This is a genomic window from Paraliobacillus salinarum (genome assembly GCF_014083865.1).
Lineage (GTDB): Bacteria > Bacillota > Bacilli > Bacillales > Amphibacillaceae > Paraliobacillus > Paraliobacillus salinarum.
In genome coordinates this window covers 57,672-160,968 of the sequence record NZ_JACEFA010000006.1, presented here as the reverse complement: position 1 = coordinate 160,968, position 103,297 = coordinate 57,672, and the positions used below count along the sequence as shown (strand labels likewise).

Below are 103,297 nucleotides of genomic sequence, written 5' to 3'. Positions count from 1 at the left end.
ATATATAGAATACTATAATATGAAACGGATAAAGGCGAAATTTAAAATGAGTCCGGTACAATACCGAACTCATTTTGAACAAGCTGCCTAATGAAATAACCGTGTCTAACTTTAAGGGGTCACTTCACATAAATGCATTGGCTTTTTTCAAGATTAACTAATTGCAGACAAATAAGTTATTATTAAAACTATTTTTCAGTGAGTAATATTACATTCAATCAAAATATGAGCTAACACAATAACAGTAATCCGTAGATACGCAGACTCCTCGAAAATAAAGTGCAATTTTCTTCGTGCGAGGTACCGCTGCCGCAGCATTCCTTGTCCTGCAGGAACAGCACGAGCTGAAGATCCACTCTTAAAGCTTTGTTTGCTTTAAGAGTTAGCTGAAGCCGTGCCTGCGGAAAGCGAAGTATCTACGGATTACGTTAGCATAAATTTAATTTTAAAACTAAATTATTGTTTTTTGTTGGATGCTCGTTTATTTTGGAACTTACGGTTTCTACCGCCACCGCCTTGTTTCCCTTTTCCACGATATGAATTACGTTTATTATCTCCACGATAATTTTTACGTTTAGAATTATCATTTCTTGATTTCTTCACACTAACCGGCTGAACAGATGAAAGCGTAACAGGTGTCTGTCTACGTTCCTTCGTCATCATTTTCAAAGCAGCTGCTACAACTGTGACAGAATCATGCTCATTCAATAATTCTGCAGCTGTTTCACGATAGTCTTGTAAATTTGCCTTTTCAATTGTACTCTCAAGCTTTTCAACAGTAATTTGTTGTTGTCCGCGACGCGCCTCATCAAATGATGGTGCTTGCATACGTTGCATTTTACTTTTAGTCGTTTTTTCAATCAAATGAAGATGCGGCATTTCTCTTGGTGTAATAAAGGAAATCGCTTCTCCACCTTTTCCAGCACGGCCTGTACGACCAATTCGGTGTACATAGCTTTCTGGATCTTGTGGAACATCAAAGTTATAAACATGTGTCACACCTGAGATATCTAATCCACGTGCAGCAACATCAGTAGCAACAAGGATTTCAATACGACCGTTTTTAAATTTATTTAAAACCGACATACGTTTCCCTTGTGTTAAGTCACCATGAATACCTTCTGCACGGAAACCTCTTGCATGTAGACCTTCTGTTACCTCGTCTACTCTTTTCTTGGTACGACCAAAGATAATCGCAAGCTCTGGTGCATGGATATCTAACAAATTAGTTAGTGTATCAAATTTTTGTTTTTCATTAACTTCTACAAAGAACTGATTAATGTTAGAAACAGTCATTTCTTTCGCTTTTACTTTGACTTCCTCTGGTTTTTTCATCAAAGTTGTCGCAATTTCTCTTATCTCTTTCGGCATTGTAGCTGAGAAAAGTAATGTTTGGCGCTCTTCAGGGATCGCTTTTAAGATATCACGAATGTCATCAATGAATCCCATGTTCAACATTTCATCCGCTTCGTCTAATACTGCAGTGTGTACATTGCTAATATTAATTGTTCTACGACGGATATGGTCAAGTAAACGACCTGGTGTTGCCACAACGATATGCGGACCGTCTTTTAATGCACGAATTTGACGCTCCATGTGTTGTCCACCATATACTGGTAGTGTGCGCACACCTTTAAATTTCCCTAAACGGTGAATTTCTTCTGACACTTGGATTGCAAGCTCTCTTGTCGGCGCTACAACTAATCCTTGAATTTTCCTTTGATTTTTATCAATTTTTTCGATCATCGGAATACCAAAAGCAGCTGTCTTTCCTGTACCTGTTTGCGCTTGTCCAATAACGTCTTTTCCTTCTAATCCTAGTGGAATGGTTTGCCCTTGTATTGGTGTTGCTTCTTCAAAGCCCATTTTCTCAAGAGCTTTCATAATCGGTTCTGAAATACCTAAAGATTCAAATTTTGTTGTCAATTTCTTTTCCTACTCCTTCTTGTTTATATCTCATAGTTCGCACGTATCACACGTTAACAAATTCTTTTGTATGTTAAGATGTATTAATTTCGATCATTTTCTTTAAAATAATGGCTTCGCTGCCTCAATGATTGTCAGCACTACTGCTGCATCCAAACGTTTTTAATTACTTCTTTATTTTATTCCAAAAAAGGTTTGGACAAATACGTTTCGTTAGCTTTCTGATGAAAGAAGGGTCTTAGTAACCCTTGAATCATTAACGTGAAAAAAGCCTTCCTCCACACACGGAAGAGGCTTATTATCGAGCATTCAATGGATTATTACATCTTACCATACTCTCTTCATTAATTCTACATAGAATAAAAATGTATTTCAAACTTTTATATTGTTTCGAATACAAGCAGCGAGAGATAAGACATCATTTAATCATTATAATTGGCTACTTCTAGGAATTTATACATCAACAGGATATAGAAATCGTAGTAAATATTAGCACAATAAAAACTTTTAGAATCTCAGTATGATTTTAAAGAAAATATTAGCAATCAATGATATACTACTATTATATTTTTTAAAAAAGGTGATGACATGCAAGTACAATTAATGACAGATAGTAGTGCAGATTTACCAATAGAATTAAAAGAGAAATTCAACATTATTACAACACCATTGTTTGTTCATTTTTGTAATGAACAATATATTGGTCACGAACTAGACACGCCTACTTTTCTTAAGAAATTAAACGAGTCAGAAGTATTCCCAAGCTCTTCAGCTCCGGGTCCACATGAATATTATGAAGCATTTAAAGCAATACCGGAGGATGTACCAATTATTTACTTAGGTATTTCTCAAGGAATAAGTAGTGCATATAATCATGCAGTCATGGGCAAGGATATGCTGTTAGAAGAGCAGCCACATCGTAAAATAGAAGTCTTTAGCACGAATACTTCTTCTCCAGGTTTAATCTTATTATTAAACGAAGCAGGAGAGAAACTTTCAGAAGGATACAGTTTTGAGCAACTAGTAACTCATCTATACGATAGGGTTGATCGTACCGTTACATTGTTTGTATTAAAAACTATTGACAATTTAGTGCGAGGAGGACGTCTTGATAAAGTAAAAGGCGCTATAGCGAAAACATTAAATATTAAATTGCTACTACATGCAGATCATGAGGGAAAAGTCGAAGTTTTAGAGAAGGTAAGAGGTGACAAGAAGGCACTAAGACGTTTTGTTGAGCAGATTGGTGACTACATTAATCAAGCTGAGCATAAAGCATTGGCGATGACTCATTGCAATGCTAAGGATCGCGGTGAACAAGTGTTGCAGAGCATCCAAGAAACATACGGATTTAAACAAACCATTTTGTCTGAAATTGGCTCTGTTATTTCCACTCATACTGGTGAAGGTTCGTTAGTTATTTCTTTTTTCAAAGACAAAAAATAATAGTGAGGCAATATAGGATAACTAATAAAAGAACAATTTCTATTCGATACTAAATAGAAATTGTTCTTTTCAAAAACTGCAAAACTGCTTCGTTCACAATGTCTTTATCTTTTCCTAAACAAATATGATGCTTTGAATCGGAATAATAAATCACTTCAATATTTACCGGAATTTCCTCCGCTAAATAGTGCGTAGACGTGTATGGGACCATGCCATCTTGTATCCCTTGCGCAACGAATACAGGACAATATATTTGTTTCAATGCCGGTTTAGTAAATTTCATGCACTTCAAAAATTCAACATATGCTCGGATAGGTACATGCCCTCTTTTATGTTGATGTATTTGATATATTACATTCTTTTGTAAATGACCTGCTAGTCGATCTCTAATGATTTCTCCAACATCTAATCCCATTTGAGCCAAATTAATATACCTTCTAGACGGAGATAGCAACACGAGTTTAGCTACATCATATTTTGAAGCTAAGTAGGACGCGATCATCCCACCCATAGAGAAGCCAATAATATAAATCGTTTCAGCCTGATCTTGTAGTTCTAGAAAAGCTTGTTCAGCAGTTTCGATCCAGTCCGTATACGATACGTCCTCTAATGCTAAATGTACGCCATGACCAGGTAGAAGCGGTGATTTTACAATCCAATTTGTCTGTTCTTTCAGAAAGCTGACTAAGGGGTCTATTTCATATAGTCCACCTGTAAAACCATGAATACATAAGCACCCAATCATGTATACATTCCTTTCTTTTTTATTTTACTATTTCCTTGTTCCGTTCTAATATACTAACAATTTCTTTTAAAAGTACATTTTTAAACAGCATCCAATAACTTATAGAAAATAAGCAATGACCCTTGCCAGTTTATTGACAAGGATCTTTATTTGAACCCCTTTATGAATGAGCCAATCCCTTTAATCATTGGTGTAACTTGTTGATAGGTATTAGCAACTTGCCCTACCGTATTTAACATCTTATCCAAGTCCATTTGCCCATCCTTATCTTGAAAATATTGCATAAACCCTTTTGCTTGTTGTCCATACATATCGAATGAATGTTGTGTTTGCTCAGGATACCATTCAGTAGGATGTGGCGGTTTTGAAAAGAATTGATAAGGCGTCGACATATTAGGTTGTTGCTGTATCGGATAATTATTTTTTTGAAAATAGGTATTTGGATGAGCATAGGGATAAGAATTGTTATTTTGATAAGGCCGAAAATGAAACGGATCCCTTCCTTGTTGCGACATAGAAGTGAACACCTCTTTTCAAGCTTTTTCTTTATCATATGCAATAAACTGTACAGGTGTTCTCTTCTAAATTAGGAAATGAATAGTTCTGTTTCTAATTTACGTTTTTGAAAACCTAATATTGTTTGATCATTTATCATTGTCACTGGAGTAGCATATATATTTTGTGTTTGTAAGTCCTTTAAATATTTTTTATCCTCTGTAATATTCTTTTTTTCGTAATCAACATTCTTTTCTTCCAAAAAATTTACTAACTTATTGGATTCAGAACAATTATTGCTTACATAAATGGTAATGGTAGTATTCATATTTATCAGGGTCCTCCCTCATATAGCTGTGTTTCAAATTGGTGTCTAAACGGTACCTATTCACTACTTTTTGAAATCAGCCCGTAACATATAGGTCTCTTTAACTAATTCACTTTATCAAGTACCCACTACACTATAATTTAAACGTAAATGTTATGTTGTTCTTATTTTCGTCATATTTTTTAATTCATTGTTTAAAAAATTCTAAAACATTTACTTTTCTTAACAACATCTAATGAGGAAGTTTTTTAGGTTATTTTTTTAAGCTTTCTGCATAGGTACCAAGCTTTTTTAAAAGTCGAATAGCATCTAGCTTCTCCGCTTCTGTTAATCCATCTGTAATGGTTTCAATCTGCTTCCAATGCGATGGAAAAATATCATTTAAGAGTGTTTCTCCTTTTTCCGTAATAGAAGCGTATGTAATTCGCCGATCGCTTGTATCAAGAATTCGATTAATATACCCTTTTTTCTCTAACTTATTGACGACATAAGTAATACTTCCACTAGCTAACAAAATCTTATCGCCAATCTTCTGCAATGCCTGATCCCCTTCGTGATATAACAGTTCTAACACGGCAAAATCAGTCGTGTTTAAACCTTTCTTTCTAATATCATCTGCAACTTGGTCAGATACAGATCGATGTGCTTTCGATAGCACTACAAATAATTTTAAAGAAGGATCTTGCTTTTTGCTTTGATATAACTTTTTTTGCTCGTCCATAATGATTCCTCTTTCTTTTAGCAACTATGCTTCGTTTTTAAATATTATTTTTCATTCTCACTTTAATAAATTCACAGCACTTCTTTTTCAAAATATGCTAAATTGGGTGCTTGGTCATGTTCTTTTCTTGTTTGTACAAATCGAAAGCCGTTCCGCTTAAATAATTGTTGTGCATAACGATTTTCTGTAAAGGTATCTGTATTTATAAGTGATACTCCTGACTGCAACGCTAGTTCTACTGCATAGTCGAAAAATTGATCGGCAATCCCTTTCCCTCTTGCATTAGGGTCTATCGCTAAGCGTTTCAGTGTAAAAGCCTTTTCGTGTGAAGTCCAATTAATTAAGCCATACTCTTCATGTCCTCTATTACTAATGGTACAGACTCCTACTATTACTGCGTCAATTTCATATAAATATAATTCTTCTCTATTAATATCGTTTTGGTAATCATTTGCTTGCGGATAGGAGTCATTCCACTGGTAACTCCCCTGTTCATTCATTACCTTTACAACCCGCTTCACAATTCTCATTACTTCTGTTAAATCTTTATTTGTTGCCTTGCGAATCATCCGCTTATCCCCCGTTATTCACTTTTACACGTATTGTACTACAAATAGCTGTTCAATTGTTCATATTCCGTGATTGATTTATGATATCAAAAAAGACACCGATTATTTAAACCGATGTCTTTTGTTTAATTACGCTAGTTCTTTTTCTAAAAATGCCGTCACTTCTTCTGGTGTTTTCGTATAAGCGCTATGTTGGTGAGCTATTTTTTCTCCATTTTTGAAAATGAGTAAACTAGGAATTCCCATTACTTCGTTTGCTTGTGCAATTCCTTCAATTTCATCACTATTTACTTCATACCATTGATAACCTTTATATGCTTCTAATATATCACCAATAAACATGTCCATTCGTTTACAATCTGGGCACCAATCGGCATAAAATTTAACAATAACAGGATCCCCAGATTGAATGACCTGATTAAATTCTTCTTTTGTTTCAATATGATTCATGATTCAATCCTCCCTTTTTTACCATTCACTCTAACATGTCATTACTTCATCAGCAATTCGTTCGTTACACATTCTTGTACTCTACACGACCAAGAACAAAAGCAACAAACAAACCTAAGCCAAATGTAATTATACTAACAATTACTTCTGTTATGCTTGTTGGCCACCCAGGAAAAATTACAAAGACAGAGCCAATGACAAGCCCTATGATTACAGCAAACGTAGCTGTTGTATAATTGGATAAAAAGTAATGAACGACTTTACTCATCACTACGATACCAGTAACAATCCCTATACCTACAACTGCAATAATATCCAGTTTAAAATTACTAATTGCACTAATAATCGTATTATATGCGCCTAACACTAACAATAAAAATGAACCACTAATCCCCGGCAGAATCATTGCAGCACTTGCAATAAAACCTGATAAAAATAGAAATCCATAAGTTTGTATGCTCATTGTTGTAATCTCTTCCGTACCACTCTCTTTGAAAAACAGCATAGACGAAACAAGTAATATACCTACAAGAAGCAGAAAGTAATGGTTTACTTTAAATTTATATTTTGCTTCTGATTTATGAAACAAGTAAGGTAATACCCCTATAATTAAACCTAAAAAAGAAAACTGTGTTGGTCTTGGGTAATGCTCAAATAAAAACTCAATCCCACTTGCTAACGCGAAAATTGCGGTAAGTACCCCGATACCTAACGGAATCAAAAACGCCAAATGTTTCTTCCAATCTTTACTTAACAAACCATTTATCGCATTAATTAAGCGATCATATATACCAAGCACTACCGCGATCGTACCACCACTTACTCCTGGCACGACATCACTTGCGCCCATTAACATACCACGATAGATATTTTTCCATTCCATAACATATTAGCTCCTCATTTATGTAAATATGTACCTATTGCATTATAGCAAAAACATATAAAAAATACATTCTATTTTCTTTAATACTATTAGAATTTGGTAGCTTTTATTCTAATTCTGAGATTAATGTAAGGTAGATATTAACCATTGATAAACATCTTCCGTTACTTCTGCACGATTCGTTTCAAACAACATCTCGTGACGTCCCTCAGGATATAGAATGACATCGACAGTTGTCACACCAATCTGCTTATACTCATCGACGACGCGTTTAACACCTTTTGAAAAGCCACCAACCGGATCCTCTTCCCCACTAATAACTAGGATTGGCGCATGCTTATTTACTTTTCTTAGCTCTTGTTTCTTATGAAGTGTCTCTATTCCAGTCAGTAGGTCATAATAAAATTGACTTGTTGCAACATAGCCGCTTAGTGGGTCCTCCCGATAAGCAGCCACGATCTCCTCATCACGGGATAACCAGCTACCTCGATTTTTAAAATGGCGCTGATATTGCCCAAAACTGAAACGATCTAACAATTTACTTCTATGGGTTGCACCAAACACCCTTGTTTCGATTGAACTAAGAAAACGTCCGACTTTACCTAACATCCCTTGATGATAACCTGTTCCTGATAAAATAACTGCTTCTTTTGCATCTGGATAATGTTCGATAAATCGCCTGACTAAAAATGATCCCATGGAGTGACCCATGATAACGTGCGGAATGTCAGCGTAACGCATATGAATGTCGTCATGGATCATTTTCAAATCCTGTACAGCTTTCTCAAATCCATTGTTATCATCATAGTGACCAAGCACACCATTTTTTCGTGCTGTTTTCCCATGTCCACGGTGATCGTTCGCAAAGACAAAAATGTCGCGATCCAGTAAATATTGAAAAAACTCGTGATAACGCCCTGCGTGTTCACCCATACCATGCGCGAACTGCAATATTAGTTTAGGCGTTCTCTCACTCGTATAGCTATAAAAAAATAGTTCGCTGTCATCTTCTGTTTTTATATAAGTTGTTTTCATTAACTATCCCTCCTACCAGTGACTAGCGTCAACATCTGCCTGCAATGCAATCTCAAACAATGGATCCGTAAGCTTTAAGCAGGTCAACGAAATTCCTTGCATGTTATATGATGATAATTGTGTACCTGTTTTAATAAAGTCGATGTTTATTTTATCAAGTACAGCTAATCGCTGAATATCATGAGTGAAAACATATTGCTCAAGTAGCGGCGTTGCACCTAATCCATTTATAAGAAAAGCGTAATGTTCACCTTGTTTAAATTGATGTAACTTTTTCAGTTTATTATATAGCTCTATCGCAAGTTGTTCGGATGATTCGAATGATTCCTTACGATAGCCTTTTTCACCATGAATACCTATACCATAGTATACTTCATTTTCTCCTAACGAAAAGAATCGATCTGTATTTGGTAATTCTGCAGATGATAATGCAACACCCAATGTATAAAGGTGAGGGATAAATTCATCAGCAATAACTTTTAGTTCAGTTAAACTTTTACCAATTTGGCTGAAGTACCCTAATATTTTGTGTGCAAGGACTGTCCCTGCAACTCCTCGCTTCCTTTTTGAATAGGTGTCTTTATTCTCAACTGAGACATCATCGCAAACAATCACCATTTCTACCTTGTGGCCACTTGCTTCAGCCCGTTTCTTTGCTTCTGTAAACATTTCAACATCACTTGCAAAGTTTTTAACGATAAAAAGAACACCATCACCATTGTCAGTCAATTCAACTGCGCGCATAATCCGATCTGGATATGGCGGGGTGAACAATGCACCATTAACACTTGCTGTTAGCATACCTTTTCCTACATAACCAAAATGGGCAGGCTCATGACCACTGCCACCACCGGAAATTAAACTGACACCACTATCCTTTTTGTAATAAATAATGTGATCCTTTAGATCAATTGATAAGCGACCTTGATGTTCGAACTGATAACTATGTAGCATTGCTTCTATCGCTATTTTTTTATCATTAATTATATGTTTCATCTGTCATACTCACTCTCTTTCTTCGACAAACCAAGTTGGTGATCAAACATTTGATAAACAACATCACGCATCATTTCTGGTGAATGCTTACAACCTGATTCAATCCAGTCTTTAATAATCCCTACAAAACCATAGGAATAAAACCTTGCCATATAATCACTTTGCTCGCTTGATTTCATAGGGGTTAAATCACGAACCATTTGTTTAAACAACACATGAAGTTCACGAAAAAGGTAATTATTAAAGTCATTCTGTTCTGTGACTGATAGTGCGTTTTTATAGAAAAGTTGGTGATCATTAAAATAAATAAATAACTGATATAGAATTGTATCCCAACGTTCATAATCCAAAAAGTCAGCAATCTGTTCCTTTGTATCTGACTGATATATCCAAACTAAAAGCTCATATTTGTCTTGGAAGTGATAATAAAACGTTTGGCGGCGCATATCACATTGTCTCATTATGTCTGACACGGATATTTTTTGAAATGATTTCTTTTCCATTAAATCTTTTAAAGCTTGTCCAATCATTTTTTGTGTAATAATTGAAGTTGTCATCTTCATCACCCTACTTCTAGTTTATCGGAAAGTATATAATTCATAAAGTTATTACTCCACTCCTTTTGACAAAATCAAGGTTTTGTCCGTTTATTTTAAAGCGTTTACATTTTATAATAAGGGGTATAGAGTAAAACTTCTGATTACACGGTAACAATCAATAACACTACTAGGAGGTAGGAAGATGAAGAAAATTATCAATGATGCAAGTCAAGTTGTAGGAGATATGCTTAAGGGAATGCTATTGGCGCACGATGATTTAATTGAAGCAATAGACAACACAAACGTCGTAGTTGCAAAGGATAAACCACAAACAGTCGGACTTGTTTCTGGTGGTGGAAGTGGTCATGAGCCTGCCCATGCTGGATTTGTAGGAGATGGCATGCTACGTTCAGCAGTTCTTGGGGAAATGTTTACTTCACCTACACCTGATCAGGTTCTTGAAGCAATTAAAGCAAGTGACACTGGACAAGGTGTGTTACTGATTGTTAAAAATTATACCGGAGACGTCATGAACTTCGATATGGCAAAAGAACTTGCAGAAATGGAAGGTATCGAAGTTGACTCTGTTCTTGTGGATGATGATATCGCAGTGGAAAATAGTACGCATACAGCTGGTAAGCGAGGAGTAGCTGGCACCGTACTCGTTCATAAGATATTAGGTAAGTTGGCACGTGATGGACATACACTGCAGGAATTGAAACAAATAGGCGATGCACTTGTTCAAGACATTCACACATTAGGAGTTGCTTTATCTGGTGCAACAGTACCCGAAGTTGGTAAACCAGGCTTTACATTAGATGAAGACGAAATGGAATATGGTGTTGGAATTCATGGTGAACCGGGTTATCGACGAGAGCAGTTAAAGTCCAGCCGTGAAATTTCCAAAGAACTAGTTGAAAAATTAGTAAAAGAATATAACTTAAACGAAACAAAGAAGATCGGCTTGCTTGTTAATGGCTTAGGTGCAACTCCGTTAATGGAACTATATGTATTTTATCAAGATGTAGTGAATGAATTGAAGAACCACAATGTTGAAGTCGTTTTTAAAAAAGTAGGAAACTTCATGACATCCATTGATATGGCAGGACTATCATTAACATTGATCGATTTAGAAGACAGCTCTAGACTTGATGCACTTAACGCACCTGTTCATGTTGTCAGCTGGTAAAGGAGGAAGTTAGATGGAATTAACAGGAGAGCAAGCGCAACGATGGATCTTATGTTTTCAAGAAAAAATTGAAAAAAACAAAGCATATCTTAGTGATCTAGATCAAGCGATTGGAGATGGAGATCATGGATCAAATATGTACCGTGGTGTTCAAGCCGTTAAAGAAAAGCTCAATGAATTAGAAGATCCCACAACAGAAGAAGTGTTAAAGACAACAGCAATGGCGTTAATCAGTAAAGTTGGCGGCGCTTCTGGCCCACTCTATGGATCGGCTTTTATGCAGATGGCTAAAACAGCTAAAGAAACAACAGAATTGCCTGAACTCATTCAAGCTGGACTAGAAGGAATTAAACAGCGAGGGAAAGCAGAGCTTAAAGATAAAACAATGGTTGATGCATGGGCACCAGTCGCAGAAGCATTAACGAACGGTACCTTCTCAAACGATACCATTGATCAAGCGGTCGAGGATACGAAACCTTTACAAGCTAAAAAAGGGCGCGCCTCCTATGTAGGTGAACGTTCTATCGGTGCATTAGACCCTGGAGCTGTTTCAAGTGGTTACTTGTTTACAGCACTTGTTGAGGAGGTACTTAAATGAGCTTAGGCGTTGTCATTGCTTCACATGTAGATAAAATTGCTGAAGGAGCCTATCAATTATTAAAGGAAAGCGCTCCTGATGTTTCCATTACTTATGCTGGTGGAACAGATGACGGTGAAGTTGGTTCGAGTTATGAAAAGATTGAAGCAGCTGTTAATCAACAAACAGCAGAAACAATCTATTGTTTCTATGATTTAGGTAGTGCGAAAATGACTTTGGATATGGTTAGTGAGATGTCAGATAAAAACATTAAAATTGTTGATGCAGCATTTATCGAAGGTGCTTACACCGCTTGTGCTTTAATACAGGGTGACTATAAAGAAGAAGAAATCGATGTCCAACTAAAACCGTTGCAAGTAAAATAAACAACGAGTAGGATTCTTCATAAAAAAGATGCATGTGAAAAACTTATTACTATATAAGTTTGCACATGCATCTTTTCTCTATTAATCCTCTATAAATGATAGCTCGGGCATCCATTGTGATAGATGTTGTTTTATTTCTTGATAGTGTTGTTGATGATCTCTAAGTAGTTCATCAGTTAATTTATACATTGGAACAACGGAATAATCGGAAGTAGAATCTATATCAAGATCAACAAATGTAGGCAAAAATTTTGGTTCCGTAAGCTCAATTATTGCTTCTTCATTTTCATTTTGCTTTTTCTCAATAGTTAATTGAACCATGCCACCAATTCGACGATAAAAAGCATCTTGACCAGATAGAAAGTTCCCTAATGAATAAGCAACAAACGTGCGATTTCCATTAGCGCCCTCCACCCATTCTACCGGTTGTAACACATGTGGATGATGTCCGAAAATAACATCAACTCCTAAATCAGCAATATACTGAACAAGCTCCTTTTGAGACTGGCTTGGCATTCGTTCATACTCGTTTCCAAAGTGTAGTTGCAAGACAATAACATCTGATATTTTATCCGCTTCTTGCACATCTTCTGCAAGCTTTTTACGATTAATGCGATTAACAAGATATTCTTTGCCATTCGGTGTTGGTATTCCATTTGTTCCATACGTATAACTTAAAAAAGATAAAGAAATATCTTCTTCCGTCTTTATTACTCTAATCTTTTCACTATCCGCTTGGCTTTGATAAGCTCCAACATATGGCATATTAATTTTATTCCAATGCGAAATAGCTCGTTTAATGGCTTGTTCACCACGATCTAACGTATGATTATTTGCAAGCGATACAATATCAACACCAATTTCCTTTAATGCATCGCCAACTTCTACTGGGCTATTGAAGCTTGGATAAGAAGATAAACCAATTTCAGTCCCGCCAATCATTGTTTCTTGATTCGCTGTTGTGATGGTTGGTCGGGTTAAATAAGGCTCAACATTTTCAAGCATCGGTATAAAATCATAACCACCTGAGGTTTTTGCATCATTATAAACTCGATCATGAATTAATAGATCTCCAACTGCGGCAAGTTGAATTTTTTGTTTTTTCAATAGCTCATCTTTTAGCTCAAGATTAGACTTCCCGCGTTTGGTATGATCATCGACTTGATATTCCGCTTCATTGTTTTGGCAGGAAAGTAGTATGACAGCCAATAAACTGATTAATGTACAAATCAAAAATTGCTTTTTCATTTCACTTACCACCTTGATCAAGTATATTTTCTACATCGCTGGAATAAGTAGCAAGTAATTCGTTGTTTGCAGATACTATCCTTTTAAGATATCTTTTACTTTATTAAAAACGTCATAATCAAACCCTTTTGCAAAAGAATTGTCGATGCGTACCGCTTTACCAAAATGATATTGTGATGCACCAATATTAGCGTGTAGATCAGCAATATTTGTAACATCTAATCCACTTCCAGCTAAGATCTCAGGGCCATTTAGTTCACTCGCTAGTTTCACTAATCCGTTTAATTCGGCCTTACCTTGTTTACACGTCGCTGCTCCGCCTGACGTTAGGATTCTTTTTACTTGGTCAGCATATCGTACCAATATATGATAAGCATCCTTTTGAGATGCTACTTCATCAAATGCTCGATGGAAAGTAATATTCAATTCTGGTGAAGACTCGACTAATTTATCTAATGCTTGTTGATTGATTGTATTGTCTCGATTTAACGCACCGAAAACAATTCGATTTCCACCTAGGTTCATTACATTTTTTACGTCTTCTATAATAATAGATAAATCGGCCTCATCATAATAAAAATGATGACTATGTGGACGTATCATTACTTGCACTGGAATATTTACTTGTTGCAACACTTGCTTAATTGTACCGTAGCTTGGAGTTAATCCACCTTCACTTATTGCTGATACTAATTCCAAGCGATCAGCACCTAATAATTCTGCTTCTTTTGCTTCTTCTGCATTTTGAACAATTACTTCTATTTGCATCATTACGCCCACCTTTGCCCATTCTTTTTTTAAAAAATAGTATCTGTCGCTCATATTTTATCAATTTCACTATGGAAAAGATAGTCGATTATGAAACGATTACTTTATTAATACAAATCATTCAAGTTATAATTATAATAGAAAAGATGAGGTGATTCTAATGTTAGCTGATAAATTGGCCCGAGCGATCACATATGCAACAAAGAAACACGAAGGACAGGTAAGAAAAGTAGATGGCGCACCATACATCGTACATCCTTATCGTGTAGCTATGCTTTTGAAGGAAGAAGGATATGATGATGACATAGTCATAGCAGGGTTATTACATGATGTAGTTGAAGACACAGATGGCACTATTGGAGAAATATCTAATCTATTCGGTCATCAAATTGCACAACTGGTATCCGTTGCTACCGAACCAGATAAAACCAAACCTTGGGTAGAAAGAAAAAAACATACGATTAAACACCTAGTAGAAGCACCACTAGAAGCTAGACTTGTTGTATGCGCAGATAAGATTGACAATCTTCGTTCCATCATAGAAAATGAACAAGCATTAGGTGTTGATATTTGGAAACACTTTAACAGTAGTAAAGAAGATCAACAATGGTATTACCAAGAGATTTATAAAAGTCTAAAGACAAACCTCTCTTCGACTTCTACACCAGCATTATTTATGCAGTTAGAACAATTAATCGATCAATTTAAGTAAGGAGAATACATGATGAATGATTTAATACAATTAAAAAACAAATCCATTTTAATTATGGGCGTAGCAAACGAACGTAGCTTAGCTTGGGGAGTAGCAAAAGTGTTACACCAAGCTGGAGCTAAACTTGCTTTTACTTATCGAAAAGAACGCTCTTATCAAAAACTTTCAAACCTGTTAGAACAAGAAGGAATGACTGATGCAACGGTAGTTCCCTGTGATGTAAATGAAGATGAGAGTATTAAACAAGCTTTTTCAAGCCTTAATCAAAAAATAGGGACATTTGATGGTATTGTTCACGCCATTGCTTTTGCTCATGGAGAAGACCTGCAAAATGACTTTATTGAAACAACGAGAAATGGTTATGCTTTTGCTCAAGACACAAGTGCTTACTCATTAATTGCAGTTGCTAGAGAAGCACGTCCTTATTTAAACACCGGAGCATCGATTGTAACGATGAGTGCATTAGGGGCTGAACGTGTCCTTGATGGTTATAAAGTTATGGGTGTAGCGAAAGCAGCGTTGGAATCCACTTGTAAGCATTTAGCACTTGATTTAGGACCAGATAATATTCGTATTAATGCGATTTCTGCTGGTCCAATTAGAACATTAGCCTCTCAAGGTGTACCAACCATTAAGAAAATGCTTAAAGATACAAAAGAAAAAGCACCATTAAAACGAAATGTAACACAAGAAGAAGTAGGAAAAGCGACTTTAATGTTGTTAAGTCCTCTTTCTAGCGGTATAACGGGAGAAGTATTACACGTTGATGGTGGATATAACATTATGGGGTGAAAAAATAAAATATAGCATGTTTAATACGATAGCTCACCGGGAATAAATAATTTATAGCCATACACAACCAATCAAAATTATGAAAGGATGTATTTAACATATGGCACGCAAGCAACAATATCAACCAACCAAAAAAACCGGTGTAGAATTATCTGATGCACAAGAAGTAAGTTATAATCGTGCATTTAAACAAGCGGATATCGCTGGTGGCTTTCGCAAGGAAAAACTAGACGAAATTCGCCGCGATAACTAATCATAGTTATTTATAAACTAGGTAGCCTTTTCGCTACCTAGTTTTTTTATTATTTTATTTTGCAAAAAGATGAGATTTTTTCTCTCCTTTCTTCGTCTTTATTATTAAGAACAAAAAGCAGGAGGAAAAAATGATACAAATCAAAGATCTATCTCATTATTTTGAATTAGGTAAGAAAGGTGATAAAACAACGATCCCAGTACTTCATGATGTATCACTTTCGATACATCAGAAAGAGATTGTAACAATTGTAGGAAAAAGCGGATCAGGAAAATCGACACTATTAAATTTAATCGGCGGGTTTATGCGTCCAAGTAAAGGACACGTTTGGATTAATCAAAAAGAAGTAACAAAACTAAACGAAGCGGATTTTGCGGATTTTCGCCTAAATCATATTGGATTTATTTTTCAAAACTTTCAATTGATCCCTAGTATGACTGCTTATCAAAATGTTGAACTGCCATTGATTTTAAAAGGGATTGATGAAGTAAAAAGAGCAGAAATTACGCGAGAAACTTTAGAAAGAGTAGGTCTGCTAAATTATCACACACATTATCCAAGTGAATTATCAGGGGGGCAGCAACAACGCGTTAGTATCGCTAGAGCCCTAGTATTAAACCCTCCGATTATTCTAGCAGATGAGCCAACCGGAAGCTTAGATAGCGAAACAGAAGCTGACCTATTAGGGTTCATTCAACAACTAAATCAAGAATTGGGAATAACTTTTTTAATTATCACACATGACGAAGAAGTAGCTAGCATTGGCAACCGAGTCATAGAAATTCGAGATGGCAGGATAATGGAAGGAAGTGTATCCCAATGAGAATGAAGGATCAGTTTCGTTTTGTAAAACAAAATATGAAGAAAAACAAAATGCGCGTATTTATGACGGTATTAGCAACTGCAATGGGGTGTGCCTTTCTAATCGTTATTGCTTCTGTTCCATTCGGTCTTCACCAAACATTTGTGAAAGACATCTTGCAACAAGACACAATTAATGAAATTAGTGTACAAGGCATAGAAAAAGGAGACAAGTACCAACCGATTACCGAAAAAGATATAAAGGATCTTAGAAAATTTGACAATGTCAAATCAGTTACATTTCAGTCGTATATAGAGCAGACAACTACTTTTTCTATCGATAATTATCAATTAGACACTGGCGCTATGGCGGTAGACTTTAAAGCAGAGCAAGACGTAGGGATTCCCTTAAAAGACGGAACTTTTCCATCTGAAAAAAATGAAGTTCTCGTTGGATATCATTTTGCTACTCAATTATTTCCTTCAGATGAAAAACAAAATGAGAAGTTATATAACGAAAAAGGCGAGTTAAAAGAAGCTTATCAATACAAAAAAGAAATTATTGGACAAACATTTTCAATGACAATTACACGAATGAATGAAGATGGAGCAGAAGAAACGAAAGATATCCCAGTAACCATTGCTGGTATTATTGAGAAACCAACTCGTGAGTGGATGATGGATACGGAAGTAAGAATATCGGAATCATTATTACATGAGATAGAACAATATACAAAAACCCCAAATGGACAGCTAACTGTGCCTGTAGATAATCAGTTACAAGATAAGGATAATAATTACTCCAATGTAACCGTTCATTCTTATTCCCTTGAACAAGTACAAACATTAACTGAAAAATTAGAGGAAAAGCATTACCTTGTTTACTCAGCAGCCAGTTCGCTAAGTCAATTAAATATGATGTTTACAATCGCGAAGGCCGGTCTCATTTTTATAGGTACAATTGCAATATTAATTGCCTCGATTGGAATATACAATACCATGACGATGGCCGTAACAGAACGCGCACCTGACATTGGCATTATGAAAGCAATCGGCGCTAACCCTAAAGTAATTAAACGGATATTTTCATTAGAGAGCAGCTTTATTGGCCTTCTTGGAGCCGCCATAGGAACAATTATCGCTTATCTGATTAGCTTATTTGTGAATTTTGTTGTTCCATTAGTAATCGAAGCAGCTTTCCAAGAAGAGTTGCCTGAAGGGTTTAAGTTCTCAGCGATACCGGTAACATTAGTTATTATTGCTGTTGTTATTTGCTTAGTTGTCACCGTCATCTCTGGCTCAAGACCAGCTAAAAAGGCAACAAAGATTGATATACTAAAAGCAATGCGTCGAGAAATATAAAAAAAAGTCCTATTCAAGTTGATGTACTGCACCCCAAAAGTTAGAGTGAAAATCTAACTTTTGGGGTCACATCATGAACTTCAATTGAATGGGACTTTTACTTTTTATCCAAGAGCAACATCTAAGATCATCATAACAACAAAGCCTACCATTAAACTCATCGTTGTTAATTGAATATGGCCTCTTTCTTGCGACCCTGGTATTACCTCTTTTGCCACTACAAAAATCATTGCACCAGCAGCAAAGCTTAATGCATAAGGTAATAATGGTTCAATAAATATCACCGCTACCGCTCCGATAACCGCAGAAATCGGCTCAACCATTCCTGAGAACTGACCATAGAAAAAGCTTTTCTTCGCACTCATTCCTTCTCTACGTAAAGGAATAGATACAGCCGTACCTTCCGGAATATTTTGTATCCCTATCCCTAACGCTAATGCTACGGCGCCAGCTAGAGAAGTTGTTGAGAAGTCGGAAGCTAATGCACCAAATGCAACACCGACTGCTAAACCTTCAGGGATATTGTGCATAGTAATAGAAAAAATTAACATAGCTGTGCGGTGCTTGGCTTTTCGATCAGCAATCTCTTTGAAATATAGCTCATCATTAATCATCGGTAAGATTTTATCTACTAACAGCAAAAATAGTCCACCTAACAAGAAACCAACTGCTGCCGGAAGATATGCTGGTACACCTTGTGCTTCAGCCATTTCAATTCCCGGTGCTAATAACGACCAAAAACTAGCTGCGATCATGACACCACCAGCAAATGCAAGCATACTATCAAACACAAGTGGATTTGCTTTTTTTGTTGAAAAAACAAAAGACGCGCCAAGTGCAGTACATCCCCACGTAAACAACGTTGCCAATAACGCTAAAAGAATTGGATTTAAATCTGCAAGCGATTGAATCATTCTCTCTAACTCCTTTTTTATAAAATTATATTATTGTTTTAATATCAAAGTTTTGCTCAAGGGCAAAAAACTAACCCTACTCCAATATTCTATGCGCTAACGTATTTTCTGTCAATCATTTCTGCTAAATTTTCAAATAAGGTGTAGAGCTATTATTTTACTGGTCTTTAAAAAAATGATCACTGATTCTGATTTTAACCACATTTTTAATACTCTCTTAATTTTTTGGTTATTTTACAATTATTTTGACCAAATTATTATCCTTAAATTATCTTTTTGGTATTTATTCGGTCCATATCGCTATTATTTATTTTCGTTAAAAGCAATTAACAGTTTGTTAAGAACAAAAAAAGTCAGTGAATAAATTCACTGACTTCTTCTTTAATATCAAATTATTTTTTCTTTTTTGCTGCTTTTTCACGTTCGTTTTTGTTTAATATCTTTTTACGTAAACGAATCGATTCTGGTGTTACTTCACAATATTCATCGTCATCTAAATATTCAATCGCTTCTTCAAGGGTTAATGTTCTCGTCTTACGAATCGTAGAAGTTTGATCTTTGTTTGCTGAACGCACGTTAGTTAAATGCTTTTCTTTTGTAATGTTTACAGTAAGATCATTTTCTCTGTTGTGTTCGCCAACAATCATTCCTGCATAAACTTCTGTACCAGGCTCAACAAAAATTGTACCACGATCTTCTAAGCCCATAATACCGTAAGTTGATGCTTTACCATTTTCCAATGCCACTAATACGCCTTGACGTCGACCTCCGACAGCTCCCTTCACCATCGGTTTATACGAATCAAACGTATGATTGATAATTCCATATCCTCTAGTCTGAGTCATAAACTCTGTAGAGTAACCAATCAAACCACGTGACGGAATATGGAACTCCATACGTACTTGTCCATTTCCTTGGTTGACCATATCAAGCATTTCACCTTTACGTGAACCTAATGATTCCATTACCGCACCCGTATGTTCTTCAGGAACGTCTACCTGTACACGCTCGACAGGCTCACACTGTACTCCATCTATTTCTTTAATAATAACTTGCGGTTTAGAAAGCTGTAATTCATAGCCTTCACGACGCATATTTTCTACAAGAATAGATAAGTGTAACTCGCCTCGTCCAGAAACAATCCATGCATCAGGAGATTCTGTTTGCTCTACTCTTAAACTTACATCTGTTTCAAGTTGTGTTAATAATCGTTCTTCTATCTTTCTAGAAGTAACAAACTTTCCTTCTTTACCTGCAAATGGACTATTATTTACTACAAACGTCATTTGAAGTGTAGGTTCATCAATTCGCAAGATCGGCAAAGCTTCTTGATGATCGACAGGACATACTGTCTCACCAACGTTAATATCTTCCATACCTGACAACGCGATAATATCACCGGCTTTAGCTTCTTGTATTTCAATTCGCTTTAAGCCAATAAAACCAAATAGTTTTGTTACGCGGAAATTTTTAACCGTACCATCTTTTTTCATCAAAGCTACTTGTTGTCCAACTTTAATTGTTCCTCGGAAAATACGACCAATTCCTACACGACCAAGGTAGTCATTATAATCAAGTAGTGTTACTTGAAATTGTAGCGGATCCTGTGAATTATCTGCTGGAGCAGGAATATGACTAAGAATAGTTTTGAATACAGCTTCCATAGACTCTTCTTGCTCTTCTGGTTCTTCTCCAGATGTACCATTTAATGCAGAAGCATAAACAACCGGAAATTCTAACTGTGTATCATCCGCACCTAGTTCGATAAATAAGTCTAGTACTTCATCGATCACTTCATTCGGGCGAGCATTTGGACGATCGATTTTATTCAATACAACTACAGGTGTTAATTTTTGTTCTAATGCTTTCTTCAATACAAAGCGTGTTTGTGGCATACAGCCTTCATACGCATCAACTACTAGCAACACACCATCAACCATACGCATAATTCGTTCAACTTCCCCACCAAAATCTGCGTGTCCTGGTGTATCAAGGATATTAATATGTGTATCGTTGTAATTAATTGCTGTGTTCTTTGCTAAAATTGTAATACCACGTTCTTTTTCTATATCACCGGAATCCATTGCACGCTCATCTACTTGTTCATGCTCGTGAAATGTTCCAGAATCACGTAACAATTGGTCAACTAATGTTGTTTTACCATGGTCAACGTGCGCAATAATCGCAATGTTACGAACATCTTCTCTTAATTGCATCCCTCTTTCAACTCCTCTTTCTAGTACGTTCCATTTACTCAATAACTAAAAAATTATATCACAAAGTTTTTGAGTTAGCAATTATTTTTCAAAAAATTATCCTATAAAATCACATACTTAGTGAAAAGGAAATGTAATAGTAAACTGTGCACCACCTAGTTTTGATTGACCCACAGAGATCGAACCATTTGATCTTTCAATTATGGCGCGTGAAATAGCTAACCCTAATCCAGTTTCTCCATTTTTCCCTTTTATAAAACGTTGAAAAAGTTGCGGCATCATTTCTTGATCAATGCCTTCCCCGTCATCTTCTACTGTAATTTTCACTTGCTTATTTTCTACAAATGCTCTTATTTCTACGTGCGATTTCGCATGCCTTACACCATTGGAAACGATATTCATCATTGCTCGCAGCAATTTCTCTGTATCCACAAATAGAGCTGCATCATTCTCTACAACATGTGTAACTTCTACTTGTTTTTCACTAGCGATTGGTAACGCACGATCAACAGTAGAGATAATTACATCAGAAACTTTAACTGTTTCTTCTTTATATATGTTTTCTTCACTATCTAGTTTAGCTAGTAAAATCATTTCATTAATTATTTTTTTCAAACGGCTGATCTCTGCAACGATTAACTCTAAGCCACGTTCAGATGCTTCACCTTCGAATACACCATCGCGAATTCCCTCTGCATAACCTTGGATCGTCATTAATGGTGTTTTTAACTCATGACTCGCATTTTGGAAGAAGTGATGCTGTGATTGGATATAACGATTAAGTTCATTCGCCATATCATATACACTTTGCTCAACCTCTTTGATTTCCCCACTTGCTTTTACCCGCTGTACGTCATCAAATTTTCTTTTTTCGATTTTTTTCAACTGATATTTCAATTTCGTTAAAGGGGTGACCAATCTTTTTGTTAAGTAGTGGCTTAGTATACTAATTATTCCAATACCGATTAAAAATACAAGGATTAACCTACCAAATAATTCTCTTTGCACTTCTTGTAAATCATCTAATGGTGTAACTAGAACTAGCTCTTGATCCAACAAATCTGGATAAATAGGCAAAATGGAAACAACAAAACGTTCATTCCCTGCCTTCCATAGCGGCTGATCGTACTCGGAAATATCATAATTTTCCATCCAATATTGTATTAGATTTTCTGGAAGTGTACTTAATACAACTTGATCTGTATTCCCATCATAAATAAACAATTGTAGTGACTCATCACCGAACAATTGCCCAAAATTATTAATATTTACTTCGCTCATTAAAAATTGAATAAGAATATCGCCTTTTTCCTGTAATTGCTCCCGTTCATTCTTAATCAATACGTCCAATATCAAAGAATAGATCATAATGGATACAATCGACATAATGATAATTAGTAAAGTTGTAAAAGCAATCGTTATTTGCGTTTGTAATTTCATTCGGTAGCCTCATTTACATTGCTCAACCGATACCCATAGCCCCAAACGGTTTCAATCGGTAATCCGTCTAGCTTTTTGCGCAATCGTTTAATTAAATCATCAACGGCGCGATCACTACCAAAATAATCTTCTCCCCAAATTAATGAAAGCAATTCATCACGTGCAAAAGCTCGATTTTGGTTACGAATTAAAATGTGTAGCATTTCAAATTCCTTTGCAGTCACTTCTACTTCTTGTTCTTTCCAAAAAACTCTTCTACCTTCTACGTGAAGTTTCAACTCTCCTAATTCATACGTATCATTGGTAGGCTGTTCATTAACAACAATAGAATGATCTACTCTCTTGAATAAACGTTTTACACGAGCAACTAATTCTCTTGGGCTAAATGGTTTTGTTAAATAATCATCACTACCTAGCTCCAAACCGAGAATTTTATCTACTTCTTCATCTTTTGCTGAAATAATGATAATCGGCACTTCACTCTTTTGCCTAATTTTTTTGCATAACTCGTAGCCATCCATACCCGGAAGCATAATATCTAAAATCCACATATCTGGTGTTTGTTCTCTCGTTAATTCCCACGCGTCTTCTGCATTATCTGCCATGGAAACTTTATAACCTTCTTTATTTAAATAAGCAGACACAATGTCACGTATATTGGGATCATCTTCAACAATAAAAATACTATAATTCATTGTTATCCCCTCCTTATTACACTTATTTTCGCATATTAATAATGAAATGCCTAATTGCATAGATTACATACTTTTTCCACAATTGTACCGAAAACCTGCCAAACCTACTATCTATAATAAGTTATACAAGAAAGAGTTACAACATAGCAAAAGAAAGGTGGTATGAACAGATGAGTTATCAAGATGATCACAATAATCAAGAACATTCAGATGAACAACCATATAATAACACCGAGGAACACACAACTGTAGATGAACAAGCCGCAGCAAAAGAGGAATTATTACAGTCGAATACTTATTCCAATCAACAGCCACCGAAACAAAATCGTTGGGCATTGTTTTTAAGTAGTTTGGCAGGTGGAATTACTGTCGCTATTTTAGGGTTTATTTTATTATTTACTGGCATTATACCAATTGATACTGACCAAACAATGGACGCAGGTAATTCGGATAATGCGGAAACAAGTAATGTTATTCAAACATCAACCAATGAAGGTGGCATAACCTCTGATAAGTTAACTAATGTAGGGGAAGCTGTTGTCGGTGTTTCTAACATTCAAACAGCGGATTTATGGAGTGAATCCTCCCAAGCTGGAAACGGTTCGGGTGTAATTTATAAAAAGGAAGACGGAAAGGCTTATATAGTAACAAACCATCACGTAGTCGCAGAAGCAAATGCATTAGAGGTCACATTACCAAACGGGGAAAGTGTTGATGCACAATTACTAGGCTCAGATGAATTAACAGACTTAGCTGTATTAACCATTGATGGTGAAAAAGTAGATACGGTTGCTAAATTAGGATCTTCTTCTGATTTAGTTGTTGGAGAAACAGCAATTGCAATCGGAAATCCATTAGGAACAGAATTTGCAGGCTCTGTAACAAAAGGCATCATTAGTGGTTTAGAGCGATCCGTAGAAGTAGATTTAAATGGAGATGGTATTGCAGATTGGACAACCGAAGTAATTCAAACAGATGCTGCAATTAATCCTGGTAATAGCGGTGGTGCGTTAGTTAACAGTAATGGTGAAGTTGTTGGCATTAACTCGATGAAAATCGCATTACAAGCTGTAGAAGGAATTGGCTTTGCTATCCCAATTGATGATGCAAAACCAGTCATTGAACAATTAGAGACAAATGGACAAGTTTCACGACCATTTATCGGAATTAGCGCAGTGGCACTTTCTACTGTGCCAGAACGTCACATGAAAGAAACGCTACAACTAAGTGAAGAAGTAACAAATGGTGTTGTCATCGCAGAAGTACAACAAGGATCTGCTGCTAACCAAGCTGGTCTAAAACGTTACGACGTGATTACTAAAATTAACGATAAAGAAATTGCATCCATGATGGATCTAAAAGAATTCTTATATTCCGAAACCAGTATTGGTGATGAGGTTAATTTAACTTATTATCGTAACGGGGAGAAACAAGAAACAACTCTTACCTTAACGAAGCAACAAGAAGAAACAACACAGCAATAAAGATTCATTTTCATAGTGGAGCGTTTTCTCCACTATGGAATTTTTTAAAAAAAGAAGATAACTATATTTCAGATGACGTGTAGCTTCATACATCTAATCAATAAAACATTCTATTTGGGATAGACCTTCTTTCTATTCCAAATAGAATTTTATATAGATAAACGGCACTGCAGATATCTCTTTGCAGTGCCGTTTCATTATTAAATATATTAACCGAAAAATAAATCAAAAATATTGCTTCCTGCTGAACTTTCTTTATTGTAAAATTCCGAGTAACCACAGTTTTGACAGTATACAACAAGAAATTGATTATGCTGTACATCAAACATTTTCGATAAACCTGTTCCTGACATCGCTACTTCTTTTTGCGCAGCATCCATACTACCACACTTGACACACCCTTGAGCTTCATTCATGTTTTATTCCTCCTTTTGATTCCTTATGTTTATGTACGTACTTCCATGTTAAAACGTTTCAAACGTAAGAAGCAAGAGTATCCAAAAGGAAACTCTTACTTCGTTTTTTCAATCATATAGTATTGAATTCACATCTTGATCGTCTAAATAATCTTCATAGTGTTCGTGTTGTTCATTCACACCGATAAATTTTCCTTCACTGTCACTTAATAAAAATCCTTCTAATTCCTCTACACTTCCAACTTGCTCATCAGAATCAAAAAACATATCTTGATATGTTTTTTCTGTATTATAAAAGTCTGATGGAGTTTCAGATGATCCGTAAATGCTTACACGTTGCCACGCATCTTCTGCATCAAACATGGTGGTATCATCTTCATCATCTCTACTGATATCGCTATCAAGAATATCTTCTTCCACTGGACGCGTGCGCTCAACCGTTTGTTCATTTGTATGATTGACACAGTACAACGTGGTTGGTAATACTTCTAGCCGTTCTATCGGTATGTCGATATGGCAGACGGAACATTGACCATACGTTCCTTGCTCAATTGCTTCTAGGGCCTGATTGATTGCTGCTAATTCTGTTTCACTATGCTTGTTTAAGGCAATGTCTTTTTCTCTTTCAAATAATTCTGTGCCTGTATCACCTGGGTGATTATCATAATTTGATAACTCCCCAACCGATTCATTCACTTGCGCAATTGTTATACCATAATGATCAGCTAAATGAGCCTCGGTTTCTTGCTTTTGCTGTATTAACTGTTTTTTAAATAAATCAATCTGTTGATTTGTTAACATTGATCCTGCCTCCCTCATTCAATTTTTGAGGCATGATTAGTATAACCAATGCGATTAGCTTTCAACAGATTTTTTATTGGAAACAAGTGTACTACGAAGCATTTCTACATGCGGAATACCGTCTTCTAAATAGGATTCCGTTATTTCTGCAAAACCAAATGAACGATAAAATTCACGTAAATATACTTGCGCATGTAAAATGATATCCTTCTCATTCCAATTCTCTTCAACCCAATCAATACATGCTTGAAGTAGCTTACGACCATATCCATGCTTGCGATAATCTTTATGTACTAAAATACGTCCAATTGAAGCACTATCATACAATAAACCTTTTGGTATAATTCGTGCATAAGCAACAATTTTATCTTGTTCTTCTATAAAAAAATGAATTGATTCTTGATCAATATCATCGATTTCTCGATATGGACAATTCTGTTCCACTACAAAGACATCGACACGCGCTTGTAGTATTTTATATAACTGCTTACTTGTTAATTGTCCAAACGTTTTTATGGTCCAGTTCATTTCGTTTCCCCTTTTATACTATACCTTCCATTTGTTTATTTACTTCTTCATTTTTTGACTATACTCAGCTACAACAAATGCTAAGTCATCATTACCAAATACTTGTAGCACTTGCAAAAGTAATTCATGGTCAATGATATCTGATTCATTTGCATCGACAGTATCTTCTAAAACTTCTTCTAATAGTTCGTTTATCGGCTGCATCGGATATGCTTCTTGATAAACTGCTTTTGGATCTAATTTATGATTGATACACCACTGTGCAAATAGTAAAATCATTTCTCTTTCTTGCTCTTGATAATATTTAATTACTTGTTCATCGCGTTCATTCATGCTATCTCTCCTCTAAACAAAAGCTTCTCTAACATCAATTTTATCACAATGAAAAAAAGGTGCATCTCTAATTACAAGAGATGCACCTTTTGAAGTTTGTTTAAGCTTATTGAGCTACAACGTTAGCCGCTTGTGGTCCGCGGTCGCCTTCGACAATTTCGAATTCAACTGTTTGACCTTCGTTTAACGTTTTGAAACCTTCAGCTTGAATTGCTGAAAAGTGTACGAATACATCGTCACCGTCTTCACGTTCGATGAATCCGAAACCTTTATCTGCATTAAACCATTTTACTGTTCCTGTCATGCTCATCGACCTCCTTACAATAAAACTACAAAAGTAATGGAATGCATAGTATTACCTTTACACCCTTATTGTGAAGAGACCGTAAAGAATTATACTACTTCCAATTGCTTTCACAATACAAATGTACTATTTTTTTCTTAGAAAATCAACCGTCTAGGCTGGAAAGAATACTTAAAAATTATAGCTTTATTCCATTTTTATAGTTTATATACCATTAAGTTGCTAAAACGATTGTTTTTTTGTATAATATTTGTTTGCAAGAGACATGCAAAATATTTGCACCCCTACACGCGTATCTTGCAAATACGAATGAATAGGTGGTATACCAAAATGGAAAAGTATCAAGTATTACTGTATTACAATTATGTACACATGGAAGATCCAGAAGGCTATGCGAAAGAGCATCTAGCTTTTTGTAATGAGTTAGGATTAAAAGGTCGTATTCTTGTAGCTGAAGAAGGAATGAATGGTACAGTTTCTGGTACAGTTGAAGCGACGAATAAATATATGGAAGCAATGCACAATGATCCACGTTTTGCTGACATGATGTTTAAAGTAGATGAAGCAGATGGACACGCTTTTAAAAAAATGCACGTTCGCCCTCGTCCAGAATTAGTAACCCTTCGATTAGAAGATGATATTAATCCTAAAGAGACGACTGGTAATTATTTAACACCTACAGAATTTTATGAAGCAATGCGTGATGAAAACACTGTTGTTATTGATGCGAGAAACGACTACGAATATGATTTAGGTCATTTCCGTGGCGCGATTCGTCCAGATATTCATACATTCCGTGAATTACCAGAATGGATTGAACAGAACAAAGAGCAATTTGAAGATAAAAAAATCTTAACGTACTGCACTGGTGGCATACGTTGTGAAAAATTCTCTGGTTGGTTAGTTGAACAAGGATTTGAAGATGTAAACCAACTACACGGAGGTATTGCTACGTACGGTAAAGATCCTGAAGTGCAAGGCGAACTTTGGGATGGACAAATGTATGTGTTTGATGAGCGTATTAGCGTACCAATCAATCGCAAGGAACATGTCATCGTAGGGAAAGATTATTTTGACGGAAAACCATGCGAACGTTACGTGAATTGCGCTAATCCTGAATGTAACAAACAAATTTTATGTTCAGAAGAAAATGAACATAAATACATGCGTGGCTGCACACATGATTGTCGTGTATCTCCAAGAAATATGTATGTGAAAGAACACGGTCTAACAGATGCAGACATCCAAGCAAGATTGCAACAAATCGAAGAAGAAGATAATGTTTCAACAGCTATATAAATTTGATCATTAGATAAGTCGCTGCATTACGTAGCGGCTTTTTTGTACAACTAGCAGACCTAAGTTACCGTTTACGGCCATTAGAGGCTATAACGGTAACTTAAAATGCTTCTAAGTTACCGTCCGAGATGATTATGCACGTTATCGGTAACTTAAAACGGTTTTAAGTTACCGTTTCATGGAGTTATTGCTAATTTCGGTAACCTAAGACGCGTTTAAGTTACCGTTCAAGGAGATTAATTGTTATTCCGAGTACTTAAAACGATTTTAAGTTACCGTATAGTTCAAAAAATACCAAACACGGTAACTTAGAACAAATAACTTTTTGGTTTTTTTAAAAAATAGTGATCATAAATCAAAAAACGCATGTATTTTAACATGATGATACAAGCCTTTTACTTTGACATTAAATACCCGTACTGCTATCTTGTTAGTAACATAGACGGAGGGAGATTTTAAATAGTGACTGTTTATAATTATGAAGTTAAAACGATTTCTGGTGAGGATAAAACTTTAGCAGATTATCAAGGAAATGTACTGTTAATTGTTAATACAGCTAGTAAGTGTGGCTTCACCCCTCAATATGAAGGATTACAACAACTTTATGATAAATACCAACAAGATGGCTTTGAAGTTCTCGGCTTTCCGAGTAATCAATTCATGAACCAAGAACCTGGTTCAGATGACGAAATCAGTTCTTTCTGCCAGCTAAACTATGGTGTTACTTTTCCGATGTTTAGTAAAATTGATGTCAATGGAAAAAACGCACATCCATTATTTCAATTTCTTACAAAAGAAGCTCCTGGCGTTCTCACCGATCAAGTAAAATGGAATTTCACTAAATTTCTTATCGACAAAGAAGGAAATGTATTAAAACGCTATGCCCCAAAGACAAAACCTGAAGAAATAGAAGCAGATATTCAAGCGGCATTAGCATAAAAAAGGATTATACCTAGGCTTCATTAATTCATCAAGCCTATGGTATAATCCCTTTTTTATTGCACACTATTTTTAGTAAGCCTTAGCCCAATACACCATTTCTGTTGCTGGCTTTCCACAACAAACACAACTATCACTCACATTTTTCTGCTCAAACGGAATACAACGAGAGGTAGCAGTTGTTTCTCCCTTTATTTTATCTTCACATGCTTGGTCGCCACACCACATTGCTTGAATAAATCCTGGATTCGTTTCTAATACTGCCTTAAACTCTTCCATGTTTGTTGCAATGGATGTTTTTTGATTACGATGATTGCGCGCTTTTTCTAATAAATTTTTTTGGATCTGTTCAAGTAGTTCTTTCACGGTATTCTCTAATGTATCCAGCGCTACAAAATATTTCTCACTTGTATCACGACGAACGATCACCGCTTGGCCTTTCACGATATCTTTCGGTCCGATTTCCACTCGTAATGGAATACCTTTCATTTCATATTCATTAAACTTCCATCCAGGCATTTTATCACTTGCATCAATATCTACGCGAGCTACGTTTGTTAATCGATCTTTTATCGCATAAGCCTTGTCTAAGACACCCTCTTTATGCTGCGCAACAGGAATTATCATTACTTGTGTTGGTGCAATTTTCGGCGGAATAACTAATCCTCGATTATCCCCATGCACCATGATAAGTGCCCCAATTAATCGTGTAGTGATTCCCCAAGATGTTTGATGTACAGGCTGTGATTCACCTTGTTCATCTGTATAACGAATATTAAATGATTCAGCAAATCCTGTGCCCAAATGATGCGATGTTCCTGCTTGTAATGCTTTTCCGTCATGCATTAAGCTTTCAATCGTTAATGTATATTTCGCACCCGCAAATTTTTCTTTATCTGTTTTCTTTCCACGAACTACTGGCATCGCTAAATATTTTTCACAGACGTCTGCATAGAGATTTAGCATTTGGTCTGTTTCTGCTGCAGCATCTTGATTTGTTGCATGACATGTATGTCCTTCTTGCCATAAAAACTCTAATGAACGAAGAAATGGGCGCGTTGTTTTCTCCCAACGAACGACATTACTCCATTGGTTATATAGCTTCGGTAAATCCCGATAGGAATGAATAATCTTTGAGTAGTGTTCTGCAAACAACACTTCAGAAGTCGGGCGGACGACTAGTCTTTCTTGTAATTCTTCATCTCCACCATGTGTAACCCAAGCTACTTCAGGCGCAAAACCTTCGATATGATCTTTTTCTTTTTGCAACAAGCTTTCTGGAATAAATAATGGGAAATACATATTCTCATGTCCAGTTGCTTTTATTTTCTTATCTAATATATCTCGAATGTTCTCCCAAATCGCATAACCATACGGACGAATAATCATAGTCCCACGAACAGAACCATAATCAACAAGATCTGCTTGCTTCACGACATCTGTATACCATTTTGCAAAATCATCTTCCATTGCTGTTACTTTTTCAACAAATTGTTTTTTCTTAGCCATTTTATTTCCTCCAGTTCCCATCCATTTTTCAATAAAAAAATCCCAGCCTCCTTATCAATAGATAAGGGACCAGGATATGGTGGTACCACCCTTGTTTACAAGCAGAAATCCCACTTGCACACTTTTTTTGATATCGGAGACACGCTCCGTTTGTATCTTATCGACCAAATACTCAAAGACAGGTTCAATAGCGTTTTATAGAATTTTCCACCAACCAATTCCTCTCTAACATAAAACATACTATTTATTATTTCTTTTCATCGTTTAAATATAGGATTTAATTATACATACTATAGAGTAAAGCCGCTTTCATTGTCAAGCTTAATTGAAAAAGACGAATGAAAAACCCGCAAACAATCAAATACTATTTTAAACAGCCTCTTACCTCATGTTAATTTTTAATGAATCGAATTTTATCGCCGTTCTATAAAGCAAAAAATTATAACGTCACTTTTCCTCCATGATAACAATAGTAACTTTCAGCTTTAAGATTTTTAATTTTGTTCAGAGACTTTTCTGCATTCTCAATATCCAAGCAAAAATGTGGATTAGCTACGACTAATTCTTGTTTTTCATTTGCAGCTGCATCGCCTGTAATAACACTTTTCAAATCGGGAAAATACAATGAAATATGACCTGAATTATGTCCCGGTGTTGCTACTATTTTGCATTTGTTATCTAAGATCATCTCACCATCATACACCTTCTGATCAATTGAAACATGCTTTAAATCCTTTAATTGCTGTATAAACTATTTTCCAAATTCTAATTCTTCTTCAGACATATTTCCAAGCATTTCTTGCGCTTGAGCTAATCTTTCTGACTTCATTTCACCACTAATGTATTTTGCTTCTATGTCACTAGCTATTATGTTGATCGAAGGATATTTTTTCTTAAAATCATATAAAGATCCAATGTGATCATCATCATAATGTGTAACAATAATATGCTTTAATTGCGTCATGTCATAACCATTTTTCATAATTTCTCTTTCAATCAATGGTAAAAAATCCATGTACCCTGTGTCGACCAAGGTCAACTCGTTATTAATAATGATTAAGCTGGGATAAATCCAATTCTCTTGTCCATTAAAATCAAATTCTATTGGTAGTTCTAATATCTTCACATTTCTTCCTCCATACGGTTCTATCAAGGTGATTACTAAATTGCAATTCAACTTGATTACTGTTAATTCGCATTAACACACACGACATGATTAGCATCTTTCTATTCGGATTTAATCCAAAATGAATTTTGATAGATGGTCTCAAATCCTAGCTTCAACATATTTTGATGGCTTATAGATCCGAACGCCACATCTGTATATAATTTTTTAAAACCCATTTGTTTTGCAACATTCATTCGATGATAAAGTAACATCTGTTGAACGCCGTTTCCTCTATGAGAAGCGAATGTAAAATCATTTGCTATATAGCCTGTTTCGCCTTTGATAAACAATGATCCCATACCTATTGCTTCTTCACCAATATACACCATATAATTTTTAAAGTTAGGCTCATAAAAATACATTGCTTTTCCTTCAAGTATTTCTGCATTTAGATTCATATCATTTGAACGTGTGACAAGATCAAGAAATTCATAAACATTTTCCTCGTTAACTTGTACAACCCTCATTTCACTTTGATATTTTTTAAAATAAGGTTCGATCCCTAAGAAAACTAGTTGTTCAGCGCAATAAAAACCTTTTCTCATTAATAATGGAGCTACTTCTAATTTTAAATCATAAGCTGTCATGTCAAAGCATGGTACTAGCTGTTTGGAATAGTAGTTATGTAATATTTCATCTACTCTATCCATATCATTTATTCCAAAACCCTTGATGCGATTGTAATACATTGAACCGGGTGATTTAGAATCAATAAGCAAGATACAATTACCAATTCGCTTAGCTACGAGGTTTTTTTCGACAAGAGAAAGTGCTCTTTTCGAGTTAAACTTTGTTAGTGCTAATTCTATTTCATTTACATTTTCTACTTCCGATAAGATATTTACATTAGAATGCATTTTTTGTAGCCTACCTTCACTAATTTAATTAAGATCTATCTTATCATAATATGCGCTATACTATTTTACTTTTTTATTAAGCTCTCTCTTATTTCTTTTCATTCAAAACCTGTAATAAAATCTCAAACTTATAACACACTATAAAAAAGAATATTTACATTGATTTGGAAGGGGGGACTGTTATGTCGTGGAAGATACTAAAATCTAAAAAAAAGAAAAAAAATGCAGCACCTAAACCATTATCTAATCAAAAGCAGGAACAAAGCTCCTTATTTACAAGTGTGAAAGAAAATGAAAAAGAGTTTCGTTCCATTTATAGTGATTGTTCTGATTTCATTTTACGCCCTTTCTTAATAGGCGGTAAGTATGACGCCATTCTACTCTACATCGAAGGACTATCAAATACAGATGAAATAGATGACAGTGTTCTCTCCCCTCTTATGGAAAAAAATGAAAACCAGAACGATATTCAAATAGGAAGTCTTGTAAAAAGCCAAGTAGCTGTTTCGGATGTAAAAGAACTGCAAACATTTGAAGACTGTATCCAAGCCATTTCATCAGGAAATCCCATTGTTTTAGTAGATAAATATAAAACCGGGTTTTCGCTAGGTTTAACCAAATGGGAAAAACGATCGATAGAGCCACCTGAAGCTGAAAAAGTAATCAGAGGGCCACGCGAAGGTTTTGTAGAAACATTAGCTGTAAATACCTCGATGATACGTAGACAAATTAGAAGCCCAAAGCTCAAAATGCAATCGATGGAAATCGGAAAATATACAAAAACGAAAGTAATTATTACATATATTGATGGTATTGTAGACCATACACTCGTTGAAGAAGTGAAAAATCGTTTAAAACGAATTGACATTGATGGCATTCTAGATAGTGGAGTAATCGAAGAGTTTATCGAAGACCACCCATACTCTCCTTTCCCACAGATGTTGGACACAGAACGGCCTGACACCGTATCGGGTAATCTATTGGAAGGCAGAGCGGCTATTCTCGTAGATGGTTCACCATTTGCGCTTATTGTTCCAACTACATTTTATTCTTTTCTTCAATCGAATGAGGATTATTATAGTCGCTTTTTAATTGCGACCGCGATAAGATGGCTTCGATTTATATTTATTATTATTTCATTACTTTTACCATCATTGTATGTTGCTTTACTCACCTTTCACCAGGAAATGATACCAACTGCACTGTTGATTAGTATGGCAGCCTCACGTGAACAAGTACCATTCCCAGCAATTGTGGAAGTATTTATTATGGAAATAACATTCGAAGCTTTACGGGAAGCTGGATTAAGACTCCCCAAGCAAGTCGGATCCGCTGTTAGTATTGTAGGTGCTCTAGTTATTGGAGAAGCTGCAGTCTCTGCGGGAATTGTGTCTGCACCAATGGTTATCGTTGTTGCAATTACAGGTATTGCTTCTTTTACCGTTCCACGTTACTCAGCAGCTATTGCTATTCGAATGATTCGTTTTCCGTTAGTTTTACTGGCTGGAACGCTTGGATTACTTGGTGTAATGCTTGGACTTATCATGATTATTGTTCATATGTCCACTTTACGTTCGTTTGGTGTACCATACCTTAGTCCAATGGCACCAATGAAATTGAGTGAAATGAAGGATACAATGATGCGAGCCCCTTGGTGGAAACTAAATACAAGACCTCATCTGACTGGAGATTACAATAAATATCGTCAGTCGCCAGAACAAAAACCAGGTCCAAACAAAGGAAAACAATAACTGAACAAATAATAAAGTGAGGTAAGCTGCAATGCTTGAAAAAGGAAAAATTAGTGCTATACAATTGATTATATTACTATATCCGACCATAACAGCAACTGCGATTCTTGTCTTGCCAGCTACTACAGGAAGTTTTGCAAAGCAAGATATGTGGCTATCACCAATATGGGCTTCTACTTTTGGTTATCTTTCCATCTTTATCGCTTATGCTCTTCACAAGTATTATCCACAAAAAACATTGATTGAATATAGTGAGAAAATCGTAGGTATGATACCAGGAAAATTGATAGGATTTGGTTTTTTATTCTTTTTACTTCATACCAATGGAATGAACCTAAGAGATTATGGAGAGTTTGTAGTTGGTAACTTTCTCCAAAAAACACCTATTATTGTGGTTGTTTTAAGCATGGCCTTTGTTTGTGCAATCACAGTTTATGGAGGGATTGAAGTACTGGCAAGAAGTTCTCAATTCTTTTTTCCGGTATTTGTAGTCTTGTTTTTATTTATCATTGTATTACTTATACCGGTGTTAAATCCAAAGAATATATTACCAGTGATGGGGGAAGGGTTGACACCATCAATAAAGGGGGCACTCATCCCTTCACAGTGGTTTAATGAATTTATACTTATTTCTTTTTTACTTCCTTATTTAAATAAAAAGAAAAATGCATTTAAGTGGGGAGTTTTATCCGTTTCGCTTGTCATGATTACCTTAGTCATTACTAATTTGTTTTCACTTCTATTATTTGGTGATATTACTTCTTATTTCACCTATCCTTTTATGGACGCTGCGCGTTATATCAGCATAGCTGATTTTCTTCAACATGTTGAATTAATTGTAATGGCACTATGGGTGACAGGTATGTTTATTAAGATTTCCGTCTTTTATTATGCTATTGTTCTTGGTACTGCCCAGTGGTTAGGCTTAACTAGTTATCGTCCAATTGTTTTTCCTATTGGATTCTTATTAGTGGTCTTAAGCATATGGGTCACCCCAAACTTACAGAAACTAACTGAATTTTCAAGTACAACTTGGCCGGTTTATGCTTTTGTATTTCAGATGTTTATTCCAGTTTCCCTTTTATTAATAGCAATGCTTCGAAAAAAGAAAAGTAATTAACCTACCCACATTTAGATATATATGGATTGGAAAGGAGAAAAGTATGCATCCTTTATTAAAAACTAACATACTACTACGATCTATTTTCATTTGTTTGCTTTTATTCGTATTAAGTGGTTGTTGGGATAGAGTAGAAATAAATGATTTAGCTATCGTTACAGGGATGGGTATTGACAAGACTGACGAAGGGGATATTGAGCTTTCCGTGCAAATTGCTAATCCAAAAGCGATGGCATCTTCAGGTTCAAGTAGTGGTGGTCAATCTGACGGTGAGACTACTGTTGTTAACACGGTTAAAGGAAAAACAATTTTTGATGCTAGATCTAAACTTCAAGAAGGGCTCTCCCGTCAATTTTTTGAAGGACATAACCGTGTTATTTTTATTAGTAAGGAGTTGGCTGAAGATGGGATTAAAAAGCATGTTGATTTCTTTGCACGCTTCCCCTCTCCAAGGTTAAGGGCTAACGTGTTTATTGTCGACAGTAAAGCTAGTGACATACTTAAGGTTCCCTCTGATTTTGAATTAAATTCTGCTGAAGTTGCTAGAGAACTAGCCAAGCTAAAAATAGGATTGAATATAACAACAAAAGATTTACTTCAACAATTAGCTAATGAATCTGGTTCTATCGCACTTCCAATCATAACCGCTGAAGAAAATCCAACGGGAAAAAAAGGACTCCGTTTGAGCGGATCGGCTATTTTTAAGAAAGATAAAATGGTTGGACAAATTGATAGCGCCTTAACGAGAGGGGTTCTGTGGATACGAGATAAAATTGAAATGTCATCTGTTACGCTTGAACCGGACAATACTGAAGGTTATATTTCGTTCGAATTATTACGATCAAGTACGGAACTTATTCCAACTATTAAAGATGGAAAATGGAAAATGATCGTTAATATCACTACTGAAGATGATGTTGTAGAAAACGAAACAAATTTAGATATACTAGATCCAAAGATCACGAACAAATTAGAAAAACAATTGGAACGAAAAGTAAAGGAGCGTATTCAAGATACATTAGATTACGTTCAAAAAGAACTAGAAGCAGACATCTTCGGGTTTGGAGAAGCTTTTCATCACAAATTTCCAAAACAGTGGGAAAAGGAAAAAGATAAGTGGGAAGAAAAATTTCCTAAGTTAGAGGTGGAAATTATTGGTGAAGCTTATATAAGAAGACCTGGAAGATCTAACATACCACAAGAAGAGCAAAAGAAGGAGTAAAAAAATGAAATGGTTATCTATTTTAGGTATACTTGTCATTACAATTTTGATCATTCTTTACGAATGGCCAAAATTGAAAAAAAATCAAAAAAAAGAGAAAAAGGCTTTTGCTGTTCTTTTGTTAACAAGCGTAACCCTCTCCATTGTTCTACTTTATTTCCCTGATATACCAGGTCCCACAGAATTAATTGATACTATTTTCAAGCCTTTTGGTAATTTGTTAAGTAATTTATAGTTAGTTGAAAAACGAACTCTGTAATGAACTGTACCCCAATCGCTAGACACATCCAATAATTGGAAATCAATTCATAAATGAGTTCGTTTTTTGACAACTATTAGTTTAGCTCTTTTAGTAAATTGGCCATCTCAATTGCTGATACAGCAGCTTCTGCCCCTTTATTACCTGCTTTGGTACCAGCTCGTTCAATCGCTTGTTCAATTGTTTCTGTTGTAAGCACACCAAATATTACCGGGATATCGGCATCCATAGCAACTTTCGACACACCTTTTGAAACCTCTGCGCAAACATAATCAAAGTGAGGAGTAGATCCTCTAATAACTGTGCCTAAAGTAATAATGGCATCATACTTCCCAGATGTAGCCATTCGTTTTGCGACTAATGGTATTTCAAAAGCACCCGGAACCCATGCAATTGTTATATTCTCTTCATTTATACCATGACGACGCAGTGTATCTTCTGCTCCACCTAATAATTTGCTCGTAATAAATTCATTAAATCTTGCAACAACAATACCAACCTTCAAATCTGTTCCTACTAAATTACCTTCAACTGTTTTTGCCATATTCATCATCTCTCCTTATCCTTTTAATAAATGCCCTAATTTAGATTTTTTTGTATTTAAATAATTTTCATTATCTTTGTTTGACGGAATCTGAATTTCTTGACGTTTTACAACATTGATTCCATATTCGGTCATACTAGCAATTTTTCTTGGATTATTTGTTAGCAATATTAATTTTTCAACTCCAATATCTCTTAACATTTGCGCACTAATTGCGTAATCACGTAAATCATCAGGAAATCCTAATTGGTGATTTGCTTCAACCGTATCGTATCCCACTTCCTGCAACTTATATGCTTTAAGCTTATTTAGCAATCCAATGCCTCTTCCTTCTTGTCGCATATAAATTAATACACCTTTTCCTGCTGATTCAATTTCATGTAATGATTTTTCCAGCTGAGGGCCGCAATCACAACGATGTGATCCAAATACATCACCAGTTAAGCATTCAGAATGAATTCGAACCAATGGTGTATCATTAACCGTTATATCACCTTTTACTAAAGCTAAATGCTCTTTTTTCGTCCACTTCTCAGTGTAAGCAATTAATTTAAACTCGCCGTAACTAGTTGGTAATTTTATTTCAACCTCTTTTTTTATTAAAGTATCAAACTTTTTTCGATAGGCAATCAGATCTTGAATAGAGATCATTGGCATATTCTCTCTTTCTGCAATTGCTTTAAGCTCAGGTAAACGCGCCATTGTCCCATCTTCCTGCATAATTTCGCAAATGACTCCTGCTGGATAAGAGTCGGCTAAATGCGCCAGATCAACTGCAGCCTCTGTATGACCTGGCCGTTCTAATACACCTGCATCTTTTGCAATCAATGGAAATACATGCCCTGGTCGTTTAAAATCTGTCGCTAAGGATTGTGGATCAATTAATTTTTGAATGGTTAATGATCGTTCATAGGCACTTATCCCAGTATGTGCATCTTTATGGTCTACACTAACCGTAAAGGCTGTCCCATGTGGATCAGTATTTCGGGCGACCATGTCCTCCAACCCTAAGTTACTAGCTAAATCTGTTGCCATCGGTGTACAAATTAACCCCCGACCTTCTTTTGCCATGTAATTAATCACTTCAGGAGTTGCGTGTTCTGCTAGTGCAACAAAGTCACCTTCATTCTCTCTATCTTCATCATCAACAACAATAATTACTTTTCCTTGTTTTAATGCAGTTAATGCCTCTGGAATCGTGTTTAACATAACTGTTTCCTCCTAATCAATGAACCCATGATCTCTTAAAATATGTTTAGTGATTGGACTAGTCTGTTTGTTTTCAACATTATTTCTTATCAAATTTTCCATGTATTTCGCTAACATGTCGAACTCTAAATTAACTAGATCACCTTGTCGTTTTTCACCTAGAATCGTTTTCTCTTGTGTTTCAGGGATTAGGGAAATAACAAAATGATCTGTGTCCACGTCAAAAATAGTTAAAGAGGTACCATCTACCGTAACAGAGCCTTTTGACATCAAATACTTGCTATCTTTTTTATCCACTTTAATAGAAAAATATCGCGCATTGGCCTCTGTCCATATATTCGAAATTTCTCCTACCTTATCAACATGACCAGATACAAAATGTCCTCCAAATCGACCATTCGCTTGCATTGCCCGTTCTAAGTTTACCTCCGTACCTACATGGATCTGTGATAAAGATGAAAATCGAAACGTTTCTGGCATCACATCAACGGTAAATTGATCGGCTAGAAATGAAGTAACAGTTAAGCATACACCATTTACAGCAATACTATCTCCAACTTTCACATCTGAAAGAACGGTTTTCGCTTGAATGACTAGTTTTAAGCTATTTGCTTGTTGTTTTACAGATAAAATGGTTCCTTTTTCTTCAACAATTCCGGTAAACATTACTTCACCTCCTGTGTTGGATAGGCAATTACTTTTATATCTGTTCCAATCTGTTCTACCGAGGTGATGACCAATTGTGATGCGTCAATCATCTTTTCTGGTGAGCTTCCACCAACTGTTGTCTGTGCATCCGCTCCACCTAATAGTTTTGGCGCAATATACCAATGACACGACTGGAATAATTTTTCAGATACAAATGAACCGTGTAATGTTCTTCCTCCTTCTACATATAAAGATTGAATTTTCATTTCTCCAAGTTGATCTAACAACTCTGGTAAAAGAATGTTTGGTGTTGCTTGCTGTAATAGTTTTACGTGTGGAAATTTAGTTTGAAATGCACTGGTATCTGCCTTACTCCCACAAACAATCCATGTGGGTGCTTGATGATTATGCAAAAGGTTACTTGTTTGATTAATCGATAAATGGGTATCTAAAATAATTCGAATGGGATTTATTCCACCTTGGGGCAGTCTGGTGGTTAACTGTGGGTTGTCCAATTGAACGGTATTGACACCAACCATAATGGCATCATGAATAGCGCGCTCTCTGTGGACATCTTGCCTAGCCTCTTTAGAGGTGATCCACTTACTATCACCTGTTTTCGTTGCAGTCTTACCATCTAACGTCATAGCGACTTTTAACGTTACATATGGTCTTTTGTGTGCCATATAATGAAAAAAATGCTTATTTATTTCTAACGCTCTTGCTTCCCTTGTTCCAACTTCTACTTCAATTCCTGCCTGCTGTAATTTTGCAATCCCTTTTCCAGCTACTTGAGGATTAGGATCAACACAAGCAATATATACTTTTTTTACATGGCGTTCAATTAACAAATCAGCACACGGGGGTGTTTTACCATAATGTGCACAAGGCTCTAAGGTTACATATACCTCTGCATCTTTCCCGTTATCTCCCGCTTGATTCAATGCAATCACTTCTGCATGAGAATGACCAGCTCGTAAATGACTCCCCATGCCTACAATTCGACCATCTTTAACAACAACTGCACCAACGGATGGATTAGGACTCGTCTGTCCAATTGTACTCTGTGCTAGTGATAATGCAATGTCCATGTAATTTTCCTTATTCATCTGCATCCACTCCTTTATTGTGGAAGCATAGAAAAGCCCCAGATCATTTGATTCTGGGGCTTTGTTAGCGTTAGTAAATAAACATATCCTAATGGCTATGTTTGTTCGTCATTCCTTTTCCCATCCAGACTTTCACTGTCGGCTTTGGATTCGCACCAAATCCACCTTCACACTTATGTGCTCCGGGTCACGGACTTAAGATAGTTACGCTATCTATCACCGTCGGTCGGGATTTACACCCTGCCCCAAAGGAATTACCTATTCGATTGTTCATAGTTTAACATGCTTAAAAAAGATACTCAAGTTTTTTCTTTTTACTTTTATGCATTTCTATTTTTCCTTGCAAATTGAATGGCTTTGTAATAACTAAACCTTACCATCGTAAATCCAATAAAACCCATCATCGCTCCTAATGTATTAAAAAACAGATCGTCTACTGTACCTAAACGAGTTGGTGTGAAGAATGTCTGTGTTAATTCAATCGTTAATGACGAAAAGAATCCAATTAATACAATCAACAGTACATGACGGACATGACGAAATAAGTACGGTACAAAAATACCTAGTGGCAGGAATAACAAGATATTACCTAAAGAATATAGTAATTGATACATTAAATACCCATCAGCCATATGAGTCAAATTATAAAATAGGTTTGTATCAAAGCTAATTGCACCTTTTTTTGCAAACTCATTGGTAAAATAAAATGGTTCCATCGTCAAATAAGTAACAGATAGTATATAAACAAAAAACAGATTGATAATAATCTCTCTAAAAAAACGGAATTTTCCTTTTTGGGATAAATAGCGATTCCCTCTATACCAAATCCATAATAAGGTCAACATTACATAGACGAAAATAGGATCGAGACTAATCATTTTTTGGTTCCTTCCTTATCTTTCATTCACTTATACCTAAATCTATGTACAAACATAGCTTGTCTATTCTAATTTTAATTTTTTGTATACGAGTATTTATAACATTCGTATTAGCAGGTCCGTTCACGGCTGTTTCTCCCTATAGACAATACATTGTTTTTAAGTTAAAACAAATTCAGCATACCTAACAATTGTAGGTATGCTGTACAAGGAGTATTCTAATCTTCACCTATAATACGAACTTCTCTTTCTAAATCTACACCGAACTTTTCCTTAACTGTTCGCTGGACCATCTCAATTACAGCAATATATTCTGATGCTGTAGCATTGTTCTTATTCACAATAAAACCAGCATGTTTAGTCGAAACCTCTGCACCACCAACACCTTTTCCTTGTAGGTGACTATCTTGAATTAGTTTTCCTGCAAAGTAACCTGGTGGTCGCTTGAATACACTCCCACATGAAGGATATTCCAATGGCTGCTTTGACTCTCTTTTATATGTTAAATCATCCATTACAGTTTTAATTTCCTTCTCTTCTCCAGGCTTCAATCGAAAATGAGCTTCTAGTACAATATATCCTTTTTCAGGAATATTACTTGATCGATAGCTTAAATCTAATTCGGATGCTTCAAGTGTTAATAACTCTCCGTTCTGATCAACAACAACTGCTTTCTCTAAGCAATCTTTCACTTCCCCGCCATAAGCACCTGCATTCATATACAGCGCGCCGCCGACAGTTCCAGGAATACCACACGCAAACTCGAGTCCTGTTAATTTTTCATCTAATGCACGATAAGATACATCAATAATCCGTGCACCACTCTCCGCGATAAGTAAATCTCCATCACGTCGGATATTAGTAAATCTTTTTGGACTCATTACAATACCACGAATTCCACCATCACGCACAATTAAATTCGATCCATTTCCCAATAAGGTAAACGGAACTTTTGTTTGACTTGCATAACGAATAATCGCTTGCACTTCTTCTATACTAGCTGGTGTAACAAAGAAATCTGCTTTCCCACCTAGTTTTGTATATAAATATTTTCTTAATGGTTCATCTATTAGAATATTTTCTTTAGCCGTTAGTTGGCTTAATTCTTGAAAAACTGTAGACTCTTGCTCCATAATTATCATCCTTTAAACTGTCATAAAGTGCAATTTATCCTATCCGTTATCGCACGGTAAACTACACAATCTAAATTATAGCAGGAGACTAGCCTATTAGCCAACATAGATTTAAAGGAATATTTGTAGGTTTGTGTCAGACCACTTTTGCCCCTAGTGTATTCGCAAAATGTCCAAGCGCCCAATCGTGCCCAGCTTGATTAAAGCTTGCAACTGCGTCTTTATGAATCACTATTTTAAAGCCTTTATTATAAGCATCTACCGCCGTATGCAACACACATATATCCGTACATACGCCAATGATATGCAATTCTTCAATTCCTCGTTCTCTAAGCTTTAATTCTAGATCTGTACCGGCAAATGCGCTATATCTTGTTTTATCCATGTAATAAACATGTGCTTTGTTCTCTACTTGTTTATATAAGGCTTGCAATTCCCCGTAAAGCTCTCTACCTTTGGAACCCGCTATGTTATGAGGCGGAAACAATTCTGCTTCTGGATGATAACGATCCGCTTCCTCATGTTTATCGATAGCGAAAACGATAAAATCTTCAGATGCTACAAACTGTTTTGTAATAGCTATTACTTGCTCTTCAATGACTTGACCTGGTTCTCCACAAGTTAACTTACCATCTTCTGCAACAAAATCATTCGTATAATCCACATGAATCAAAGCACGTTTTACCATATTATTCACTCCTATGATTATAATGTAGCCCATCTAAGATTAATTGTATCATCTGTTCAATTTCTTGTTCCTCATTTTTTATCGGTTCAGATAAAAGGATATAACGATGTAACAAAAAGCCCATGACTGTCGATAAAATAAAACGAAGGGTTGTATCTATTGGATATTCGTTTAGTTTGCCTTCTTGTTGTAACTCTTTAAGCTTTTCCACTACCTTAGGATAGATTTTTGTTAGAAAGGTTTGCTTAAACGCTTCTTGGATCTCTTGATGAAAAGCGATTTCTTGTAAGATTATTCGAACCATCAAGGTATTTTTCTTAACAAATTTTACTCGATTGTAAATAAATGCTCGCAATAGCTCTTCTAATTCAACTTTTTCTGGATCTAATACTTCTTGGATCATTTGGTCAGCAAAATACGGTACAATCAACTTCAATATTCCTGGTTTAACAATTGCCATTAACAAATCTTTTTTTGATGGATAATGGCGGAAAATCGTCCCTTCCGCAACACCTGCTTGCTTAGCAATTTCACTTGTAGAAGTTGCTGCATATCCTTTTTCTGCAAAGTTTTCTATTGCTTTTGCTAGAATAGCTGCTTTCTTTTCCGTTAATTTAACTGATTCTCCGTCCAGTTCTAAAAGTTGTTGAATATATGCTTTGTCCATTATTGTTTTCTCCCTTATTTCCTATATGCTATCAGTGTAACTAAATTGAGGATAAAAAATAAGCTAGAAAAACCAAGTAAAATGAGTAAATCTAAGCTAACCTCTCCTAATCCATTTCCTTTAATCATAACATCAGTTAGTGCAGATGCACCATATTTAATTGGCATAACACGCCCAATTCCTTCTACCCATGCAGGAGCACTATCCAAAGAGAACAATCCAGAAAAGAATGCTTGCGGAACAATAACAATTGGAATAAATTGCATCATTTGAAATTCATTTTTGGCAAAAGTGGATAGGAGCATCCCTAAGGTTAGCGCAGTCAATGCAAGCATCAACGTGATAAATATAACAAGCAGTATAGAGCCTTGCATCGGAACAGTTAATACATACACACTGAAAATAATTACTACAATCGATTGAATAATCGCAAATACTCCAAAGCCTGCCAAGTAACCACTAATGATTTCCCAGCTTCTGATCGGTGTGGCAAACAATCGTTCCATTGTTCCTTGTGACTTTTCTCGTAAAAATGAAATGCCGCCGACCAAGAAAACAAAAAAGAATGCAAAGTAACCAATCAATACTGGACCTACATAGTCAAATGTTGTTTCTACTTCTGCTTTATAATATTGCTCAACATCTAATTGGATCGCTGAATTTTCACTTATTGAAAGCGTACGTTGCAGATGCATGAATAGTGCTTTCTCTATATTCGGTTGACTATTATCAATGGTAATTTCTAATTGTTGGCCCTCCATAACTAAAACTGCTTGAACTTCTCCATCTGCTAAATCTTCATATGGTGTGTCGGTATCAATGATTTCAATTGAATCACTTTCTATTTGCTCTACTAGTTGGCCTGGAACATCTATGGTTGCAACTGAGTAATTGCCTGCTTCTTGATCAAGCACTACCCAAGTTAATACTAAAATAAGTAATGGCGCTAAGAATAATAAAGCTAGTGTTCGTTTGTCTCTAAGAAACTGTTGAATAATTCGTGTAATTATCGCAGCTATTTTCATGATTGATCACTTCCCAACTGTAAAAAAGCTTCCTCAATGGTTTCAACGCCGGCTTGTTCTTTTAAAGAATTTGGCGTACCGCTAGCTAAAATACTTCCGTTTCGTAAAAGTCCTAAACGATCACATTTTTCTGCCTCATCCATTACGTGAGTGGTAATCACTACAGTAACACCTGATTTTTTTAACTTATAAAAACTATCCCAAATCCGATTTCGAAGTACAGGGTCTATCCCAACAGTCGGTTCATCTAGAATTAATATCTTTGGTTCATGTAATAAGGCAATTCCAAGTGATAAGCGTCTTTTCATACCACCTGAAAAATTCTCCACTCGTTTATCTTTATCTTGAAGTAAATCTACCTGTTCCAATACTTCTGTTATCCTTTTGTTTCGATAGGATCCTTGCATCTGGTACAGCTTTGCAAAGAATGTCAGATTCTCATTAGCAGTTAATTCATCATACAATGCATCAGCTTGTGCCATATATCCAATGTCATTTAATTTTTTTAAGTTAGGCATCTGTACACCATCTACTTGAACCAAACCATTTCTTGGCGTTAACGCCCCAATAAGCGTCTTTACTAAAGTTGTTTTTCCAGATCCAGAAGGTCCTAATAATCCATAAATTTCGCCTTTGTTAATTTGTAGCTGAACATTCTTTAGCACCATTTCCTTTCCATAAGCTTGGTTTAATTGCTCTAAACGAATAATTGAACACATACAAACAACTCCTTTATAATAAAAGTGAGTGATCACTCACTTTTATTATAAAGGAGTATTTAGTAATGTAAAGCCCTTATTTTGGGACAAAGGGGTCAGACCCCTTTGTCCCATTATCCCATTAACGCTACCATCAATGCTTTTTGAGCATGGAGGCGATTTTCTGCTTCTTGGAAAACAACCGAGTGTTTTCCATCTATAATCGAAGCGGTAACCTCTTCCCCTCGATGCGCAGGCAAGCAATGCATAAATGTATAATCTGCCTTGGCATGTTGTACAAGCGATTCATTCACTTGATAAGCTGCAAATAGTTTTTCTCTTTCCTGTTGTTCGCTTTCTTGCCCCATACTAGCCCATACATCTGTATAAATTACGTCAGCATCTTTTACTGCCTCAATTGGATCCGTTGTAATTGCAATGTTAGCACCATCAGTAATCTCTTTCGCTTTTTTAACTATTTCCTCATCTGTAAGATAACCTTCTGGTGAAGCTGTACTAAATTGCATCCCCATTTTGGCTGCCCCTAACATAAGGGAATGTGCCATATTATTACCGTCACCGATGTAAGCAATTTTCAAGCCAGCTAAGGTTCCTTTCACTTCTTGTATCGTTTGTAAGTCTGCTAACACCTGACAAGGGTGATAACTATCTGTTAGTCCGCTAATCACTGGTATGCTGGCATTTTCCGCTAATTCTTCCACATCTGATTGCTTAAACGTCCGGATCATGATGCCATCTAAATAACTAGATAATACTTTGGCCGTATCTGAAATCGTCTCTCCTCTACCAAGCTGAATATCGTTTGAGCTCAGAAATAATCCTGTTCCACCAAGCTGATAAATACCTGATTCAAACGACACTCGAGTTCTAGTAGAAGATTTCTCAAAAATTAAACCTAACACTTTACCTTTTAAGGGTTGATAGACTTCTCCTCGCTTTTTCTTTTCTTTTATTTCTTTAGCTAAGTCTAACAAATATTTAATTTCTTCTGGCTGATAATCTGCTAAGGTTAAGAAATCCCTCCCCTGCAACTGTACTGCTACATTTTGTTCCTTCAATGTAACGCCTCCTCTTTTTTATTCACGCTACTTTTATCTGTTTGATACTCACTAATCGCTTTCGGTGCTTCTAATGTGTATGCCATCGCTTGAATATACGCTTGCAATGTCTCATTAGCTGATAAACAAATAGCTCCTGCTTGCAATGTACTTTCTCGCAACTGTTTGCTTGCTTCATCCAGCTTTGTGCTACATACGACACAAAAAGCTTCTTCATTATTCATTTCAATAGCTGATTGAGTAGATACTACCCGTTCAATATTCACACCACGTTTCTCTAAAAGGTTTGCTGTATCCACATCTGCAAAAATTTGCCCTGTAATTGTCGCTAAAGCAGCTACCAACTTCTCATCTACTTCTTCTAATGATAAATAAATCGCTTTATCCTCTGTGATTGGTTGTAAAAATTCTTTTTTCCAACCAAAAGCTTTTGCCATTGCAGCAGATACAGTCGATCCAAGTCCTATTGCTTCTCCTGTTGATTTCATTTCAGGTGCTAAAATCGGATCTACTCCTGGTAATTTATTTGTTGAAAAAACCGGCATCTTTACTGCATAAAATGGAACATCCTGATGCAATCCAAGTTTCCATTGTTGTTGGTTCAACTTTTCTCCCATTTGAATTCGTGTTGCCAAGTCAATCATTGGCACACCTGTCACCTTACTTGCAATCGGAACCGTTCGAGAAGCTCTTGGATTTACTTCTAAACAATAAATCATTTGTCGATCCTCACTAATGACAAACTGTATGTTCATCATTCCTTTCACCTTTAAAGCTGCAGAAATTTTTCTCGTATAATCTTCAATGGTTTGCTTTTCTACTTCAGAAAGACTTGGTGCAGGAAAAATAGCAATACTATCACCCGAGTGAACCCCAGCTTTTTCAACGTGTTCAAAAATACCAGGTATGACAATGTCTTCTCCATCACATACCGCATCCACTTCGACTTCGCTCCCTTGAATAAAACGGTCAATTAACAAAGGGAAAATTTGAGAATAGTCTGTACTTTGTTCCATTTGCTTTAAATACTTGATTAGTTCAGTTTCAGTTTGGAGAACAACCATTCCTTGACCTCCAATGACATAGGAAGGACGAAGTAAAATAGGATAACCAATGTTTTCGGCAACATCCTGCGCATCTGATATCGACATCACCGTATCTCCTGGGATATGTGGAATATCTAGTTTTCTTAATAATTGATAGAATTGATCTCTATTTTCGGTGGCTTCGATCACACGTAAGTCCACACCAGTTAGTTCGATCCCGTGTTCTACCAATTCATCTGCTAGCTTAATAGCTGTTTGACCACCAAACTGAACTAGCACGCCATCCGCTTGTTCTTTTTTTACTATTTGAATGACATCTTCTGCAGCTAAAGGTTCAAAATAAAGATGATCGGCCGTATTAAAATCTGTGCTCACTGTTTCTGGATTATTGTTAACAACCACCGCATCAATCCCTTGTTCCTTTAAAGACATCGCCGCGTGAACAGAGCAGTAATCAAACTCTACTCCCTGCCCAATACGAATAGGTCCTGAACCAAGTACAACGATACGACGTTTCCCTGTTAATGGTTCTACTTCATCCTGTTCATTCCAAGAGCTATAAAAATATGGTGTATCAGCTGCAAATTCAGCCGCACATGTATCTACCATTTTATATGCTGGTAAAACAGACTCCTCTTCTAAACGAGTCTGAACTTCTAATTCAGAAACTCCCCAAATAGATGCCATCGTTTTGTTTGAAATACCGTATTGCTTAGCTACTTTCAAATCTACTTGAGAGACCTCTTCCCATTTCTTTTGATTCAAATCTTGCTCCACTTTTATCATAGCAGCAATTTCATATAAGAAATATTTTGTGATTTCAGTTATTTCATGTAATTGGTCAATTGTATAGCCACGTCGAATGGCTTCAGCAACAACAAATAAACGCTCATCTGTTGGACGAACTAATGCTATCTCAACAGCATCATTACTCCAATCCTCTAGTGACGGTAATCTTAACTGATCCAAACCGACTTCAAGTGAACGAATTGCCTTATTAAGTGCTGTTGGAAAATTTCTTGCTAATGCCATTACTTCTCCAGTTGCCTTCATCTGTGTTCCAAGCAAACGATCCGCTTGAAAAAATTTATCGAATGGCCAACGTGGTATTTTCACCGCAATATAATCAATTGCTGGTTCAAAGCTAGCATACGTATCTCCTGTAATCGGGTTAAGCACTTCATCTAGGTGATAACCTAGTGCTACTTTAGCAGCAATCCGTGCAATCGGATATCCCGTTGCTTTAGATGCAAGCGCGCTCGATCTACTTACTCGTGGATTTACCTCGATAATAATATACTCATTACTTAAGGGGTTTAACGCAAACTGAATGTTACATCCACCAATTACACCAAGCTCTCGAATAACCTTTACGGATGATGAGCGTAGCATTTGATATTGATCATCTGTTAATGTTTGTGATGGCGCCACGACAATACTATCACCCGTATGTACACCAACTGGATCAAAATTCTCCATGTTACAAACAATCACACATGTATCGTTTGCATCACGCATTACCTCATACTCTACCTCTTTCCATCCCTTCACACTTTGCTCGATCAACACTTGATTAATAGGACTAGCATGAATCCCTTGTTTCACAATACGCTTTAAATCAGAGGCATTATCTGCAATACCGCCACCAGCACCACCTAGTGTGTAGGCAGGACGAACAATGATTGGATAACCAACTTGCTCAGCAAATGTTAGTGCATGCTCAATCGAACTTGTGGATACACTCTCTGCTATCGGTTCATTAATTTCTTTCATCATCGATTTGAAAATTTCACGATCTTCGCCTTTTTGAATGGTTTCTAATGGTGTACCTAATAAAGTCACATCATATTTCTCCAGTACACCCGCTTCTGTTAATTCCATTGCTAGATTCAGTCCAGTTTGTCCGCCTAATGTAGGTAACAATCCGTCTGGTCTTTCTTTTTGAATAATCTTGTCTAATGAATCCAAAGTTAAAGGCTCTAAATAAACTTGATCTGCAATATTTTCATCTGTCATTATCGTTGCAGGATTATTATTTACAAGAATAACCTCCACACCCTCCTCTTTGAGCGCGAGACAAGCTTGTGTACCAGCATAATCAAATTCAGCTGCTTGCCCAATTACAATTGGACCTGAACCAATAACTAATACTTTCTTGATCTTATCAATCTTAGGCATGCTGCTTCACTTCCTTCTTACTTAACCGTTCAACAAAATGCTCGAAAATCTCTTGTGTATCTTTTGGACCTGGATTTGCCTCAGGATGGAATTGGACTGTTGTCACATCTAAATGCTTATGTTTTAAACCTTCAACAGATTGGTCATTTACATTTCGATGTGAAATGCTCCAATCGGTACTGTCAATTGAAGCATCATCAACGACATAACCGTGATTTTGTGACGTAATATAAACTTTTCCGGTTAATAAATCTTTTACTGGATGGTTACTTCCTCGATGGCCATATGGAAGACGATTCGTTTTACCACCAAAAGCTAATGCGATGAGTTGGTGACCTAGACAAATGCCTAAAGTGGGATACGTTTGAGCTATTTGTTTTAATATTGGCAAATGATCTTGTAAATGTGACGGATCACCCGGTCCATTGGAGACGATCACTCCATCTGGGTCTAATCGCTTAATCGCATGAAAAGAGGCATCGTAAGGAACAACTGTCACCTCACAGCCTAACTCAATGAGTGCTTGAGTAATGGAGTGTTTATAACCAAAGTCAATAACAACAACATGGGTTGCTTGACTGAAAGAAGCAGATCCGATCGCTTTGTATTGTTGGATAGATGATACGGATACTCGCTTCACAAGGTTAGGATTAACTTTACAAATCGTTGGTTTATCTGTCGGATTGGTTGTGATTTTTCCATACACTTCTCCATGCTGGCGAATGATACGTGTTAATGAACGTGTATCTACCCCTTGTAACGTCGGAATGTCATATTTCATTATCATGTCCTTTACAGAATAATTGGATTGATAATGATCTGGTTGTTCACAAGCTGTTCCGATAATTAAACCAGCCAATGCTGGATAATGGCTTTCTTTTGTCATATCATTACAACCATAATTTCCGACCAGTGGATAAGTAAGTGTAACAATTTGTCCTGCATAAGAAGGATCTGTTAATACCTCTTGATACCCAGTCATCGCTGTATTAAAAACCATTTCACCTTCTTGTTCGATTGGTTTACCTAGAAATTCTCCTTCCAATACATCCCCTGTGTTTAAAACAAGATAACCTGTTTGCTTTGTCATCTTTCTCCCTCCAGTCAATAACTTATAATTATACTTAAATTTAAATAAATATACATGATTCTCAAAAGAAAACTAGCGTGATGCTAGTTTTTCAGTTTCTAAGATAATTTATTTATCTAGTGTTAATTTTTGTAGGATGGTTGATTTTTCCTTTATCCACGTGTGATTTGCCTCTAACAGTGCTTCTGCTTGTTTAAGTTGTTCTTCTACTCTGTTTTTGGCTGTGCCTCCTGCTACATTCCTTGCGTTCACAACTGATTTAGGTGCTAACACATCATAAATGTCAGCTTCTATTGCATCAGAAAATTGTTTGAACTCTGCTAATGTTAAATCAAGCAAATACTTTTGTTGTTCGATACTGTAAAGCACGGTTTGCCCAACAATTGCGTGCGCTTCCCGAAAAGGTATATTTTTTACAACCAAATAATCAGCTAAGTCCGTTGCATTGGAATAATCTTTTGCAACTGCTTCGTACATCTTTTCTTTTTTGACATGCATTGTTTCAATCATCGGTGCAAATAATGCTAGCGCACCCTTCAATGTCTCAACCGTATCAAACATACCTTCTTTATCTTCTTGCATATCTTTATTATAAGCGAGCGGCAATCCTTTTAATGTGGTTAACATGCCCATCAAGTGACCAACGACACGCCCCGTCTTTCCACGAACTAATTCTGGTACATCGGGATTTTTCTTTTGAGGCATCATACTACTTCCCGTACAAAAAGCATCGTCTAATTCAATAAAATCAAACTCAGCACTCGACCATTGCACTAGTTCTTCGGATAAACGTGACAAGTGAGTAATAATCAATGAAGCATCAGCTAAAAATTCAACAACGAAATCACGATCACTTACCGAATCCAAACTATTCTCAGTGACACCATCAAAAGCTAATGCTTCCGCTACATAATGACGATCAATTACAAAAGAAGTACCAGCTAATGCGCCTGCCCCTAACGGTGAACGATTGACACGTTTCCAGCTATCAATAATACGCTCCATATCACGCTGGAACATGAATACATACGCCATCATATGATGCGCAAATAACACTGGCTGTGCACGTTGCAAGTGCGTATAGCCTGGTAACACAGTGTCTAAATTTTGCTGTGCTTGTGTATATAACGCTTGCTGCAATTGACCTAATAGTTCAGTAATCGTTACTAAAGCATCACGTAAATATAAACGCATATCTAAAGCTACCTGATCATTTCTACTTCGACCGGTATGCAATTTTCCGCCAACAGCTCCGACCTCATCAATTAATAGCTTCTCCACATTCATATGAATATCTTCATTCGCTTCAGTTAATTCCGCTTCTTCATTTTCAATTTTTTCTGCGACTATCTTTAAACCTTTTGCAATCGTATCAGCATCTTTTTGTGAAATAATCTCGCATTTGGCAAGCATAGCTACGTGGGCGAGACTACCTTGAATATCAAAAGCGGCTAATTTTTGGTCAAATCGAATGGATGCTGTATATTCATCCACTAATTGATTCGTTGGCTTGGTAAATCTTCCGCCCCATAGTTTCATTGCTTAATCGCTTCCTTTACATCTATCGTTGTTTTAGTAATCGATGTTTTCTTTTGTTGTTGTGCACCTGTAACTGTTTCATGCACTTGTGTTGGCAATCCCCACAGTTTAATAAATCCTAATGCTGCGTCATGATCAAATGCATCACCCTTTGTATATGTTGCAAGATCCATATCATACAACGAATGTTTTGACTCACGACCAACCACTTGTGCATGGCCTTTATATAACTTTACTTTTACTGTTCCAGATACATACGTTTGTGTTTCTTTTATAAAAGCTTGTAATGCACTAGTTAATGGAGAATACCATAATCCATCATAAATTGTTTGTGCTAATTTTTGCTCAATGGTTGGCTTAAATTGCGCTACTTCTCTAGGTAAAGTCAATGCTTCTAGTTCTTGATGAGCAGCAATTAATGTTAAAGCAGCTGGTGCTTCATAAATTTCACGAGATTTAATACCTACTAATCTATTTTCAACATGATCAATACGTCCAACACCATGTTTTCCTGCAATTTTGTTTAGTTTTAAAATTAACTCTTCTAACGGGTACACCTTGCCATCAATAGATACTGGTTTCCCTTGTTCAAAAGCGATTTGAATTGTTTCTGGCGTATCCGGCGCATCAATTGGATCTGTCGTTAAATCAAATGCATCCTTTGGTGCTTCCGCCCAAGGATCTTCTAAAATACCACATTCATTACTACGTCCCCATAAATTTTCATCGACACTATACGGGCTTTCTAACCCAACCGGAACAGGAATACCATTTTCTTGTGCATAATTTATCTCTTCATCCCTTGTCATCTTCCATTCACGAACTGGCGCGACAATTTTCAAGGATGGATTGAGGGCAGTAAATGCTACATCGAAACGAACCTGGTCATTTCCTTTACCAGTACAGCCATGCGCTACTGCAACTGCTCCTTCTTGTTCTGCAATATCAACTAATATCTTAGCAATTAACGGACGTGACAATGCAGAAATAAGTGGATACTTTTGTTCATACAATAAATTTGCTTGTAATGCTGGCAGCACATATTCTTCTGAAAATAACGCCTTTGCATCAACGGAATATGATTTAATCGCACCAACGTCTAATGCTTTCTTTTTGACAAATTCTAAATCTTTCCCCTCTCCTACATCCAATCCAACAGCAATCACGTCATAATTGTACTGATCTTGAAGCCACTTAATTGCAACGGATGTATCTAATCCTCCAGAATATGCTAACACTACTTTTTCCTTCGCCATATATAACCTCTCCTAACATTTTATATGTTTCTTTATGAACGTTTATTTTGTTTGTATGAATTATTATGCATTAAATAGTATATTAATTCAAGTGATTTATTAGAATTTTTACAATCTTTTTTATTATTGTTAAAATAACGATGTAATATTATAAATATCTAAGTATAAGCATTAATAAAGAAGCACGCGTGTAAGATTATTTCATAATTATGCAAACTTGAAACTTTATTTAGTTTAAAACGACTATTAGGAAAAGAACGTTTAAAGGAGGGTAATATAATGTCCAAAATGTTTAGAGTCCTGTTTGTATTGTTGTTTGTTTTTATATTATTTGGTTGTAGTGGTAATGGAAGTAGTGATGATGGAGCCGATTATTCGTCAGAAATAGCAACTGAAGACGCCGCGATGGGTGAATCGTTCTCATCCAACTCAAAAGAAGGAGCGGTAAATGAAACAAGTGAGCAAGCTGAACAACAGGACGGAGAAGAACTTCCTAAAGGTGCGGAAACAGACCGTAAAATTATTTACAATGCGAATGTCACGTTAGAAGTAAAGGATTTTCAGGGGACGATTGAGCGATTAGAGAAAGAAATTGATGGGGCAGGCGGTTACATTGTCTCCTCAGACTCCTACCAAATAGAGAAAAATGTACATGAAGGAACAATTACTGCGCGAATTCCGCAAGAACAATTTGAAGCTTTTATTTCGATGGTGGAAAAAAGCGATATGAAAGTTACGCAAAAAAACATCTCTGGTGAAGATGTGACTGAACAATATGTCGATCTTGAAGCCAGATTAAAGTCGAAACAAGTTGTTGAAAAAAGACTACTTGCCTTTATGGAGCAAGCAGAAAAGACAGAGGATCTATTGAAAATTTCTAATGATCTTGCCAACGTTCAAGAAGAGATCGAGCAAATCACCGGGAGAATGAATTATTTAAAAAATAAATCAGATTTTGCTACCGTGTCTTTGCATATTCAAGAAAGACGAGTTGATATTGTTCAAGATGAAGATTTAAACACATGGGATAAAGTTCAAGAACAGATGAAGCGAAGTGTTAACTTCTTGTTATCAGCTGGTTCTAGTATGATTATCTTTTTAATCGGTAATTTACCAATACTAATCATTTTTGCAATCGCTGGTGGAATTGGTTATTTTGTTTGGAGACGACAAAGGAATAAAAAAGAATAACGCGTTTTCCACTCTATCTGTGATGATAGAGTGGATTTTTCGTTTGTGATTAATTTAGATTTTACGAAAATAGCATTGAAATTGTAATCTAATCAAACAGTGTGGGCTTTGTAGGATTTTTTACGAAATCAAACATCATCTTAACTTGTGACTCTGTGTTCCGTTTTAATGATAGGCTTGGCAAGTTATCTTCAGAGAAAAATTGCACATTTTTTGTTTCTATACCAGCTTGCGTGTCTCCGCCTACAATGTCACAATAGATAAACATTTTATAAAAGTGATACGGATCTGGTGGATGATCATGTTTATTTTTATCTAATACAGCTAGTAATCTACTAGGTTCAACCATTAGACCCGATTCTTCCTTCACTTCTTTTTTGACATTTTCAGAAGCGGACGATCCTATTTCACAGAAGCCACCCGGTAAAGCCCATGCATCATCAGACTTTTCCTTCACTAACAATAGTTGATCATTTTTAAAAATAGCAGCACGGACATCTACTTTTGGCGTTGGATAACCTGTCTCATTTGTAAATAGCTCCGTTATCTTATCTGTATTTACATCGGTATATTCATGCAAAATTTCCACACTTAACTCACTTAATTCTTGATACCGTTCTTGATCGAACACATCTTTTGAAAAAGTTAACCCAGATTGGGCAATTGCTTGCATTCTTTTTGCCCAATCCAGCCATTTTTCACTCATGCAAACACCTCTCTATTAACTTTTGGAAGAATCATCCATCAAACCATAAGCTGCTTCTATTAATTTTTTCCCTCCAATGTTTATTTCCTCTTCATCTACCTTTTCCCCACCAATTGCTTGGTAAAAACCTACCGACGGATTATCTGCTAATACCCATATGAGTACACCATTTAATTTTTGTTTTTTTAGATTTGCTGTTACACGTTGGAGTAATTCTTTTCCTATTCCTTTGTTTTGGTACGATTGGAGTAAATAAACCGCGTACACTTCTCCTTGATAGAGTGAATAATCTCCTGTGCGTTCCTTTCCCCCATTAGCAAAACCCACAATTTGACCTTGGTCATTCTCTGCTACGAAAACTTTTGCTCCGCTAGCAAGTATCTTCTGCCAGAGTGCTACCTTTTCATCGTATGATAATTGATCCAAATAGGATTGCGGTACGATTTCCCGATACGTTTCACGCCAACTGTCTACGTGCACCTTTGCAATTGCTGCATAATCCGCTGCTGAAGCGACTCTGATTTTCATTTTATTTCCCCCACTTTTTGTGATTCGATTATTTCCGCCGATATATTCCGCTGAGCGCCGATATATTCTGCTGAGCGCCGATATATTCTGCTGAGCGCCGATATATTCTGCTGAGCGCCGATATATTCTGCTGAGCGCCGATATATTCTGCTGAGCGCCGATATATTCTGCTGAGCTCATCTCCCAAAACCGGAGATGAGCATTTTTTAGCAAAAAATCATCCAAAACAGATATGAAAAGAGATCAAATCGCTTCTTGATTTGATCTCTTACTATTAATATTAGTCATCTAGCACTGTATTCTTAAGTTGATTGTTGCGATCGTGACGTTCAATCGCCAACATAATCAAGCGATCAATTAGCTCTGGATATGGTATTCCACTTATATCCCATAACCTTGGATACATGCTAATTTTCGTGAATCCCGGAAGTGTATTGACTTCATTTACGACGAGCTCGCCATTCTCTTGTAAGAAAAAGTCCACACGAGCCATTCCTTCACAATCTAACGTTTGGAATACATCTACCGCCGCTTGTTGTACTTTTTTGGTTAACGCTTCAGACAAATCAGCTGGCGCTGCAAGTTCTGCACCTGTTTCATCAATATATTTTGATTCATAGGAATAGAAGTCAGTCTGTGGTAAAATTTCTCCTGGTAATGAGGCAGTCGGATCTTCATTTCCTAGTACTGCACATTCAATTTCTCGACCGATAATTGCCTCTTCTACTAAAACTTTATGGTCGTATTGAAATGCATCTTTCATACCTTGGTAAAATTCTTGCTCATCACGCACTTTGCTAACTCCTACAGATGAGCCCTGATTAGCAGGTTTAATAAACATCGGTAACCCTAGCGCTGCTTTTACTTCTTCAAAATTGATCTTATCTTGCTTACTTTTTCTAAAAGTCATTCCTTTAGCAACTGATATTCCTGCGCCTTGTAACAATCGCTTCGCAACATCTTTATCCATACTCACAGCAGATCCTAACACATCTGTTCCGACAAATGGAAGGTTAGCTATGCGCATCATTCCTTGGATACTTCCATCTTCACCAAGTGTTCCATGGACAATTGGAAAAACAACATCAACTTGATCAAGTGGATTTGCGTTTGACACATTGACTAGTTGCGCCTCTGCTTCACCAGGAACAACCGCCACTTGCTGATTACTTTTATTTAATTGAATTAATTTTGGATTTTCTTCATGTAATAAATAAGAGGATGGGTCATTGATGTGCCATTTCCCCTGTTTATCTATCCCTAATAAAACAACTTCATATTTCGATTTATCGATTGCATCGACAATATTTTTTGCTGATTGGAGTGAAACCTCATGCTCAGCAGATTTACCACCGAAAACAATTCCAACTTTAATCTTTGACATTTTTATGCTCCTTCTTTCTTTGCTCACTTCAGAAATTGCTTATATTTAAGATACCACATTGCAGCTTGTTTTGAGAAAGATTTTTAAAGAAAAATCCTCACTATTATGAGCGACGCTTGAGGATCTGCTCAGTCAGCAACATAGAAAATCCATACAATAATAATGCGACAATCATACTCACGCTTGGTGAAAACGGCATAATCATTTCCAACCAATCAGATATTCCATAAGTTAATCTTTCTAAAAAATCATATTGCGTTTGTTTTTCAGCGAATTGACCGGACTGGTAAATAGCAAAAGCCCACAGCGCGAACCAGATAAACAATAATACTTCCAATAATAGTTTTTTTTGAAAGAGATAGAATATTGGTAAACTAATACTTAAAACAAGTATTACAATAACAAATGCATAAATAAAATCTTCCATTCGAAATGGAAAAACAAATGCGGAAGCTCCTTTTCCTCTAGAAATAGTGGCCCACATGTTCATTAACCTTAACAGTGTCATAAATAGTACAACAGAAACAAATAAAAAAACATATCTACTATAAACCATCTTTTTTGCACTTATAGGTAAGCTCTTTATAAAAATATTTATACGATTATTTTTATCTTCCCTAAAGATAGAAAAGCAAAATAATATAATGAAATAAACAATAAATAAAACCGTTTGCCCTATTGCACCAAAGAGAAATATAGCAGCGAACATCACTAAAAATAGTTTATACATAATGAAGAAATCTTTTTTCCATAACATCAGCATTGTTTGCAAGGGAATTACCTCCTATCATTAAAGCACTACTTTTTTCTCCATTATTTGTTTTGAAATTATAAAAGACACAACAAACGAAGCAATGCAAACCGTACTTAATCCAACAAGATTACCTTGGTCTTGTAAAAAATAATCTACTAGAAAATTTCGATTTGAACCGGATAGAATTATAAAAATGAAAAGAGTAAGCGAAACAACGATTCTAGCTTCAATTGTTTCTGGTTTAAAACGAAACAACAATGGGATCAATATACTTGCTAGCATGATAATAAATAACGCGTAAACAAACACATGTGATCCAATCTCTTGTATCGTAAATCTATCAGGAGAAAAAATATGCAGTAATTCATATCCACCCCACATTGCTAAGCCTAGCAAAGTAATATAGAGTACGATAAATACATAGTAAAGAAGTACATAAAACGATCTTGAAATTGGTAAGCTTAATACAAACCGTTGAGCTTTAAATTTTTCTTGCTTTTCTGCAACCGAATAAAACATAAGTAAGTTTACAAGCAACGACAAAACATATGGTGAAGTATTTAAATAATGCAAAACGAAAAATAGCAATATATTCAGCAAAAATAAAGGCATGAGCGTTTTCCAGTACAGACCGATCACTAACTGAAAATATTTCACAGCTGCCACGACCCCTTTTTACCTTTCATCAGATACATCATATCTTCTAGGGAAGGTTTTTCCACTATCATCTCATGATTGTTCGAAGCAAGTGTTGTGCTATCTCCTTGAAATAGGCCCGTAAATCCTTGCTTTGTTTCACGTACTCCCAAGAAAGCATCACGTCCAATGGCAGTAAGTTGTTCTCTCGTTCCTTTTATTAAATGAAACTCCTCTTCTATCTCGGTCATACTTTTTTGTAGTTTAATTTGTCCATTGTCAATAAATACAATATAATCAGCTAACCGATCTAAGTCGTTTGTAATATGTGTCAAAAAGAAGATTGTTCGTTCTGAATCAAGCATAAGTTCTTGTAATAAATCCATTAGCTCTCGCCTGAACACGGGATCTAATCCGGCTGTTGGTTCATCCATAATGAGTAGCTCTGGATCGTGTGCTAATGCAAAAAGAAGTGATGTTTTCATCTTCATCCCTTTTGAAAATGTTTTTAATTTTTGCTTCATTGGTAATTCAAATGCGCTACGATAACGTTCAAACAGTGTATCATCCCATGACTCATATAGTGGTGCAATGAATTTATACATATGACTAATGGTAAAATTATCATACATATACAACTCATCATAAACGAATCCAATCCGCTGCTTTATTTCTGAATTTGTGTTTGATGATCCAAAGACTTTAATTTCTCCTTGTTTCGGTCGAATCACATCCATTATCATTTGAATCGTGGTTGTCTTTCCGCTACCATTTTGACCAATAAATCCAGTCACATAGCCTTTTGGTATGGAAAAATTCAAATCTTTTATCCAAAATTGATCCAACTTCTCAGAAACATTCCTCACTTCAATAACATCCATTTGAAAGCCTCCATTCTGTTAATCAAAAAATAGATCTATTCTTTCAATAAACGCTTGCTTCGTTAAGCCTATTTGTTGGGCTTTTTCAACGATCTGTTCTAAGTCATTTTCTAATTCTTGTATTTGTCTTTCCTTCAAAATATGCGGTTGCTGGCCTGCAACAAAGGTTCCTTTTCCTACAGAAGAGACGAGAAATCCTTCTTTTTCTAAATCTTCATAAGCACGCTTTGTTGTAATAACACTTACTTGCAATTGTTTAGCAAGTAACCTTATTGAAGGAAGTGCCTCTCCTTCTTTTAATTCTTCTTGATAAATTTGTTGTTTGATTTGTTCTTTTATTTGTTGAAATAGCGGTTCTTTACTCGTGTTAGACAGCAGGATATGCATAGTGTCACCTCACTGTTCATATTGTATATATATTATATGTACAATATATACAAATATAATATATTTGTCAATATAAAACAAATAAAAAAACAGCCCAGTATTTATCTACTGAACTGTTTTACCAACTCGGCGTGTATTATGATAATTGCATTGTCGTGATACACGTATTATCACCTTCGAATGTAGAAATAGCTGAAGTCGTTTCTTTACCGTCATAACTTATTGATACATCATATTCCTTGTCACGTGGTAACCATAAATCGATAAATCCATTCGCTTGTGCTTCCATCGTTTCATCTACAACTGCTTTCCCGTCCTCATCTTCTATATAAACATCAAATGATTCATTTGCTAATTCACCCTGGCAACCTGTTAAACTATGAATCGCGCACGGATGTGTTGTATTAACATAAGGTGCAATCGAAACAAAAAATTCATCACTTGGTAGCTGATACGCTTTTTCACTATTATCACTCGTTGTGACAATTAATTGCTCGGAAGTAATCGAAGCGGCTTCCTTACTCGTTTGATTACTACTATAATCTGCAACTAATTGTTTCACATTTACCTGTTCTGTCGCTTCCTCTTTTTCCTCTGTATTCATATATATATAAACCCCTATGCCGATGACAAAGATTGCTGCAATAAACAAGATGGTTCGAATTTGCTTCATATTAATCACCTTTCCTATTTTATGATTAAATTTTCTTATTTTTCATTCTACCATTTCCTACGATAAAACACTGTGACATTTTTCAAAAAAATACAATTGTAATACAAATGAAATAGATTGTCTCTGAAAAAAATATATTCACGATTATCCAGCGGAAAATTAACAAACGAGTCAATTGACACCGCTTTCTTATGATGGGATAATACTACATTACATAGATATGAGGAGCTGATTTTCTAATGAATCTACGTATGGCTTTATTTCAAATGGATATTGTATTTGGAGAACCGGAAGCAAACAAGAAGAGCATCGAACAATATTTTAAAAAAATCGATTCTACTGTCGACATTGTTGTTCTTCCTGAATTATGGACTACTGGATACGATTTAGATCGACTAGATGACATTGCCGATGAAGGTGCCAAAGATTCGATTGGGTTTTTAAAACAATTAGCTAAGTATTATCATGTGAATATTGTTGGAGGTTCTGTTGCGAAACAAACGTCTAAAGGGGTATCGAATACGATGTTGGTTATAAATCGAAAGGGTGAACTCATTTCAACATATGACAAGGCACACCTTTTCCGATTAATGAACGAAGAAGCCTTTTTAATACCAGGAAATGATACTGGATTATTTTCGATAGAAGATCAACCAAGTGCTGGTGTGATATGCTATGATATTCGTTTCCCAGAATGGATTCAGACACATATGACTAGTGGAGCAGCCATGCTTTTTGTTGTTGCTCAATGGCCACTGGCTAGGATTGATCATTGGAAGGCACTATTAATTGCTCGTGCAATCGAAAATCAGTGCTATGTTATTGCTTGCAATCGCGTTGGAGAAGATCCAAATAACACATTTGGTGGACATTCGATGATTATTAATCCGTGGGGAGAAGTAATTAGACAAGCAGGCACAGAAGAAGAAATAGTCTGTGATTCTATCAATTTATCCGACGTAAATACAATACGAAAAACCATCCCTATTTTCGATGATCGCCGCCCAGACATATACTAAAATGGGACAAAAGGGTCTGACCCCAATGTCCCATTCTATTATAGTGTTGCGATTGGTTCTTTTGGTTTTCTTACTAGTGACATGATACCTGCTGTTAGGTAAAAGACGGATGAAAATGAGCTGATTCCTAGTGGTAATATTACCACAATTGCTGCAGATGTAATGAATAGAATTCCAGCTGCTTTTGGTCTGCTATTTCCTTTAAGAAAAATCATAGCGATAATTCCACAAAGCATAGCTACAATAGAAACAACAATCAAAATTGTTGCACCTGCCCCCATTGAATCAAGAAATGTTTGATAATCTGGTATTGCCAGACCTGGATTTTGCTCTACTACATCATCGTATATAGATTTAACTGTTGCTTCGTTTCCTCTCATCCAAAGCATCGTTCCACCCATAATCGCTGTAAAGCCGTAAACAACTACACCAATAATCCCTATAACAATTTCTGGTGTACGTTTCATAGAAATCTCTCCTTTTTTTATAAAACAATTAATCTTTTTTAATATAGTCTGTTCAATTTTGTAGTGTTGAACACTATATAATATAACAGTAATATAGTATTAGAGAAAGCGAAACTTATGCATTATTTCTAAACTACATTCTAGTATGTTCATACGTACGGAAAGAACAGATGAAATGTTTCAATTTCAATAGAAAATAAGGCTATCAGACTAATTATTTGTAAAATTTAAATTTATGTAAAAACTAAATTCAATTCTATTCATTATTTCTTCTTGCAGCATGGTTAGTAGAGCCAACACCTCGACCAAAGGATAGCGCATGACTTATTGCGGCATGAACGAAATCTTTCGCTAATCCCACCGCTTTTTCGATCGTTTTTCCTTTAGCTAATTCGGCTGCTATGGCAGAAGCATAACTACAACCGGCACCACTTGTATGAATCGTGTTCACTCTCGGTTTTTCATAATACGTGAACGTTTCTCCATCATATAACACATCAACGGCTCGGTCTTTCAGTGCTCCACCTTTGATTAGCACATAATTCGAGCCTAATTGAAACAACGCTTTTGCAGCTTCTTCCATTTCTTCAACATTACCAATTAACGTTTCTCTATTCAATAGTTTTCCTGCCTCATACAAATTTGGTGTAATAATTGTTGCTAATGGAATCAAATTTTCTTTTAATACCGCAATCGCATCATCTGCTAAAAGCTGCGAGCCCATTTTACCGATCATCACAGGGTCTACTACAATCTGTTTAGCAGGACAATCCTGTAACCAAGTTGCAATTTCCTCGATCAGTTCTTTTGAAAAAAGCATACCTGTCTTAATGGCATCTACACCGACATGCTCCAACGCTGCTTCATACTGTGCTCTTACTATTTCTTTATCATGTATAAAAATTCCTTGTTCTGTTTTACTATTATTCGCTACAATGGCAGTAATTGCAGCCATCCCATACACATCACATTCTTGAAATGTTTTTAAATCTGCTTGAATCCCTGCACTACCTTGCGCAGCTGATCCCGCTATACTTAATACCCGTGCTTTCATAGCAAACACCTTACCTTTCTTCTACTACCTTACCAAATAGCCATAGAGACAAAAAACCACACAATCATCATTAATTGAATTAGCACTTTTGCAACAACGCCACCTAAAAAGCCAAATAATGATCCAATTGCAGCTCGAATCGCTTCTTTACCTGTTCGTTTTTGCATCAATTCAATTAGTATGACTACCACAAAAGGGACGATTAAAATACCGAATGGTGGGATGATAAACGAACCAACAATCACAGCTACTCCAGCCGCTCGTTCTCCCCATTTACTGCCACCATATTTTTTAACAAAATATCCATTGGCAAAAATATCAGAAACGATAAGTATAATCGTTAAAATCGCCATCGATGACCAGAATATCCAGGTGAATTCAGGATCAAATGTAAAGTAATATAGTACAAACCCGATCCACAACATGAGTGGAGAAGGAATAATTGGATAGATAATCCCAACAAAACTTAAGATAAAACTCGCAATAATTAAAATCCAAATAATAATATCTAACATATTCACTTACGCTCCTATTCTTAATTAGAAAATGGAGCTGCCACCAATGACAACTCCATCTTAATAAAAGTGAAAATTTAGCCTTTTGCTAATTCATCAGCAAATGCTTTGACATAAGGTGGTAAATCTGGTGGACGACGACTGGAAATAATGTGGCCATCTACAATAACTGCCTCATCATGCCACGTTGCACCAGCATTAGTCATGTCATCTTTAATCCCTGGCGTACTCGTTACTTGCTTTCCTTGTAAAATATCAGCTGAAATCAACACCCAGCCAGCGTGGCAGATTTGCCCGATTGGTTTTTTGTTTTCATCCATATATTTAACAAAATCAATTACTTCTGGGTATCTTCTCAATTTATCTGGCGCCCAACCACCTGGAACTAAAATACCATCATAGGAAGCGACATCTACATATCCAAATGCTTTATCAGAAGTTGCAGGCACACCATATTTTCCAACATATGTTTTATTCGCTTCTTTACCTACTAAATCTACTGTTGTTCCTTCTTCGCGTAGACGTAGTACAGGATACCATAGTTCTAAATCTTCAAAATCATCTTCTACTAATGCAATCACTTTTTTATTAGCAAGACGCATTTTATCCCCTCCTTTATTTCATTAAACAACCCTATTGTTATTCTTTCCCCAAAGAAAAACCTTCAAACAATCTACCACCATGTGGCATTAAAACTTCATCAACGAGGTCGATCAGTGGTTGTTTTTCTCCCTTTCTATAAAAGCGTTCTAACACATTTATATAATGTTCAGCAAAGTCTGGATCATAGCTTTTTAATTCGCGATAAATCCATTTTGACTCACCAACCCATTGGTTATTTATTCGCAAATAAAATTCCTGTAAGGTCGTTGCTAAACTTAATGCAATGCAAATCGTTTCTTCTCGTGTTATTGCACCAACAAAATCATCAACTAGATCGGTCAATGTATAACGCTGAATTTTGATTGTTTCGTCTGACCAATCTGCAGGACCTTTTGCAACAATTTCTTTTGCTTCTGCTTGCATCACTGAAACTATTTCATGATCTCGAATGATGATACCTTCTGCAACGATCCGAGGTAAGGTAGGTCTACCTATAGCCGCATCCATTGAAAAAAAAGAAGAATAGGAAGTGTCGTGATGGACAAATACTTCAATGGGCCATCCGAAAGCTATCAATGATTCACGATAGCTTTGTTCTATTGTATCATCTATGATGACAATATCTAAATCAGAAGTACTTGTTGCTTCGTTTCGAGCGACACTCCCTCCTAAAATTGCCGCGCAACAATTTGGAAAATAACGATCCACAAAAAGTTTAGCCGATTCCAATGCTGATTTTCTCTCCACGTTTAGTCACCCTTTTGATATGCTTCAAGCATGATTTGGGTTATCTTATGCAATGAAGTCGGTAAATTTTCCAATGAAAAATAACGTAATGCTTCACTTTCTCCATCATTCATTTGTAATTCGCCTGATACATCCGTAGTTTTAAAAAGTGAAATAACATGATAAACTTGGTCACCATTCGGATATTTATCATATAAATGATCACCTGATAAAAATTTTACGAAACTTAGATTATTCGCATGCAAGCCCGTTTCCTCTAATAACTCCCGTTTTGCTGTTTCTTCTAAATTTTCACCAATTTCCATTGCTCCGCCTGGTAGTCCCCAGTCATTTGTATCAGAACGCAGCTGTAGTAATAACTCTTGTTTATCATTAAAGACCATTACACCTGCACCAGCCATAATTAATGGTTGTGTCCCAACATATTTACGAAGATCGAGGATATAATTTTTTGTTGAAGCGTTGTTTGGCTTTAATGGCCATTCCTCTGCTAGCATGCTATAGATGGCGTGATCAACAAAATAATCAGCTAATTTTTCCGCTTGTCGTACTCGTCCTTCAAACGTAAATCCTAATCTTTCGGGGACTGACCTGCTTTTCTGATTTCTTATTGCTGCTCTAATTTCTACACGATTCATCCCTAGATCTTCAAAAGCGTGTGTGGTTAATCCGCGAACTACACGAGACATGATCCCTTTGCCTTGATAATGTTCACCCAACCAATAACCAATATGAGCGGTTTTATTCATCCAATCAATCGAGTTGAAACCAGCTATTCCAACAATATTCCTTTTATACATGATAGCTGTCGTCAACGATCTTTTGTCTGCATAACCCATGATCGTTCCATTGATATAATCAATTGTGTCTTGTAACGTCTTTGTTGCATCAACCCATGGCAACCATTCTCTCAAATACGTACGCGATTGATCTGTTAAAGCGAAAATTGTAGCTGCATCGGATCGTTCTAATTTTTTCAGTTGTATTTCTTCATCAATTGTATAGGTAAACAATGTATGTCATCCTCTCTATTTCTAACAATAGCATAACGTGAGAAACGTTTATAGAAGAAAATCAATCTGTCTAAAAGAACAATAAGTAAACCCGCTTCCATTCAACTTTTCATAACTACAACAATCGTTAATAACTACTCATCTTTTCAAATTGGTACGTCTGAGTATTTTCATAAAAAAATTGACATGAAAAAAATTATCAGTAAAATGATAGTGAGAATCAATTTCAATTAAAATATATATAGGGGGATTCATAAAGATGAAAAAACGTCTTTTAATCGGACTTATCTTACTTTTCACTGCTACTCTATTCTTATCAGCATGTGGAAATACAGAAACAGAAGATGCTTCAGAAGGGAAGACAGAGACTAATGAAGGTAAAGAAGAGAGCGATGTTGTAAACCTTTATACTAGTCGTCACTATGATTCAGATAACGAACTTTTTTCAGCATTCACGGAAAAAACAGGTATTAAAGTGAATGTCGTACAGGGTGAATCAGATCAATTAATCGAGCGTCTAAATCGTGAAGGTGAAACGACTAAAGCAGATTTGTTTTTCACAGCTGACGCAGGTCGTTTATATCGTGCAAAAGAAGCAGGCCTATTACAATCAATAGATAGTACGATAATTAACGAAAACATTCCAGACAAGCTACGTGACGCCGATAATCAATGGTTTGGTCTTACGAAACGTGCACGTGTTATTGTCTATGCAAAAGATCGAGTGGACGAGTCAGAGCTTTCAACATATGAAGCATTGACAGATGAGAAGTGGGAAGACAGAGTGCTAATTCGATCATCTGAAAATATTTATAATCAGTCATTACTTGCCTCTTTTATTGAGCTAAATGGTTCAGAAGATGCAAAGTCATGGGCAAACGGTATTGTTGAAAACATGGCACGCGAACCACAAGGTGGAGATAGAGATCAAGCAAAAGCCATTGCTGCAGGAGAAGGTGATATCGCTGTAGTTAACACCTATTACTTTGGAAACATGTTAAATTCTGCAGATCCAGAAGAAGTAAAAGTGGCAGAACAATTATCACTATTTTTCCCGAACCAAGAGACAACTGGAACACACGTGAATATTAGCGGCCTTGGCGTAACAAAACACGCCAAAAATAAAGAAAATGCTATTAAATTAATTGAGTTTTTATCCAGCGAGGAAGCTCAAGTACGCTTTGCTGAAGCAAACTATGAGTACCCTGTTAATCCGAATGCAAAAACATCTGAATTGCTTCAATCCTGGGGTGAATTCAAGGAACAGGATATTAATTTAACTAAACTTGGAGAAAACAATGCGGAAGCCGTAATGATTTTTAATGAAGTTGGTTGGAAATAATATAAATAAGCCTGTTTAGACTGTTTCACTGCTTCCATAGAGTGATGCAGTCTATTTATTTTGTATTTAATTTGCTTGCAATATTCTACTAACAGTCATACACTTTACTAGAAAAATAATTGTTTAACTTAGATTGACGAGGGTGTGTCTACCATTAAACGCGTTCACAAACTATTTATTCATATGAATGTTTGGTCCATATTAACGGTGTTATTCGTTTTTATAACACTTCTTCCAAACGTAAACATTCTTTTCCGATTATTCTCTGAACCTAATCAGAATTGGGAACATATTAAAACATATATGCTACAAGATTACTTAATTACTACACTTATCATGCTGCTTTCCATTGGCGCGCTTACAATAATAATTGGGGTAAGTTTAGCATGGCTAATTTCTGCTTACGATTTCCCATTAAAACGTTTTTTTAAATGGGGGTTAATCTTACCATTAGCGATCCCCCCCTATATAGGAGCATACACATATCACGGATTATTAAACTATACAGGAATCATTCAAACAACATTACGTAATTCATTCGGAATTGATGTGAATCAACGCTATTTTGATATCATGAACATTCCAGGGGCTATTTTCATATATACGATATTCTTATTTCCCTATGTGTTTATGATTACACGTACTTTTCTTGAAAAGCAATCTGCCTCTCTGATCGAAAATGCACGATTGCTAGGTAGGAATTCCGTAGAAATTTTCTTTCGTATCGTTGTGCCAATTTCTCGTGTTGCAATAGTCGGTGGAGTAAGTCTTGTCATCTTAGAATTTTTAAATGATTACGGCGTTGTCAAATACTTCGGCATTCAAACACTCAGTACATCTATCTTTCAAACCTGGTTTGGATTAGGTGATCTTGAATCCGCTATAAAATTAGCCGGGACACTGATGGCCGTTGTGTTCTTTCTTCTAATCATGGAGAAAATATTACGTGGAAGAAAGGAATACAGCTCGACGACTACTAAAATCAGCCCATTAAAGCCTATTAAGTTAACTGGCTGGAAAGCAGTAACAACATCCCTTTATTGTGGAGGTGTTTTTACATTTGCATTTTTAATTCCATTTTTACAGCTGATTATTTGGGTGTTCATGGCTTATGATACCGTTTCCTATAGAGAGTTTTTTGAGACAATAAAGAACTCTATTTTTGTAGCAAGTGTTGGATCTGTAGTTATTGTTATCATTGCTTTGGTAATAGGTAATTTCACCAGACTAAGTAAAGGATTGTTGTCAAAAATTGCAGCAAGGCTCGTCGTTCTTGGTTATTCAATACCAGGTGCAGTCATTGCCATTGGGGTACTTATTATCTTCATTGGATTAGACAAATTACTTATATCCTTTTATGACTTTGTCGGGTTAAACCTAAAAGTATCTTTAAGCACAAGCCTTTTATTGTTATTCTTTGCATATGTGATACGCTTTTTAGCAATTGGATATAACTCGATTGAAGCTGGTTATGCAAAACACGGAAATCATTTCACTGAAGCTTCTCGAATGTTGGGAATGAGCATTACTCAAACCTTTTTCAAAGTGGACCTTAAACTAATCAAAGGTGCTGTATTTAGTGCACTGATTTTATCATGGGTTGAAATTATTAAAGAATTGCCACTAACATTGATACTTAGGCCATTCAATTTTGAAACACTCGCAACCAAAGCTTTTCAATACGCAGGAAATGAAATGATCCAAGAAGCTGCGATGCCTTCTATTGTTATCGTTATGATTAGTGTCATTTTTATCTTTTTTCTACATTATATTATGGAAAAGGAGCAATCGTAATGTACATTCAAATTAAAGACCTTTGCTTTGCATATAATAAATCAAGCAAACTGGCAGTAGATCATTTTACAATTGATTTAGAAAAAGGAGGAATTCTATCCATCCTTGGAGAAAGTGGTAGTGGGAAAAGTACTATCCTTCGATTACTCGCTGGTTTAGAAGTTCCTACTGCTGGTTCTATTACCGTTGGCGATGCTGTTCTATCTAACGATAATACATTTGTTTTACCAGAAAAACGAGGTATTGGGATGGTCTTTCAAGATTATGCATTATTTCCACATATGACGGTTGCTCAAAATATTACATTTGGTTTAAAAAAAGGTGGACGTAAAGAGAAAAAGCAGCGATTAAATGAGATGCTGGAGCTAGTAAACTTAACAGATTACGAAAAGCGCTATCCACATGAATTAAGTGGTGGCCAGCAACAACGAATCGCTTTAGCAAGAGCCTTAGCTCCCAATCCTGTTCTTTTGTTATTCGATGAACCATTTAGCAACCTAGATGCCAACCTACAATATAAAATTAGAGAAGAACTAAGACTAATTCTTAAAAAGACTGGCATAACCTCTATTTTTGTTACACATGATGAAAATGATGCTAGAACATTAGCTGACAAAATGGTCATCCTACAAAAAGGAAAACTAATTAAATCTGGTCGTCCTTGTGACATGCTTAGTCCGCTTAACTAAAATAAGTGAAAAGGGGAATAGTTATGCAGAATAAATTACGAAGGTCTTATAAAGACAGGGCTATATCTGGTGTTTGTGGTGGAATTGCTGAATTTTTCGGTATCTCTTCTCTCGGAATAAGAATACTCTTTATTATCTTACCATTAAATTTGCTTATTTATATCATACTTGCCAATACCATACCAGATAGTCCACCATCATTATAAAAGATTTGTATTATCTTATACTATTTGCCTAGGGAGATTCGAAATGAAAGATTGCTTATTTTGCTATCCAGAATTAGAACCATCTCAAAATGTGATTATGAGTAATACACATTGTATGTTTTTACAACTAGATCAAGCGAAAGAAAAACGAACTAAACTTAAAGGTGCAGGAATAATTGTGCCTAAGAAGCATAGAGAAACAGCATTTGATTTAACACGTGAGGAATGGGATGCAACCTATACATTGCTCCAAGAAGTAAAAACTTACTTAGACAAAACCTATCAACCTCAAGGATATAACCTTGGATGGAATTGTGGCGCAGTTGCAGGGCAGCACATATTCCACTCGCATTTTCATGTGTTACCTAGATATGAAGATGAACCACTTGCCGGTAAAGGGATTCGGTATATGTTTAAATAGATCTCAAAAAGCACACTTAATCCATAACAGCATAAATTAAGTGTGCTTAATATCTTTTGGGAAGTGTTTTTTAATTTTAATTAATTTATATTAAACAGACAGCGCCTTTGCTATATTACCTTTACAATCTTCTAATTTCACTTTTGCCTGATCTACAGAAATTCCTAATAATAATACTAGAATAGAAACTTTTACATCTCCATCCGCTTCTTCATTCACTTTTCTTGCTGTATCCTCATCTACATCTGCTATATCTTTTATAATCTCAATGGAGCGATTTCTCAATTTTTTGTTAGTCGCCTGCACATTTACCATTAGATTTTTGTATACTTTCCCAGTTTGTATCATGGTTGCAGTAGATATCATGTTCAACACCATTTTCTGTGATGTTCCTGCCTTGAGTCTAGTTGATCCAGTTAATATTTCTGACCCTACGATTAACTCAATTGGAAAATCCACCAAATTAGATAACTCCGTACCCCCATTACATGAAATTCCAATTGTTTCATTTCCTGTTTTTCTCGCTTGCTTCATAGCTCCTAGCACATAAGGCGTATAACCACTTGCTGCAATCCCTATGACGACATCTCCCGGATGAACATATCTCATAACATCCTTCGCACCCGAAGCTTCACTATCTTCAGCATCTTCTATTGCGTGTCTCAAGGCTCGATCGCCTCCTGCAATTACTCCTTGAAAAAGGTCTGTACTTACACCAAAGGTAGGAGGGCATTCGGATGCGTCTAATACTCCGAGTCTGCCACTTGTACCCGCACCAAAATAAATGACACGATGTCCCCCTTCAACCGCTCTAACTGTCGAAACAATTGCTTTTTCTATTTGTGGCAACGCTTCTTCTACTATTAACGCTACTTTTTTATCTTCTTCATTCATTAACTGAACGATTTGTTTAGTAGAGTATTCATGAAGATTCTCAGCCTTTTCATTCTTCATTTCTGTTGATAATTGTTTATTTGTCCCACACATATATCCTTCCTCCGGTATCTTTTGTTTTAAAACAGTAATCTTTTAAATTCTATTTAGGGGGTAAAGTGAATTGCCCTAATATTACAGCTTCTCTTGCGCCAGTTGCACTTGGTACGTTAGCGTATTGTTTATGGTATGTTTCATTTGCAAGTAGTGCAAAACCAATCGCTTCTTTATAATCTTCTGATATACCTAGCCTATAAGTCGTTGTTACATTTAGTTCAGGCAATAACTCTTGCAACATTTGAAGCATTGTTTTATTGTTTGCACCACCACCACTTACTAGTACTTCATCAATTTGATAGTATGGTAATATGAAATGTTTGTAAGCATTTGCTATAGAACATGCACTTAAGTAAGTCACAGTAGCAACAATATCTTCCGTCGACATTGAATGGTTTTCTTTTAGAATCTCATTTGCATACTGTACACCAAAATCTTCTCTTCCTGTTGACTTTGGTGGTTGCTTTCTAAAGAAAGGATGTGTCAACCACTTTTCTATAAGATCCTTGTTTACTACTCCCCTAGATGCTATTTCCCCATCTTTATCAAAATTCACATTCAGTCTCTCTTTACATATCGCATCTATAATCATGTTCCCAGGACCGGTATCAAACGCAATAATTTTGTTTAACGTACTATTAGCAGGCACAACAGTGACATTTCCTATTCCACCGATATTTTGTAGCACTCTTCCTCGTTCTTCGTTGTGAAACAATAAATAGTCAATATAAGGAATTAATGGAGCACCTTCTCCTCCAGCAGCAATGTCCATACTCCTAAAATTGGAGATAACCATCGTGTTTGTTTCATAAGCCAGTACAGATGCGTCACCAATTTGTAAAGTAGAACGAACAAGGTCATTATTACCTTTTGGCATATGATAAAGTGTTTGCCCATGTGATCCAATTAAATCTAATTTACTCAGTGGAAGATTGGCTTTGTTACAAACTTTCTTTACTGCCTCAGCATATAAATAGCTAATTTCAAAATTAAGGCTGCATAGTTGTTCAACATTTGAAGTGTCTTTATTACTAGCTTGAAGTAATTTTTCTTTCATTCTGGAATTAAACGGTAGTTCATTTGTTTCCAAAATTTCTAATTTAGTTTTGCTCCCGTAACCATCTACTTTAATTAAAGCAGCATCTATACCATCTAAAGAAGTCCCTGACATTAATCCTACTATAAGCAAACTCAAATTAACCGCTCCTCTGCATTTTCCCAAGCTGGCCAAGCCCCTACAACAACTTGTTCCTCTGACACACGAAAAGATACGTCCAAGCCTAGTTTTATAAGCTTTTCTTTATATAAAGATTGTATGAGTTGATTTTTAACTAAAAGGCTACCCATACATACTACAGAAATACTACTCTTAAATCCTACCTGTTTTACTAAGGTCATCGTCTGAACTGCTAATGATTCCGCAGCTTCTTCAAACAAAGAATAAGCAAACTTATCATTTTTAGAAGCTAATTTTGCAACATCTTCAGACAAGGAGGCTATTTTATCCTTTTTATTTGAATACACAAAACGTTTAAGATCATTTGAAGACTTAACCCCACAGATCAAAGCTACCTTGGATGTGAAAGAGGAGGAAAGTCCACCCTGATCAAATTCTTTTGCTATTTCTTTAAGCGCTAACATTCCAATATGATATGAACTACCCTCATCACCAAGTAAATGTCCCCATCCACCGACAGAATAAAATTCATTTCTATTCTTTGCAATAATTACAGAACCTGTGCCCGCAACGGTTAGTATCCCATCCGAATTACCATGTAAAGCATAGTAAGCTAACTCAACATCGGTTAGCACATGAACAGGTAGCATAAATTGCTTTTCCAAATCTTCTTTAACAGTATTCTTTAAGTCACCTTGTCCAACTCCCGCAATACCTGCTACAATTCCTACACATTGACTTTTGTACTCAGTATGCAGACAAGAATCAATCGTCCTTTTAATATTATTTATTGCAACATGATAATCAACAGATACATTCCCATGACCTGCTATATTTTCTACTAAAAGCTCCTTTTGCTTCGACACGACCGCACCAAAGGTTTTCGTGCCTCCAGCATCAATCCCAATGATATACATATCATCACCTATCAAATTCAGAAAAAGCGAATTTATCCCACGGCTTAAAGTAATCTAGTAAAAATATTTCTTCTTCTTTAATTCTACCTACAACATTTGTTTTGCCTGAGTTTTTCATATCTTTTAAAGCTATTTGTAATTCACCTTTGTATTGTCTATATAGATCATTTTCTATCATTATGTCCCCACGTTTAATATCGCGAGTACCATGTGGAGGGAAATCCTCTCCTTTATACTTCACTCTACTTTGAGTAGATCTAATCATATATTCAGATACATCTCCACGATAAAAATGTGGTTCTTCAAGTACAATTTTCTTTTCTAATGATGTCGTTGCTTCTTCCAATAAAATATTTAAAGTGATTTTTTCTCGATTGATTTTTCTAAGTGCAAGCATTTCTTCTTCTGAAGCATAACAGTTACTAATTATAACATCATCAATTAATCCCGTTGCAAATAAGTGTTTTGCCTGAACATCTATAGGTAATTCTCGGTGCATTTCAAGCGTTGGTAGCCCTTCCATAATTGGCCACGGTCCAAAACTAGCTGAATGCGAAGAAACAAAAGCTGCCGTTCTTAACCCATGCTTCTTAAATTTCTCACTACACGCTATAAAAAAGTCATAAGATAGCCCTGAGTAATTATGCGGATAAAAATTATGACAACCAATAAGCTTTTGATTATTAGGACGATAACTCATTATATTTTCTAAATAATTAGTAGCGTTACTCATATTAATCTCTATATAAAGATCATATGGGTTATACGTCATTTGAGCTTCTTCGTTGCCAGTATAACCAAGATCAAGGCGAATACCGTCTACACCTAAATCTTCAAAGAAAGATAGATCATTATATGAGATATCAAGCTCGTTAAAAATACGTGGGCTAATATCACAAATGACCTCCATTCCACATTCTTTTGCAAATGTAATAGATTGTTTAAAATCATCTATTATTTGATCTTTATTTTCATCTACAGATAATAAACAAGTAAAAATGCGACTAAATCCGTAGTCACTTGCTTTTTTAATATAATTTATATCTTCTTCTACGTTTGAATGATTAGGATAAATAGAAATACCAAGACGTTTCATGAATTAGTCCTCCTTTAAGTTTGATTCAAGCATAAATATTCTTTGCTGCATCTTTATCATGTTCTCGATCAAACTAATCTCACTTATTGAAGTCATTAAGTGATCCTGTGCATGAACCATTAGCAAAGACATATCCACTTTTTCTCCATTAATTTCAGATTGAATTAATTTTGTTTGCGTGTTGTGCGCTTCAGTAAGCTTATTATTTGCTTCTTTTATTTTTTCTGCTGCTAATTCAAAATCTCCATCATAAGATGCTTCTAATGCTTCATAGGCAATAGCTTTTGCATCTCCACCGTAAGAAATAATTGTAAAAATAGACGTTTCTGTATCCATCTTTCATCCTCCTTTTATCAATTCATACTTTTATGATAACACATTTTAAAATTTTATTTCATTATTTTTTATAAAAATATTGAATTTATTTTTCATTTGTTTTATAATACAAATTGTTGAAAGCCTTTTCAAATAATTTGCATGAAGGAGGTGTTTGTGGTTCAAGTTCTATCTATTGTTAAATCTTACCAAAATGAATTTACAAAAACAGAGAAAGTTGTCGCAGATTTCATTTTAGAAAATCCAAGTATTGTAGTTTCTCTGACCACAAAAAATTTAGCAGTTCAAACTGGCACTAGTGAAGCGGCGATAATTAGATTTTGCAAACGAATTGGAATAAACAGTTTTACAGATTTTAAGATTGCACTTGCAAAGGATCTAGACTTTAACAAAGAAGAGCCTTTTTATGATTCACCAATTCAGTTAGAAGATGATACACAAGATCTAGTAAACAAAATATTTTCTAGATCAAGTCAAGCCTTGCAAAACACATCACAACTTTTATCTATTGAGGAGTTGGAAAAAGCAATCGATTTAATTCATTCTGCAAATAGAGTATATCTCTATGGTGCAGGGGGTTCTTCAATTGTCGCACAGGATTTCACGTTGAAATTATTACGAATTAATATAACAGCCTCACATCATCAAGATATCCATGTTCAAATGATGAGCGCGGCTAATATGAACAAGGATGATGTTTTATTTGTAGTAAGTACCTCAGGTGAGACAAAAGAAGTTCTAGAATTATTGACAGTTGCAAAAGAAAGAGGCACACCAGCAATTCTTTTAACACAGAAAAAGAAATCAAAAGCTCGCAATAAGGCAAATGTAATCCTTGATACATCACTAGAAGAGCAAAGTATTCGTATCGGAACAACAGCAGCTAGACTTACACAATTAGCAATAGTAGATACTTTGTTCACAGGTATTTGTATTCGTAAAGGCGATAAAATTTACAACTATATCTTTGATACACACGATGCAACATCGCGAAGAAATGATTAATACATTATTTAAAGGAGATGGGGGAAATGAACGTACTATTTGTTTGCGCAGGCGGCATGTCTAGTGCAATTGTAGTTAAAGCACTTAAAGAAGAAGGGAAAAAACATGGGCAAGATCTCCATGTCCACGCGATTGGATCCAATGAAGTTGCCGAAGAGATTAATAATAATTGGGATGTATGCATGGTAGCCCCACAAATTAGACATCGATTTAAACAGATCAATCAACAAGCAACAGAAGCAGGTGTACCTTGTGAAGCGATTCCGCCTCAAGCATATACACCTATGGGCGGACCACTTCTATATAAAACATTAAACGAATTAGTAGAATAGTATAGGAGGTACAAAATCATGAGTAAATTTGTGAATTTTTTAGAGAATAACTTATCTGCACCTATGGCACGACTTTCAGAACAAAGACACCTACTAGCAGTCAGAGATGGTGTTATATCTTCTTTACCTTTTATTATCGTAGGTTCTTTTTTCTTAATTTTTGCTTTCCCTCCGTTACCCGAAAGCTGGGCTATAACACAGTGGGCAGCAGAACACGCCGCTGATATACTGATTCCTTACAGAATGACGATGTTTATCATGTCATTATACGTAGCATTTGGAATAGGGTACAATCTAGCTAAGTCATACAAGGTTGATCCTTTATCTGGTGCACAAATTGCTGTAGCAGCTCTATTACTTACCATCACTCCGTCAGTTGTAGAGGAATTAGGCTTTGTTTTACCAATGCAATATTTGGGGGGACACGGGTTATTTGTAACTATAATTGTTTCCATAATATCTGTTGAAATTTTCAGGGTCTGTAAACAGAAACGAATAACAATCAAGCTTCCTGAGCAGGTACCTTCATCTGTATCAAGATCTTTTGAAGCACTGATCCCTGTAGCCATCGTTATCTTTTTAATGACATTAATTACTGTAGTAATGGGTGTGAATCTTCACCACCTAGTTGATAAGATTGCAGCACCTTTAGTTACAGCAGGAGATAGTTTATTTGGAGTATTAGTACCTGTATTTCTTATTACTTTTTTCTGGTCTTTTGGTATTCATGGTGTATCTGTAGTTGGATCCGTAGCAAGACCTCTATGGGAAGTATATCTAGTCAACAACTCAGAAGCCGCCGCAAACGGGGCAGCTACATTACCTCATATTGCACCAGAAACATTTTATCAGTGGTTTATTTGGATTGGCGGATCTGGGGCTACATTAGGATTAGTTATCGCTATGTTATTATTCGCCCGATCAAAATATATGAAAAACCTTGGTAAAACGGTTATCGTACCAAGTTTATTCAATATTAACGAGCCTGTAATATTTGGTATGCCAATTGTACTTAATCCATTATTAATTATACCTTTTATCGTTACACCTTTAATTACTGCAACATTGTCTTATTTCGTTGTATCATTTGGTTGGATAACACCGACTTACATTATGCCGCCTTGGACACTGCCAGCACCAATCGGAGCATACCTATCTACCGGTGGTGATTGGAGAGCAGTAGTGTTAGTTCTAGTAAACATCACTATTTCTGTTTTGATTTATCTTCCGTTTTTCCGTTTATACGATAAGAAGATGATAGCTATGGAACAGGACGATAGTACAAATACTGTACAGAATTAAAATTTATAGTCAAGATAATGAAGGTGTTAGCATCTTCATTATCTTTTTTAGGAGGGACAGAAATGAGCAAACAACTATTAATTCCACGGATAAGCTTTAAAGGTGTTTTTATATTTATGATTATCATGTTAATAAGCTTACTTACATTAACTGCACCTTTACAATCCATTGGCTTATCAGCAGTAATGAGTTATTTTATTGCAACTACTATTGGAGCAACGGCAGGCAGTATGCTTGTACTACTAAAAATTGATGCAAAAGAAGAAGATAAACCATTGCTTATGAAGCGCATCGTATTATCTCTTATCATCGGGGTAACTTCCAGCGCACTGATGACCTTTGTCTTTGGTGGTGATTTAATTGGATAAGAAAGGAATAAAAATTGTAACAATCGGGGGAGGCTCTAGTTACACACCTGAATTTGTTGAGGGGCTAATCAAACGATATGACGAATTACCTGTTAGAGAATTATGGCTTGTCGACATTGAAAATGGTAAAGAAAAATTAGAAATCGTTGGTCATTTGGCTAAAAGAATGGTAGAAAGATCCGGGTTACCTATTCAAATTCATTTATCACTTGATCGAAAAGAAGCATTAAAAAATGCTGACTTTGTTACGACTCAAATTCGTGTAGGTTTACTAGATGCCAGGATTAAAGATGAGAGAATACCTTTAAAACATGGAATGATCGGACAAGAAACTAATGGAGCGGGTGGAATGTTTAAAGCATTAAGAACCATTCCTGTACTATTAGATATCGCTAAAGATATACAGCGATTATGTCCCAAAGCTTGGCTAATTAATTTCACCAACCCTGCAGGCATGGTGACAGAAGCACTTTTAAAACATAGTGAACACAAAAAAGTAATCGGTGTATGTAATGTCCCAATTAATATGACATACTCTATCGCTTCTTTGTTACAAGTAGACCCTGAAGATGTTCATATAACATTCGGTGGTCTTAACCATATGTTATACGGCCTTGATATACAAGTAAATGGTGTTTCTAAAATTAAAGATGTAATAGAGCTAATGTCTTCTGCGGAAAATCAGTTATCAATGAAAAATATTGCACCGCTTCCTTGGGATAAGGACTTCCTAAATGCGTTGCAAGCAATACCTAGTCCCTATCATAGATATTATTATAAAACAGAAGCTATGCTGAAAAAAGAAATACTAGAATTTAATCAAGGCAAAACACGAGCGGAAGTAGTAAAAGAAACAGAAGCAGAATTATTTGAGTTATATAAAGATAAACATTTAGATATTAAACCGCCACAATTAGAAAAACGTGGTGGCGCTTATTATAGCGACACAGCTTGTAATCTTATTTCTTCTATATACACAGACAAACGAGATATTCAAACATTAAATACAAAAAACAATGGAGCTATTTCTTCTTTACCTGATGATACTGTTGTAGAGGTTAATTGTATAGTTACAAGAAACGGACCAATACCATTATCGGTCGGCCCTTTACCAATATCGGTTCAAGGCCTTGTTCAGCAAATAAAATCTTTTGAATTAACAACAGTTGATGCTGCAGTTACAGGATCTTACGACAAAGCTCTTTTGGCGCTATGCATTAATCCACTCATTACAGATGATAAAAAAGCAAAATTAATTTTAGATGAAATGCTAGAAGCACATAAAGATTATTTACCTCAATTTTTTAATTAAGAATGTATTGGTTAATGGCTTCATTACATGTTACAAGTTTTGAATGAAGACTAAAATTAAGACGTTAGTAAAAGCACAGACTTTACTAGTCTGCGCTTTTACTACTCCTTACCTCATGTTTTACATATGCAATCTCCTTGCAGCGCTAGCTGGATCCTCTGCTAAACTAATAGCAGAAATCACGGAAACGCCATCCGCTCCAGCAGCTCGAATCGCAGCTACGTGAGACGCATCAATACCACCAATCGCTACCATCGGTGTATCACCAATTCGCTGCCTCATTTCTTTTAGTCCATCTAAACCAATCGGTTCCTTGGCATCTTTTTTTGTGCCTGTAGCAAAAACAGGCCCAGCGCCAATATAATCTGCACCAGACTTAGCCGCTTGCTCCGCTTCTTTTATATTTGTCGCAGACACTCCAATAATAAATGAGCTTGGGCAACGTTGCTTTACTTCATCAATCGCTGCGTCTTCCTGCCCAACATGCACACCGTCTGCCATCACCTCTATCGCAAGGTCGACATCATCATTCACAATAAATGGGACATCGTATTCCTTACATAATGTTTTCATTTCCTCTGCTAATAAACGTTTATCTTTGCCAATTCGTGCACCGTCTCCCTTTTCTCTAAATTGAAACATTGTGATACCACCATCCAGTGCAGCTTGCAATACCTTTAGTGGGCCTTGATCTCCAACATTATTACTACCCATAATAAAATAAACTGCTAAATCCTCTCTCTGAAACATTTTTTATCCCTCACCTAAAATATGATGCTTTATTTTCGCATGTCTTGAAACGTCCTCGCTTGTAGTTGACGCTAGCGCATCTAAAAATGCAAGTTGAAAGCTACCTGGGCCTTTCGCTTGTTGAGCAGCTTTTTCTGCAGCAACATTGTAATAAACAACGGCAGCGGTTGCTGATTTAACAATATCCTCACCTGTTGCTAAAAATGCTGCAATAACAGCACCTAGTAAACAGCCTGTTCCTGTTACTTTCGTCAATAGCTGCGTACCATTTGACACTTCAAATAAAGCTTTACCATCCGTGATCACATCTTTTTCTCCGGTCACCAATACAGGAATGCCCAAGGTTTGCTCTGCTTGACGTGCAATTGATTTATTGTCAAAGGAACCCGATGAATCTACTCCGCGAACTTGGGCTTCTAATCCTGCCAGTTGGCTAATTTCACCAGCATTGCCACGGACCAGTGTTATCTTCACTTCATTTAGAATTTGTGATGCTACTTGATTTCGAAAAGGTGTCGCACCTACTCCGACTGGATCAAAGACAACTGGTATACCTTTTGCATTGGCTGCTTTTCCTGCTTCAATCATCGCATCCACTTGGTCACTCGTTAATGTACCAATATTTAATAGCAAGGCATCTGCATTCCCTGCCATGTCCCCCGCTTCCTCTATTGCATTAGCCATCACTGGTGAAGCACCTAGTGCATACAGTCCATTCGCTGTAAAATTAATCACTACTTGGTTTGTAATATTATGCACCAACGGATTTTTCCGACGAACGTCATTAATCAGTGTTGTTAGACTCATGTTCATTCCTCCCCTTGATTTGGTAGTCCTTTTAATCGGTAGCCCCAATGATTCGTTGGGCCATTTCCTTTCCCAATATTTAATGGATATTGAATTGCATCAGTAATAAATTGTTTCCCAACTTTTACTGCTTCTAGCGTTGATTTCCCTTTGGCGAGCTCAGCTGTAATCGCGGCTGAGAAGGTACAGCCAGTTCCATGCGTATGCTTCGTGTTAATTCGATCGGCCTCTAGAAAATGAAATTCTCTATCATAAAATACATCAACTGCTTTTCCATCTAAATGTCCACCTTTCACAACGACAGATGTTGCACCTAGTTCTTCTACAATGACTTTTGCTACTTTTTTCATATCTTCTTCGTTTTGAATCGTAAAGTCTACTAAGATTTCAGCCTCAGGAATATTTGGTGTGACAACCGTTGCTTTAGGTATTAAAACATCGCGAATAACTTGACGGGAGCTCTCTTCCATTAATGCATCTCCACTAGTAGAAACCATTACTGGATCAATGACATACGGTATACTCTCTGTGGACACATATTTTGCAATAAGCTCCATCATATCAATTGTTGAGATCATACCTGTTTTAATTGCGTAAGGTTTAATATCTTGAAAAACAGCATCTAACTGCTTTTCAATAAAATCAATTGGTAAATGATGCACAGCCTGTACCCCTTGCGTATTTTGAGCAACGGCAGATGTTAGCACACTCATACCGTAAACTTCCCGTTCTTGAAAGGTTTTCAAATCAGCTTGAATGCCAGCACCACCTGTTGGGTCTGTTCCTGCAATCGTTAAAGCACTGATAATATGGGACATTTCCTCTCCTCCTCCATAATCAAATACATGATAAAGTAAAACTGCGATAAATTAGAAAAACCACTCCAAAAAAAATGGAGTGGTTGAATGTATATAACTATCTTGCTGTACAAATCTATGCACCGACTCCACTTTCCTACGCTGGCATGACCCAGTTCAGGTTCAAAGGGACCAAAGAACATTCTTTATCTCAGCCAAATGGCGCCCCTAGTGGTTTCTATATTATTCCTATTGTACCTCTAATTAATCATGATTTAGTCTATTTGTCAAACATATGCTGTTCAACACTATTATCTCTATTCTGAAATAAACAGCCTTCTCGATTATCATGTGAAGTATTCAATCGATGCAGTTGGAAATAGTTTTTTTATCGTTTCAACAAATACTTGCTTCATCTCTTCTTGCTCTTGATCTGTATAAACATACTTCCAGATACCGTATCTTCCCCACTTCGTTTTTCGCTTCGATTCATCTAATTCCAATTTTGTCATTGGGTAATTTTTTTGAATCACTTTCTTTGCTGGCTTAGTAAAGCGATGTTGGATCAGTTCAAAAGTTAAATCTTTTTTCGCTTCTGCTGGCAGTGTTTCTGCTAATTTTTCTAGCATGGAAATATATCCTTCTCGCCAACCTTCGTGCAAATAAATGGGTGCAATAATAAAACCCAACGGATAGCCAGCATGAGCAACCTTTGCAGCTGCTTCGATTCGTTCATGTAACCTTGATGTTCCTGGTTCAAAAAATTTAATTACATAATCATCATTAATACTAAAACGAAAACGGGTTTTCCCTCGATGATCAGCATCCAATAAATGATCTACATGTGCAAACTTTGTTACGAAACGCAATCGTCCGTGATCAGATCTCCCAAAATATTCAATTGCTTCTTTTAACGTATGTGTTAGATGATCGATCCCTACAATGTCCGATGTACAAGATGCTTCAAAACGAGTTATTTCAGGTGCTCTTTCTTTCATGTATTCTTCTGCTGCATCAAAAATCTCTTCAGTATTCACATACGTACGAATATACGGCTTACTTCCCATTGTAGTTTGTAAATAACAATAATGACAGTGCCCCATACAACCTGTTGCAAACGGGATGGCATACTCAGCTGAAGGTTTTGACGTATCAAATTTCAATGTTTTTCTAAGACCTACCACAAGCGTTGATTTAGCATTTCGATACTTTTGAAAATCATTATCGCCTGGTAAGTTTCTAACTTGATTATGTGACGTTGTTTCTCTAATCTCCACATCCATATTAGAAAATTTTTTATACAAAGTTTTCCCTAATGGATAGTCCATCGCTTTTGGTTCAAAATAAACTAATTGAGGGACAAATGGCTTAACCATAATATCCCTCAACTTCTGCATCACCAAATGCTTGTTGAAAAGCCGTCTCTGCTTCATGCTCCGTCTGATAAATTGCAATTTCTTCAGAGAGTGGGTAATACGTTTCATATATAAATAATGCTAGCTCATTTGGACGTTCAGGATTATTAACCACGGCGGCTTGTTGTACATTTGCAGCACCTTGAACGTGAGGATTTCTAATAATCACATAAGCGATATCACCAGGATGAAAAGAATTGTTTTCTATTTCCATGTATTTCACCTAACTTTCTATAAGTTAGGTGTAGTATTTCCATCATTTTAAAAAATATTATTCCGGTATTCCAATAGCGTTTATAGGCCAAATACGAAAGACAACATCACCGATTACTGAATCTTCATCAATAAACCCAAACCTACGACTATCTCTACTGACCGGACGATTATCACCTAGAACGAACAAGTAACCATCCGGAACGGTCATCTCGCCTGTAATTTGCTTCAATGTGAAATTCTCTGTGAAAGAATTACCGAAAACTGCTTCTTTATGATCACTTAAATACTCTTCTTGGTATGCAGTGCCATTAATATATAATGTGTCATCCTTCATCTCGATAGAGTCACCAGGCAAACCAATCACACGCTTCACATAATTCTCTTCGGCATCTGGAGCTTGGAAAGCAATCTCATCAAACCGATCAATCGGAGTAACTTTACTAATCATAATCCGATCACCATCTTGTAATGTTGGAAGCATAGATTCACCCTTAACAATTGAAGGGGTAACTAAAAATTCTCGAACGACAAAAACAATGACTAGTGCAATAACGATTGCTTTTAGCCAAGAAAATAATTCACGCATAAATCCTTTAAACATATACCGCCACTTCTTTCTATATGATCTATATTTTATTAAAGTATCATTTCTATTATTCTATCACTTATAGGTATCGTTATGTGAATGAAACATTTTATTTATTTCACGAATTTTCAAGCGTAGTTGCTAGACCAACGCCGCTGCCCTATACTATCCTTATATAGCATTTTATTGATTTGGAGTTGTTATCATGTCTAAACGTTTCTCAACACGAGATATTTTATTTGCTGTCGGCATTATTCTCGTTGCATTCAATTTACGTCCCGCCATCACATCTGTTGGTCCATTAGTTGGGACCATTCGTGATGAAATGGGGTTAGCAAATTGGAATGTTGGTCTCATTACTAGCTTACCATTATTAGCTTTTGCAGTTATGTCACCATTAGCCCCAAAACTACGTAATCGAGCAGGAAATGAACTTACCATTCTAATTGGTTTAACCCTTCTTTTCCTAGGAATTATTGCTCGTATCATTTCGCATAGTTTTCCGCTTTATATAGGGACTACTTTTGTTGGATTGGGAATTGCGATTTGTAATGTGTTATTACCTGGTATTATTAAAGAAAAATTCCCCAACCACATCGGTCCTATGACAGGCGTCTACACCACTTGTATGTCTATTTTTGCAGCAATCGCTTCTGGTGTAAGTGTACCACTAGCTAAAACAGCAGGATTAGGTTGGGAATATGCATTAGCTATTTGGTCTATTTTGACACTAATCGGACTTATCATATGGTTTATTTTATACCGAACCCAACCAAAAACAGCAGAACGGGATTTCTTTGCAACAACTGGAAGCAGTCTTTTTCGTTCCTTTTTAGCATGGCAGGTTACATTATTTATGGGATTACAGTCTTTTTTATTCTATGTAACTATTTCTTGGTTACCAGAAATTCTACAAGCGCAAGGCGTTTCAGTCGCAACTAGCGGTTGGCTATTATCATATATGCAATTTGTTGGTTTGCCAGCCACATTCTTAGCTCCAGTTATTGCAGGTCGTTTTAAAAAACAACAAGGGATTATAATTACGCTAGGATCCATGGCAATTATCGGTTACAGTGGTATCTTATTAGTAAATACTTTTAATTGGCTTGTTCTATTTATCACATTAATTGGACTTGCACTCGGCGGAAGTATTAGCTTAGCTCTTGCATTATTAGGACTACGAGCAAGAAATGCAAAACAATCAGCAGAGCTATCTGGCATGGCACAATCATTCGGTTATTTACTTGCAGCAATCGGACCTATATTGATTGGATCTATTTATGATTTTAACCAATCATGGACGATTCCAATCATCGTCATTCTATTTATTTCTATTGTCATGATGGGATTCGGCATTGGTGCAACAAGGGATAAATATGTGTGATTTTTTAAAAAAATATACTAATCAGAAGAGGTTGAGACAAAACAACACACCTTAAGAGAAAATCCAAATATTCATATTAATGTATCAGAAAAAAACGCCGTGGAAATGCACTCCCTTTCCGCAGGCACGGCTTCAGCTAACTCCGTAAAGCAAACAACACTTTACGGAGTGGATCTTCAGCTCGCGCTGTTCCTGCAGGACAAGGAACGCTTCGGCAGCGATGCATCGCACGAAGAAAATTGCTTTTTATTTTCGAGGAGTGTCGTGCATTTCCACAGCTAAATGATTACTTCAAATAAAAATACGAACCTTGATTCTTCTTTTTGAAACAAGGTTCGTATTTTTATAATCACCTTTAAGATATGTCCTAGCCTCTTTCTTTTCAATATAATGGAACTTTTTTGAATTTTGAAACGTATATATATTATAGTGGCTTTTTTAGAAATGGAGGGATACATATTGAGGTTTTAGATATTTATTGGTTTCTACTTTGGGGAAGTCTTGTTGTTGCAATTCTTTCCTTGTTTTTAGGTGATCTTTTTGAAGGTCTTTTTGAAGGACTAGGAGAAGTGTTTAATCCATTACTCTTATTCGGAACACTTGCTGTAATTAGTGGCTCTGGTGTATTACTTACCAAATATGCAGGTATCTCACACATCTACGTACTCATAATTAGCTTAATTATTGGATTGCTTGCTTATTTTGTTATTTATTATTTGTTAGTAATACCACTCTCTAATGCAGAAAGCTCAACTTCCATATCTGTTCAGGATTTAGTCGGAAAAACGGGTGAGGTCATTACAACGATTCCAGCAGACGGGTATGGCGAGGTATTTATCACTTCTACAAATGGCAGCAGAAGTGAAACAGCACGAAGCTTCGATCATATTGAACTAAAGCAAGGGCGTAAGATTGTGGTAGTTGAAGTGAAAGAGCAAATCTTATATGTTGCTGAACTTACTGATGATTTATAGGAGGAGAATAGATGGATTTTATCATTGTAATTAGTGTCATCGCTGCGATTATTGTTTCTTTTATCATAATGTTTGCAGTTCGTTATAGAACAGTTGGTGCAGACGATGCTATGATTGTCACTGGTAGTTTTTTAGGAAATAAAAATGTGCATAAAGTCGATGATGGTAGCGGAATAAAGATTGTCCGTGGTGGAGGCGCATTTATTGTTCCAGTGTTTCAACAAGCAGAGAACATTAGTCTTCGCTCACATAGTTTAGATATATCCACACCAAACGTATACACTGAAAATGGTGTTCCTGTTATGGCAAACGGCACCGCCATTATTAAAGTGCAAAGTACAACAGAAGGAATTGCTACTGCAGGTGAACAATTTCTAGGAAAGAACGATTCCGAATTACGTAAGGAAGCACAAGAAGTATTAGAAGGACACCTGCGAGCTATTCTTGGTACGATGACCGTAGAAGAAATCTATAAAAATCGCGAACGCTTTGCGCAGGAAGTACAAACTCAAGCTGCTGTTGACTTAAAGAAAATGGGCTTGCAGATTGTATCTTTTACCATTAAGGATGTGCAAGATGATAATGGATACCTAGAGGCGTTAGGTAAACCACGTATTTCTGAAGTAAAGCGTGATGCCCAGATTGCTGAAGCGAATGCGTTAAGAGATGCCAGAATTAAAAGAGCGGAAGCAGAACGAGAAGGGAAAAGCGCCGAACTGGTAAGTGAAACACAAATCGCGGAAGCAACAAAACAAAAAGAACTTAAGATTGCAGCCTACAAACGGGAGCAAGATACAGCTAAAGCGGAAGCGGATATGGCTTATAAATTGCAGGAAGCAAAATCTGGACAGCAAGTAAAACAAGAAGAAATGCAAGTTCAATTAGTCGAGAAAAACAAACAAATTGAAATTGATGAAAAAGAAGTAATACGAAAACAGCGTCAATACGAAGCTGAAATTTCTAAAAAAGCAGAAGCAGAACGTTATGCAACGGAACAAAGAGCAGAAGCAGATAAAGTAACTCGAGTAAAGCAAGCCGAAGCGGAAGCTGCACAAATACGATTAGACGGGGAAGCTGAGGCAGACGCGATTCGAATGAAGGGACTTGCTGAAGCAGAAGCTAAAGAAAAAATTGCAGATGCAATGGCCAAATATGGTGAAGCTGCAATATTAGAAATGATCATTACGATGCTCCCTGAGTTTGCAGCAAGAATAGCAGAGCCTGTTGCCTCCATTGACAAAGTAACGGTGGTTGATAATAGTAATGGTGAAGGAGATGGTGCAACACGCATGAGTAGTTATGTGACCAAGCTAATGAGTCAACTTCCTGAAACATTAAAAGACGTTTCCGGTGTTGATTTAAAAGGAATGTTAGACCAAGTAGCAAATAAAAACGAGCAAAAAATCAACGAAAGCTTAAAACCAACGACTACGAATACAACAGAAGCTTAAACATCAAAATCCCTCTACAACTGAAATAAGTGGTAGAGGGATTTTAATTTCTTGTTTTGCATGCTTATATTGTTGCTTTTTTTCCTTACAATCATTTCGTTATTTAGAAAACTGTGCTTTTAAAATATAAGCAAGCTCATAATCTTTTAACCCATCCTTGTTTTCACTACGTCCATTAAAAAATTCCGGTGCAAGAGATTGCACTTCATCTTCTCCATACAATAAACCGGCTAATATAATTGGTTCTTCCGTTACCTCAATTGCTGTATCATTAACAGCCGGGATCATCGCATACCCATTTTCATCAAACATAGTAAGCTCAGTTGCATAACTCGTATATCCACCGCCGTTATCGCTAATTATGCCGACCCTTTGATTGTTCATGTTCTCTCCACCAACGGCTGTGTTGGAAAAAATAATTGTTCCTGATTTAGTTATTGTAGCATCTTTTACATGTTTATCATTATCCTGCTTTTCTCCAAGTTGATATGTTTCGACCCATACTTTAAGGTCCTTGTATGATTCATCTACTTGAAACTCAAAAATAAAAGCCTGATCAGCTAGTGTATAAATGATCGCTTCTTCTCGCTCTGTTCTAGTGATTAGCTTTAACTCATTCATTGCCTCTTCTGATTGTAAGTCTTCAGGTGTTAATACCACATCGTTCGAATGTTGTTCATCATTTTTATCAACATCCTTATCTTCCCCTTGGCACGCCACTAAGAAAAGCAGTAATACTAAACTAAATACAGCAATCAATTTCTTTTTCATGAATCATCAATCCTTTTCGTTTTTCAATTATTCGATCGATCATGACAAGCCTTTATAACTTGTTTCATCATGCTGTTGAAATCATGCTGTTCTAGTACTTCTAACCCTTCTGCTGTGACCCCACCAGGTGTTGCTACTTGATTAATTAAATCTTGCGGATCTTCTTCTGTTTGTAGCATGGATGCCGCTCCTGCAATCATATCTGCTACTAATTTCCTTGCTTGTTGTTCTGAAATACCAGCTTCCTTTGCAGACTGAACTAGATTATTCGCCATTTGATAAACAAACGCAGGTGCACTACCAGTAATAGGAGTTAATGTATGCACTTGTTCTTCCGATACTATTTCTGCTGTTCCAATACTAGACAAAATCTTTTCAAGCATATCTTCATGGACTTGCTCCATCTGTGTTCCTTTCGCACAAAGCGTAATCGATTTTCCCTTTGAAGCAGCTGTATTTGGCATTAACCATGCAACAGGTGTTTGTTCTGGTAAGGATTTTTCTAAATCGGATGGTCCAATTCCAGCAGCAACTGTAATAACGAATTGTTTGTCAATAAACAATGCTAACTCTTTTAATACAGAATCATGCGCTTCTGGTGGGATGGCTAATACAATCACATCCGCATCAAAAATTTCCTCTTTCCAGCTATCTGTCGTTTGAACACCATACTTTTGTTCCATTTCTTCTAACCGATTTACATTACCGTTATTACTTACAACAATCAACCAATCGCTTTGTTTCGTTAAGCCAGCAATGATCGCTTGAGCCATTCTTCCGGCTCCGATAAAAACTACTTTACTCACTTACATCTCTCCTACTTTTTTGGCTTGTTTATTTTTCTCCTTATCGTATTTTAACAAGGTTCGTTGTAAAGGTACATGAGCCATATTAACATTCCAATTTATCATCATATAATATTTACCGTCTATTACAAATTCACCCTTGCCGAGATAAGATACTTCTCTGTCTTGTTTTTGTAATTCGGCTTTTGTAGCTGCAACATGATCATTCCAATCAATATAACGATCTTCCAAATCCAAAACAATACTTCTTCTACGATATCCGAGTAACCAATTAAACGCAAAGAAAATTGCAACACCAACGACAAGAATGAGTAACCTTTCCAACATGTTAATTCCTCCCATTTATTCTTTCATATATATACGCTATAGATGGGGAAAATGTTTCACTAATAAGGTGGTGCAATTCCAGCATTACTTTGCTTGTTTATTTCTTTCTTCATCGTATTTAAACCAAGTTCGCTGTGCTGCTGGTTGTAATATTTCATCCCTTTTACCAATATTCCAATCTATCATTATGTAGTATTTACCGTCTATGATGAATGAACCATCACCAAGATAGGTTACTTCTCTTCCCTGCTTCTGTAATTTTTCTTCGGCAGCTGCAATATGATCACTCCACTCAATATATCGTTTATCTAGATCTAAATGAATGCTCTTTCCACTAAATTCACGAAAAAATCTAAATATAAAGAACATCGACACACCAACACCAAGAATAGTAAATACTTCTAGCATGAGAATTCCTCCTATGAGCCTTTGCTATATATACGTAAGAAAAGAAGAAAGCGTTTCGCAAATATTGGATTTGCCATAAATATGCCTTTGACTTTCCGCCATTATTGTATCATCATAGAATAAGACTTCAACTTTTTAAAAAACAGGAGGTGAATACAGATGTCAGTAGAATTAATCGGACAATTATATAGTGACCTTCACCCAATGTATATTTATTTGACCTTTTATATTGCATTGATATGTTCCTATGGTTTGCTATATGTCGCACATCATCAATTGTCCAAACAGCAGCATTCATTTAAAAATAATTATCATGCTATCTACCTTCGTACAAAAGAAGCAATCTTTCATCTTGGTCAGTGGCAAGATATTCGCAAATGGATTACGATAAAAATGAAACGCAAAGAAAGCCCAGATGATGATGAAGACAACCATTTCTCCTTGTTCTATCAAAACTTACGAACATTACAAGGAGGAAAAACATGTACGTACAATCTGTATTCACTTTCATTAAAAAATATCGGTTTATTGGCTTAGCTTTATTAGCGGTAATTATCTTATCCGGCTGTCAAGCAGCGGCATCAGGTGAGCCAATTGATCCAGAAACAGCAGGTTTTTTTGATAAATATTTTGTTCTAACATTTTCGGGTATTATAAAAAGCGTGGCATCTCTCTTAGGAGGGAATTACGGTTTATCGATTGTTTTTGTTACAGTGCTCATCCGTTTAGCACTAATGCCGTTCATGTTAAAACAATCTAAGAACAGCTATCAAATGCGTGATAAGATGGCAATCATTAAGCCTGAAATGGAAGCAATCCAAGAGAAATATAAAGGTAAAAAAGATACTGAATCGAAAAACAAAATGCAGCAAGAAACAATGCAGCTCTATCAACAACATAATTTTAACCCGATTGCATCAATGGGTTGTCTACCAATGATTATTCAATTTCCAATTCTAATTGGATTTTATTATGCCATTCGGACAACACAAGAAATAGCACAACATAGCTTTTTATGGTTCAATTTAGGTCAGAGCGATCTAATTATGCCTTTTGTTGCCGCTGCAGTATATTTCCTTCAATTCCGTGTTTCTCAAATGGGAATGGATCCTGCACAAAAGAAACAGATGGCGTTTATGGGACTTGTATCACCATTAATGATTGGATTTGTTTCCTTTAATGCACCAGCTGCTTTACCTTTATATTGGACAGTTGGAGGAATCTTTTTAATTTTCCAACAGTTACTATCCAAAAAGTTATATATGCCAAAACAGGCTTTAACCCCAGCTAGCACTGGTCAATAATAGCAAAAACCCTTTTGAGTTCGTTCACTCAAAAGGGTTTTCTACTGTTTAAATTGCTTTTGCTACTACTTCTACGTCAATATTCCCACGCGTTGCTTTGGAATATGGACAGAAATCATGCGCTTGTTTAGCCAATTCTTCTGCTTCTTGTTGGGAAACACCTTTAATCTCCACATTTAGTTTTACACCAATTTGGAAGCCATCATCTGATGGATCCTTCATTAAACTAACATCTGCTTTTATCGTTGAATCTATTTCTTTATCTTGTTTAGAAGCCATCAAGTTAAGTGCTCCATCGTAACAAGCTGCATATCCCGCTGCAAATAACTGCTCTGGATTGGATCCTTTTTCACTTGATCCAGACCCAGGCTGAACGAGATTCAAATCGATTAAACCATCATCTGACTTTACATGACCTTCACGTCCACCTTTTGCTGTTGCATGAGAAGTAAATAATACGTTACTCAATTGAAACACTCCTTATCATGAAATTACAGGATATCTTTACCCTACATGGAGTATTCCTGTTTCTCTGTATTTTAAACGCAATTCATTATATTTCTTGCAAAAGCTTTTCTGACTACGAATATTTACGCATTTTTCCGTATAATCAAACAGAGAGATGTCCAAAGTAATAAACGAAAAAATAAACGCTCAAATGCTTAAATTAGCAGTTTGATCTGTTTTTTTAGTCGTGTTATCATTTTAGAGTCGTTTAAAAAATCGATTTTTTAAAATTTATTATGTTTTTTCGAAAGTCACGATCAGCGTTTAATCATCAATCGTGATTTTTATTTTATTAAAGCATAATTAAAAAAGAAAATTAAACACATCAGGAGTGTGACCTAGAAATGGAATTACAAGAAAATCCCCAGTTACTATGGTTTATTGGGGTATATGCCGTACTTATGGTCGGCATCGGCATTTATATGTCAAAGAAAGTATCAAACAGTGCAGATTTTATTTTAGCTGGTAAAAGTTTAGGACCTATCGTTTTAATGGGAACTTTGCTAGCAACATGGACAGGCAGTGGAAGTATTTCAGGTGGAGAAACATCTGTTGCATTCAGCTTTGGAATTATTCCTTCCTTCATGTTAATGATCCCAACAGTCATAGGTATTTTTATTCTTTATACCATTGCTCCAAAAATTCGGGCCTTTGGAAAATATACAATTTCAGGAATCCTTGAAGCAAAATATGGGCCGTTCGCTCGTAATCTTGCAAGTGTAATTGTTATTTTGGCTTACGTCGGTATTGTCTCTTATCAAATGACTGGCCTTGGTTTTATATTAAATTTAACTACAGGAATGAGCGTCGAATTAGGTACGATAATTGCAGCTGTTTTAATTATATTCCTTGCTATGATCGGTGGATTGCGTTCTGTATCGCAAACTGATGCTATTAGTGGTTTTCTAATGGTCGGTGGTCTAATCATTACTGTTCCAATTATCATCTCTGTTGCAGGAGGATGGGATAGCATCATTGCAAATGTCCCAGATTCGCATATGACAGCGACTGGTGGATTAACAACAATCCAATTAATGGGCTATTTATTGCCATCATTATTTCTTTTATTAAGTGACCAGAACATGTATCAACGTTTAGCTGCTTCCAATAGTGATAAATCAGCAAAAAAAGCAGCACTGAGTTGGTTAGGTGTGATGCTTCTTATCTCACCTGCGATTTCAATTATCGCTTTTGTCTCTCGTTCACTCTTTCCAGACATTGATCCTGGAATGGCACTAATGGCAACAACAACTGTTTTACCATTAGGTGTTGGCGGTATTTTACTAGCAGCTGCTGCGGCTTTCATTATTACAACAGGAAATTCTTATTTGCTTTCTGCAGCTACAAATATGACATATGATATTTACGGAAAATATATTAACAAAAATCCATCAGACAAAAAACAATTGGTCATGACGAAAGTATTTATTGTCGTGCTTGGTGGATTATCTTATTTGTTAATCAGCTATTTCCCGACAGTTCTAGAAGTTCAAATGTATTCGTACACTGTTTATGGTGCAGGAATTACACCAGCTATTTTAGCAGTATTCTTCTGGAAACGTGTAACAACGATAGGTGGTATTTCTTCCATGATCGCTGGTGTTGTCACAACATTAGTTTGGGAACTAGTACTTAACACGCCTTTTGAATTAAATAGTTCCGTAGTTTCTGTTCCAGTGGCAATTATTGTTCTAATTCTAGTATCATTAGCTACACAAAAGAAAAATTAAATGATATAACGGTGAGGGACATGGTAAAATCATGTTCCTCATTCCATTTCACATGAGTAGACCTTAATACAATTCAATGAAAATGATAAAGGAGATTTTAAATATGAACCAACGTTTGCAAATGTTAACAGACTGGCTAAATCAAGAAGATATTGAAGTAGCATTTTTAAATTCACCGGAAAATGTTTTTTATTTATCTAATTTTCTTACCGATCCACACGAACGTTTAATGGGTGTATTTGTATTTAAAAAAGCTGATCCACTATTTGTTTTGCCATCAATGGAAGTGAATCAGCTTAAAGATGCAGGTTGGAAATACGAAATTATCGGCTATGCTGATCACGAGAACCCTTGGGATTTAATTAAAAAGTCGCTTGACGTAAGAGAGGTTACGGAAGCAAAAACGGTTGCTCTTGAAAAAGAGCTACTTTCATATGGCCGTTCTGAAGCATTGCTTGAGTTTTTCCCTAAAGCACTTGTTCGCTCAGTTGAAGATAAATTAAATGAGATGCGCGTTGTAAAAGATAATGATGAGATTGAAATTATTAAACGCGCTACCAAAATGGCGGACTATGGTGTTCAAGTAGGAATTGACGCGCTTGAAGAAGGCGTTACCGAAATGGAAGTATTGGCTAAAATCGAGTATGAATTAAAGAAAAAAGGCATTAGGGAGATGTCGTTCTCTACAATGGTTTTATTCGGCGAGAAGTCTGGCGATCCACACGGTAACCCAGGAAATCGCGAATTGCAGGCTGGCGATATGGTGTTATTCGACCTAGGCGTTGTGCTTGATGGTTACTGCTCAGACATTACACGAACCGTCGCCTATAAATCTGTGAGCGATAAACAAAAAGAAATCTATGACATCGTATTAAAAGCAGAACGTGCAGCATTAGAGGCGAGCAAGCCAGGTGTTCGCATTGGTGACCTTGACACGGCCGCAAGAAATGTAATAACAGAAGCAGGATATGGCGACTATTTCCCACACCGAATCGGTCATGGCATGGGAATTAATGTGCATGAGTTTCCTTCAATGAGTCACTTAAACGATGGTATTTTGAAAGAAGGAATGGTTTATACAATTGAGCCAGGGATCTATATACCAGGCCTAGGTGGCGTGCGAATTGAAGATGATGTGTTAATTACGAAGGATGGATTCGAGACACTAACAAAATTTCCGAAAGAACTGCAGATTATAGAATAATTTTGGTGTGAGCGCCGATATTTTTGCGTGAGCGCCGATATTTTTGCGTGAGCGCCGATATTTTTGCGTGAGCGCCGATATTTTTGCGTGAGCGCCGATATTTTTGCGTGAGCGCCGATATTTTTGCGTGAGCGCCGATATTTTTGCGTGAGCGCCGATATTTTTGCGTGAGCGCCGATATTTTTGCGTGAGCGCCGATATTTTTGCGTGAGCGCCGATATTTTTGCGTGCTCATCTCCCAAACCCGGAGATGAGCATTTTTTTAGCAAAAAATCATTCAAAAAAAAGAAGCCGCGTTTGGCTTCTTTTCTATGATATAACTTTTACTCGATTTAAAATATCTTCGGCATTCTTTACACGATCTTCTGTTGGAGGCTCTACTCCTTCGAGAGGATATTCAAGGCCGAGCGTCTCCCACTTATAAACACCAAGCTTATGATATGGTAATACTTCTATTTTTTCGACGTTATTTAGTGTAGCAATGAAATCAGATAATTGTTGTAAATAGATGTCTTTATCACTATGACCCGGAACTAATACATGACGAACCCAAATCGGCACATTTTTTTGATCCAAGTATCGCGCCATGTCAATAATGTGTTCATTCGATACTCCAGTTAATTCTCTATGTTCAACTGGATCAATATGTTTTAGATCTAATAAAACTAAATCAGTTACTTCCAACAAATTATCTAGGTTTCTCATAAACCGAGGTGAGCGACTAAAACAACCGGCAGAACTATCAATCGTTGTGTGGACTCCTAATTTTTTTAATTCAGTAAATAATTCAACTAGGAACTCAGCTTGCAGTAACGGTTCTCCCCCACTTACTGTTACCCCACCATTGGTTGATTGGAAAAAAGGTAGATAGCTTTTAATATCTTTTACTAACTCTTCTACTGACATCTCTTTTCCTTCACCCATTTTCCATGTATCAGGGTTATGACAAAATTTACATCTCAAAAGACACCCTTGTGTAAATATAACATAACGTAAGCCCGGTCCGTCTACTGTACCACATGTTTCTATTGAATGAATTCTACCCTTCATGTTGTTCGCCCTCCCCCAGATTTCAGAAATAAGAAGGGAGACCCCTTCTTATTTCGTCTTACATACTTTCATGGAACGTACGATTAATTACGTCAATTTGTTGTTCTCTTGTTAATTTAATAAAGTTAACAGCATAGCCAGATACACGGATTGTTAATTGTGGATATTCTTCTGGATGTTCCATTGCATCTAGTAATGTTTCACGATCAAATACGTTTACGTTCAAGTGGTGGCCATTTTTGATTACATAGCCATCTAGCATTCCTGCTAAATTAGCTTTTCTTGTTTCCTCATCTTTACCTAATGCTTTAGGTACGATTGAGAATGTGTTAGAAATACCATCTAGTGCATGTTCATATGGCATTTTCGCAACTGAACTCAATGAAGCTAATGAACCATTTTTGTCACGGCCGTGTAATGGGTTCGCACCTGGTGCAAATGGTTCGCCTGCTTTACGTCCATCTGGTGTGTTACCAGTTTTCTTACCGTATACAACGTTAGAAGTAATGGTAAGAATAGATTGTGTATGAACGGAATTACGGTACGTATGATGCTTTTTAATTTTATTCATAAATGTTTTTACAAGATCAGCCGCAATATCGTCTACACGATCATCGTTGTTACCGTATTTAGGGAAGTCTCCTTCAATTTCGTAGTCAACAACAAGGCCATCTTCATCACGAATTGTTCTTACTTTTGCATATTTAATTGCACTTAATGAATCCGCAACAACGGAAAGTCCTGCAATTCCACATGCCATTGTACGTAACACTTCACGATCATGTAATGCCATTTCAATTCTTTCATAGCTGTATCTATCGTGCATATAGTGAATGATGTTTAATGCATTTACATATAGTCCTGATAACCAATCTAAGATCGTATCATATTTCTTCATTACTTCATCATAATCTAGATATTCAGAAGTAATTGGTGCATAGTTTGGAGCTACTTGCATTTTTAATTTCTCATCTACCCCACCGTTTATTGCATAAAGTAATGCTTTCGCAAGGTTTGCACGTGCACCAAAGAACTGCATTTGTTTACCAATACGCATTGCTGATACACAACATGCAATACCGTAATCATCGCCATAATGTTCTCGCATCAAATCGTCATTTTCATATTGAATAGAGCTTGATTTGATCGACATGTTAGCACAATATTTTTTATAGTTATCTGGTAACTTTGTAGACCATAAAACTGTTAGGTTTGGCTCTGGAGCTGGACCTAAGTTATCTAATGTGTGCAAGAAACGATAAGAACTCTTCGTAACTAACGGGCGACCATCTTCAGCGATACCTGCTAATGATTCTGTTACCCAAGTTGGATCTCCACTGAATAGTTCATTATAATCAGGTGTTCTTGCAAACTTCACAAGACGTAGTTTCATTACAAAGTGATCTACTAATTCTTGTGCTTCTTCTTCAGTCATTACACCATTTTCAAGATCTCTTTCTATATAAATATCTAAGAAAGTAGATACGCGACCAAGACTCATTGCAGCACCATTTTGTTCTTTAATTGCTGCTAAATACCCAAGATACAACCATTGGAATGCTTCTTGTGCAGTTGTTGCAGGTTTAGAAATGTCAAAACCGTATGTTGCACCAAGTTGTTTTAATTCTTGTAATGCACGAATTTGTTCTGATGTTTCTTCACGGTCACGAATAACATCATCGATCATTGTTCCGTTACCAATTAAGTCAAGATCCTTTTTCTTCTCTGCAATTAAGTGATCTACACCATATAGTGCTACACGACGATAATCACCAATGATACGTCCACGACCATATGCATCAGGCAATCCTGTTACAACACCCGCTTTACGCGCTGCTCTAATTTCTGGTGTGTATGCATCAAATACACCTTGGTTATGTGTCTTACGATAATCTGTAAATGTTTTTACTACTTCTTCATCAATTTTATAGCCATAAGATTCTGCAGCAGCCACTGCCATACGAATACCACCAAATGGTTGCAATGAACGTTTGAATGGTACATCCGTTTGAACTCCTACTACTTTTTCTTGCTCTTTGTTCAAGTATCCTGCGCCATGTGATGTAATCGTAGAAACGATTTTTGTATCTAAATCATACACGCCACCATTTTCACGTTCTTTTTTTGTAAGGTCCATTACTTGATCCCATAATGCTTTTGTTGCATCGGTTGGACCTGCTAAAAATTCTTCATTTCCCTCATATAATGTGAAATTCTTTAAAATAAAATCACGAACATCGATTTCCTTCTGCCATTTACCTTCACGGAAGCCATCCCAAGGATTATTTTTTGTAACTTCTTCTGCTACTTTCATTTCCTTTACCTCCTCAAATAATAACATCTATGTTTCAAGCACAAATGTTCAACACTTATCCTTTAACTTAACTACATTATATACCTTCTCAACCATAAAATAAAGTGAAATAGATCACATTTTTAAACTGTTATAATAAATGTTCTTAAAATGTTCAAATTTTAACACGCTAAAGTTTTTGTATAATATACGAATTAAGTATACGCATACAACATTGTCATAACAACATTTATATTGTGTGAAACGGTTAACAAAAAATAAATATATTACTATAACAGGTAAACTGTACTATACTGTTATAGTTTAATTAATATAATAAATTATAACAGTTGTTTAAGCGGACCTAATCGTCTTAAGTGTTATTTCCGTACGCTATAACTTATACATAACAAACATAGCAAAACCCCTATTTCATTCATCAGAAATAGGGGTTTCTAGCTTATGCCCACCACATATCAGCTGGTTGCTCATAAATCATAACAGATTTTAAATTTTCAACAGTACGCATAAAACCCTCTTCAATCGACATGATCGGGTCTTCGTGTTCGATGCTAATCACATGATCATAACCATATGTTCTAAGTGCGCTAATAATATCACTCCATACTTTTACAGAATGACCATAGCCTACAGAACGGAAGCTCCACGCGCGTGATTGTACTTCGCTATATGGTTGCATGTCTGTTAGTCCATACATATTGACATGGTCTTGATCAATATAAGTATCTTTTGCATGGAAGTGGTGGATCGCATTAGCTTTACCTAAAATCTTCACTGCTGCCACAGGATCAATCCCTTGCCACCACAAATGGCTAGGGTCAAGGTTTGCACCAATTGCTTCCCCTGTTTGCTCACGTAATTTTAACATCGTATGAGGAGTGTGAACTAAAAAACCGGCATGAAGTTCAATTCCAATTTTTACATTGTTATCCATGGCGATTGCGTTGATTTCTTTCCAATAAGGAACTAACTTCTCTTCCCATTGCCATTTCAGCACTTCGCTGTACTCCTCTGGCCAAGGAGTAACTGGCCAATTTGGATATTTACCCTCTTCAGAATCACCTGGTGTTCCAGAGAATGCATTAACAACCGGCACACTCAAAAGCCCAGCAAGCTCTATCGTTTTAACCAGAGTTTCATGTGACTCTTTTCTAAATGACGCATTTGGAGAAATAGGATTACCATGACAGCTGAATGCACTAATAGTTAAGCCTCGTGATCTTACTTTTTCTAAAAAAGATATACGCGCATGTTCATTTTCCAATAATTCATCTAATTTTAAATGCGCATCACCAGGGTAACCTCCAGTGCCAATCTCAACTGCATCTAAACCAGCATTTTTCACGTAGTCTAACATGGTTTCTAAATTTTTATCTGAAAATAGTACTGTGAATACACCTAACTTCATTATTGATTCACTCCCTGTATAAGATTATTTTTGGGCACTTCTAGCTCAAAGCAATTCTCTTTCCTGTCTTACTAGATTCAATTGCGGCAAGAATGATGTCTAATGACTTTTTACCTTCCTCACCGTCAATTAGAGGTTTTTCGCCTGTTTTTATCGTATGGATAAAGTGATCAATCACCCCTGTTGAGGTTTGTTTTCCTTCTTCATTTGATTGAATCGCTCCTAATTCATAGTTAACTTTACTTCCGTCCGTATAGATTGCAATTAAGCTATAGTTAGGATGATCTTCTATGCGAAGCAATCCTTTTTCCCCATAAATTAACGTGGCATTATCCTCGCTCACTTTATATGCCCAGCTCGCAGTCAATGTACCAATAACTCCTGATTTACTTTTTAAAATACAAACAGCATTATCATCAACGGTAATGTTGTCTTTCGCATTTGTTTCTACAATGGCTGACACATCCGTAAATTCCTCATTTAGAATATAGCGAATGAGGTCAGCTTTATGTACGCCTAAGTCACCCATTGCACCCATAACCGCATCTTCCTTTCTAAAAAACCATGAATCTTCGCCATCAACACTCCAGCTTTCTGGACCACCATGGCCAAAAGCAGTCCGGAAGCTATAAACTTTTCCAATAGCTCCTTCTGCTATTAATTCTTTCGCCTTTTGATGCGAAGGAACGAAACGTTGGTTATGAGCAATCATTAAGTTTTTACCGTTTTTCTCACTTGCGTCAATCATCGCTTGTGCTTGTTCTTTTGTTGTTGCCATTGGCTTTTCACATAAAACATGAGCGCCGTTGTTAAGGGCGGCAATGGAAACAGGTGCGTGAAGCGCATTAGGTAGACACACACTGACCACATCTAACGACTCTTTTTCCAACATCTCATTATAGTTTGTATACACTGATCCCCCATAAATTTCTTGCATTGCTTTAGCACGTTCTTCTACCACGTCACATAAAGCAACAATTTCAACTTGATTATTTTGACTGTATTCTGGTAAATGCCTATGCTTACTTATACTTCCGCACCCTACAACCGCTACTTTAATTTTCCCCATGTTTAATCACTCCTTGTAGTTTCATTTTTCATTAAATTATCGTAATCACGTACTTTAATCTTTCTTCAAAATCGTTTCAATTGGTTCGTGATTGCCGTAGGTAGGTTGATGTGTATCGGTTACCTTCAACCATTGAACAGCATTTTTAATTACCGTTTGTATTTCTTTATTATGATAGGTAGGGTATGTTTCATGTCCTGGTCTAAAATAGAAGACTTTTCCGCGACCACGTTTATACGTTGCCCCACTTCTAAAGACTTCTCCACCTTCAAACCAACTAACAAATAGAAGCTCATCTGGAGTCGGAATATCAAAGTGCTCCCCATACATCTCTTCTTTTTCCAGTTCAATATAACTTCCAAGACCTGATGTGATCGGGTGTGTTGGATCGATTACCCATAATCGTTCACGATCATCCGCTTCACGCCATTTCAAATCACAACTTGTTCCCATTAAACGTTTGAAAATTTTTGAAAAGTGAGCCGAGTGCAGGACAAGTATCCCCATACCTTCAAGAACACGCTGTTGAATTTTGTCTACCCACTTATCTTCTACTTCATCATGAGCTAAATGCCCCCACCAAATTAGGACATCTGTTTTATTTAATAAATCATCAGATAAGCCATGATTTTCTTCATCCAACGTCCCCGTTACTACCTCGTGACCTTCTTCTATCAAAAATTTATAAATGGTACCATGTATACCTTCTGGATAAATCTCTCTAACTTTTTGATTTTTTTGTTCATGCCTGTTTTCATTCCAAACGCATATACGCACCGTTGAACCTCCTCTGTTTTCTTTTACTGTATCTCGTATGATGAAAGTTAACCTTCGATATATTAATCTAGTATTCCTTCTTAATAATTTAAAAAGCTAAAACCGAACACGTTGATTTGATTTTCCAGATTCATATATAGCACAAATCATTTGTTGCGTTTTTAACCCTTCTTCAGCAGGAATGTCTAAGTGATCGACTTCCCCTTGTAAAAAATCATAAAAATTATTAATTTGCTTTACGTGACTCACACCCCAATATCCCTTTACACCTGAATCATAGGTAAACGTTTCAAGAGGATTATGATCTGCGATAAATGTTCGACCATCATGTAATGTCACTGTGGCTTTATCCGCCACCATCTTTGCAATTCCTTTTTCACAGTGCAATTCGATTTCAACGGGTGCATCATAAGTGTAATAGTTGATTGCATGAAAAGCGGTCACAACACCATTTCGATATGCGATCACTCCTTCAGCAGCATCTTCCACTTCAATTAATTGATGTGCGCGGTTACTAATGGAAGCATCAACATATTTTAATTCACTATCGACAAACCAGCGCATTAAATCCAGCGTATGAATCGCTTGGTCAATAATGACGCCGCCACCTTCTTTATCCCACGTACCTTTCCAATCACTGTTTTGGTAATATTCATCAGAACGATCCCATGTAACTTGGAGTTTTCCTGCTTTAACCTTACCCAATTCACCTGAATGAAGCATATTTTTTATTAATTGTGAACCTGGATTGTATCGATTCTGAAAAATGACACCGAGCGTAACACCATTCTCTTTTGCACTATCAATCATCGCTTTTGCATCTTCATATTCAATCGTCATTGGCTTTTCTGTCATAACATGAATTTTTCGTTTTGTTGCCGCCATACTTGCTGGTGCATGTAAATAGTGCGGTAAGCAAATGTGAACAACATCTAACTCTTCTTGATCCATCATATCTTCATAATTTTCATACGCTTTAGCGCTATATTGCCTTGCTTTTTCATCTGCGCGTTCCTTTTTAATATCACATACAGCAATAAGATCTAAATCCTCTCGTTCAGTTATACTCGCTGCATGCATAGGAAAAATATTGCCACAACCAATGATTGCCACTCTACGTTTCTTCATTATTTA

112 protein-coding genes, 1 pseudogene, 2 riboswitches and 1 other annotated feature are annotated in these 103,297 nt (G+C 36.3%); of the genes and pseudogenes, 36 read left to right on the top strand and 77 right to left on the bottom strand.

Going from position 1 to position 103,297, the window contains the following annotated elements:
* The coding region (locus HP569_RS08500; protein WP_182200158.1) for an IS3 family transposase at positions 1-91 on the top strand (91 nt) is incomplete at its 5' end.
* A 365-nt stretch (positions 92-456) separates the two neighbouring features.
* Here the strand turns inward: HP569_RS08500 and cshA are convergent.
* Positions 457-1,884, bottom strand: a complete 1,428-nt coding sequence (cshA, locus tag HP569_RS08495) for a degradosome RNA helicase CshA (RefSeq protein WP_246367026.1) — start codon at positions 1,882-1,884, stop codon at positions 457-459.
* A 630-nt stretch (positions 1,885-2,514) separates the two neighbouring features.
* On the opposite strand from cshA, the gene HP569_RS08490 reads away from it, so the two are divergent.
* Positions 2,515-3,372, top strand: coding sequence for a DegV family protein (locus HP569_RS08490; protein ID WP_182200738.1), 858 nt, complete (start codon positions 2,515-2,517; stop codon positions 3,370-3,372).
* Between the two features lie 49 nt (positions 3,373-3,421).
* Here the strand turns inward: HP569_RS08490 and HP569_RS08485 are convergent, their stop codons facing one another.
* From HP569_RS08485 to dhaS, 10 genes are all read right to left on the bottom strand, one after another.
* Positions 3,422-4,117, bottom strand: coding sequence for an alpha/beta hydrolase (locus HP569_RS08485; protein ID WP_182200737.1), 696 nt, complete (start codon positions 4,115-4,117; stop codon positions 3,422-3,424).
* Positions 4,118-4,263: 146 nt separating this feature from the next.
* Positions 4,264-4,632, bottom strand: a complete 369-nt coding sequence (locus tag HP569_RS08480) for a YppG family protein (protein WP_182200736.1) — start codon at positions 4,630-4,632, stop codon at positions 4,264-4,266.
* A 71-nt stretch (positions 4,633-4,703) separates the two neighbouring features.
* Positions 4,704-4,940 carry a glutaredoxin family protein gene (locus HP569_RS08475; protein WP_182200735.1) on the bottom strand — a complete coding sequence of 79 codons (237 nt, stop codon included), beginning with the start codon at positions 4,938-4,940 and terminating at the stop codon, positions 4,704-4,706.
* Between the two features lie 253 nt (positions 4,941-5,193).
* Positions 5,194-5,661, bottom strand: a complete 468-nt coding sequence (locus HP569_RS08470) for a MarR family winged helix-turn-helix transcriptional regulator (protein ID WP_182200734.1) — start codon at positions 5,659-5,661, stop codon at positions 5,194-5,196.
* A 71-nt stretch (positions 5,662-5,732) separates the two neighbouring features.
* Positions 5,733-6,230, bottom strand: a complete 498-nt coding sequence (locus tag HP569_RS08465) for a GNAT family N-acetyltransferase (protein WP_182200733.1) — start codon at positions 6,228-6,230, stop codon at positions 5,733-5,735.
* A gap of 129 nt (positions 6,231-6,359) precedes the next feature.
* Positions 6,360-6,680, bottom strand: coding sequence for a thioredoxin family protein (locus tag HP569_RS08460; RefSeq protein WP_182200732.1), 321 nt, complete (start codon positions 6,678-6,680; stop codon positions 6,360-6,362).
* A gap of 64 nt (positions 6,681-6,744) precedes the next feature.
* Complete coding sequence (locus HP569_RS08455) at positions 6,745-7,563, bottom strand: DUF368 domain-containing protein (protein WP_182200731.1); 819 nt, start codon at positions 7,561-7,563, stop codon at positions 6,745-6,747.
* 123 nt (positions 7,564-7,686) lie between these two features.
* Positions 7,687-8,598 carry an alpha/beta fold hydrolase gene (locus HP569_RS08450; RefSeq protein WP_182200730.1) on the bottom strand — a complete coding sequence of 304 codons (912 nt, stop codon included), beginning with the start codon at positions 8,596-8,598 and terminating at the stop codon, positions 7,687-7,689.
* Positions 8,599-8,610: 12 nt separating this feature from the next.
* Positions 8,611-9,594 (bottom strand): dihydroxyacetone kinase subunit DhaK, encoded by a 984-nt coding sequence (locus tag HP569_RS08445; RefSeq protein ID WP_182200729.1) that lies wholly within the window; start codon positions 9,592-9,594, stop codon positions 8,611-8,613.
* Positions 9,591-10,151: a dihydroxyacetone kinase transcriptional activator DhaS gene (gene dhaS / locus HP569_RS08440; RefSeq protein ID WP_182200728.1), complete on the bottom strand. Its 561-nt coding sequence runs from the start codon at positions 10,149-10,151 to the stop codon at positions 9,591-9,593. The genes HP569_RS08445 and dhaS overlap by 4 nt, the downstream gene beginning before the upstream one ends.
* Before the next feature lie 184 nt (positions 10,152-10,335).
* Here dhaS and dhaK point away from each other — a divergent pair, with 184 nt between their 5' ends.
* Genes dhaK through dhaM form a run of 3 tightly spaced genes read left to right on the top strand, consistent with a single transcriptional unit; the run spans position 10,336 to position 12,285 of the window.
* Entirely contained in the window at positions 10,336-11,322 is a 987-nt protein-coding gene (gene dhaK, locus HP569_RS08435) for a dihydroxyacetone kinase subunit DhaK (protein ID WP_182200727.1), read from the top strand.
* 13 nt (positions 11,323-11,335) lie between these two features.
* Entirely contained in the window at positions 11,336-11,920 is a 585-nt protein-coding gene (gene dhaL, locus HP569_RS08430; protein WP_182200726.1) for a dihydroxyacetone kinase subunit DhaL, read from the top strand.
* Complete coding sequence (dhaM, locus tag HP569_RS08425) at positions 11,917-12,285, top strand: dihydroxyacetone kinase phosphoryl donor subunit DhaM (protein ID WP_182200725.1); 369 nt, start codon at positions 11,917-11,919, stop codon at positions 12,283-12,285. The genes dhaL and dhaM overlap by 4 nt, the downstream gene beginning before the upstream one ends.
* An 81-nt stretch (positions 12,286-12,366) precedes the next feature.
* Here the strand turns inward: dhaM and HP569_RS08420 are convergent, their stop codons facing one another.
* Positions 12,367-13,533 (bottom strand): CapA family protein, encoded by a 1,167-nt coding sequence (locus tag HP569_RS08420; RefSeq protein ID WP_182200724.1) that lies wholly within the window; start codon positions 13,531-13,533, stop codon positions 12,367-12,369.
* 75 nt (positions 13,534-13,608) lie between these two features.
* Positions 13,609-14,301 (bottom strand): copper homeostasis protein CutC, encoded by a 693-nt coding sequence (locus tag HP569_RS08415; protein ID WP_182200723.1) that lies wholly within the window; start codon positions 14,299-14,301, stop codon positions 13,609-13,611.
* Positions 14,302-14,461: 160 nt separating this feature from the next.
* Here HP569_RS08415 and HP569_RS08410 point away from each other — a divergent pair, with 160 nt between their 5' ends.
* The 5 genes from HP569_RS08410 to HP569_RS08390 all read left to right on the top strand — a co-directional run bounded on the left by HP569_RS08410 (position 14,462) and on the right by HP569_RS08390 (position 18,221).
* Entirely contained in the window at positions 14,462-15,013 is a 552-nt protein-coding gene (locus tag HP569_RS08410) for an HD domain-containing protein (protein ID WP_182200722.1), read from the top strand.
* A 12-nt stretch (positions 15,014-15,025) separates the two neighbouring features.
* The gene (locus HP569_RS08405) at positions 15,026-15,805 is read left to right on the top strand and encodes an enoyl-ACP reductase FabI (protein WP_182200721.1); all 780 of its coding nucleotides are present in this window, start codon (positions 15,026-15,028) and stop codon (positions 15,803-15,805) included.
* Between the two features lie 100 nt (positions 15,806-15,905).
* Positions 15,906-16,058: a YfhE family protein gene (locus tag HP569_RS08400; protein ID WP_182200720.1), complete on the top strand. Its 153-nt coding sequence runs from the start codon at positions 15,906-15,908 to the stop codon at positions 16,056-16,058.
* A gap of 130 nt (positions 16,059-16,188) precedes the next feature.
* On the top strand, positions 16,189-16,881 hold the full coding sequence (locus HP569_RS08395; protein WP_182200719.1) for an ABC transporter ATP-binding protein: 693 nt from the start codon (positions 16,189-16,191) through the stop codon (positions 16,879-16,881).
* Positions 16,878-18,221, top strand: coding sequence for an ABC transporter permease (locus tag HP569_RS08390; protein ID WP_182200718.1), 1,344 nt, complete (start codon positions 16,878-16,880; stop codon positions 18,219-18,221). The genes HP569_RS08395 and HP569_RS08390 overlap by 4 nt, the downstream gene beginning before the upstream one ends.
* 104 nt (positions 18,222-18,325) lie before the next feature.
* Here HP569_RS08390 and HP569_RS08385 read toward each other — a convergent pair whose 3' ends face one another.
* The 4 genes from HP569_RS08385 to HP569_RS08370 all read right to left on the bottom strand — a co-directional run bounded on the left by HP569_RS08385 (position 18,326) and on the right by HP569_RS08370 (position 23,486).
* Complete coding sequence (locus tag HP569_RS08385; protein WP_182200717.1) at positions 18,326-19,135, bottom strand: ZIP family metal transporter; 810 nt, start codon at positions 19,133-19,135, stop codon at positions 18,326-18,328.
* Between the two features lie 392 nt (positions 19,136-19,527).
* Positions 19,528-21,351 (bottom strand): translational GTPase TypA, encoded by a 1,824-nt coding sequence (gene typA, locus HP569_RS08380; RefSeq protein ID WP_182200747.1) that lies wholly within the window; start codon positions 21,349-21,351, stop codon positions 19,528-19,530.
* 117 nt (positions 21,352-21,468) lie between these two features.
* Positions 21,469-22,791 carry a sensor histidine kinase gene (locus tag HP569_RS08375; RefSeq protein WP_182200716.1) on the bottom strand — a complete coding sequence of 441 codons (1,323 nt, stop codon included), beginning with the start codon at positions 22,789-22,791 and terminating at the stop codon, positions 21,469-21,471.
* A complete protein-coding gene (locus HP569_RS08370; RefSeq protein WP_182200715.1) occupies positions 22,788-23,486 on the bottom strand; it encodes a response regulator transcription factor in 699 nt (232 codons plus the stop codon). The genes HP569_RS08375 and HP569_RS08370 overlap by 4 nt, the downstream gene beginning before the upstream one ends.
* Before the next feature lie 170 nt (positions 23,487-23,656).
* Here HP569_RS08370 and HP569_RS08365 point away from each other — a divergent pair, with 170 nt between their 5' ends.
* The gene (locus tag HP569_RS08365; protein WP_182200714.1) at positions 23,657-24,970 is read left to right on the top strand and encodes a S1C family serine protease; all 1,314 of its coding nucleotides are present in this window, start codon (positions 23,657-23,659) and stop codon (positions 24,968-24,970) included.
* A gap of 209 nt (positions 24,971-25,179) precedes the next feature.
* On the opposite strand, the gene HP569_RS08360 is transcribed toward HP569_RS08365, so the two are convergent.
* The 5 genes from HP569_RS08360 to HP569_RS08340 form a co-directional block, all read right to left on the bottom strand.
* Positions 25,180-25,386: a zinc ribbon domain-containing protein gene (locus HP569_RS08360; RefSeq protein WP_182200713.1), complete on the bottom strand. Its 207-nt coding sequence runs from the start codon at positions 25,384-25,386 to the stop codon at positions 25,180-25,182.
* A gap of 108 nt (positions 25,387-25,494) precedes the next feature.
* Positions 25,495-26,187 carry a TraR/DksA C4-type zinc finger protein gene (locus tag HP569_RS08355; protein ID WP_182200712.1) on the bottom strand — a complete coding sequence of 231 codons (693 nt, stop codon included), beginning with the start codon at positions 26,185-26,187 and terminating at the stop codon, positions 25,495-25,497.
* A 54-nt stretch (positions 26,188-26,241) separates the two neighbouring features.
* A complete protein-coding gene (locus HP569_RS08350; protein ID WP_182200711.1) occupies positions 26,242-26,715 on the bottom strand; it encodes a GNAT family N-acetyltransferase in 474 nt (157 codons plus the stop codon).
* A gap of 39 nt (positions 26,716-26,754) precedes the next feature.
* Complete coding sequence (locus tag HP569_RS08345) at positions 26,755-27,048, bottom strand: hypothetical protein (protein WP_182200710.1); 294 nt, start codon at positions 27,046-27,048, stop codon at positions 26,755-26,757.
* 106 nt (positions 27,049-27,154) lie between these two features.
* Positions 27,155-27,352: a cold-shock protein gene (locus HP569_RS08340; protein ID WP_090858418.1), complete on the bottom strand. Its 198-nt coding sequence runs from the start codon at positions 27,350-27,352 to the stop codon at positions 27,155-27,157.
* A gap of 330 nt (positions 27,353-27,682) precedes the next feature.
* Here HP569_RS08340 and trhO point away from each other — a divergent pair, with 330 nt between their 5' ends.
* Complete coding sequence (gene trhO, locus HP569_RS08335) at positions 27,683-28,651, top strand: oxygen-dependent tRNA uridine(34) hydroxylase TrhO (protein WP_182200709.1); 969 nt, start codon at positions 27,683-27,685, stop codon at positions 28,649-28,651.
* Positions 28,652-29,113: 462 nt separating this feature from the next.
* On the top strand, positions 29,114-29,590 hold the full coding sequence (locus HP569_RS08330) for a glutathione peroxidase (protein WP_182200708.1): 477 nt from the start codon (positions 29,114-29,116) through the stop codon (positions 29,588-29,590).
* A 72-nt stretch (positions 29,591-29,662) separates the two neighbouring features.
* Here HP569_RS08330 and proS read toward each other — a convergent pair whose 3' ends face one another.
* The 3 genes and pseudogenes from proS to HP569_RS08315 form a co-directional block, all read right to left on the bottom strand.
* A complete protein-coding gene (gene proS / locus HP569_RS08325; protein WP_182200707.1) occupies positions 29,663-31,099 on the bottom strand; it encodes a proline--tRNA ligase in 1,437 nt (478 codons plus the stop codon).
* 61 nt (positions 31,100-31,160) lie between these two features.
* Positions 31,161-31,369 (bottom strand) — a binding site (T-box leader).
* A gap of 169 nt (positions 31,370-31,538) precedes the next feature.
* Positions 31,539-32,225, bottom strand: a pseudogene (locus tag HP569_RS08320) (MBL fold metallo-hydrolase).
* A 101-nt stretch (positions 32,226-32,326) separates the two neighbouring features.
* Positions 32,327-33,124 carry a GNAT family N-acetyltransferase gene (locus HP569_RS08315; RefSeq protein WP_182200706.1) on the bottom strand — a complete coding sequence of 266 codons (798 nt, stop codon included), beginning with the start codon at positions 33,122-33,124 and terminating at the stop codon, positions 32,327-32,329.
* A 182-nt stretch (positions 33,125-33,306) separates the two neighbouring features.
* Between HP569_RS08315 and HP569_RS08310 the strand changes: the two genes are divergently transcribed.
* From HP569_RS08310 to HP569_RS08295, 4 genes are read left to right on the top strand one after another with little or no spacing between them, the layout of a single operon-like run.
* The gene (locus HP569_RS08310; RefSeq protein WP_182200705.1) at positions 33,307-34,875 is read left to right on the top strand and encodes a spore germination protein; all 1,569 of its coding nucleotides are present in this window, start codon (positions 33,307-33,309) and stop codon (positions 34,873-34,875) included.
* Positions 34,876-34,906: 31 nt separating this feature from the next.
* Positions 34,907-35,995 carry a GerAB/ArcD/ProY family transporter gene (locus tag HP569_RS08305; protein ID WP_182200704.1) on the top strand — a complete coding sequence of 363 codons (1,089 nt, stop codon included), beginning with the start codon at positions 34,907-34,909 and terminating at the stop codon, positions 35,993-35,995.
* 43 nt (positions 35,996-36,038) lie between these two features.
* Complete coding sequence (locus HP569_RS08300; protein WP_182200703.1) at positions 36,039-37,217, top strand: Ger(x)C family spore germination protein; 1,179 nt, start codon at positions 36,039-36,041, stop codon at positions 37,215-37,217.
* Between the two features lie 4 nt (positions 37,218-37,221).
* On the top strand, positions 37,222-37,452 hold the full coding sequence (locus HP569_RS08295) for a hypothetical protein (RefSeq protein ID WP_182200702.1): 231 nt from the start codon (positions 37,222-37,224) through the stop codon (positions 37,450-37,452).
* Positions 37,453-37,552: 100 nt separating this feature from the next.
* Here HP569_RS08295 and ribH read toward each other — a convergent pair whose 3' ends face one another.
* From ribH to HP569_RS08220, 15 genes are all read right to left on the bottom strand, one after another.
* Entirely contained in the window at positions 37,553-38,020 is a 468-nt protein-coding gene (ribH, locus tag HP569_RS08290) for a 6,7-dimethyl-8-ribityllumazine synthase (RefSeq protein WP_281366445.1), read from the bottom strand.
* 15 nt (positions 38,021-38,035) lie between these two features.
* Positions 38,036-39,229: a bifunctional 3,4-dihydroxy-2-butanone-4-phosphate synthase/GTP cyclohydrolase II gene (locus tag HP569_RS08285; RefSeq protein WP_182200700.1), complete on the bottom strand. Its 1,194-nt coding sequence runs from the start codon at positions 39,227-39,229 to the stop codon at positions 38,036-38,038.
* A gap of 12 nt (positions 39,230-39,241) precedes the next feature.
* A complete protein-coding gene (gene ribE, locus HP569_RS08280) occupies positions 39,242-39,895 on the bottom strand; it encodes a riboflavin synthase (protein ID WP_182200699.1) in 654 nt (217 codons plus the stop codon).
* Complete coding sequence (ribD, locus tag HP569_RS08275; RefSeq protein ID WP_182200698.1) at positions 39,895-40,986, bottom strand: bifunctional diaminohydroxyphosphoribosylaminopyrimidine deaminase/5-amino-6-(5-phosphoribosylamino)uracil reductase RibD; 1,092 nt, start codon at positions 40,984-40,986, stop codon at positions 39,895-39,897. The genes ribE and ribD overlap by 1 nt, the downstream gene beginning before the upstream one ends.
* Before the next feature lie 108 nt (positions 40,987-41,094).
* A riboswitch (FMN riboswitch) is annotated at positions 41,095-41,243 on the bottom strand.
* Positions 41,244-41,306: 63 nt separating this feature from the next.
* Positions 41,307-41,831, bottom strand: coding sequence for a VanZ family protein (locus HP569_RS08270; RefSeq protein ID WP_281366444.1), 525 nt, complete (start codon positions 41,829-41,831; stop codon positions 41,307-41,309).
* 251 nt (positions 41,832-42,082) lie between these two features.
* Complete coding sequence (murB, locus tag HP569_RS08265) at positions 42,083-42,997, bottom strand: UDP-N-acetylmuramate dehydrogenase (RefSeq protein WP_182200696.1); 915 nt, start codon at positions 42,995-42,997, stop codon at positions 42,083-42,085.
* A gap of 136 nt (positions 42,998-43,133) precedes the next feature.
* Positions 43,134-43,685 (bottom strand): cysteine hydrolase family protein, encoded by a 552-nt coding sequence (locus tag HP569_RS08260; RefSeq protein ID WP_182200695.1) that lies wholly within the window; start codon positions 43,683-43,685, stop codon positions 43,134-43,136.
* 1 nt (position 43,686) lies between these two features.
* Positions 43,687-44,352 (bottom strand): TetR/AcrR family transcriptional regulator, encoded by a 666-nt coding sequence (locus tag HP569_RS08255; RefSeq protein ID WP_182200694.1) that lies wholly within the window; start codon positions 44,350-44,352, stop codon positions 43,687-43,689.
* A 14-nt stretch (positions 44,353-44,366) separates the two neighbouring features.
* Positions 44,367-45,377, bottom strand: coding sequence for an ABC transporter permease (locus HP569_RS08250; RefSeq protein WP_182200693.1), 1,011 nt, complete (start codon positions 45,375-45,377; stop codon positions 44,367-44,369).
* Complete coding sequence (locus tag HP569_RS08245) at positions 45,374-46,096, bottom strand: ABC transporter ATP-binding protein (protein ID WP_182200692.1); 723 nt, start codon at positions 46,094-46,096, stop codon at positions 45,374-45,376. Before HP569_RS08245 ends, HP569_RS08250 begins: the two co-directional genes overlap by 4 nt.
* Before the next feature lie 113 nt (positions 46,097-46,209).
* Positions 46,210-47,154 carry an ornithine carbamoyltransferase gene (gene argF, locus HP569_RS08240; RefSeq protein ID WP_182200691.1) on the bottom strand — a complete coding sequence of 315 codons (945 nt, stop codon included), beginning with the start codon at positions 47,152-47,154 and terminating at the stop codon, positions 46,210-46,212.
* Positions 47,151-50,378, bottom strand: a complete 3,228-nt coding sequence (gene carB, locus HP569_RS08235) for a carbamoyl-phosphate synthase (glutamine-hydrolyzing) large subunit (RefSeq protein ID WP_182200690.1) — start codon at positions 50,376-50,378, stop codon at positions 47,151-47,153. The genes argF and carB overlap by 4 nt, the downstream gene beginning before the upstream one ends.
* On the bottom strand, positions 50,371-51,468 hold the full coding sequence (locus HP569_RS08230) for a carbamoyl phosphate synthase small subunit (RefSeq protein ID WP_182200689.1): 1,098 nt from the start codon (positions 51,466-51,468) through the stop codon (positions 50,371-50,373). The genes carB and HP569_RS08230 overlap by 8 nt, the downstream gene beginning before the upstream one ends.
* Before the next feature lie 108 nt (positions 51,469-51,576).
* Positions 51,577-53,007: an argininosuccinate lyase gene (argH, locus tag HP569_RS08225; RefSeq protein ID WP_182200688.1), complete on the bottom strand. Its 1,431-nt coding sequence runs from the start codon at positions 53,005-53,007 to the stop codon at positions 51,577-51,579.
* On the bottom strand, positions 53,004-54,263 hold the full coding sequence (locus HP569_RS08220; protein WP_182200687.1) for an argininosuccinate synthase: 1,260 nt from the start codon (positions 54,261-54,263) through the stop codon (positions 53,004-53,006). The genes argH and HP569_RS08220 overlap by 4 nt, the downstream gene beginning before the upstream one ends.
* Positions 54,264-54,542: 279 nt before the next feature.
* Here HP569_RS08220 and HP569_RS08215 point away from each other — a divergent pair, with 279 nt between their 5' ends.
* Positions 54,543-55,454, top strand: coding sequence for a DUF4349 domain-containing protein (locus HP569_RS08215; RefSeq protein ID WP_182200686.1), 912 nt, complete (start codon positions 54,543-54,545; stop codon positions 55,452-55,454).
* A gap of 88 nt (positions 55,455-55,542) precedes the next feature.
* On the opposite strand, the gene HP569_RS08210 is transcribed toward HP569_RS08215, so the two are convergent.
* From HP569_RS08210 to HP569_RS08175, 8 genes are all read right to left on the bottom strand, one after another.
* Positions 55,543-56,160: an NUDIX hydrolase gene (locus HP569_RS08210; RefSeq protein ID WP_182200685.1), complete on the bottom strand. Its 618-nt coding sequence runs from the start codon at positions 56,158-56,160 to the stop codon at positions 55,543-55,545.
* A 15-nt stretch (positions 56,161-56,175) separates the two neighbouring features.
* Positions 56,176-56,868, bottom strand: a complete 693-nt coding sequence (locus tag HP569_RS08205; RefSeq protein ID WP_343051112.1) for a GNAT family N-acetyltransferase — start codon at positions 56,866-56,868, stop codon at positions 56,176-56,178.
* 100 nt (positions 56,869-56,968) lie between these two features.
* Entirely contained in the window at positions 56,969-58,072 is a 1,104-nt protein-coding gene (ddlA, locus tag HP569_RS08200; protein ID WP_182200684.1) for a D-alanine--D-alanine ligase, read from the bottom strand.
* Between the two features lie 103 nt (positions 58,073-58,175).
* Complete coding sequence (locus tag HP569_RS08195) at positions 58,176-58,835, bottom strand: ABC-2 transporter permease (RefSeq protein ID WP_246367023.1); 660 nt, start codon at positions 58,833-58,835, stop codon at positions 58,176-58,178.
* A gap of 27 nt (positions 58,836-58,862) precedes the next feature.
* Entirely contained in the window at positions 58,863-59,465 is a 603-nt protein-coding gene (locus tag HP569_RS08190) for an ABC-2 transporter permease (protein ID WP_281366448.1), read from the bottom strand.
* 14 nt (positions 59,466-59,479) lie between these two features.
* On the bottom strand, positions 59,480-60,343 hold the full coding sequence (locus HP569_RS08185) for an ABC transporter ATP-binding protein (protein ID WP_182200681.1): 864 nt from the start codon (positions 60,341-60,343) through the stop codon (positions 59,480-59,482).
* An 18-nt stretch (positions 60,344-60,361) separates the two neighbouring features.
* Positions 60,362-60,730, bottom strand: a complete 369-nt coding sequence (locus HP569_RS08180; protein WP_182200680.1) for a GntR family transcriptional regulator — start codon at positions 60,728-60,730, stop codon at positions 60,362-60,364.
* 136 nt (positions 60,731-60,866) lie between these two features.
* Positions 60,867-61,403 carry a CueP family metal-binding protein gene (locus tag HP569_RS08175; RefSeq protein ID WP_182200679.1) on the bottom strand — a complete coding sequence of 179 codons (537 nt, stop codon included), beginning with the start codon at positions 61,401-61,403 and terminating at the stop codon, positions 60,867-60,869.
* 239 nt (positions 61,404-61,642) lie between these two features.
* On the opposite strand from HP569_RS08175, the gene HP569_RS08170 reads away from it, so the two are divergent.
* Positions 61,643-62,422, top strand: a complete 780-nt coding sequence (locus tag HP569_RS08170; RefSeq protein ID WP_182200678.1) for a carbon-nitrogen family hydrolase — start codon at positions 61,643-61,645, stop codon at positions 62,420-62,422.
* Positions 62,423-62,460: 38 nt separating this feature from the next.
* On the opposite strand, the gene HP569_RS08165 is transcribed toward HP569_RS08170, so the two are convergent.
* The 6 genes from HP569_RS08165 to HP569_RS14565 form a co-directional block, all read right to left on the bottom strand.
* A complete protein-coding gene (locus tag HP569_RS08165) occupies positions 62,461-62,889 on the bottom strand; it encodes a DUF4064 domain-containing protein (protein ID WP_182200677.1) in 429 nt (142 codons plus the stop codon).
* A gap of 256 nt (positions 62,890-63,145) precedes the next feature.
* On the bottom strand, positions 63,146-63,943 hold the full coding sequence (thiD, locus tag HP569_RS08160; RefSeq protein WP_182200745.1) for a bifunctional hydroxymethylpyrimidine kinase/phosphomethylpyrimidine kinase: 798 nt from the start codon (positions 63,941-63,943) through the stop codon (positions 63,146-63,148).
* A gap of 29 nt (positions 63,944-63,972) precedes the next feature.
* Positions 63,973-64,458, bottom strand: coding sequence for a DUF456 domain-containing protein (locus tag HP569_RS08155; RefSeq protein ID WP_182200676.1), 486 nt, complete (start codon positions 64,456-64,458; stop codon positions 63,973-63,975).
* Positions 64,459-64,535: 77 nt separating this feature from the next.
* Entirely contained in the window at positions 64,536-65,060 is a 525-nt protein-coding gene (locus HP569_RS08150; RefSeq protein ID WP_182200675.1) for a type 1 glutamine amidotransferase domain-containing protein, read from the bottom strand.
* A 37-nt stretch (positions 65,061-65,097) separates the two neighbouring features.
* On the bottom strand, positions 65,098-65,808 hold the full coding sequence (locus HP569_RS08145; protein WP_182200674.1) for a nucleotidyltransferase domain-containing protein: 711 nt from the start codon (positions 65,806-65,808) through the stop codon (positions 65,098-65,100).
* A gap of 2 nt (positions 65,809-65,810) precedes the next feature.
* Complete coding sequence (locus HP569_RS14565) at positions 65,811-66,821, bottom strand: GNAT family N-acetyltransferase (RefSeq protein WP_182200673.1); 1,011 nt, start codon at positions 66,819-66,821, stop codon at positions 65,811-65,813.
* A gap of 259 nt (positions 66,822-67,080) precedes the next feature.
* Between HP569_RS14565 and HP569_RS08135 the strand changes: the two genes are divergently transcribed.
* The 5 genes from HP569_RS08135 (at position 67,081) to HP569_RS08115 (ending at position 71,273) form a co-directional block, all read left to right on the top strand.
* Entirely contained in the window at positions 67,081-68,163 is a 1,083-nt protein-coding gene (locus tag HP569_RS08135; RefSeq protein ID WP_182200672.1) for a Fe(3+) ABC transporter substrate-binding protein, read from the top strand.
* A 183-nt stretch (positions 68,164-68,346) separates the two neighbouring features.
* Entirely contained in the window at positions 68,347-69,957 is a 1,611-nt protein-coding gene (locus HP569_RS08130; RefSeq protein ID WP_182200671.1) for an ABC transporter permease, read from the top strand.
* The gene (locus HP569_RS08125; RefSeq protein ID WP_182200670.1) at positions 69,957-70,646 is read left to right on the top strand and encodes an ABC transporter ATP-binding protein; all 690 of its coding nucleotides are present in this window, start codon (positions 69,957-69,959) and stop codon (positions 70,644-70,646) included. The genes HP569_RS08130 and HP569_RS08125 overlap by 1 nt, the downstream gene beginning before the upstream one ends.
* A gap of 23 nt (positions 70,647-70,669) precedes the next feature.
* Positions 70,670-70,852: a PspC domain-containing protein gene (locus HP569_RS08120; RefSeq protein ID WP_182200669.1), complete on the top strand. Its 183-nt coding sequence runs from the start codon at positions 70,670-70,672 to the stop codon at positions 70,850-70,852.
* 43 nt (positions 70,853-70,895) lie between these two features.
* Positions 70,896-71,273 carry an HIT family protein gene (locus tag HP569_RS08115; RefSeq protein ID WP_182200668.1) on the top strand — a complete coding sequence of 126 codons (378 nt, stop codon included), beginning with the start codon at positions 70,896-70,898 and terminating at the stop codon, positions 71,271-71,273.
* A gap of 90 nt (positions 71,274-71,363) precedes the next feature.
* On the opposite strand, the gene murQ is transcribed toward HP569_RS08115, so the two are convergent.
* The 5 genes from murQ to HP569_RS08090 are packed head-to-tail and all read right to left on the bottom strand — an operon-like array spanning position 71,364 to position 75,789.
* A complete protein-coding gene (murQ, locus tag HP569_RS08110; protein WP_182200667.1) occupies positions 71,364-72,260 on the bottom strand; it encodes an N-acetylmuramic acid 6-phosphate etherase in 897 nt (298 codons plus the stop codon).
* Positions 72,261-72,309: 49 nt separating this feature from the next.
* Positions 72,310-73,452: an anhydro-N-acetylmuramic acid kinase AnmK gene (gene anmK / locus HP569_RS08105; RefSeq protein ID WP_182200744.1), complete on the bottom strand. Its 1,143-nt coding sequence runs from the start codon at positions 73,450-73,452 to the stop codon at positions 72,310-72,312.
* 2 nt (positions 73,453-73,454) lie between these two features.
* The gene (locus HP569_RS08100; protein ID WP_182200666.1) at positions 73,455-74,357 is read right to left on the bottom strand and encodes an N-acetylglucosamine kinase; all 903 of its coding nucleotides are present in this window, start codon (positions 74,355-74,357) and stop codon (positions 73,455-73,457) included.
* 4 nt (positions 74,358-74,361) lie between these two features.
* On the bottom strand, positions 74,362-75,453 hold the full coding sequence (locus HP569_RS08095; RefSeq protein WP_182200665.1) for a DUF871 domain-containing protein: 1,092 nt from the start codon (positions 75,451-75,453) through the stop codon (positions 74,362-74,364).
* 3 nt (positions 75,454-75,456) lie between these two features.
* Positions 75,457-75,789 carry a PTS lactose/cellobiose transporter subunit IIA gene (locus HP569_RS08090; protein WP_182200664.1) on the bottom strand — a complete coding sequence of 111 codons (333 nt, stop codon included), beginning with the start codon at positions 75,787-75,789 and terminating at the stop codon, positions 75,457-75,459.
* 156 nt (positions 75,790-75,945) lie between these two features.
* On the opposite strand from HP569_RS08090, the gene HP569_RS08085 reads away from it, so the two are divergent.
* The 5 genes from HP569_RS08085 (at position 75,946) to HP569_RS08065 (ending at position 80,108) form a co-directional block, all read left to right on the top strand.
* Positions 75,946-76,794 carry a MurR/RpiR family transcriptional regulator gene (locus HP569_RS08085; protein WP_246367009.1) on the top strand — a complete coding sequence of 283 codons (849 nt, stop codon included), beginning with the start codon at positions 75,946-75,948 and terminating at the stop codon, positions 76,792-76,794.
* 26 nt (positions 76,795-76,820) lie between these two features.
* The gene (locus tag HP569_RS08080; RefSeq protein ID WP_182200662.1) at positions 76,821-77,126 is read left to right on the top strand and encodes a PTS sugar transporter subunit IIB; all 306 of its coding nucleotides are present in this window, start codon (positions 76,821-76,823) and stop codon (positions 77,124-77,126) included.
* Between the two features lie 18 nt (positions 77,127-77,144).
* Positions 77,145-78,428, top strand: coding sequence for a PTS sugar transporter subunit IIC (locus tag HP569_RS08075; protein ID WP_182200661.1), 1,284 nt, complete (start codon positions 77,145-77,147; stop codon positions 78,426-78,428).
* A 62-nt stretch (positions 78,429-78,490) separates the two neighbouring features.
* Positions 78,491-78,796 (top strand): hypothetical protein, encoded by a 306-nt coding sequence (locus HP569_RS08070; protein ID WP_182200660.1) that lies wholly within the window; start codon positions 78,491-78,493, stop codon positions 78,794-78,796.
* Entirely contained in the window at positions 78,789-80,108 is a 1,320-nt protein-coding gene (locus tag HP569_RS08065; protein WP_182200659.1) for a 6-phospho-beta-glucosidase, read from the top strand. Before HP569_RS08070 ends, HP569_RS08065 begins: the two co-directional genes overlap by 8 nt.
* Positions 80,109-80,228: 120 nt before the next feature.
* Here HP569_RS08065 and thiE read toward each other — a convergent pair whose 3' ends face one another.
* The 6 genes from thiE to lepB form a co-directional block, all read right to left on the bottom strand.
* The gene (thiE, locus tag HP569_RS08060; RefSeq protein ID WP_182200658.1) at positions 80,229-80,858 is read right to left on the bottom strand and encodes a thiamine phosphate synthase; all 630 of its coding nucleotides are present in this window, start codon (positions 80,856-80,858) and stop codon (positions 80,229-80,231) included.
* A 3-nt stretch (positions 80,859-80,861) separates the two neighbouring features.
* A complete protein-coding gene (gene thiM, locus HP569_RS08055; protein WP_182200657.1) occupies positions 80,862-81,671 on the bottom strand; it encodes a hydroxyethylthiazole kinase in 810 nt (269 codons plus the stop codon).
* Positions 81,668-82,483 carry a bifunctional hydroxymethylpyrimidine kinase/phosphomethylpyrimidine kinase gene (gene thiD / locus HP569_RS08050; protein WP_182200656.1) on the bottom strand — a complete coding sequence of 272 codons (816 nt, stop codon included), beginning with the start codon at positions 82,481-82,483 and terminating at the stop codon, positions 81,668-81,670. Before thiD (HP569_RS08050) ends, thiM begins: the two co-directional genes overlap by 4 nt.
* A 116-nt stretch (positions 82,484-82,599) precedes the next feature.
* A riboswitch (TPP riboswitch) is annotated at positions 82,600-82,702 on the bottom strand.
* 107 nt (positions 82,703-82,809) lie between these two features.
* On the bottom strand, positions 82,810-83,838 hold the full coding sequence (splB, locus tag HP569_RS08045; protein WP_182200655.1) for a spore photoproduct lyase: 1,029 nt from the start codon (positions 83,836-83,838) through the stop codon (positions 82,810-82,812).
* On the bottom strand, positions 83,831-84,091 hold the full coding sequence (locus tag HP569_RS08040) for a transcriptional regulator SplA domain-containing protein (protein ID WP_182200654.1): 261 nt from the start codon (positions 84,089-84,091) through the stop codon (positions 83,831-83,833). Before HP569_RS08040 ends, splB begins: the two co-directional genes overlap by 8 nt.
* A gap of 57 nt (positions 84,092-84,148) precedes the next feature.
* A complete protein-coding gene (lepB, locus tag HP569_RS08035) occupies positions 84,149-84,694 on the bottom strand; it encodes a signal peptidase I (protein ID WP_182200653.1) in 546 nt (181 codons plus the stop codon).
* A gap of 190 nt (positions 84,695-84,884) precedes the next feature.
* Here lepB and HP569_RS08030 point away from each other — a divergent pair, with 190 nt between their 5' ends.
* The 3 genes from HP569_RS08030 to HP569_RS08020 all read left to right on the top strand — a co-directional run bounded on the left by HP569_RS08030 (position 84,885) and on the right by HP569_RS08020 (position 88,488).
* Entirely contained in the window at positions 84,885-86,063 is a 1,179-nt protein-coding gene (locus HP569_RS08030; protein ID WP_182200652.1) for a CynX/NimT family MFS transporter, read from the top strand.
* A 401-nt stretch (positions 86,064-86,464) separates the two neighbouring features.
* Positions 86,465-87,037 (top strand): NfeD family protein, encoded by a 573-nt coding sequence (locus HP569_RS08025; RefSeq protein ID WP_182200651.1) that lies wholly within the window; start codon positions 86,465-86,467, stop codon positions 87,035-87,037.
* Between the two features lie 11 nt (positions 87,038-87,048).
* A complete protein-coding gene (locus HP569_RS08020) occupies positions 87,049-88,488 on the top strand; it encodes a flotillin family protein (protein WP_182200650.1) in 1,440 nt (479 codons plus the stop codon).
* 99 nt (positions 88,489-88,587) lie between these two features.
* On the opposite strand, the gene HP569_RS08015 is transcribed toward HP569_RS08020, so the two are convergent.
* The 4 genes from HP569_RS08015 to HP569_RS08000 form a co-directional block, all read right to left on the bottom strand.
* Entirely contained in the window at positions 88,588-89,259 is a 672-nt protein-coding gene (locus tag HP569_RS08015) for a hypothetical protein (protein WP_182200649.1), read from the bottom strand.
* Positions 89,260-89,282: 23 nt separating this feature from the next.
* The gene (proC, locus tag HP569_RS08010) at positions 89,283-90,065 is read right to left on the bottom strand and encodes a pyrroline-5-carboxylate reductase (RefSeq protein ID WP_246367007.1); all 783 of its coding nucleotides are present in this window, start codon (positions 90,063-90,065) and stop codon (positions 89,283-89,285) included.
* Positions 90,066-90,392, bottom strand: coding sequence for a hypothetical protein (locus HP569_RS08005; protein WP_182200648.1), 327 nt, complete (start codon positions 90,390-90,392; stop codon positions 90,066-90,068). It abuts the gene before it with no gap.
* An 84-nt stretch (positions 90,393-90,476) separates the two neighbouring features.
* Positions 90,477-90,800 (bottom strand): hypothetical protein, encoded by a 324-nt coding sequence (locus HP569_RS08000; protein WP_182200647.1) that lies wholly within the window; start codon positions 90,798-90,800, stop codon positions 90,477-90,479.
* 159 nt (positions 90,801-90,959) lie between these two features.
* Between HP569_RS08000 and HP569_RS07995 the strand changes: the two genes are divergently transcribed.
* Positions 90,960-91,337 carry a hypothetical protein gene (locus HP569_RS07995; RefSeq protein ID WP_182200646.1) on the top strand — a complete coding sequence of 126 codons (378 nt, stop codon included), beginning with the start codon at positions 90,960-90,962 and terminating at the stop codon, positions 91,335-91,337.
* Positions 91,283-92,104 carry a membrane protein insertase YidC gene (gene yidC, locus HP569_RS07990; protein WP_182200645.1) on the top strand — a complete coding sequence of 274 codons (822 nt, stop codon included), beginning with the start codon at positions 91,283-91,285 and terminating at the stop codon, positions 92,102-92,104. The genes HP569_RS07995 and yidC overlap by 55 nt, the downstream gene beginning before the upstream one ends.
* A gap of 48 nt (positions 92,105-92,152) precedes the next feature.
* Here yidC and HP569_RS07985 read toward each other — a convergent pair whose 3' ends face one another.
* On the bottom strand, positions 92,153-92,572 hold the full coding sequence (locus HP569_RS07985) for an organic hydroperoxide resistance protein (RefSeq protein WP_182200644.1): 420 nt from the start codon (positions 92,570-92,572) through the stop codon (positions 92,153-92,155).
* 383 nt (positions 92,573-92,955) lie between these two features.
* On the opposite strand from HP569_RS07985, the gene HP569_RS07980 reads away from it, so the two are divergent.
* Complete coding sequence (locus HP569_RS07980) at positions 92,956-94,341, top strand: sodium:solute symporter family protein (protein WP_182200643.1); 1,386 nt, start codon at positions 92,956-92,958, stop codon at positions 94,339-94,341.
* A gap of 103 nt (positions 94,342-94,444) precedes the next feature.
* Positions 94,445-95,545 (top strand): M24 family metallopeptidase, encoded by a 1,101-nt coding sequence (locus tag HP569_RS07975; protein WP_182200642.1) that lies wholly within the window; start codon positions 94,445-94,447, stop codon positions 95,543-95,545.
* On the opposite strand, the gene HP569_RS07970 is transcribed toward HP569_RS07975, so the two are convergent.
* The 7 genes from HP569_RS07970 to HP569_RS07940 form a co-directional block, all read right to left on the bottom strand.
* Positions 95,535-95,780: a hypothetical protein gene (locus tag HP569_RS07970; RefSeq protein ID WP_182200641.1), complete on the bottom strand. Its 246-nt coding sequence runs from the start codon at positions 95,778-95,780 to the stop codon at positions 95,535-95,537. The genes HP569_RS07975 and HP569_RS07970 overlap by 11 nt on opposite strands.
* A gap of 74 nt (positions 95,781-95,854) precedes the next feature.
* Positions 95,855-96,595 (bottom strand): pyruvate formate-lyase-activating protein, encoded by a 741-nt coding sequence (pflA, locus tag HP569_RS07965; RefSeq protein ID WP_182200640.1) that lies wholly within the window; start codon positions 96,593-96,595, stop codon positions 95,855-95,857.
* Positions 96,596-96,653: 58 nt separating this feature from the next.
* Positions 96,654-98,909, bottom strand: a complete 2,256-nt coding sequence (gene pflB / locus HP569_RS07960) for a formate C-acetyltransferase (protein WP_182200639.1) — start codon at positions 98,907-98,909, stop codon at positions 96,654-96,656.
* Between the two features lie 439 nt (positions 98,910-99,348).
* Positions 99,349-100,317 (bottom strand): sugar phosphate isomerase/epimerase family protein, encoded by a 969-nt coding sequence (locus tag HP569_RS07955; RefSeq protein WP_182200638.1) that lies wholly within the window; start codon positions 100,315-100,317, stop codon positions 99,349-99,351.
* Between the two features lie 40 nt (positions 100,318-100,357).
* Complete coding sequence (locus HP569_RS07950) at positions 100,358-101,386, bottom strand: Gfo/Idh/MocA family protein (protein ID WP_182200637.1); 1,029 nt, start codon at positions 101,384-101,386, stop codon at positions 100,358-100,360.
* 54 nt (positions 101,387-101,440) lie between these two features.
* Positions 101,441-102,163, bottom strand: a complete 723-nt coding sequence (locus tag HP569_RS07945; RefSeq protein ID WP_182200636.1) for a ThuA domain-containing protein — start codon at positions 102,161-102,163, stop codon at positions 101,441-101,443.
* A gap of 96 nt (positions 102,164-102,259) precedes the next feature.
* Entirely contained in the window at positions 102,260-103,291 is a 1,032-nt protein-coding gene (locus HP569_RS07940; protein WP_182200635.1) for a Gfo/Idh/MocA family protein, read from the bottom strand.
* Positions 103,292-103,297: the final 6 nt, after the last annotated feature.

Bases quoted from the DNA above. Each gene is read 5' to 3' on its own strand.
- HP569_RS08135 (WP_182200672.1), top strand. From the start codon at position 67,081: ATGAAAAAACGTCTTTTAATCGGACTTATCTTACTTTTCACTGCTACT.
- HP569_RS08450 (WP_182200730.1), bottom strand. From the start codon at position 8,598: ATGAAAACAACTTATATAAAAACAGAAGATGACAGCGAACTATTTTTT.
- HP569_RS08400 (WP_182200720.1), top strand. From the start codon at position 15,906: ATGGCACGCAAGCAACAATATCAACCAACCAAAAAAACCGGTGTAGAA.
- HP569_RS08185 (WP_182200681.1), bottom strand. From the start codon at position 60,343: ATGGATGTTATTGAAGTGAGGAATGTTTCTGAGAAGTTGGATCAATTT.
- HP569_RS08180 (WP_182200680.1), bottom strand. From the start codon at position 60,730: ATGCATATCCTGCTGTCTAACACGAGTAAAGAACCGCTATTTCAACAA.
- HP569_RS08315 (WP_182200706.1), bottom strand. From the start codon at position 33,124: ATGCATTCTAATGTAAATATCTTATCGGAAGTAGAAAATGTAAATGAA.
- HP569_RS08130 (WP_182200671.1), top strand. From the start codon at position 68,347: ATGAATGTTTGGTCCATATTAACGGTGTTATTCGTTTTTATAACACTT.
- HP569_RS07980 (WP_182200643.1), top strand. From the start codon at position 92,956: ATGGAATTACAAGAAAATCCCCAGTTACTATGGTTTATTGGGGTATAT.
- HP569_RS08375 (WP_182200716.1), bottom strand. From the start codon at position 22,791: ATGAAATTACAAACGCAAATAACGATTGCTTTTACAACTTTACTAATT.
- HP569_RS08125 (WP_182200670.1), top strand. From the start codon at position 69,957: ATGTACATTCAAATTAAAGACCTTTGCTTTGCATATAATAAATCAAGC.
- HP569_RS08070 (WP_182200660.1), top strand. From the start codon at position 78,491: ATGAGCAAACAACTATTAATTCCACGGATAAGCTTTAAAGGTGTTTTT.
- HP569_RS08360 (WP_182200713.1), bottom strand. From the start codon at position 25,386: ATGAATGAAGCTCAAGGGTGTGTCAAGTGTGGTAGTATGGATGCTGCG.
- HP569_RS08485 (WP_182200737.1), bottom strand. From the start codon at position 4,117: ATGATTGGGTGCTTATGTATTCATGGTTTTACAGGTGGACTATATGAA.
- HP569_RS08170 (WP_182200678.1), top strand. From the start codon at position 61,643: ATGAATCTACGTATGGCTTTATTTCAAATGGATATTGTATTTGGAGAA.
- HP569_RS08405 (WP_182200721.1), top strand. From the start codon at position 15,026: ATGAATGATTTAATACAATTAAAAAACAAATCCATTTTAATTATGGGC.
- HP569_RS08345 (WP_182200710.1), bottom strand. From the start codon at position 27,048: ATGAATGAACGCGATGAACAAGTAATTAAATATTATCAAGAGCAAGAA.
- HP569_RS08365 (WP_182200714.1), top strand. From the start codon at position 23,657: ATGAGTTATCAAGATGATCACAATAATCAAGAACATTCAGATGAACAA.
- dhaK (WP_182200727.1), top strand. From the start codon at position 10,336: ATGAAGAAAATTATCAATGATGCAAGTCAAGTTGTAGGAGATATGCTT.
- thiD (WP_182200656.1), bottom strand. From the start codon at position 82,483: ATGTCCCATATTATCAGTGCTTTAACGATTGCAGGAACAGACCCAACA.
- HP569_RS08465 (WP_182200733.1), bottom strand. From the start codon at position 6,230: ATGATTCGCAAGGCAACAAATAAAGATTTAACAGAAGTAATGAGAATT.
- typA (WP_182200747.1), bottom strand. From the start codon at position 21,351: ATGCAATTAAGAGAAGATGTTCGTAACATTGCGATTATTGCGCACGTT.
- HP569_RS08255 (WP_182200694.1), bottom strand. From the start codon at position 44,352: ATGGACAAAGCATATATTCAACAACTTTTAGAACTGGACGGAGAATCA.
- HP569_RS08220 (WP_182200687.1), bottom strand. From the start codon at position 54,263: ATGGCGAAGGAAAAAGTAGTGTTAGCATATTCTGGAGGATTAGATACA.
- HP569_RS08205 (WP_343051112.1), bottom strand. From the start codon at position 56,868: ATGAGCTCAGCAGAATATATCGGCGCTCAGCAGAATATATCGGCGCTC.
- murB (WP_182200696.1), bottom strand. From the start codon at position 42,997: ATGGAGCAAGAGTCTACAGTTTTTCAAGAATTAAGCCAACTAACGGCT.
- HP569_RS08115 (WP_182200668.1), top strand. From the start codon at position 70,896: ATGAAAGATTGCTTATTTTGCTATCCAGAATTAGAACCATCTCAAAAT.
- trhO (WP_182200709.1), top strand. From the start codon at position 27,683: ATGGAAAAGTATCAAGTATTACTGTATTACAATTATGTACACATGGAA.
- ribE (WP_182200699.1), bottom strand. From the start codon at position 39,895: ATGTTTACCGGAATTGTTGAAGAAAAAGGAACCATTTTATCTGTAAAA.
- HP569_RS07955 (WP_182200638.1), bottom strand. From the start codon at position 100,317: ATGAAGTTAGGTGTATTCACAGTACTATTTTCAGATAAAAATTTAGAA.
- HP569_RS08015 (WP_182200649.1), bottom strand. From the start codon at position 89,259: ATGAAAAAGAAATTGATTGCTGTATTTAGTTTAGTATTACTGCTTTTC.
- HP569_RS08090 (WP_182200664.1), bottom strand. From the start codon at position 75,789: ATGGATACAGAAACGTCTATTTTTACAATTATTTCTTACGGTGGAGAT.
- ribH (WP_281366445.1), bottom strand. From the start codon at position 38,020: ATGGCAAAAACAGTTGAAGGTAATTTAGTAGGAACAGATTTGAAGGTT.
- ddlA (WP_182200684.1), bottom strand. From the start codon at position 58,072: ATGTCAAAGATTAAAGTTGGAATTGTTTTCGGTGGTAAATCTGCTGAG.
- HP569_RS08095 (WP_182200665.1), bottom strand. From the start codon at position 75,453: ATGAAACGTCTTGGTATTTCTATTTATCCTAATCATTCAAACGTAGAA.
- carB (WP_182200690.1), bottom strand. From the start codon at position 50,378: ATGCCTAAGATTGATAAGATCAAGAAAGTATTAGTTATTGGTTCAGGT.
- HP569_RS08020 (WP_182200650.1), top strand. From the start codon at position 87,049: ATGGATTTTATCATTGTAATTAGTGTCATCGCTGCGATTATTGTTTCT.
- HP569_RS08075 (WP_182200661.1), top strand. From the start codon at position 77,145: ATGAGTAAATTTGTGAATTTTTTAGAGAATAACTTATCTGCACCTATG.
- HP569_RS08410 (WP_182200722.1), top strand. From the start codon at position 14,462: ATGTTAGCTGATAAATTGGCCCGAGCGATCACATATGCAACAAAGAAA.
- thiM (WP_182200657.1), bottom strand. From the start codon at position 81,671: ATGAACATGAGTCTAACAACACTGATTAATGACGTTCGTCGGAAAAAT.
- HP569_RS08395 (WP_182200719.1), top strand. From the start codon at position 16,189: ATGATACAAATCAAAGATCTATCTCATTATTTTGAATTAGGTAAGAAA.
- HP569_RS08470 (WP_182200734.1), bottom strand. From the start codon at position 5,661: ATGGACGAGCAAAAAAAGTTATATCAAAGCAAAAAGCAAGATCCTTCT.
- HP569_RS08340 (WP_090858418.1), bottom strand. From the start codon at position 27,352: ATGACAGGAACAGTAAAATGGTTTAATGCAGATAAAGGTTTCGGATTC.
- HP569_RS08295 (WP_182200702.1), top strand. From the start codon at position 37,222: ATGAAATGGTTATCTATTTTAGGTATACTTGTCATTACAATTTTGATC.
- HP569_RS08415 (WP_182200723.1), bottom strand. From the start codon at position 14,301: ATGCAAATAGAAGTAATTGTTCAAAATGCAGAAGAAGCAAAAGAAGCA.
- HP569_RS08355 (WP_182200712.1), bottom strand. From the start codon at position 26,187: ATGTTAACAAATCAACAGATTGATTTATTTAAAAAACAGTTAATACAG.
- HP569_RS08195 (WP_246367023.1), bottom strand. From the start codon at position 58,835: ATGCTGATGTTATGGAAAAAAGATTTCTTCATTATGTATAAACTATTT.
- HP569_RS08030 (WP_182200652.1), top strand. From the start codon at position 84,885: ATGTCTAAACGTTTCTCAACACGAGATATTTTATTTGCTGTCGGCATT.
- HP569_RS08455 (WP_182200731.1), bottom strand. From the start codon at position 7,563: ATGGAATGGAAAAATATCTATCGTGGTATGTTAATGGGCGCAAGTGAT.
- cshA (WP_246367026.1), bottom strand. From the start codon at position 1,884: ATGAAAGCTCTTGAGAAAATGGGCTTTGAAGAAGCAACACCAATACAA.
- HP569_RS08270 (WP_281366444.1), bottom strand. From the start codon at position 41,831: ATGTTGACCTTATTATGGATTTGGTATAGAGGGAATCGCTATTTATCC.
- HP569_RS08300 (WP_182200703.1), top strand. From the start codon at position 36,039: ATGCATCCTTTATTAAAAACTAACATACTACTACGATCTATTTTCATT.
- HP569_RS08120 (WP_182200669.1), top strand. From the start codon at position 70,670: ATGCAGAATAAATTACGAAGGTCTTATAAAGACAGGGCTATATCTGGT.
- splB (WP_182200655.1), bottom strand. From the start codon at position 83,838: ATGGTTAAGCCATTTGTCCCTCAATTAGTTTATTTTGAACCAAAAGCG.
- dhaM (WP_182200725.1), top strand. From the start codon at position 11,917: ATGAGCTTAGGCGTTGTCATTGCTTCACATGTAGATAAAATTGCTGAA.
- HP569_RS08480 (WP_182200736.1), bottom strand. From the start codon at position 4,632: ATGTCGCAACAAGGAAGGGATCCGTTTCATTTTCGGCCTTATCAAAAT.
- HP569_RS08245 (WP_182200692.1), bottom strand. From the start codon at position 46,096: ATGTGTTCAATTATTCGTTTAGAGCAATTAAACCAAGCTTATGGAAAG.
- HP569_RS08250 (WP_182200693.1), bottom strand. From the start codon at position 45,377: ATGAAAATAGCTGCGATAATTACACGAATTATTCAACAGTTTCTTAGA.
- HP569_RS08305 (WP_182200704.1), top strand. From the start codon at position 34,907: ATGCTTGAAAAAGGAAAAATTAGTGCTATACAATTGATTATATTACTA.
- HP569_RS07970 (WP_182200641.1), bottom strand. From the start codon at position 95,780: ATGAGCACGCAAAAATATCGGCGCTCACGCAAAAATATCGGCGCTCAC.
- HP569_RS08475 (WP_182200735.1), bottom strand. From the start codon at position 4,940: ATGAATACTACCATTACCATTTATGTAAGCAATAATTGTTCTGAATCC.
- proS (WP_182200707.1), bottom strand. From the start codon at position 31,099: ATGGCTAAGAAAAAACAATTTGTTGAAAAAGTAACAGCAATGGAAGAT.
- HP569_RS07995 (WP_182200646.1), top strand. From the start codon at position 90,960: ATGTCAGTAGAATTAATCGGACAATTATATAGTGACCTTCACCCAATG.
- HP569_RS08150 (WP_182200675.1), bottom strand. From the start codon at position 65,060: ATGCGTCTTGCTAATAAAAAAGTGATTGCATTAGTAGAAGATGATTTT.
- HP569_RS08005 (WP_182200648.1), bottom strand. From the start codon at position 90,392: ATGTTGGAAAGGTTACTCATTCTTGTCGTTGGTGTTGCAATTTTCTTT.
- lepB (WP_182200653.1), bottom strand. From the start codon at position 84,694: ATGTTTAAAGGATTTATGCGTGAATTATTTTCTTGGCTAAAAGCAATC.
- HP569_RS08285 (WP_182200700.1), bottom strand. From the start codon at position 39,229: ATGTTAAACACGATTCCAGAGGCATTAACTGCATTAAAACAAGGAAAA.
- pflA (WP_182200640.1), bottom strand. From the start codon at position 96,595: ATGAAGGGTAGAATTCATTCAATAGAAACATGTGGTACAGTAGACGGA.
- HP569_RS08165 (WP_182200677.1), bottom strand. From the start codon at position 62,889: ATGAAACGTACACCAGAAATTGTTATAGGGATTATTGGTGTAGTTGTT.
- pflB (WP_182200639.1), bottom strand. From the start codon at position 98,909: ATGAAAGTAGCAGAAGAAGTTACAAAAAATAATCCTTGGGATGGCTTC.
- HP569_RS08210 (WP_182200685.1), bottom strand. From the start codon at position 56,160: ATGAGTGAAAAATGGCTGGATTGGGCAAAAAGAATGCAAGCAATTGCC.
- HP569_RS08370 (WP_182200715.1), bottom strand. From the start codon at position 23,486: ATGAATTATAGTATTTTTATTGTTGAAGATGATCCCAATATACGTGAC.
- dhaL (WP_182200726.1), top strand. From the start codon at position 11,336: ATGGAATTAACAGGAGAGCAAGCGCAACGATGGATCTTATGTTTTCAA.
- HP569_RS08100 (WP_182200666.1), bottom strand. From the start codon at position 74,357: ATGTATATCATTGGGATTGATGCTGGAGGCACGAAAACCTTTGGTGCG.
- murQ (WP_182200667.1), bottom strand. From the start codon at position 72,260: ATGTGTGGGACAAATAAACAATTATCAACAGAAATGAAGAATGAAAAG.
- HP569_RS07950 (WP_182200637.1), bottom strand. From the start codon at position 101,386: ATGGGGAAAATTAAAGTAGCGGTTGTAGGGTGCGGAAGTATAAGTAAG.
- HP569_RS08490 (WP_182200738.1), top strand. From the start codon at position 2,515: ATGCAAGTACAATTAATGACAGATAGTAGTGCAGATTTACCAATAGAA.
- HP569_RS07940 (WP_182200635.1), bottom strand. From the start codon at position 103,291: ATGAAGAAACGTAGAGTGGCAATCATTGGTTGTGGCAATATTTTTCCT.
- HP569_RS08310 (WP_182200705.1), top strand. From the start codon at position 33,307: ATGTCGTGGAAGATACTAAAATCTAAAAAAAAGAAAAAAAATGCAGCA.
- argH (WP_182200688.1), bottom strand. From the start codon at position 53,007: ATGAAACTATGGGGCGGAAGATTTACCAAGCCAACGAATCAATTAGTG.
- HP569_RS08460 (WP_182200732.1), bottom strand. From the start codon at position 6,680: ATGAATCATATTGAAACAAAAGAAGAATTTAATCAGGTCATTCAATCT.
- HP569_RS08420 (WP_182200724.1), bottom strand. From the start codon at position 13,533: ATGAAAAAGCAATTTTTGATTTGTACATTAATCAGTTTATTGGCTGTC.
- HP569_RS07975 (WP_182200642.1), top strand. From the start codon at position 94,445: ATGAACCAACGTTTGCAAATGTTAACAGACTGGCTAAATCAAGAAGAT.
- thiD (WP_182200745.1), bottom strand. From the start codon at position 63,943: ATGAAAGCACGGGTATTAAGTATAGCGGGATCAGCTGCGCAAGGTAGT.
- HP569_RS08390 (WP_182200718.1), top strand. From the start codon at position 16,878: ATGAGAATGAAGGATCAGTTTCGTTTTGTAAAACAAAATATGAAGAAA.
- HP569_RS08080 (WP_182200662.1), top strand. From the start codon at position 76,821: ATGAACGTACTATTTGTTTGCGCAGGCGGCATGTCTAGTGCAATTGTA.
- yidC (WP_182200645.1), top strand. From the start codon at position 91,283: ATGTACGTACAATCTGTATTCACTTTCATTAAAAAATATCGGTTTATT.
- HP569_RS08155 (WP_182200676.1), bottom strand. From the start codon at position 64,458: ATGTTAGATATTATTATTTGGATTTTAATTATTGCGAGTTTTATCTTA.
- HP569_RS08350 (WP_182200711.1), bottom strand. From the start codon at position 26,715: ATGAACTGGACCATAAAAACGTTTGGACAATTAACAAGTAAGCAGTTA.
- HP569_RS08445 (WP_182200729.1), bottom strand. From the start codon at position 9,594: ATGAAACATATAATTAATGATAAAAAAATAGCGATAGAAGCAATGCTA.
- HP569_RS08215 (WP_182200686.1), top strand. From the start codon at position 54,543: ATGTCCAAAATGTTTAGAGTCCTGTTTGTATTGTTGTTTGTTTTTATA.
- HP569_RS08175 (WP_182200679.1), bottom strand. From the start codon at position 61,403: ATGAAGCAAATTCGAACCATCTTGTTTATTGCAGCAATCTTTGTCATC.
- dhaS (WP_182200728.1), bottom strand. From the start codon at position 10,151: ATGACAACTTCAATTATTACACAAAAAATGATTGGACAAGCTTTAAAA.
- HP569_RS08260 (WP_182200695.1), bottom strand. From the start codon at position 43,685: ATGGTAAAACGTGCTTTGATTCATGTGGATTATACGAATGATTTTGTT.
- HP569_RS08230 (WP_182200689.1), bottom strand. From the start codon at position 51,468: ATGACAAAGCAAACAGGTTATCTTGTTTTAAACACAGGGGATGTATTG.
- thiE (WP_182200658.1), bottom strand. From the start codon at position 80,858: ATGTTTCAGAGAGAGGATTTAGCAGTTTATTTTATTATGGGTAGTAAT.
- HP569_RS08000 (WP_182200647.1), bottom strand. From the start codon at position 90,800: ATGCTAGAAGTATTTACTATTCTTGGTGTTGGTGTGTCGATGTTCTTT.
- HP569_RS08040 (WP_182200654.1), bottom strand. From the start codon at position 84,091: ATGGAAATAGAAAACAATTCTTTTCATCCTGGTGATATCGCTTATGTG.
- HP569_RS08385 (WP_182200717.1), bottom strand. From the start codon at position 19,135: ATGATTCAATCGCTTGCAGATTTAAATCCAATTCTTTTAGCGTTATTG.
- ribD (WP_182200698.1), bottom strand. From the start codon at position 40,986: ATGAATAAGGAAAATTACATGGACATTGCATTATCACTAGCACAGAGT.